Annotated in this window: 99 protein-coding genes and 2 tRNA genes (2 of these 101 running past the window's edge); 46 read left to right on the top strand and 55 right to left on the bottom strand. The window is 66.1% G+C overall.

Going from position 1 to position 114,454, the window contains the following annotated elements:
• A protein-coding gene (locus tag FBY21_RS11785; protein ID WP_074968910.1) for a deoxyguanosinetriphosphate triphosphohydrolase crosses the window boundary here: on the top strand, positions 1–797 show its 3' portion. Its footprint begins 535 nt before the window's first position; 797 of the gene's 1,332 nt are visible here — the last part of the coding sequence; its start codon lies off the left edge, out of view; it ends in the stop codon at positions 795–797.
• Positions 798–806: 9 nt separating this feature from the next.
• Positions 807–1,931: an FUSC family protein gene (locus FBY21_RS11790; RefSeq protein WP_142011180.1), complete on the top strand. Its 1,125-nt coding sequence runs from the start codon at positions 807–809 to the stop codon at positions 1,929–1,931.
• A 46-nt stretch (positions 1,932–1,977) separates the two neighbouring features.
• On the opposite strand, the gene FBY21_RS11795 is transcribed toward FBY21_RS11790, so the two are convergent.
• Entirely contained in the window at positions 1,978–2,619 is a 642-nt protein-coding gene (locus FBY21_RS11795; protein ID WP_044406209.1) for a response regulator transcription factor, read from the bottom strand.
• 396 nt (positions 2,620–3,015) lie between these two features.
• On the opposite strand from FBY21_RS11795, the gene FBY21_RS11800 reads away from it, so the two are divergent.
• Entirely contained in the window at positions 3,016–5,979 is a 2,964-nt protein-coding gene (locus FBY21_RS11800) for an HD domain-containing phosphohydrolase (protein ID WP_142011182.1), read from the top strand.
• 71 nt (positions 5,980–6,050) lie between these two features.
• On the opposite strand, the gene FBY21_RS11805 is transcribed toward FBY21_RS11800, so the two are convergent.
• On the bottom strand, positions 6,051–6,392 hold the full coding sequence (locus FBY21_RS11805; RefSeq protein ID WP_044406107.1) for a YggL family protein: 342 nt from the start codon (positions 6,390–6,392) through the stop codon (positions 6,051–6,053).
• 193 nt (positions 6,393–6,585) lie between these two features.
• Between FBY21_RS11805 and dacB the strand changes: the two genes are divergently transcribed.
• A complete protein-coding gene (gene dacB / locus FBY21_RS11810) occupies positions 6,586–8,034 on the top strand; it encodes a D-alanyl-D-alanine carboxypeptidase/D-alanyl-D-alanine-endopeptidase (protein WP_142016414.1) in 1,449 nt (482 codons plus the stop codon).
• A gap of 31 nt (positions 8,035–8,065) precedes the next feature.
• Here dacB and FBY21_RS11815 read toward each other — a convergent pair whose 3' ends face one another.
• Together FBY21_RS11815 and rlmKL are read right to left on the bottom strand one after the other, a co-directional pair.
• Positions 8,066–10,825, bottom strand: a complete 2,760-nt coding sequence (locus tag FBY21_RS11815) for a diguanylate cyclase (protein ID WP_142011184.1) — start codon at positions 10,823–10,825, stop codon at positions 8,066–8,068.
• Positions 10,826–10,951: 126 nt separating this feature from the next.
• Positions 10,952–13,138 carry a bifunctional 23S rRNA (guanine(2069)-N(7))-methyltransferase RlmK/23S rRNA (guanine(2445)-N(2))-methyltransferase RlmL gene (gene rlmKL / locus FBY21_RS11820; protein ID WP_074968918.1) on the bottom strand — a complete coding sequence of 729 codons (2,187 nt, stop codon included), beginning with the start codon at positions 13,136–13,138 and terminating at the stop codon, positions 10,952–10,954.
• 430 nt (positions 13,139–13,568) lie between these two features.
• On the opposite strand from rlmKL, the gene rmf reads away from it, so the two are divergent.
• Positions 13,569–13,784 carry a ribosome modulation factor gene (rmf, locus tag FBY21_RS11825; RefSeq protein ID WP_074968920.1) on the top strand — a complete coding sequence of 72 codons (216 nt, stop codon included), beginning with the start codon at positions 13,569–13,571 and terminating at the stop codon, positions 13,782–13,784.
• Between the two features lie 89 nt (positions 13,785–13,873).
• Here the strand turns inward: rmf and FBY21_RS11830 are convergent, their stop codons facing one another.
• Positions 13,874–14,911, bottom strand: coding sequence for a quinone-dependent dihydroorotate dehydrogenase (locus FBY21_RS11830; RefSeq protein WP_142011186.1), 1,038 nt, complete (start codon positions 14,909–14,911; stop codon positions 13,874–13,876).
• A 54-nt stretch (positions 14,912–14,965) separates the two neighbouring features.
• The gene (locus tag FBY21_RS11835) at positions 14,966–15,190 is read right to left on the bottom strand and encodes a DUF2835 domain-containing protein (RefSeq protein ID WP_044406117.1); all 225 of its coding nucleotides are present in this window, start codon (positions 15,188–15,190) and stop codon (positions 14,966–14,968) included.
• 153 nt (positions 15,191–15,343) lie between these two features.
• On the opposite strand from FBY21_RS11835, the gene FBY21_RS11840 reads away from it, so the two are divergent.
• Complete coding sequence (locus FBY21_RS11840) at positions 15,344–16,258, top strand: DUF6685 family protein (RefSeq protein WP_142011188.1); 915 nt, start codon at positions 15,344–15,346, stop codon at positions 16,256–16,258.
• Positions 16,259–16,279: 21 nt separating this feature from the next.
• On the opposite strand, the gene FBY21_RS11845 is transcribed toward FBY21_RS11840, so the two are convergent.
• From FBY21_RS11845 to FBY21_RS11865, 5 genes are all read right to left on the bottom strand, one after another.
• Positions 16,280–17,473 carry a CaiB/BaiF CoA transferase family protein gene (locus FBY21_RS11845; protein WP_044406123.1) on the bottom strand — a complete coding sequence of 398 codons (1,194 nt, stop codon included), beginning with the start codon at positions 17,471–17,473 and terminating at the stop codon, positions 16,280–16,282.
• A gap of 19 nt (positions 17,474–17,492) precedes the next feature.
• Positions 17,493–19,130, bottom strand: a complete 1,638-nt coding sequence (locus FBY21_RS11850; protein WP_142011191.1) for an AMP-binding protein — start codon at positions 19,128–19,130, stop codon at positions 17,493–17,495.
• 66 nt (positions 19,131–19,196) lie between these two features.
• Entirely contained in the window at positions 19,197–20,033 is an 837-nt protein-coding gene (locus FBY21_RS11855; protein ID WP_142011193.1) for an amidohydrolase family protein, read from the bottom strand.
• A gap of 50 nt (positions 20,034–20,083) precedes the next feature.
• Positions 20,084–21,223: an acyl-CoA dehydrogenase family protein gene (locus FBY21_RS11860; RefSeq protein WP_044406126.1), complete on the bottom strand. Its 1,140-nt coding sequence runs from the start codon at positions 21,221–21,223 to the stop codon at positions 20,084–20,086.
• Positions 21,224–21,421: 198 nt separating this feature from the next.
• A complete protein-coding gene (locus FBY21_RS11865; protein ID WP_142011196.1) occupies positions 21,422–22,726 on the bottom strand; it encodes a dicarboxylate/amino acid:cation symporter in 1,305 nt (434 codons plus the stop codon).
• A 322-nt stretch (positions 22,727–23,048) separates the two neighbouring features.
• Between FBY21_RS11865 and FBY21_RS11870 the strand changes: the two genes are divergently transcribed.
• Positions 23,049–24,047 (top strand): AraC family transcriptional regulator, encoded by a 999-nt coding sequence (locus FBY21_RS11870; protein WP_044406132.1) that lies wholly within the window; start codon positions 23,049–23,051, stop codon positions 24,045–24,047.
• Positions 24,048–24,163: 116 nt separating this feature from the next.
• Here the strand turns inward: FBY21_RS11870 and FBY21_RS11875 are convergent, their stop codons facing one another.
• Positions 24,164–24,481, bottom strand: a complete 318-nt coding sequence (locus tag FBY21_RS11875; RefSeq protein ID WP_142011198.1) for a putative quinol monooxygenase — start codon at positions 24,479–24,481, stop codon at positions 24,164–24,166.
• Between the two features lie 160 nt (positions 24,482–24,641).
• Here FBY21_RS11875 and FBY21_RS11880 point away from each other — a divergent pair, with 160 nt between their 5' ends.
• Positions 24,642–25,238 (top strand): NAD(P)H-dependent oxidoreductase, encoded by a 597-nt coding sequence (locus FBY21_RS11880; protein WP_142011201.1) that lies wholly within the window; start codon positions 24,642–24,644, stop codon positions 25,236–25,238.
• 17 nt (positions 25,239–25,255) lie between these two features.
• On the opposite strand, the gene FBY21_RS11885 is transcribed toward FBY21_RS11880, so the two are convergent.
• From FBY21_RS11885 to FBY21_RS11900, 4 genes are all read right to left on the bottom strand, one after another.
• Positions 25,256–25,744: a GNAT family N-acetyltransferase gene (locus FBY21_RS11885; RefSeq protein WP_142011203.1), complete on the bottom strand. Its 489-nt coding sequence runs from the start codon at positions 25,742–25,744 to the stop codon at positions 25,256–25,258.
• Between the two features lie 179 nt (positions 25,745–25,923).
• Positions 25,924–27,477, bottom strand: a complete 1,554-nt coding sequence (gene ahpF / locus FBY21_RS11890) for an alkyl hydroperoxide reductase subunit F (RefSeq protein WP_044406145.1) — start codon at positions 27,475–27,477, stop codon at positions 25,924–25,926.
• A gap of 138 nt (positions 27,478–27,615) precedes the next feature.
• Positions 27,616–28,179, bottom strand: a complete 564-nt coding sequence (gene ahpC / locus FBY21_RS11895) for an alkyl hydroperoxide reductase subunit C (protein ID WP_044406148.1) — start codon at positions 28,177–28,179, stop codon at positions 27,616–27,618.
• Between the two features lie 224 nt (positions 28,180–28,403).
• Positions 28,404–29,366, bottom strand: a complete 963-nt coding sequence (locus FBY21_RS11900) for an NAD(P)H-quinone oxidoreductase (RefSeq protein ID WP_142011205.1) — start codon at positions 29,364–29,366, stop codon at positions 28,404–28,406.
• A 127-nt stretch (positions 29,367–29,493) separates the two neighbouring features.
• On the opposite strand from FBY21_RS11900, the gene FBY21_RS11905 reads away from it, so the two are divergent.
• Entirely contained in the window at positions 29,494–31,575 is a 2,082-nt protein-coding gene (locus tag FBY21_RS11905) for a carboxy terminal-processing peptidase (protein ID WP_107330399.1), read from the top strand.
• A gap of 90 nt (positions 31,576–31,665) precedes the next feature.
• On the top strand, positions 31,666–33,414 hold the full coding sequence (locus tag FBY21_RS11910; protein WP_044406157.1) for a bifunctional diguanylate cyclase/phosphodiesterase: 1,749 nt from the start codon (positions 31,666–31,668) through the stop codon (positions 33,412–33,414).
• A gap of 150 nt (positions 33,415–33,564) precedes the next feature.
• On the opposite strand, the gene FBY21_RS11920 is transcribed toward FBY21_RS11910, so the two are convergent.
• The 7 genes from FBY21_RS11920 to FBY21_RS11950 form a co-directional block, all read right to left on the bottom strand.
• The gene (locus FBY21_RS11920; protein WP_074968941.1) at positions 33,565–34,035 is read right to left on the bottom strand and encodes a sel1 repeat family protein; all 471 of its coding nucleotides are present in this window, start codon (positions 34,033–34,035) and stop codon (positions 33,565–33,567) included.
• The gene (locus FBY21_RS11925; RefSeq protein ID WP_044406163.1) at positions 34,035–34,400 is read right to left on the bottom strand and encodes a hypothetical protein; all 366 of its coding nucleotides are present in this window, start codon (positions 34,398–34,400) and stop codon (positions 34,035–34,037) included. The genes FBY21_RS11920 and FBY21_RS11925 overlap by 1 nt, the downstream gene beginning before the upstream one ends.
• Complete coding sequence (locus FBY21_RS11930) at positions 34,397–34,705, bottom strand: helix-turn-helix domain-containing protein (RefSeq protein WP_069560867.1); 309 nt, start codon at positions 34,703–34,705, stop codon at positions 34,397–34,399. Before FBY21_RS11930 ends, FBY21_RS11925 begins: the two co-directional genes overlap by 4 nt.
• Before the next feature lie 127 nt (positions 34,706–34,832).
• The gene (locus FBY21_RS11935) at positions 34,833–35,276 is read right to left on the bottom strand and encodes a YkvA family protein (protein ID WP_044406167.1); all 444 of its coding nucleotides are present in this window, start codon (positions 35,274–35,276) and stop codon (positions 34,833–34,835) included.
• A gap of 402 nt (positions 35,277–35,678) precedes the next feature.
• A complete protein-coding gene (locus FBY21_RS11940; protein WP_044406170.1) occupies positions 35,679–36,404 on the bottom strand; it encodes an FKBP-type peptidyl-prolyl cis-trans isomerase in 726 nt (241 codons plus the stop codon).
• A 232-nt stretch (positions 36,405–36,636) separates the two neighbouring features.
• Positions 36,637–36,713: transfer RNA gene (locus FBY21_RS11945), tRNA-Asp, on the bottom strand.
• Between the two features lie 15 nt (positions 36,714–36,728).
• Positions 36,729–36,804 (bottom strand) — tRNA-Val (locus FBY21_RS11950).
• Positions 36,805–36,961: 157 nt separating this feature from the next.
• Here FBY21_RS11950 and rdgC point away from each other — a divergent pair.
• The 3 genes from rdgC to sugE all read left to right on the top strand — a co-directional run bounded on the left by rdgC (position 36,962) and on the right by sugE (position 39,372).
• Positions 36,962–37,882 carry a recombination-associated protein RdgC gene (gene rdgC / locus FBY21_RS11955; protein WP_044406173.1) on the top strand — a complete coding sequence of 307 codons (921 nt, stop codon included), beginning with the start codon at positions 36,962–36,964 and terminating at the stop codon, positions 37,880–37,882.
• Positions 37,883–37,940: 58 nt separating this feature from the next.
• A complete protein-coding gene (locus FBY21_RS11960; protein WP_142011207.1) occupies positions 37,941–38,894 on the top strand; it encodes a bile acid:sodium symporter family protein in 954 nt (317 codons plus the stop codon).
• A gap of 163 nt (positions 38,895–39,057) precedes the next feature.
• The gene (gene sugE / locus FBY21_RS11965; RefSeq protein ID WP_044406178.1) at positions 39,058–39,372 is read left to right on the top strand and encodes a quaternary ammonium compound efflux SMR transporter SugE; all 315 of its coding nucleotides are present in this window, start codon (positions 39,058–39,060) and stop codon (positions 39,370–39,372) included.
• A 53-nt stretch (positions 39,373–39,425) separates the two neighbouring features.
• On the opposite strand, the gene FBY21_RS11970 is transcribed toward sugE, so the two are convergent.
• The 5 genes from FBY21_RS11970 to FBY21_RS11990 all read right to left on the bottom strand — a co-directional run bounded on the left by FBY21_RS11970 (position 39,426) and on the right by FBY21_RS11990 (position 43,918).
• Positions 39,426–41,300, bottom strand: coding sequence for an MFS transporter (locus FBY21_RS11970; protein ID WP_142011210.1), 1,875 nt, complete (start codon positions 41,298–41,300; stop codon positions 39,426–39,428).
• Between the two features lie 129 nt (positions 41,301–41,429).
• Positions 41,430–41,759 (bottom strand): AzlD domain-containing protein, encoded by a 330-nt coding sequence (locus tag FBY21_RS11975; RefSeq protein WP_074968949.1) that lies wholly within the window; start codon positions 41,757–41,759, stop codon positions 41,430–41,432.
• Positions 41,759–42,472: an AzlC family ABC transporter permease gene (locus FBY21_RS11980; RefSeq protein WP_142011212.1), complete on the bottom strand. Its 714-nt coding sequence runs from the start codon at positions 42,470–42,472 to the stop codon at positions 41,759–41,761. The genes FBY21_RS11975 and FBY21_RS11980 overlap by 1 nt, the downstream gene beginning before the upstream one ends.
• A 37-nt stretch (positions 42,473–42,509) precedes the next feature.
• Entirely contained in the window at positions 42,510–43,352 is an 843-nt protein-coding gene (locus FBY21_RS11985; RefSeq protein WP_074968953.1) for a helix-turn-helix transcriptional regulator, read from the bottom strand.
• Positions 43,349–43,918: a GNAT family N-acetyltransferase gene (locus FBY21_RS11990; protein WP_142011214.1), complete on the bottom strand. Its 570-nt coding sequence runs from the start codon at positions 43,916–43,918 to the stop codon at positions 43,349–43,351. The genes FBY21_RS11985 and FBY21_RS11990 overlap by 4 nt, the downstream gene beginning before the upstream one ends.
• Before the next feature lie 235 nt (positions 43,919–44,153).
• On the opposite strand from FBY21_RS11990, the gene FBY21_RS11995 reads away from it, so the two are divergent.
• Both FBY21_RS11995 and FBY21_RS12000 read left to right on the top strand, forming a co-directional pair.
• The gene (locus FBY21_RS11995; RefSeq protein ID WP_044406195.1) at positions 44,154–47,630 is read left to right on the top strand and encodes a PAS domain-containing hybrid sensor histidine kinase/response regulator; all 3,477 of its coding nucleotides are present in this window, start codon (positions 44,154–44,156) and stop codon (positions 47,628–47,630) included.
• Between the two features lie 86 nt (positions 47,631–47,716).
• Entirely contained in the window at positions 47,717–48,916 is a 1,200-nt protein-coding gene (locus FBY21_RS12000; protein ID WP_142011216.1) for a GGDEF domain-containing protein, read from the top strand.
• Here FBY21_RS12000 and FBY21_RS12005 read toward each other — a convergent pair.
• Positions 48,913–49,728: a MerR family transcriptional regulator gene (locus FBY21_RS12005; protein WP_142011218.1), complete on the bottom strand. Its 816-nt coding sequence runs from the start codon at positions 49,726–49,728 to the stop codon at positions 48,913–48,915. The genes FBY21_RS12000 and FBY21_RS12005 overlap by 4 nt on opposite strands.
• A gap of 267 nt (positions 49,729–49,995) precedes the next feature.
• Between FBY21_RS12005 and FBY21_RS12010 the strand changes: the two genes are divergently transcribed.
• Entirely contained in the window at positions 49,996–50,907 is a 912-nt protein-coding gene (locus FBY21_RS12010; protein WP_142011220.1) for an alpha/beta fold hydrolase, read from the top strand.
• 11 nt (positions 50,908–50,918) lie between these two features.
• Here the strand turns inward: FBY21_RS12010 and FBY21_RS12015 are convergent, their stop codons facing one another.
• Both FBY21_RS12015 and FBY21_RS12020 read right to left on the bottom strand, forming a co-directional pair.
• Positions 50,919–51,236, bottom strand: a complete 318-nt coding sequence (locus FBY21_RS12015; protein WP_142011222.1) for a DMT family transporter — start codon at positions 51,234–51,236, stop codon at positions 50,919–50,921.
• A 10-nt stretch (positions 51,237–51,246) separates the two neighbouring features.
• On the bottom strand, positions 51,247–51,885 hold the full coding sequence (locus FBY21_RS12020; protein ID WP_142011224.1) for an FMN-dependent NADH-azoreductase: 639 nt from the start codon (positions 51,883–51,885) through the stop codon (positions 51,247–51,249).
• Positions 51,886–52,022: 137 nt separating this feature from the next.
• On the opposite strand from FBY21_RS12020, the gene FBY21_RS12025 reads away from it, so the two are divergent.
• On the top strand, positions 52,023–52,922 hold the full coding sequence (locus FBY21_RS12025) for a LysR substrate-binding domain-containing protein (protein ID WP_142011226.1): 900 nt from the start codon (positions 52,023–52,025) through the stop codon (positions 52,920–52,922).
• Positions 52,923–53,036: 114 nt separating this feature from the next.
• Here the strand turns inward: FBY21_RS12025 and putP are convergent, their stop codons facing one another.
• The 3 genes from putP to FBY21_RS12040 all read right to left on the bottom strand — a co-directional run bounded on the left by putP (position 53,037) and on the right by FBY21_RS12040 (position 58,080).
• Positions 53,037–54,530, bottom strand: a complete 1,494-nt coding sequence (gene putP / locus FBY21_RS12030) for a sodium/proline symporter PutP (protein WP_044407203.1) — start codon at positions 54,528–54,530, stop codon at positions 53,037–53,039.
• A 576-nt stretch (positions 54,531–55,106) separates the two neighbouring features.
• The gene (locus tag FBY21_RS12035; RefSeq protein WP_142011229.1) at positions 55,107–57,146 is read right to left on the bottom strand and encodes a TonB-dependent receptor; all 2,040 of its coding nucleotides are present in this window, start codon (positions 57,144–57,146) and stop codon (positions 55,107–55,109) included.
• A 181-nt stretch (positions 57,147–57,327) separates the two neighbouring features.
• Positions 57,328–58,080 carry an AraC family transcriptional regulator gene (locus FBY21_RS12040; protein WP_142011231.1) on the bottom strand — a complete coding sequence of 251 codons (753 nt, stop codon included), beginning with the start codon at positions 58,078–58,080 and terminating at the stop codon, positions 57,328–57,330.
• Positions 58,081–58,243: 163 nt separating this feature from the next.
• Between FBY21_RS12040 and lon the strand changes: the two genes are divergently transcribed.
• The 5 genes from lon to cmoB all read left to right on the top strand — a co-directional run bounded on the left by lon (position 58,244) and on the right by cmoB (position 63,631).
• The gene (lon, locus tag FBY21_RS12045) at positions 58,244–60,640 is read left to right on the top strand and encodes an endopeptidase La (RefSeq protein WP_142011234.1); all 2,397 of its coding nucleotides are present in this window, start codon (positions 58,244–58,246) and stop codon (positions 60,638–60,640) included.
• 76 nt (positions 60,641–60,716) lie between these two features.
• Positions 60,717–61,109: a protease inhibitor I42 family protein gene (locus tag FBY21_RS12050; RefSeq protein WP_409563816.1), complete on the top strand. Its 393-nt coding sequence runs from the start codon at positions 60,717–60,719 to the stop codon at positions 61,107–61,109.
• 94 nt (positions 61,110–61,203) lie between these two features.
• Complete coding sequence (locus FBY21_RS12055) at positions 61,204–61,857, top strand: lysoplasmalogenase (RefSeq protein ID WP_142011239.1); 654 nt, start codon at positions 61,204–61,206, stop codon at positions 61,855–61,857.
• A 65-nt stretch (positions 61,858–61,922) separates the two neighbouring features.
• Positions 61,923–62,666 (top strand): carboxy-S-adenosyl-L-methionine synthase CmoA, encoded by a 744-nt coding sequence (gene cmoA / locus FBY21_RS12060; protein WP_142011241.1) that lies wholly within the window; start codon positions 61,923–61,925, stop codon positions 62,664–62,666.
• Positions 62,663–63,631 (top strand): tRNA 5-methoxyuridine(34)/uridine 5-oxyacetic acid(34) synthase CmoB, encoded by a 969-nt coding sequence (gene cmoB, locus FBY21_RS12065; protein ID WP_107329102.1) that lies wholly within the window; start codon positions 62,663–62,665, stop codon positions 63,629–63,631. The genes cmoA and cmoB overlap by 4 nt, the downstream gene beginning before the upstream one ends.
• 114 nt (positions 63,632–63,745) lie before the next feature.
• Here cmoB and pdxJ read toward each other — a convergent pair whose 3' ends face one another.
• The 11 genes from pdxJ to rpoE form a co-directional block, all read right to left on the bottom strand.
• Complete coding sequence (pdxJ, locus tag FBY21_RS12070; RefSeq protein WP_074968981.1) at positions 63,746–64,495, bottom strand: pyridoxine 5'-phosphate synthase; 750 nt, start codon at positions 64,493–64,495, stop codon at positions 63,746–63,748.
• On the bottom strand, positions 64,488–65,192 hold the full coding sequence (gene recO / locus FBY21_RS12075; protein WP_142011243.1) for a DNA repair protein RecO: 705 nt from the start codon (positions 65,190–65,192) through the stop codon (positions 64,488–64,490). The genes pdxJ and recO overlap by 8 nt, the downstream gene beginning before the upstream one ends.
• A 6-nt stretch (positions 65,193–65,198) precedes the next feature.
• Positions 65,199–66,101, bottom strand: a complete 903-nt coding sequence (era, locus tag FBY21_RS12080; RefSeq protein ID WP_044407217.1) for a GTPase Era — start codon at positions 66,099–66,101, stop codon at positions 65,199–65,201.
• On the bottom strand, positions 66,094–66,783 hold the full coding sequence (gene rnc / locus FBY21_RS12085) for a ribonuclease III (protein ID WP_044407219.1): 690 nt from the start codon (positions 66,781–66,783) through the stop codon (positions 66,094–66,096). The genes era and rnc overlap by 8 nt, the downstream gene beginning before the upstream one ends.
• Positions 66,780–67,157, bottom strand: coding sequence for a DUF4845 domain-containing protein (locus FBY21_RS12090; protein WP_142011245.1), 378 nt, complete (start codon positions 67,155–67,157; stop codon positions 66,780–66,782). The genes rnc and FBY21_RS12090 overlap by 4 nt, the downstream gene beginning before the upstream one ends.
• Positions 67,158–67,265: 108 nt before the next feature.
• On the bottom strand, positions 67,266–68,120 hold the full coding sequence (gene lepB, locus FBY21_RS12095; RefSeq protein WP_044407223.1) for a signal peptidase I: 855 nt from the start codon (positions 68,118–68,120) through the stop codon (positions 67,266–67,268).
• Positions 68,121–68,125: 5 nt separating this feature from the next.
• Positions 68,126–69,925: a translation elongation factor 4 gene (gene lepA / locus FBY21_RS12100; RefSeq protein ID WP_044407226.1), complete on the bottom strand. Its 1,800-nt coding sequence runs from the start codon at positions 69,923–69,925 to the stop codon at positions 68,126–68,128.
• 151 nt (positions 69,926–70,076) lie between these two features.
• Positions 70,077–71,495 (bottom strand): DegQ family serine endoprotease, encoded by a 1,419-nt coding sequence (locus FBY21_RS12105; protein WP_083422352.1) that lies wholly within the window; start codon positions 71,493–71,495, stop codon positions 70,077–70,079.
• Between the two features lie 208 nt (positions 71,496–71,703).
• Complete coding sequence (locus FBY21_RS12110; RefSeq protein WP_142011247.1) at positions 71,704–72,660, bottom strand: MucB/RseB C-terminal domain-containing protein; 957 nt, start codon at positions 72,658–72,660, stop codon at positions 71,704–71,706.
• 10 nt (positions 72,661–72,670) lie between these two features.
• A complete protein-coding gene (locus tag FBY21_RS12115) occupies positions 72,671–73,252 on the bottom strand; it encodes an RseA family anti-sigma factor (RefSeq protein WP_142011250.1) in 582 nt (193 codons plus the stop codon).
• Between the two features lie 32 nt (positions 73,253–73,284).
• Entirely contained in the window at positions 73,285–73,866 is a 582-nt protein-coding gene (gene rpoE / locus FBY21_RS12120; RefSeq protein ID WP_044407234.1) for an RNA polymerase sigma factor RpoE, read from the bottom strand.
• 374 nt (positions 73,867–74,240) lie between these two features.
• On the opposite strand from rpoE, the gene nadB reads away from it, so the two are divergent.
• Positions 74,241–75,857, top strand: coding sequence for an L-aspartate oxidase (nadB, locus tag FBY21_RS12125; protein ID WP_044407236.1), 1,617 nt, complete (start codon positions 74,241–74,243; stop codon positions 75,855–75,857).
• Here the strand turns inward: nadB and FBY21_RS12130 are convergent.
• Complete coding sequence (locus FBY21_RS12130; RefSeq protein WP_142011252.1) at positions 75,826–76,278, bottom strand: protein YgfX; 453 nt, start codon at positions 76,276–76,278, stop codon at positions 75,826–75,828. The two genes, nadB and FBY21_RS12130, sit on opposite strands and share 32 nt — an antisense overlap.
• On the bottom strand, positions 76,262–76,516 hold the full coding sequence (locus FBY21_RS12135) for a succinate dehydrogenase assembly factor 2 (RefSeq protein ID WP_044407239.1): 255 nt from the start codon (positions 76,514–76,516) through the stop codon (positions 76,262–76,264). Before FBY21_RS12135 ends, FBY21_RS12130 begins: the two co-directional genes overlap by 17 nt.
• A gap of 120 nt (positions 76,517–76,636) precedes the next feature.
• Between FBY21_RS12135 and FBY21_RS12140 the strand changes: the two genes are divergently transcribed.
• The 3 genes from FBY21_RS12140 (at position 76,637) to FBY21_RS12150 (ending at position 79,270) form a co-directional block, all read left to right on the top strand.
• Positions 76,637–77,578: a YgfZ/GcvT domain-containing protein gene (locus FBY21_RS12140; RefSeq protein ID WP_142011255.1), complete on the top strand. Its 942-nt coding sequence runs from the start codon at positions 76,637–76,639 to the stop codon at positions 77,576–77,578.
• Positions 77,579–77,616: 38 nt separating this feature from the next.
• A complete protein-coding gene (locus FBY21_RS12145) occupies positions 77,617–78,453 on the top strand; it encodes an HDOD domain-containing protein (RefSeq protein WP_044407245.1) in 837 nt (278 codons plus the stop codon).
• 61 nt (positions 78,454–78,514) lie between these two features.
• The gene (locus tag FBY21_RS12150; RefSeq protein WP_142011257.1) at positions 78,515–79,270 is read left to right on the top strand and encodes a substrate-binding periplasmic protein; all 756 of its coding nucleotides are present in this window, start codon (positions 78,515–78,517) and stop codon (positions 79,268–79,270) included.
• Between the two features lie 11 nt (positions 79,271–79,281).
• Here the strand turns inward: FBY21_RS12150 and FBY21_RS12155 are convergent, their stop codons facing one another.
• The gene (locus tag FBY21_RS12155; RefSeq protein WP_044407252.1) at positions 79,282–80,667 is read right to left on the bottom strand and encodes a sensor histidine kinase; all 1,386 of its coding nucleotides are present in this window, start codon (positions 80,665–80,667) and stop codon (positions 79,282–79,284) included.
• Positions 80,660–81,331 (bottom strand): response regulator, encoded by a 672-nt coding sequence (locus FBY21_RS12160; protein WP_044407382.1) that lies wholly within the window; start codon positions 81,329–81,331, stop codon positions 80,660–80,662. The genes FBY21_RS12155 and FBY21_RS12160 overlap by 8 nt, the downstream gene beginning before the upstream one ends.
• A gap of 200 nt (positions 81,332–81,531) precedes the next feature.
• On the opposite strand from FBY21_RS12160, the gene FBY21_RS12165 reads away from it, so the two are divergent.
• The 6 genes from FBY21_RS12165 (at position 81,532) to FBY21_RS12190 (ending at position 87,945) form a co-directional block, all read left to right on the top strand.
• The gene (locus FBY21_RS12165) at positions 81,532–82,797 is read left to right on the top strand and encodes an OprD family porin (RefSeq protein ID WP_142011259.1); all 1,266 of its coding nucleotides are present in this window, start codon (positions 81,532–81,534) and stop codon (positions 82,795–82,797) included.
• A gap of 30 nt (positions 82,798–82,827) precedes the next feature.
• The gene (locus tag FBY21_RS12170) at positions 82,828–83,805 is read left to right on the top strand and encodes a Bug family tripartite tricarboxylate transporter substrate binding protein (RefSeq protein WP_142011261.1); all 978 of its coding nucleotides are present in this window, start codon (positions 82,828–82,830) and stop codon (positions 83,803–83,805) included.
• A 99-nt stretch (positions 83,806–83,904) separates the two neighbouring features.
• Positions 83,905–84,360 (top strand): tripartite tricarboxylate transporter TctB family protein, encoded by a 456-nt coding sequence (locus FBY21_RS12175; RefSeq protein ID WP_142011264.1) that lies wholly within the window; start codon positions 83,905–83,907, stop codon positions 84,358–84,360.
• A gap of 4 nt (positions 84,361–84,364) precedes the next feature.
• The gene (locus tag FBY21_RS12180) at positions 84,365–85,876 is read left to right on the top strand and encodes a tripartite tricarboxylate transporter permease (protein WP_142011266.1); all 1,512 of its coding nucleotides are present in this window, start codon (positions 84,365–84,367) and stop codon (positions 85,874–85,876) included.
• Positions 85,869–86,897: an AbrB family transcriptional regulator gene (locus tag FBY21_RS12185; RefSeq protein WP_142011268.1), complete on the top strand. Its 1,029-nt coding sequence runs from the start codon at positions 85,869–85,871 to the stop codon at positions 86,895–86,897. The genes FBY21_RS12180 and FBY21_RS12185 overlap by 8 nt, the downstream gene beginning before the upstream one ends.
• Positions 86,898–87,222: 325 nt before the next feature.
• Entirely contained in the window at positions 87,223–87,945 is a 723-nt protein-coding gene (locus tag FBY21_RS12190; RefSeq protein ID WP_142011271.1) for a 4'-phosphopantetheinyl transferase, read from the top strand.
• Position 87,946: 1 nt separating this feature from the next.
• Here the strand turns inward: FBY21_RS12190 and FBY21_RS12195 are convergent, their stop codons facing one another.
• Together FBY21_RS12195 and FBY21_RS12200 are read right to left on the bottom strand one after the other, a co-directional pair.
• Positions 87,947–89,563 (bottom strand): ATP-binding protein, encoded by a 1,617-nt coding sequence (locus FBY21_RS12195; RefSeq protein ID WP_044407277.1) that lies wholly within the window; start codon positions 89,561–89,563, stop codon positions 87,947–87,949.
• 37 nt (positions 89,564–89,600) lie between these two features.
• On the bottom strand, positions 89,601–90,323 hold the full coding sequence (locus tag FBY21_RS12200; RefSeq protein ID WP_044407386.1) for a response regulator: 723 nt from the start codon (positions 90,321–90,323) through the stop codon (positions 89,601–89,603).
• Positions 90,324–91,032: 709 nt separating this feature from the next.
• Between FBY21_RS12200 and FBY21_RS12205 the strand changes: the two genes are divergently transcribed.
• The 11 genes from FBY21_RS12205 to FBY21_RS12255 all read left to right on the top strand — a co-directional run bounded on the left by FBY21_RS12205 (position 91,033) and on the right by FBY21_RS12255 (position 108,584).
• On the top strand, positions 91,033–93,927 hold the full coding sequence (locus tag FBY21_RS12205; RefSeq protein ID WP_142011274.1) for a ribonucleoside-diphosphate reductase subunit alpha: 2,895 nt from the start codon (positions 91,033–91,035) through the stop codon (positions 93,925–93,927).
• Positions 93,928–94,242: 315 nt separating this feature from the next.
• Positions 94,243–95,487: a ribonucleotide-diphosphate reductase subunit beta gene (locus tag FBY21_RS12210; protein WP_044407281.1), complete on the top strand. Its 1,245-nt coding sequence runs from the start codon at positions 94,243–94,245 to the stop codon at positions 95,485–95,487.
• A 125-nt stretch (positions 95,488–95,612) separates the two neighbouring features.
• Entirely contained in the window at positions 95,613–97,283 is a 1,671-nt protein-coding gene (locus FBY21_RS12215) for an AIPR family protein (RefSeq protein WP_142011277.1), read from the top strand.
• Between the two features lie 127 nt (positions 97,284–97,410).
• Complete coding sequence (locus tag FBY21_RS12220) at positions 97,411–98,250, top strand: hypothetical protein (protein WP_142011279.1); 840 nt, start codon at positions 97,411–97,413, stop codon at positions 98,248–98,250.
• A gap of 367 nt (positions 98,251–98,617) precedes the next feature.
• A complete protein-coding gene (locus FBY21_RS12225; RefSeq protein ID WP_236214390.1) occupies positions 98,618–99,109 on the top strand; it encodes a Bro-N domain-containing protein in 492 nt (163 codons plus the stop codon).
• 325 nt (positions 99,110–99,434) lie between these two features.
• Positions 99,435–101,135, top strand: coding sequence for a sulfate adenylyltransferase (locus FBY21_RS12230; protein WP_142011281.1), 1,701 nt, complete (start codon positions 99,435–99,437; stop codon positions 101,133–101,135).
• A gap of 1,402 nt (positions 101,136–102,537) precedes the next feature.
• Positions 102,538–103,443, top strand: a complete 906-nt coding sequence (locus tag FBY21_RS12235; RefSeq protein WP_142011283.1) for a LysR family transcriptional regulator — start codon at positions 102,538–102,540, stop codon at positions 103,441–103,443.
• A gap of 25 nt (positions 103,444–103,468) precedes the next feature.
• Positions 103,469–104,824 carry a methyl-accepting chemotaxis protein gene (locus FBY21_RS12240; protein ID WP_142011285.1) on the top strand — a complete coding sequence of 452 codons (1,356 nt, stop codon included), beginning with the start codon at positions 103,469–103,471 and terminating at the stop codon, positions 104,822–104,824.
• Positions 104,825–105,030: 206 nt separating this feature from the next.
• Positions 105,031–107,082, top strand: a complete 2,052-nt coding sequence (locus FBY21_RS12245; RefSeq protein WP_142011288.1) for a TonB-dependent receptor — start codon at positions 105,031–105,033, stop codon at positions 107,080–107,082.
• A 129-nt stretch (positions 107,083–107,211) separates the two neighbouring features.
• Entirely contained in the window at positions 107,212–107,796 is a 585-nt protein-coding gene (locus FBY21_RS12250) for a prolyl hydroxylase family protein (RefSeq protein WP_142011290.1), read from the top strand.
• Positions 107,793–108,584, top strand: coding sequence for an ATP-grasp domain-containing protein (locus tag FBY21_RS12255; RefSeq protein WP_253543717.1), 792 nt, complete (start codon positions 107,793–107,795; stop codon positions 108,582–108,584). The genes FBY21_RS12250 and FBY21_RS12255 overlap by 4 nt, the downstream gene beginning before the upstream one ends.
• A 13-nt stretch (positions 108,585–108,597) precedes the next feature.
• On the opposite strand, the gene FBY21_RS12260 is transcribed toward FBY21_RS12255, so the two are convergent.
• The 3 genes from FBY21_RS12260 to FBY21_RS12270 form a co-directional block, all read right to left on the bottom strand.
• Positions 108,598–109,053: a hypothetical protein gene (locus FBY21_RS12260; protein ID WP_142011292.1), complete on the bottom strand. Its 456-nt coding sequence runs from the start codon at positions 109,051–109,053 to the stop codon at positions 108,598–108,600.
• Between the two features lie 156 nt (positions 109,054–109,209).
• Positions 109,210–109,944 carry a hypothetical protein gene (locus FBY21_RS12265; protein ID WP_142011294.1) on the bottom strand — a complete coding sequence of 245 codons (735 nt, stop codon included), beginning with the start codon at positions 109,942–109,944 and terminating at the stop codon, positions 109,210–109,212.
• Between the two features lie 143 nt (positions 109,945–110,087).
• Entirely contained in the window at positions 110,088–110,681 is a 594-nt protein-coding gene (locus FBY21_RS12270; RefSeq protein WP_142011296.1) for an RDD family protein, read from the bottom strand.
• 212 nt (positions 110,682–110,893) lie between these two features.
• Between FBY21_RS12270 and FBY21_RS12275 the strand changes: the two genes are divergently transcribed.
• The 3 genes from FBY21_RS12275 to FBY21_RS12285 all read left to right on the top strand — a co-directional run bounded on the left by FBY21_RS12275 (position 110,894) and on the right by FBY21_RS12285 (position 113,378).
• The gene (locus FBY21_RS12275; RefSeq protein ID WP_142011298.1) at positions 110,894–111,334 is read left to right on the top strand and encodes a DUF2846 domain-containing protein; all 441 of its coding nucleotides are present in this window, start codon (positions 110,894–110,896) and stop codon (positions 111,332–111,334) included.
• Between the two features lie 129 nt (positions 111,335–111,463).
• Positions 111,464–112,348: a LysR substrate-binding domain-containing protein gene (locus FBY21_RS12280; RefSeq protein WP_142011301.1), complete on the top strand. Its 885-nt coding sequence runs from the start codon at positions 111,464–111,466 to the stop codon at positions 112,346–112,348.
• A 190-nt stretch (positions 112,349–112,538) separates the two neighbouring features.
• Positions 112,539–113,378: a bifunctional allantoicase/(S)-ureidoglycine aminohydrolase gene (locus tag FBY21_RS12285; RefSeq protein ID WP_074969031.1), complete on the top strand. Its 840-nt coding sequence runs from the start codon at positions 112,539–112,541 to the stop codon at positions 113,376–113,378.
• A 656-nt stretch (positions 113,379–114,034) separates the two neighbouring features.
• Here FBY21_RS12285 and FBY21_RS12290 read toward each other — a convergent pair.
• Positions 114,035–114,454, bottom strand: the 3' portion of a protein-coding gene (locus FBY21_RS12290) for an NAD(P)H-dependent oxidoreductase (RefSeq protein WP_142011304.1). 360 nt of this gene lie beyond the right edge of the window; the window shows 420 of its 780 coding nt (coding positions 361–780); its start codon lies beyond the right edge, outside the window; it ends in the stop codon at positions 114,035–114,037.

The raw sequence follows: 114,454 nt of genomic DNA on the forward strand, positions 1-114,454 counted from the left end.
GCGCGTACCTCAAGTACCCCTGGACCTCGCAGCACGCCGAGGCGCTGGGCTACAAGAAGCACAAGTTCGGCTGCTACCAGAGCGAACTGCCCCTGATGGAGCAGATCACCCAGAAGCTCGGCATGCCGCAGCTGGAACCGCAGCGCTGGGCGCGCCACCCGCTGGTCTACCTGATGGAGGCGGCCGACGACATCTGCTACGCCCTCATCGACCTGGAAGACGGCCTGGAGATGGAGCTGCTGGACTACGCCGAGGTGGAGGCCGTGCTACTGGGCCTGGTGGGCGACGACCTGCCGGAAACCTACCGCCAGCTCGGCCCCCACGACTCGCGCCGGCGCAAGCTGGCGATCCTGCGTGGCAAGGCCATCGAGCACCTGACCAACGCCGCCGCGCGGGCCTTCGTCGAACAGCAGGACGCCCTGCTCGCCGGCACCCTGCACGGCGATCTGGTGGAGCACATGGACGGCCCGGCCAAGCGTTGCGTGCTGCGCGCCAAGGCCATCGCCCGCGAACGCATCTTCCAGGACAAGCGCAAGACGCTGCACGAGATCGGCGCCTACACCACCCTGGAAATCCTCCTCAACGCCTTCTGCGGCGCAGCGCTGGAGCAGCACGGCGGGCGTACGCCGTCGTTCAAGAACCGGCGCATCCTCGACCTGCTGGGCAACAACGCGCCCAACCCGGGCTGGCCGCTGTACCGCTCCTTCCTGCGGGTGCTGGATTTCATCGCCGGCATGACCGACAGCTACGCCACCGAGATGGCCCGGGAGATGACCGGCCGTTCGAGCCCGGTCTAGGGAACCCCCGTGCGTCAGGCGATCAGGCAGAGCTTCCACTGGCACGCCGGCCCTCCGGCCTGGGGCCCGGCGGCCATCGCCGGCCTGGGCTGCGGCCTGCCGCTGCTGCTCGGCCTGTTCACCGCGCACACAGGCTTTCTCTGGGCCGCCACCGGGGCCTTCCAGGCGGCGCTGGCCAACCCGATGCACCGCTTCGGCATGCTGCGCATGCTGCTGCTCACGCTGCTCGGCGCCCTCAGCGCAGGCATCGGCTTCTGGGCCGCCAGCCATCCCCTGGCCAGCCTCGGCACCTTCGCCCTGTGGGGCTTCCTGCTGGCGGTGCTGCAGCGCTACGGCACGGAGCTGGGCAAGCTGGGGGTCGGGCTGGCGGTGTGCCTATGCCTCGGCCAGGGCCAGGCCGGCAGCGGCAACCTGCACAACGGCCTGGCGGTGGGGGCGCTGTTCGCCATCGGCGGGCTGTGGGTGATGCTGCTGGCGTTCTTCCTGCGGGGCGCCCACGGCCTGCGCCTGTGGCCGGTGCTGCCGCGCCTGGGCGGGTTCATCAAGGTGTTCGGCCGGCACGCCGGGCGCTTGCCACAACGGCTGTGGTGGATCCACGCCCTGGCCTGCACCCTGGCGGTGGCCCTGGCGGGCCTGGCGGCCAACCTCAGCGGCCTGCCGCGAGGCTACTGGCTGACGCTGACGGTGGTGACGACGTTGCAGATGGAGCTGGACGGCAGCCTGGTGCGGGCCATCCAGCGCAGCCTCGGCAGCCTGGCGGCGGCGCTGGCGCTGATCCTGTTCGGTCACTGGCTGGAAAGCCCGGGTTGGCTGGTGGCGGCGATGCTGCCGCTGATCGTGCTCAGCCGTGCCTTCATCGCCCAGCATTACGGCCTGTTCGTGGCGCAGACCACGCTGTGCTTCGTGCTGCTGGCCGAGAGCCTGGCCCACGACTGGCACCTGCCGGAGGTGCGCCTCTACAACAGCCTGCTGGGCGCCGCCCTGGCACTGCTGGTGGCCTACGGCGCGCACCGCGCACGCCTGCACTGGACGCCACAGGCGCCGGCGGAGGCAGACGTGGAAGTAGAGGAAGCGCTTGGGGCGGCTGGACCGGCCCCGCAGGCGGAGCCCGTCACCGAGCCCCTGCGCGACTGACCCCCGCAGCGTCGCCGATCCCGACGCCTACGGGGTTGTGATGCGCTCAGACCAGCGCGTTGCGATTGGCGAACTCCACCAACTCGATCAGCGAGCGGGCGTTGAGCTTGAGCAGCAGGCGGGACTTGTAGGTACTGACGGTCTTGTTGCTGATGAACATCTCGTCGGCGATGCGTTTGTTGCTGTAGCCATTAGCCAGGTACTTGAGCACCACCAGCTCGCGGTCGGAGAGGCGGCTGATCAGCTCCTGCTCGTCGGGGACACCGACCTGGCGCTTGCCGGAACGGATCACATCGCTGGGGAAGTAGCTGTAACCCGAAAGCACCGCACGCACGGACGAAGCCAGTTCGCCCAGGTCGCCTTCCTTGCAGACGAAACCGGCAGCGCCGGCCTGCATGCAGCGGGCGGCGTAGTGGCTGGGGTTCTGCCCGGTCAGCACGAGGATGCGCAGCGGCAACTCCAGCGAACTGAGGCGGGCGATGACGTCGAGGCCGCCGAGCTTGGGGATGCCGATGTCGAGGATGATGAGGTCCGGCACGTGTTCGCGGGCCAGGGCGATGGCATCGACGCCGTTGTCGGTCTCGGCGATCACTTCATACCCCTCGCGGTTGAGCAGCAGGCGCACGGCCAGTCGGATCACGGGGTGGTCGTCGACGATCAGCACCTTGCTCGGTGCTTCGCTGCCCATGCGCAGGAACTCATCCAGGTCTACCAATTTGCTCACCTTTTTATCTCCCTTGAGGGTGTACGGGTTTCGCCAAGATAGAGATGAGGGGAGGCCTGTCGAGCGTCGATGGGGTGGATCGCATGGATTAAGGACGTAGCTGTCAGAACCTTAGGATTAGTCCTACCTTCTAACCGCAGCATCAGGGCCCAAACCCGTCTTTTCCCCTCTCATTCCCAGCTCTCGCTACCACTGGAAGCAGATGCGCGATCACTCCGCCTGTGCTTCCCCGTTCGGCCATATCCCCCGGCAGCCGTCACTGCCCAGGCAGAGCGGTCTATTCCGCGACGGCCCCGGCGCCTTGCCCAGGCCTCATCTATGCTGCAAGCGCGCCCCAAACAGGGATCAGGAGCTTCGGCAATGCCAAGGTCGCTCGAACGTCGATTTCCGTTGCATGTCCACATCAGCCTGCTGTTCACGCTGCTCCTGCTGATCTCCGGGGTGATCCTCGGGGTCTTCAACTACCGGCAGGCCACGCAGATCATCCTGTCCAGCAGCGACGCGCTGTTCGGGAAAATCAGCCAGCAGGTGGAGGCGGACCTGGAGGGCACCTACCGCCCCATCGACACCCTGCTCAACCTGATGGCCCTGACGCCAGGCAGCGCTCAGGACCCCGCCTGGCAGCGCCAGGAACGCCTGCTCAGGCCCTTCGTCCAGGCCCTGCGCGACCACCCCAAGCTGGCCGCCCTCTACCAGGGGTACGACGACGGTGACTTCCTCATGGTCCGCCCGCTGCGCACCGAAGCCCTGAAGAAGCGCTTCGATGCCCCGCCCGGCGCGGCCTTCCAGGTCTGGAGCATCGAGCGCAACAACCTGTCACGCGCGCAGTCCGAGTCGATCTTCCTCGACGACGACCTGACGGTGATCAGCCGTCGGCAGGACCTCAACGAGCGCTACGATCCACGCAGCCGCCCCTGGTTCAACACCGCCCTGGAGCAGGGTGGCCACATCGCCACCGCGCCCTATGTGTTCTTCTCCAGCGGCGCGGTGGGCACCACCCTGGCCATGCCGGCGGGCGAGGACTCGGTGATCGGCGCCGACCTGACCCTGGACGACCTCTCCGCCACCCTGGCGGCGCACCGGGTCACACCCGGCACCCAGGTGGTGCTGTTCGCGCCTAATGGCGAGGCGGTGGCCTACCCCGACAGCACGCGCCTGATCACCCGCATCGACGACAAGCCGCGCCTGACCATGGCCCGCGACCTGGACCCGGCCATCGCCGCGCTGCTCGACCGCAGCGAGCAAGACGACCTGCGCACCACCCTGAAACTGGCGGGACGGCAATGGGTGGTTTCCCGCCAGCACCTGCAGGCCGGCGGCCCCAAGGGGCTCTACCTGGCCCTGCTGGCCCCCGAGGACGAGCTGCTGGCCGATGCCTACCGCATCCGCTGGCAGGGCGGTGTGCTCACCCTGGTCATCCTCATCCTGTGCATCCCGGTTGGCTGGCTGCTCTCACGCATCCTGGTGAAGCCCCTGCGGGCGCTGGTGGTGGAAGCCGAGGCCATCCGTCGCTTCGACTTCGATGTGCCCGCGCTCGGCCGCTCCCCGGTGCTGGAGGTGGACCAGTTGGCCGTGGCGATGGAGAAGATGAAGGTCACCCTGGGCAGCTTCCTCGACATCACCGCCAGCCTCTCGGCGGAGAAGCGCTTCGATGCGTTGCTGAGCCGGGTCCTCGACGAGACCGTGGAGATCAGCGAATCCGCCGGCGGCATCCTCTACCTGCTGGACGCCGAACAGGGGCGGCTCGAACCCCAGGCCCTGTTCCTCGACGGCCAGCAGCGGCAGCCCTCGGAGCTCGGCCTGGCCGCGCGGGACATGAACGACCCCGCCCTCCCCGCCTGGATCCGCCAGCCCGCCAACGGCGGCGCGACCCTGGCCCAGTCGCTCGGCTACGACCAGGCTGGCGAACTGGGGCCGCTGCTGAACGCCCTGGGCACGCCGCGCGCCCACCTGATGGGCACCGGCCTGCACAACCGCCAGGGCGACACCATCGGCTTGCTGGTGCTGCTGCAACGCGACACCGGCGGCGAGGCCAACCCCGCCATGCTGCGGCCGGAACGCATCGCCTTCGTCGAGGCCCTGTCCGGCGTGGCGGCGCTGTGCATCGAAAGCCAGCGCCTGCTGGAACGGCAGAAGCAGCTGCTGGATGCGTTCATCCAGCTGATCGCCGGCGCCATCGACGCCAAGAGCCCCTACACCGGCGGCCACTGCCAGCGGGTCCCGGAGATCACCCTGGCCCTGGCCCGTGCCGCTGCCGAGAGCGAGGACGGCCCCTTCCGCGACTACAACCCCAGTGACGAGGACTGGGAGGCCCTGCATATCGCCGCCTGGCTGCACGACTGCGGCAAGGTGACCACCCCCGAGTACGTGGTGGACAAGGCCACCAAGCTGGAAACCCTCTACGACCGTATCCATGAAGTGCGGATGCGCTTCGAGGTGCTCAAGCGCGATGCCTGGATCACCTACTGGCGGGCCCGTGCAGAAGGAGCCGATGAGGCCGTGCTGGCGGCGCAGCGGGACGCGCTGCTGGCCACCCTGGATGACGAATTCGCCTTCATCGCCCGCTGCAACCTGGGCGGGGAGTTCATGGCCGAGGCAGACCAGCAGCGGCTGCACGCCATTGCTGGGCGCACCTGGCTGCGCACCCTGGACGACCGCCTGGGGGTGTCCTGGGAAGAGGCCCAGCGCCAGGCCCGCACGTCGCCACGCCCCCTGCCGGTGGAGGAGCCGCTGCTGGCGGACCGTCCCGAGCACCTGCTGGAGCGCCCCGAGGGCGAGCGCATGGCGGCGGACAATCCGTGGGGATTCCGTCTCGACGTGCCGGAGTACAAGTTCAACCGGGGCGAACTGCACAACCTCGCCATCGCACGCGGGACGCTGACGGCGGAGGAGCGCTACATCATCAACCACCACATCGTGCAGACCATCCTGATGCTCAGCCGCCTGCCCTTCCCGCCGCACCTGAAGAACGTGGCGGAGATCGCTGGCGGGCACCACGAGAAGATGGACGGCACCGGCTATCCCAAGCGCCTGGCCCGCGAGCAGATGAGCCTGCCGGCGCGGATGATGGCCATCGCCGACATCTTCGAGGCGCTGACCGCCGTGGACCGCCCCTACAAGAAGGGCAAGACCCTCTCCGAGGCGCTGGGGATCATGGCCGGCATGTGCAAGGGCGCGCACATCGACACCGAGCTGTTCGGGCTGTTCATCCGCAGCGGCGTGTACCGGGACTACGCCGAACGCTTCCTACGGCCCGAACAGGTGGATGCAGTGGACGAGGCGCAGCTGCTGCAGCGGGCGGGGGTGACGGAGAACCCGTCATAGCCGCTGCGGCCTTCCTGCGAGCATGAAAAAAGGCGCCCTGGGGCGCCTTTTTTCCGAGTCACGTCAACTGCTTACTGGGCGTTGATCGCGTTCTCGGGGTACCACACGTCGACCAGCGGGCTGAGGTTGAACTCGGCCAGTTCGCTGCGGCCCTTGAGCCAGGCTTCCAGGGCGGTGCGCTGCTCTTCGTTGACCGAGCCACGCTTGGCCAGGCAGACGAAGCCGTAGTCTTCGCCACCGACGTAGCCCAGGCCGTTGCCATCGATGGCTTCGACGATGAAGGCATCCAGGAAGTCCTGCAGCGCGTTGAGGTCCAGGCCTTCCTTGTAGGTCAGGCTGAGTTCGCAGCCCAGCTCCTGGAATTCATCCACACAGAGCTTCTTACGCAGGCGACGGGAGCGGTTCTTGGCCATCAGGCAGTCCTCAGAGGTTTTCAAGGCGCGCACTCTAGCAGGTTCGGCGCCGCTTGGCCCGTGCCGCATGGGGCCCTGCGCCCGGCGGTCGCTTGCGGCATAATGCGCGCATTTTCCCCAAACCACCGCGGGAACACCCAGCCATGCATGACCCCGTTGTCCGCCTCCGCCTGGAGGATCGTCGTTGATGTCCCTGTTCAAGACCCTTCGCCCACTCGCCTTCGCCGGCCTGCTCCTGCCCCTCGCCCTGCCGGCCCAGGCCGTCCAGGTCAATGCGACCCTCACGCCGAAGGTCCAGCAGGCCCTTAAGAAGAACAAGATCGCCCCCTCCTCCCTGTCGCTGGTGACCCTGCCGCTGACCGGCCCGGGCGCCCAGACCATCTTCAATGCGGACGTGTCGGTGAACCCGGCCTCCACCATGAAGCTGATCACCACCTACGCCGCCCTGGAGCTGCTGGGCCCCACCTACCAGTGGAAGACCGAGTTCTACACCGACGGCACGCTCAAGGACGGGGTGCTCAACGGCAACCTCTACCTCAAGGGCGGTGGCGACCCGAAGCTGAACATGGAGAAGCTGTGGCTGATGATGCGCGACCTGCGCGCCAACGGCGTGCTGAAGGTCACCGGTGACCTGGTGCTGGACCGCAGCCGCTTCGTCCACCCGCAGTTGCCGGCGTTCAACGACGACGGCGGCGACGACAACAAGCCCTTCCTGGTGGGCCCGGATTCGCTGCTGGTCAACCTCAAGGCCCTGCGCTTCGTCGCCCGTGCCGATGGGGGCCGCGTGAGCCTGGCAGCCGAGCCGCCCATCGAGAGCATCCGCCTGGACAACCAGATCAAGGTGACCAAGGCCGCGCCCTGCCCCGCCTTCCCCGACGTGCGCTACAACCCGGTGACCCAGTTCGACGGCACCACGGTGATCGCCACCGGCCAGCTGCCGGAAGGCTGCAGCGCGCAGACCTACCTGTCGATCCTCGACCACCCGGCCTACGCCGCCGGTGCCGTGCGCGCCATCTGGAAGGAGCTGGGCGGCTCGATCCTCGGCAAGGACCGCCAGGCCGACGTGCCCAAGGACGCCAAGCTGCTGGCCCGCGCCTTCTCCCCGGACCTGGTGGAGATCATTCGGGACATCAACAAGTACAGCAACAACACCATGGCCCAGCAGCTGTTCCTCAGCATCGGCGCGCAGTTCCGCACCGACGCCGATGGCGACGATGCCAAGGCGGCGCAGCGGGTCATCCGCAAGTGGCTGGCGCAGAAGGGCATCACCGCCCCGCACCTGGTGATGGAGAACGGCTCGGGCCTGTCGCGCAACGAGCGGGTCAGCGCGCGGGAGATGGCCACCATCCTCCACGCGGCCTGGCAGAGCCCCTACGCCGCCGAGTACATCGCCTCGCTGCCGCTGGTGGCGATGGACGGCACCATGCGCAAGCGCCTGCGCCGCACCCCCATGGCCGGCGAGGCCCACATCAAGACCGGGACGCTGAACACGGTACGGGCCATTGCCGGCTTCAGCCGCGACGGCTCGGGCAACACCTGGGCCGTGGTGGCGATTCTCAACGACCCGCGCCCCTGGGGTGCCTCGTCGATCCTCGATCAGGTGCTGCTGGACCTGCACCAGTCCAAGGGCGGCGCCCGCTGAAGTTGAATGGCGGCCCCGCCCGGGGCCGCATTCAGGCCGCGACGCAGACGCGGTTGCGTCCGGCCTGCTTGGCGGCATAGACCGCCTCGTCGACCCGCCGCAGCAGGTCGTCGGCCAGCTCCCCCTCCCGCCAGCAGGCCAGCCCGAAGCTGGCAGTGACCACACCCACCTCCGGCAACGCCTCCTTCGACAGCGTGTTCCACAGCGCGTCGGCCAGAACCTGGACCTGGGACTCGCCGGTGTTGGGGCAGATGACGATGAATTCCTCGCCCCCCAGGCGGCAGAACACATCGATGCGCCGCAGCCGCTCGCCGACCCGCTGGCAGATGGCCTTGAGCACCCGGTCGCCGGCTTCGTGGCCGAAGCGGTCGTTGACCTGCTTGAAGTGGTCGATGTCGAACATCAGCACCGACAGCGGCCCTTCGCTGCGCTGGGCGCGGGCGATCTCCACCTCCAGGCGCTCCTGGAAGTGCCGGCGGTTGTAGACGCCGGTGAGTGCGTCGGTGATGGACAGGGTGCGCAGTTCCTGCTCCACCAGCTTGTGGCCGGTGATGTCGGAGATGTAGCCATGCCAGAGCACGCTGCCGTCGGGCATGCGCTCGGGCACCGATTCGCCGCGCAGCCAGCGCACGCCCTTCTGCGGCAGGAGCACGCGGAAGTCCTCGCGCCAGGTCTCCAGGGTCTGGGCGGAGGCGAGGATGCTGCCCTGCACCCGTTCGAGGTCTTCCGGGTGCACACGCTGGAACACCCGTTCGCCATCCTGCCGGACCTCGGGTGCGTTCATCTCCACCAGGTCGTGGATGCCGGCGCTGACATAGGGGAAACGACTGGAGCCATCGGGCATCAACTGGTACTGGTAGATCGCCCCCGGTACCCGCGCGCTGAGCTTCTCCAGCAGGCGGTCGCGCTCCTCCAGGGCCTGCTGCACGCGCTTGCGCTCGGTGATGTCGGTGGAAATGCCGAGGAAGCCGATCAACTCGCCCGCCTCGTTGCGTACCTCGGTGAGGATCAGGTTGCCGATCAACTGGCTGCCGTCCTTGCGCACGTAGGTCCACTCGTGTTCGTCGTAGCAGCGCCCGGCGGTCACCTCCACCACATAGCGGTGGAAGTCGGGCACCGGGCGGCCGAGGCGCTGGGCCAGGGCCGCGCAGCGCTCGCGCACCTCGCTTTCCAGGTGCAGGGTGCGGGGACGGGTGCCGAGCATCTCCTCGGCGCTGTAGCCGAACATGCGCTCGGCACCGGCGTTGTACTGGAGGATGTAGCCCTCCAGGTCGGTGGCGATGATCGACACCTCGGTCGCCGCGTCCAGCAGGCTGCGCAGGTTGCCGTTGGCCAGGGCCAGTTGCAGCTCCACCGCCTTGCTCTCGCTGATGTCGGTCTGGGTGCCGATCAGCCGCAACGGCGAGCCATCGTCATTGATCTCCACCACCTGGCCGCGCTCCAGCACCCAGGCCCAGCTGCCGTCCTTGCGGCGCATGCGGTGCTCGCTGCGGTAGACGTCGACCTCGCCGTTCAGGTAGCGCCGCAGCGCCTCCCGCGAGCCCTGCAGGTCATCGGGGTGGCGCAGCCCGAGCGCGGTGTCGAGGCTGTCCTCCAGCTCGCCGGGCAGGTAGCCGAGCATGGTCTTCCAGGCCGGAGAGAAGAACATCCGCCCGCTGTCCGGCTCCCAGTCCCAGACGCCGTGGCCGGCGCCGTCCAGGGCGAAGCTCCAGCGCTCCTCGCTGAGCTTGAGCTGCAGCTCGCGCTGACGCAGCTCGGCGGTGCGCTCGGCCACCAGGCGCAGGGCCCGCTGGCGCTGGCTGATGAGCAGCAGGACGTAGCCACCCAGCATCAGGCTGAGGGCGATGCCGGTGCCCAGCACCAGGTGCCAGGAGGTGGTGCGGTTGTCGGCGAGAAACTTCGGGCTGGGCCGTACCTCAAGGCGGTAGGTCCGGTCACCGAAGGCCAGGGTACGCTCCAGCACCAGCTCGCTGTCGTCGGCGACGGAATGGCTCTGGTAGAGGCGTTGCGGACGAACCGGGTCGGTGATGTCGTCGAGCCGCGTGGGCATATTGGCGAGCATTTCGCTCGGCAGGCCGTCTTCCAGCTCCTGGCGCAGGCTCACGATGGCGACGACGAAACCGGGCAGTGGCTCCTCCGCCCGCCCAAGCACCGGGGCGACGATCAGGACGCCTTCGTGGATGTTGTCCGGCATGCCATAGACCCGGACCAGGCCGGACACCGTCACCTGCCGCTCCACCTCGGCCTTGTTCAGCAGGGCCTGGCGCTCGGGCAAGGCGCGCATGTCCAGGCCGATGGGCAGCTCGCTGTTGCGGCGGGCCGCTCCATAGAAGAGCGGCAGGTAGTAGTCGCGGGCGGGGCTGGCCCCTTCCAGGTCATGGATGCGGAAGTCCGCCAATCCCTCGTGGCGCGCCGTGCTCTCGTAGCGGTCGCGCTGGCCGGCGTCCACCCGCGGTACCCAGTAGTACGCCAGCGTGTCCAGCAGCATCGGCTCGACGAAGCGCCGGTAGCGCTGCAGGTCGAGGCGGGGCGAGTTGGCGACGAAACGCTGCAGCGCATCCAGCTCCTTCAGTTGCCCGTTGAGGCGCTCCTCGACCCGGCTGATGCGCTCGTTGGCGACCTGGGCGAAGCGCTCCCGCAGCTGGTGCTCCTCGGAGTCGTGCACGGCTCGGCCAAGCAGGACGGTGAACCCCAGGCCGATACCGATCACCAGTACGCAGATGAGCAGGAGCAGACCGCGGTTGCCTGCCGGAAAGGAAAGGGACGTGATTGACTGGGCAGGCGTAGCCATGCTCGAGCCTCGGTTCGTGATGGAAAAGACGTCCCTGTGATCACAAACCTAGCGGGATGCTGGCATTTTGCCTAGCGCCGTCGGGAAAAGTTCCGCCCCGCCCTTACGGGCGGGGACGGACGGTGCTCAACGGGCGGTCAGGCGCCAGGCTCGGTGGATCTTGCCGTTGCGGGCGAAGTCCGGGTCGATGGTTTCGGCGCTGATCTCGCTGACCTGGTAACGGGCGCCCAGGGCTTCATCCAGCTGGAACTTGCGGAAGTTGTTGGAGAAGTAGAGCACCCCGCCAGGCGCCAGGCGGGCCATGGCCAGGTCGAGCAGGTGCACGTGGTCGCGCTGGACGTCGAACACCCCTTCCATGCGCTTGGAGTTGGAGAAGGTCGGCGGGTCGATGAAGATCAGGTCGTACTCGCCGCGATCCTCCTCCAGCCAGGCCATCACGTCGCCCTGCTGCAGCCGTTGCTTGTCGGAGAAGCCGTTCAGCGAGAGGTTGCGCCGCGCCCAGTCCAGGTAGGTCTTGGAGAGGTCGACGCTGGTGGTGCTGCGGGCACCGCCCTTGGCGGCATGCACGGTGGCGGTGGCGGTGTAGCAGAACAGGTTGAGGAAGCGCTTGCCCGCGGCCTCGCGCTGGATGCGCAGGCGCATGGGACGGTGGTCGAGGAACAGGCCGGTGTCCAGGTAGTCGGTGAGGTTGACCAGCAGCTTCACGCCACCTTCGTTCACCTCCATGAAGCGCCCTTCGGCGCCCTGGCGCTCGTACTGGCGGGTGCCGGTCTGCCGCTCGCGGCGCTTGACCACCACGCGGGACGGGTCGATCTGCAGGGCCTGGGGAATCGCCGCAAGGGCGTCCAGCAGGCGGGCCTGGGCCTTCTCCGGGTCGATGGAGCGCGGTGGGGCGTATTCCTGCACGTGCACCCAGTCGCCATAGAGGTCGACGGCCAGGGCGTACTCGGGCATGTCGGCGTCATACAGGCGGTAGCACTGGATGCCTTCCTTGCGCGCCCACTTGCCCAGCTGCTTGAGGTTCTTCTGCAGGCGGTTGGCGAACATCTGCCCGCCCTCGGACAGGCGTGCCGGCTCTGCGGCCGGGGCCACGCCCGGCTCTGCCTCGGCGGTGGAATCCTGGCGGCGCGAGCCGGTGACGAACTGCTCGGGCAGCACCTTGATCAGCAGCAGCTTGCAGGGCAGCGCGCCGTTCCAGAAGGCGTACTGCTTGTGGCTGCGGATGCCCATGCGCTTGCCCAGCTCGGGCGCGCCGGTGAACACCGCGGCTTCCCAGCCCATGCAGGCCTGGCGCAGGCGCTCGCCGAGGTTCTGGTAGAGGTAGAGCAGGCTGGCTTCATCACCGAGGCGTTCGCCGTAGGGCGGGTTGCTGATGACCAGGCCCTTCTGGTTCTGGTCCGGGCGTGGTTCGAAGGTGGCCAGCTCGCCCTGGTAGATCTTCACCCAGGCGCCCAGCCCGGCACGCTCGATGTTGTTGCGGGCCGGCTGGATCAGCCGGGGGTCAGCCTCGTAGCCACGGATCCACAGCGGCGGGCGGGCCAGGCCGGCGTCGGCACGGGCCTGGGCCTCGTCGTGCAGCTTGCGCCAGATCGCCGGTACGTGACCGAGCCAGTTGGAGAAGCCCCAGCGCTCGCGCTTGAGGTTGGGGGCGACGTCGGCGGCCATCATCGCCGCCTCCACCAGGAAGGTGCCGACACCGCACATGGGGTCGGCCAGGGCGCCGCCCTCGGCAGCGATGCGCGGCCAGCCGGCGCGGATCAGGATCGCCGAGGCGAGGTTCTCCTTCAGCGGCGCCGCGCCCTGCTGCAGGCGGTAGCCGCGCTGGTGCAGGCTGTGGCCGGCGAGGTCGAGGGAGAGGATCGCCTCGCCCTTCTCCAGGCGCAGGTGCAGGCGCACGTCGGGGTTCTGCTTGTCCACCGAGGGGCGCTGGCCGGTGCTGGTGCGCAGGCGGTCGACCACGGCGTCCTTCACCTTGAGGGCGCCGAAGTGGGTGTTGTCGATGCCGGCGCCGTGGCCGCTGAACTCCACCGCCAGGCTGCCGTCGGCGGCCAGGTGGTCATGCCAGTCCACAGCCTTGACGCCCTCGTAGAGGTCGTCGGCATTGCTCACCGGGAAGCGCGCGAGCACCAGCAGCACGCGGTTGGCCAGGCGTGACCAGAGGCACAGCCGATAGGCCGTTTCCAGGCTGCCGTGGCCGCGAATGGCAGCGACCTGCTCGCGGGGCTCCTCCAGGCCGAGCTGGCTGGCTTCCTCCAGCAACAGCCCTTCCAGGCTTTTCGGGCAGGTGAGGAAGAGTTCGTAACGGTCCGACATGCTAGTTCCAATGCCTTTCGGCTGATCAACGGCGCGGAAATGTCTCCACACCTCAAAGAATTATGTGACTGAAGGTCGCAGAACGTCCCTTCGTCGGATTGGAGAATTCTCATTCTCAAGCGCGAGGCCTTCATGGCACCTCGACATCAACTTCGCGCAAGGCCGCGCCACAGGGGGCACAGGGCGCCGAGGGGCGAAAAACAGCCCCTCCGGCTTATGGTCCGGAGCCCATGTTCGTTACGTCCTTATGACAAAACGATCATTCCAATGCCCCGGAGCAAGGGTTAGAACACAGCTTAATCCGCTACCGCAACGGCAGCGGACGAGGGGAGCGCCACGCCGGCAGCGCCTCCCCGAAGGCAGGCCAGACCTGCCAGGCCCGGCACCCGGGCCATGGGACATAACAGTCAACAAATGAGGGCTACACCCTATGAGAAGACTTAAGCGTGATCCGATGGAACGAGCATTCCTGCGCGGTTATCAGCACGGCATTCATGGCAAATCCCGCGACCTTTGTCCTTTCACCCATCCCACCACTCGCCAAGCCTGGATCAACGGCTGGCGGGAGGGCCGCGGCGACCACTGGGATGGCTTTACCGGCACGGCCGGCATTCACCGACTCAATCAACTCCACGCCGTAGGCTGATACCTCGGACCTGACCGATTTCACCAAGCACGCCCCATCCGGGCGGCGGGCGCAAGCCCAGGGGCTCCCAAGCGGGAGCCCTTTTCATTTCAGCGCCCCTTGCCGAATCCCGGCAGCGCGGCGATGGCGTCCACCGATTCACGGATGAGCGCCGGCCCCTTGTAGATGAAGCCCGAGTAGATCTGCACCAGGCTTGCGCCGGCGGCGATCTTCTCGGCGGCGTGACGGCCCTCGGTGATCCCGCCCACGGCGATGATCGGCAGGCGCCCGCCCAGTTCCGCCGCCAGCACCTTCACGGTGTGAGTGCTCTTCTCCCGCACCGGCGCGCCCGACAGGCCGCCGGCTTCGTCGCCATGCTCCAGGCCCTCGACACCTTCGCGGCCCAGGGTGGTGTTGGTGGCGATCACCGCATCCATGCCCGACTCCACCAGCGCGCTGGCCACCAGGGCGGTTTCCTCGTCGCTCATGTCCGGGGCGATCTTGATCGCCAGCGGCACGCGGCGACCGTGCTGCACAGCGAGGTCTTCCTGGCGCTGGCGCAGGGCTTCGAGCAGCTGCTTGAGCGAGTCACCGAACTGCAGGCTGCGCAGGCCGGGGGTGTTGGGCGAGCTGACGTTGACCGTCACGTAGCTGGCGTGGGCGTAGACCTTGTCCAGGCAGATCAGGTAGTCGTCGACGGCGCGCTCGACCGGGGTGTCGAAGTTCTTGCCGATGTTGATGCCCAGCACGCCGTCGAACCTGGCCGCACGCACGCGTGCCAGCAGGTGGTCGACGCCGTGGTTGTTGAAGCCCATGCGGTTGATCACCGCCTCGGCCTGGGGCAGGCGGAACAGGCGCGGCTTGGGGTTTCCCGGCTGCGGTCGTGGGGTGACGGTGCCGATCTCGACGAAACCGAAGCCCAGCTGGGCGAAGCCGTCGATGGCGTCGCCGTTCTTGTCCAGACCGGCAGCCAGGCCCACGGGGTTGGGGAACTCCAGCCCCATCACCTTCACCGGCAGGCTGGCCGGTGCCTTGGTCAGCAGGCGGTTCAGGCCCAGGCGTCCGCCGGCCCCGATCAGGTCGATGGACAGCTCGTGGGAGGTTTCCGGGGACAGTTTGAACAGCAGCTCGCGGGCCAGGGTGTACATGGGCGGGTTTTCGATCGGCGGGATGGGCCGGCGATTATAGCCGTCGGACCCGACTCAGGCGAGGCGACGCAACGACTCCAGGGTGCCGCTGGCCGGGTCGAACACCAGCTCGAAGGAACCGCGGATGCCTTCGTGGGTCAGAAAAGGCCGCAGATGATGCGCAGGTAAGCTAACCTTGCGCCCGTCCCGGCTACGCACCATCACCCGATTGGCGTGGCCCTGATAGACCGCGAGGAACTGGTCCGCGGTCAGTGAGATATCCAGCACCAGGCTGGGCATGGAGGCCTCCTCGTTGTTCGTCGAAATGATCCAACCTGCCGGCACTGTGCGGCGTACCGCGCCAGCGTATCACTGCCGTTACCGTCAAAGCCGTGCAGCTATCCGCGACCTCTGCCAAACTCCCCTTCGTGATCCGGGAGTCCTTGTCTGGCCATGAGTTCGCCGCAGTCCCCAACGAACACCCTGTCGTCCCGCCTGGCAGCCCTGGCTCAACGCCTGGGCCTGGTGGGCCGTGCCTCCCGCCAGGTACTGGAACAGGCCAGCCGCCTGCAACTGCCCTTCGCCCCGCTCTCCCCCCTGCAGCCGGACATCTGGTGGCAGAACGGTCCGCCGCTGCAACGCCTGGTGGACCTGCCGCGCAACGCACTCTCCGGCCCGGTGCAGGAAGACAAGGCCCAGGCGCACGCCGTGCTGGTGCACTTGGTGGAGGAAGAACGGCGCGACCTGTCCGACTTCGACCTGCGCCTGGTGGAAGGGATCCACGGGCACGACGAACCAGAACCGCCCTGCCCCAGCTTCGAGCTGTACGCCGCTACGCCCGCCTGCAAGAACGTGCGGATCATCAGCTACAAGGATTTCGTCAAGGCCATCAGCCAGCCGCTGCCGCGCTTCCTGGCCGGTGAACGGCTAGCCCTGTACCAAGCCAGCTGGTACGGCGACCGGGTCTTCTGGCACGGCAGCCATCACCCCGAGGCCTTCGCTGCGGCTGTCGTATACGCTCGGCGCCGGCAGATGGAGGTGACGCTGCCGGCCGACCTGGTGACCTACCGCCTGCTCCCCGCCGGGCTGGACCTGCTGGACAGCCGCTACCACGTGCTGTCGATGCCGGTGGAGGCCTGGAGCCACGCCGAGTTCATGGCCCTGCTGATGAGCGAGGGCATCCCCTACGCCCGCCTCAGCCTGCTGAAGAATCGCAAGGGCAAGGCCCCCGAGTTCCTGCTGCTGCCCAAGGACAACCCCGAGGCCACTGCCCTAGGTGAAGGGCTGCGCCTGGCCGGTGCAGCCGACGTGGTGCAGTACCTGCGCACCCTCCTGGACAAGCCCCCCGCCCTCCCCGGCGCGAAGTGACGCCCCTCACCGGCCAGCGCCTCAGCGCTTCGCCGGCCCGGTGACGCCGGCCGCCTTCAGCGCCTCGATCTGCTCCTCGGTGTACCCCAGTCCCGCCAGCACCTCCCGGGTGTGCGCGCCCAGCGCCACGCCCGTGTGGCGCGGTGCCGGCAGCCCCGCCGAGAAACGGATGGGGCAGGCCATCTGGCGCTGGGCGGGCTGCCCCTCGCGCGGAACCTCCACCACCAGCTCACGGGCGCGGATCTGCGGATGCTCCACCGCTTCGGAGAGGGGCAGCATGGGTTCCACGCAGGCATCCAGGCCGGCGAACACCTGTTGCCACTCGCTGAAGTCGCGCTTCTCGAACTCGATTTCAATCGCACGCTTGAGCGCCTGCTGGTCCTCGGGGCGGGGTGACAGGCCACGGGCCGCCAGCTCGGGCCGGCCGATGGCCGCGCAGAACACCTCCATGAACTGCGGCTCCAGGCTGCCAACGGAGAACCAGCGGCCGTCACGGGTGCGGTAGTAGTCATAGAAGCTGCCGCCGTTGAGCGCCTGGTTCTCCATGTCCGGCTCGACCCCGGCCCCCAGGTAGCCCGCGCCGGCCATGCCGTTCAGGCTGAAGGCGCAGTCGGTCATGCTCACGTCCACGTGCTGCCCCTCCCCCGTCGCCTGCCGGTGGATCACCGCCGCCAGCAACCCCAGGGCACCATGCAGCGAGCCACCACCGATGTCCGCCAGTTGCACCCCCAGCGGCAACGGGCCGCTGTCGCGGCGGCCGGTGTAGCTGGCCACCCCGGCCAGGGCCAGGTAGTTGATGTCGTGCCCGGCGCGGTCACGGTAGGGGCCGGTCTGCCCGTAGCCGGTGATGGAGACGTAGATCAGCCGCGGGTTGATCGCCTTCAGCGCCTCGTAACCCAAACCCAGCCGCTCCATCACACCGGGGCGGAACTGCTCCAGCAGGATGTCGTACTCGGCCACCAGGCGATGGATCACCGCCAGCGCCTCGGGCCGCTTCAGGTCCAGCGCGATGCTGCGCTTGTTGCGGTTCAGGTAGGCGTGGCTGGTGGACTGCCCGCCGTCATGGGGTGGCAGCACCCGCACCAGGTCCATGCGGGTGGGGGACTCGACGCGCAGCACCTCGGCGCCCATGTCGGCCAGCAGCAGCGAGGCGAAGGGCCCCGGCAGCAGGGTGGAGAAATCGAGGATCTTCAGTGACGCGAGCGGGCCTTTCATGGCGACTCCCAGGTTCGGTTCATTCCCAATGCAACGGCCGCTGCGGGTCGAGCCCGGCGGCCAGCGCGGCGAAGCGGTCTTCCAGTACGTTGCGGCGGATCTTCATGGTGGGTGTCATGCAGCCGTTGTCCACCGTCCAGGGTTCGCGCACCAGCACCAGGTGGCGGATGCGCTCATGGGGCAACAGCGTAGCGTTCACCCGCTCCAGCACCGAGAGCAGGTCGCGCTCCAGCTGCTCCCGGGCCTCGGCACGGGCTGCCGGGCTCAGCTCCAGCAGCGCCAGGGGCTGGTCCAGGCCGCTGCCCATCAGACACACCTGCTCCACCCAGTGGCTCTTGGCGAGTTCACCCTCGATGGGCGCCGGGGCCACGTACTTGCCCTTGCTGGTCTTGAAGATGTCCTTCACCCGCCCGGTGATGCGCAGGTAGCCTTCCTCGTCCACCTGGCCCTTGTCGCCGGTGTGCAGCCAGCCATCACGCAGGGTCTCGGCAGTTTTCTCCGGTTCCCGGTAATAGCCGGTCATCAGGCTGGGGCTGCGATAGAGCACCTCGCCGTCCTCGGCGATGCGCAGCTCGTTGTCGGGCATGACCCGGCCGACCGTGCCGAAGCGCACCTGCCCGGGCCGGTTGAAGTTGCCGTAGGCGAAGTTCTCCGTCATGCCGTAGCCCTCGCAAATGGTCATGCCCAGGCGCTGGTACCAGCTCAGCAGCGCCACCGGGATCGGTGCGGCGCCACTCACCAGCACCCGCGCACGGTCCAGCCCGAGGGCTTGGCGGATGCGCCGGGCCACCAGGCCGCCCAGCAGGGGGAGGCGCAGCAGGCGCTCCAGCTTCGCCTGGGGCAGTTTCTCCAGCACGCCCTGCTGGAAGCGCGTCCACAGGCGCGGCACCGAGAAGAACACCGTGGGGCGGCTGATCCGCAGGTCCTCGGCGAAGGTCTCCAGGGATTCGACGAAAGCGATGCTGCCCCCGCTGTACAGGCTGTTGCTCTCCACCAGGAAGCGTTCGGCCGCGTGGGACAGGGGCAGGTAGGAAACGAACTGCTCCTCCGGCCCCAGGCCCATTTCCCGCACCGAGCGGCTGGAAGCGAAGGCGAAGGCCCGGGCCCTGTGCATCACCCCCTTGGGCTGGCCGGTGGTGCCGGAGGTGTAGAGGATGCTCAGCAGGTCGTCGGGCTGTTGCCAGTGGGCGTCCTCCAGGGGCGGATGGCGGCGCAGCAGGTCGTCCCAGTCGTGCTCGGCCGGCAGGGTCGGATAGGGCATGGCAATGCGCGCCAGCGTCTCGGGCAGGCCCTGCGCCAGGCGCTCGGGGTCGTCCAGCTTGCCGAGGATGATCACCTTGCAGCCGGCATGGCGCAGCACGTAGTCGATGCTTTCGGCCGATTGCAGCGGGTAGAGCGGCACGCTGACCAGCCCGGCTAGCATGATCGCCAGGTCGCTCAGCACCCACTCGGCGCAATTCTTCGCCAGGATCGCGACGCGGTCCCCCGGTTCGCAGCCCAGGGCGCGCAAGGCGCTGGCCAGGCGCCGGGCCTGGTCGTCGGCCTGGCGCCAGGTGAGCGTGCGCCAGTGGCGCGCCACCGGCTGGCGCAGCCAGACCCGGTCCGGCGTGGTGGTGACCCAGTGGGCCAGTTGTTGCAGTGGCAGTGCGTCAGTCATCCCGTCCCCCTTGTGCTTGTCGTTGTGGTGGAGGCTAGTACCAGGCGGCCCTCCCGGCCGCGCGATTCAGAGGCGGAACACCCGTCGGGCATTGCCCTGCAGGAAGGCGGCTTCCACCTCCGGCCTGAGCCCCAGGGCACGGACCTGCTCCATGCACTGCTGCAACGACAGCTGCGGGAAGTTGCTGCCGAACAGCACCTTGTCCCGCCCGTAGCTGGCCATGTAGTGCAGCAGCGCCTGGGGGTAGTAGCGCGGCAGATAGGCGGAGGTGTCGATGAAGATGTTGTCATGCTTCCAGGCCAGCCCGATCATCTCCTCCGTCCAGGGATGGCCGATGTGCCCGGCGACGATGCGCAGCTCGGGGAAGTCCAGCGCCACCTCGTCCAGGTAGGGCACCGGCCGTCCGGTCTCCGAAGGCATCAGCGGCCCGGTGTGGCCGACCTGGGTGCAGAAGGGAATGTCCAGCTCGATGCACTTGGCGTACAGCGGGTAGTAGAGCCGGTGGTTGGGCGGCAGCTTCCACAGCCAGGGCACGATGCGCAGCGCCTTGCAGCCCAGCTCCTGCACCGCCCGCTCCAGTTCGCGCAGGGCCGCCATGGGGCGCGCCAGGTCCACGGTGGCGACCCCGACGAAGCGGTCGGGGAAGGCACGGGTGTACTCGGCCACCAGGTCGTTGTCGAACACCCACCCTTCCGGCCGGCACCAGGCTGCCAGCATCAGTTTGTCTACCCCGGCCTCGTCCATGGCCGCCACGGTCTGCGCCGGGGTCAGGGGCTGGTCCAGCAGGTGCGCGGAGCCGGACTTCTCGAACAACCGCACCACCTCCGGCAGCAGTTGCCGGGCGCGGCCGTTGGCGGGTTGGGCCCAGGCGTCGATGGCGCCCAGCGAAGCAGTGGCATTCATGGCAGTGGCCTCCTGGCCGTCAGGCATGGCGGTGGCAGCCGGGACAGGGCTCAGAGCTTCATCCCGCGGCTGATGATCTCCTTCATGATTTCCGAGGTGCCGGCGAAGATGCGCTGGATGCGCGCATTCGCGTACATCTTGCAGATCGGGTACTCCCACATGTAGCCCCAGCCGCCGTGCAGCTGCACGCCTTCATCCACCACCTTGCACAGCAGTTCGGTGGTGAACAGCTTGGCCTCGGCAGCCACCTCGGGGGTGAGTTTCTTCTGGTTGTGGTCCATCACGCAGCGGTCGGTGAACACCTGGGCGACGTCGATCTGGGTGCGCATCTCGGCCAGTTTGAAACGGGTGTTCTGGAAGTGGGACACGGGCCGATCGAAGGCCTTGCGCTCCTTCACGTAGTCGAGGGTGGTCTGCAGCGCCGCTTCGGCACCGGCCACCGCGCCACAGGCGTTGGTCAGGCGCTCCTGGGCGAGCATGTTCATCAGGTAGAAGAAGCCGCCCTTGGCATCGCCCAGCAGGTTGGCCTTGGGCACCTTGACGTTGTTGAAGAACAGCTCGGCGGTGTCCTGACTCTTCATGCCCAGCTTCTTCAGGTTGCGCCCGCGCTCGAAGCCCTCCATGCCCCGCTCCACCAGGAACAGGCCCATGGCGTGCTTGTTCGCCGGATCGGTCTTGGCGGCGACTATCACCACGTCGGCCAGCAGGCCGTTGGAGATGAACACCTTGGAGCCGTTCAGCTCGTAGTGGTCGCCCTTGTCCACGGCGGTGGTGCGCATGCCGGCCAGGTCGGAGCCGGCGGACGGCTCGGTCATCGCCACGGCGAGGATGATCTCGCCGCGAATGATCCCCGGCAGCAGGCGGGCCTTCTGCTCCTCGCTGCCGTACTCGGCGATGTACGGGCCACACAGGGCGGAGTGCAGCGGGATCATGAAACCAGGCTCGTTGATGGCCGCCAGTTCCTCACACATGATCTGTTCGTAGCGGAAGTCCTTGAGCCCCGCCCCGCCGTACGTCTCATCCGCCCAAGGCAGCAGGAACCCCATTTCCCCTGCCTTCTTCCACACGCTGCGGTCCACCACCCCGGCGGCTTCCCATTCGTCCTGGTGCGGCACCACTTCCTTCTGCAGGAAGGCACTGAAGGCGTCGCGGAACAGGTTGTGCTCGGTCTCGAAGTGCTGGCGTTGCATGCGGGGTCCCCCCTGTTGGAATCGTCCCGCAGGGTAGGCGTCGGCCGAATGGCCGCTCAATGACGCAAGCGCTCAGGGTGGATTGACCGATGCGCTCTTGGGGGCGGTGTGGGCTTCCGGGCATAAAAAAGCCCGTCCTGAGACGGGCCTGGAAAGGCTCCTCCCCGTGGGAAGGGAGGAGAAACCGTTGAAACGCTATCAGGCGCGCTGGGCGTCACCCGCACTGGCAACGTCCACAGCCGTCGCACCGTTGCCGGCCAGCTCGCGGTTCAGGGTGTCGGTGTCCAGCTGCTTACACCACTTGGCCACCACCAGGGTGGCGACGCCGTTGCCGACCAGGTTGGTCAGGGCGCGGGCTTCGGACATGAAGCGGTCGATGCCGAGGATCAGCGCCAGGCCGGCGACCGGCAGGTGGCCGACGGCGGAGAGGGTGGCGGCGAGGACGATGAAGCCACTGCCGGTGACGCCGGCAGCGCCCTTGGAAGCGATCAGCAGCACCAGCAGCAGGGTGATCTGGTGGGTGATGTCCATCGGGGTGTCGGTGGCCTGGGCGATGAACACCGCGGCCATGGTCAGGTAGATGGAGGTGCCGTCGAGGTTGAAGGAGTAGCCGGTGGGGATCACCAGGCCAACGACGGACTTGTCGGCGCCCAGTTTCTGCAGCTTGTCGATCATGCGCGGCAGGGCGGACTCGGAGGAGGAGGTGCCCAGCACGATCAGCAGTTCTTCGCGGATGTACTTGATGAACTTGAGGATGCTGAAGCCGTGGGCACGGGCGATGCCGCCCAGGACGATGAGCACGAACAGCAGGCAGGTGATGTAGAAGCAGGCCATCAGTTGGCCAAGCTGCACCAGCGAGCCCACACCGTAGGCGCCGATGGTGAAGGCCATGGCACCGAAGGCACCGATGGGCGCGACCTTCATGATCACGTTGATGATGTTGAACATCACCTGGGAGATGCGCTCGATGAACTCGAACACCGGGCGACCGTAGTCACCCAGGCGGTGCAGCGCGTAGCCGAACAGCACGGAGAAGAACAGCACCTGGAGGATGTCGCCATTGGCGAAGGCGCCGACCACGGTTCCCGGAATCACGTTCATCAGGAAGTCGATGGTGGACTGCTTCTCGCCCGCCGCCGCGTAGGCCGCGATGCCCTTGGTGTCCAGGGTGGTCGGGTCGACATGCATGCCGGCGCCGGGCTGGGCGACGTTGACCACCACCAGGCCGATGATCAGGGCCAGGGTGGACACGACTTCGAAGTACAGCAGCGCGTAGCCACCGGTCTTGCCCACGGCCTTCATGCTCTGCATGCCGGCGATGCCGGTCACCACGGTGCAGAAGATGATCGGGGCGATGGCCATCTTGATCAGCTTGACGAAGCTGTCGCCCAGGGGTTTCAGGGCTACGCCGGTCTGCGGGTAGAAGTGCCCGATGAGGATACCGATGGCGATGGCCACCAGCACCTGGACATAGAGGCTTTTGTAGAGGGGTTGACGGGTCATGGCAGTTCCTCTCGGGCGCTGGGGACCAGGTCCGTAACGGACCCGCAGCACCGGGTATCTGGCTCCTCCCTTGCCGGGAGGCTTTCTTGTTCTGCGGCCCAAACCATTGGACGGCAGCTGCCTTTTGCAGCCCTTGTGCCAACTTCAAGAAAGTCCCACAAGCCTTGTGGCACTAAGCCCACGACCAACCGCGCAACTCAAGATCCGGTTGTTTCAGGCGGGTTTCCGCCGTCCTGCCGGGGGGATTTCCGCCACCGCGCCCCTTGTGGCGCGTTCCGGCAGCGCCCTACCATCGGCCACCTCCAGACCGGGAATCCGCCCCATGCGCGAGCGCACCATTGCCAGCCATTTCGTCCGTGCCGCCCTGCGTGGTCCGGCACGTCATGGCCTGGACTGCAGTGCCCTCCTCAGGCAGGCCGGGATCCACCCGGCCCTCCTGGAGGAGCCCCGCGCACGGGTCGCGCCCGAGCAGTTCAGCCGGCTGATGCAGTTGTTGTGGGAGGCGCTGGACGACGAGTACATGGGCTTCGGCCGGCAGCGCAGCAAGCGCGGCACCTTCGCCATGATGTGCCACGCCATCATCCATTGCCGGTCCCTGGAAAAAGCCCTGGTGCGCGGTGCGCTGTTCTACGGGCTGTTCCCGGAAGCCCCGATGATCCGCCTGGAGCGCGAGGGCGAGTGCGTGCGCCTGAGCGTGGACGACAGCATGCTCTGGGACCCGGACCACTTCCTGGTGGAGAGCCTGCTGGTGATCTGGCACCGCCTGGGCAGTTGGCTGATCGGCCAGCGCATCCGCCTGGAGGAAGCCACCTTCGCCTATGCCGAGCCGGAGCACGTGGCCGAGTACGAGCTGCTCTTCCCCACCGCTCGCCGCTTCGGCGCGATGGGCACCAGCCTGCTGTTCAACGCTCGCTACCTGGCCATGCCGCTGTTGCAGGACGAGCGCACGCTGAAGCACTTCCTCGAACACTCCCCCGCCGACCTGCTGGCCCGCCCGGATGGCGGCGACAGCCTGACCAGCCAGATCCGCCGCCTGCTGGGGCGCGACTGCCGCACCTGGCCGGACCTGGAGCGGGTCGCCCAGCAGTTGCACATGAGCCCGCAGACCCTGCGCCGCCACCTGCGGGAAGAAGGCTCCAGCTTCCAGGAACTGAAGGACCACCTGCGCCGGGACCTGGCGATCTACCACCTGGGGCGGGACGAGCTGTCCATCCAGGACCTGGCCGAGCAGCTCGGCTTCTCCGAGCCCTCGGCCTTCCACCGCGCCTTCAAGAAATGGACCGGGCTCACCCCCGGTGCCTACCGCGCCCAGGAAGCCTGACCGCCCCGCCTTGTTCCTGGCCGTAGCCCGGACGTAGCCCGGACTTCAGTCCGGGAAGTTCAGCGGCGTCCATATCCCGGAGGGCTTTCAGGACACCGGAAGCCCCCGCACGCCCCTCAACGCGCCCTCCTCTCCCCCTCGCCGAGCACCGCCACCTCGCGGATCTCGAAATCCCGCACCAGGTACTCCATGCGCCGGGCGTGGAACGCCTGCATGTGGGGCAAGGCGGTGTGGAACTCCAGATCCCCCCGCGAGCGCCAGACCTCGAAGAAGATGAACAGCGTCGGGTCCTGGGCATCCCGGAGCATGTGGTACTCCAGGCAGCCGGCCTCGGCGCGGCTGGGTTCGACGTAGGCGCGGAACAGCGCCTCGAAGTCATCGGCCTTCTCCGGGCGCAACTGGGCATGAAGGATGAAGGCATAGGGCGCGGCCATGGGCACTCCGTCGGGATCGAAAGGGAGCACCAGCCTAGCGCACGGGTCAGCGACCGATTCATGACTTTCACGCAAAGGCGATTTGAACGGGAGACGGTGTTTCCCGCACCTGTCGCCCGCTACGCTGCCGGCCATTCTTCGCTCCCATGAGGCCCTGGCCATGAAAAAGATCCTCCTGCTCAACGGCGGCAAGCAGTTCGCCCACTCCGACGGCCGCTACAACCAGACCCTGCACGAGGCGGCCCTCGCCTTCCTCGACCGCGCCGGACTCGAGGTGCAGGCCACCTTCATCGACGGCGGCTACGACATCGCCGAGGAAGTGCAGAAATTCCTCTGGGCCGACGTGATCGTCTGGCAGATGCCGGGGTGGTGGATGGGCGCGCCCTGGACGGTGAAGCGCTATATCGACGAGGTGTTCACCGCCGGCCATGGCAGCCTCTACGCCAACGATGGCCGCACCCGCTCGGACGCCTCGCAGAAGTACGGCAGCGGCGGCCTGCTGCAGGGCAAGCGCTACATGATCTCCGCCACCTGGAATGCGCCCCGGCAGGCCTTCGACGACCCCACCGACTTCTTCGAAGCCAAGGGTGTGGACGCGGTGTACTTCCCCTTCCACAAGGCCAACCAGTTCCTCGGCATGCAGCCGCTGCCGACCTTCCTCGCGGTGGATGTGATGAAGCGCCCGGACATCGACGGCGACGTGGCCCGCTACCAGGCACACCTGGCCCGGGTCTTCGGCGTCGGCACCCCGGCCTGAGGCGCCGAACGGCCGCTTCAGGCCGGGCGGGTTTCAGCCAGGGCCTGGAGTGCGTCGTCGGCGAGGCGATAGCGCACCAGGTCCTCCAGAGGGCCCGCGCCCAGGCGGCGATAGAACGCCAGCGCGGGCTCGTTCCACTCCATCACCATCCATTCCATGCGGCGGCAGCCGCTCTCGCAGGCCACCCGAGCCAGGTACGCGAGCAACGCCTTGCCGGCGCCCAGGCCACGGCGCTCGGGGGAGACGTAGAGGTCTTCCAGGTACAGGCTCTTGCGGCCCAGCCAGGTGGAATAGGCGAAGTAGTAGACGGCGAAGCCGATGGGCTGCCCCTCCACCTCGCAGATCAACGCCTGGGCCGGCGAGTCGCTGGCGAACAGGCTCTGCTCGATATCCGGGACGGTGGCGACCACCTGGTGCTCGGCCTTTTCATAGCGGGCCAGTTCGAGGATGAAGGTGAGGATCTGGCTGGCGTCGCTGCTCACGGCCGGGCGGATGTGAAGGCTCACGGGGACTCCTTGTCGATTGGCCTGGATAAGGTGGGTGCGGTGGTGTCGGTGAGAGAGCGCCGAGCATAATCGCAGCCCATGGATCACCCCAAGGAGCACGTCCGGCATCGGTATGGACGACTCGCACTAACCAAAAAAGGCAGCCCGAGGGCTGCCTTTTTTGGTGGAGCGTCGGCCGATCAGTTGCGGATCAGGTGATCGAAGGCGCTGAGGGAGGCCTTGGCACCCTCGCCGACCGCGATGACGATCTGCTTGTACGGCACGGTGGTGACGTCGCCGGCGGCGAAGATGCCGGGCAGCGAGGTCTCGCCACGGGCGTCGACGATGATCTCGCCACGGGGGCTGAGTTCGACGGTGCCTTTCAGCCAGTCGCTGTTGGGCAGCAGGCCGATCTGCACGAAGATGCCTTCCAGCTCCAGGGTCTTGAACTCGTCGTTGGTGCGGTCCTTGTAGGTCAGGCCGGTGACCTTCTGGCCGTCGCCCTTCACTTCGCTGGTCAGCGCACTGGTGATCACCTCGACGTTGGGCAGGCTGTGCAGCTTCTTCTGCAGCACGGCGTCGGCGCGCAGCTTGCTGTCGAACTCGATCAGAGTGACGTGGGCGACGATGCCGGCCAGGTCGATGGCCGCCTCGACACCGGAGTTGCCCCCGCCGATCACCGCAACGCGCTTGCCCTTGAACAGCGGGCCGTCGCAGTGCGGGCAGTAGGCGACGCCACGGCCGCGGTATTCCTGCTCACCGGGGACGTTCATTTCACGCCAGCGGGCGCCGGTGGCGAGAATCACGGTCTTGGCCTTGAGGCTGGCACCGCTCTCGAACTTCACCTCGTGCAGGCCACCTTCGGCCTTGGCCGGGATCAGGGCGCTGGCACGCTGCAGGTTCATGATGTCGACGTCGTAGTGCTTGACGTGCTCTTCCAGCGCGCGGGCCAGTTTCGGGCCTTCGGTCTCCGGGACGGAGATGAAGTTCTCGATGGCCATGGTGTCCAGCACCTGGCCGCCGAAGCGCTCGGCGGCAACGCCGGTGCGGATGCCCTTGCGGGCGGCATAGATGGCGGCCGAGGCACCGGCCGGGCCACCGCCCACCACCAGCACGTCGAAGGCCTCCTTGGCGCTGAGCTTCTCGGCGTCGCGGGCGGCGGCGCCGGTGTCGATCTTGGCGAGGATCTCTTCCGCGCCCATGCGGCCCTGGGCGAACAGCTCACCGTTCAGGTAGATGCTGGGCACGGACATGACCTGGCGCTGCTCGACCTCGTCCTGGAACAGCGCGCCGTCGATGGACACGTTGCGGATGTTGGGGTTGAGCACGGCCATCAGGTTCAGCGCCTGCACCACGTCGGGGCAGTTCTGGCAGGACAGCGAGAAGTAGGTTTCGAAGTTGAATTCGCCTTCGAGGTTCTTGATCTGCTCGATCACGGCGGCGTCCAGCTTGGACGGGTGGCCGCCGACCTGGAGCAGGGCCAGGACCAGGGAGGTGAACTCGTGGCCCATGGGGATGCCGGCGAAGCGCAGGCTGATGTCGGCACCCGGGCGCTCCAGGGCGAAGGAGGGCTTGCGGGCGTCGTTGCCGTCTTCGCGCAGGGTGATCTTGTCGGTCAGGCCGACGATTTCCTGCAGGAGTTCGCGCAGCTCGCGGGATTTGTCGCTGTCATCGAGGGACGCGACGATCTCGAACGGCTGGGTGACCTTTTCCAGGTAGGCCTTCAACTGGGTTTTAAGATTGGCGTCCAACATGACTGACTCCTTGGGTATTTCGGGCGTAAGGGGTCCCCGCGGCGGACGCTGACGCGTCCGCCCTGCTCGCTCGGATTCGGGCTTTGTGCAGGGTGGCCAGCCGGTCGGCCGGCCACCGGGGGAAGGGTACTGCGTGACTTAGATCTTGCCGACCAGGTCCAGGGACGGGGCCAGGGTAGCGGCGCCTTCCTTCCACTTGGCCGGGCACACTTCGCCCGGGTGGGCAGCGGTGTACTGGGCAGCTTTCAGCTTGCGCAGGGTCTCGGACACGTCACGGGCGATCTCGTTGGAGTGGATCTCGACGGTCTTGATGACGCCTTCCGGGTTGATCACGAAGGTGCCGCGCAGGGCCAGGCCTTCTTCCGGAATGTGCACGCCGAAGGCGTTGGTCAGCTGGTGGGTCGGGTCGCCGATCAGCGGGAACTGAGCCTTGCCGACCGCCGGGGAGGTTTCGTGCCACACCTTGTGGGAGAAGTGGGTGTCGGTGGTCACGATGTAGACCTCGGCACCGGCCTTCTGGAACTCGGCGTAGTTGTTGGCGGCGTCTTCGATCTCGGTCGGGCAGTTGAAGGTGAAGGCTGCCGGCATGAAGATCAGGACCGACCACTTGCCCTTGAGGGACTCTTCGGTGACCTCAATGAACTTGCCATTGTGGAAAGCGTTGACCTTGAAGGGTTGTACGGAGGTATTGATCAGAGACATCCAGTTAGACCTCTTTTCCATGGGTGAAGGGTGGGTTGAAAAATCTACCCGACGAATACTAGGCGGTTACTCGGTAAAGAGCTTATTGATTGAGAGCATCGCCATCATTGGTTTACTAAATCAATGCTGCAGCCCAGTGACTACGGGGTCTGCAGCGATTCAGCGGGCCTTGGCGAGGCCGTCTGCGCCGAGAATTCGCCGATGAACGACCGACGATCAGACCATCACGACAGGCTCTCGTCCAGTATGACCACCAGCTTGCCGGCCACCTGGTTGCCGGCGAGCGTGTCGAATGCGAGCTGGACGTCGGCAGCCGCGAAGGCCTTTTCCAGCTGCGGCTTCACACGCCCCTCGGTGAACAGCGGCCAGACCTGCTGGTGCAGATCGCGCAGCAGGTCGGCCTTGAAGGCGTCGTCGCGGTTGCGCAGGGTGGAGCCGATGAGCTGGATGCGCTTACCCAGCACCTGGGCCATGTCCAGCTCGGCCTTGCGGCCGCCCATGAGGCCGATGTTGACCCAGCGGCCGTCGCGGGCCAGCAAGTCGAGGTTCAGCGCGGCATAGTTGCCGCCGACCGGATCGAGGATCACGTCGAACGGACCGAAATCCTTGAGGCCCTGCAGGTCATCGCCGCGCAGCGCGCCGCCCTGGGCACCCAGGCTCACACAATAAGCCAGTCGTTCAGCCGAACCCACGCTGACCCAGACCGGGTTGCCGAACGCCTTGCACAACTGGATGGCCGCCGAGCCGACGCCGCTGGCGCCCGCGTGCAGCAGCACCTTCTCACCCGGGCCGAGCGCGGCGAGCTGGAACAGGTTGAGCCAGGCGGTGGCGTAGACCTCGGGCACAGCGGCTGCCTCGGCCAGGGACAGCCCCTCGGGCACCGGCAGCGCGTGGCGGGCATCCACCACCACCTCCTCGGCCATGCCACCGCCCGCGAGCAGTGCACAGACCCGGTCGCCAACCTCCCAGGCGCACCCGGGACCGACCTCGGTGATCACCCCGGAACACTCCAGCCCGATCACGTCACTGGCCCCCGGCGGTGGGGGGTAATGACCCGCCGCCTGGAGCAGGTCGGCACGGTTCAAACCCGCCGCGGCGACACGGATTCGGACCTGGCCCACATCACAGCTCGGAACCGTGCGCTCTGCCCACTCCACGCGGCCTTCAATGCCTTGCAATGCTTTCACGCTGCCTCCATAGTGACCCCGGACCCGCCGGGCGCTGACCGCCGGGCTTTTGCTTTGCGCCGAAGGAACCCGGCGCCCTCAAATACGGCCTAATATGCGTTATCACCTGCCCCGACGTCGAATCAGCATGAAGCGTTCTCTGATCTGCTCCGCCCTTGCGTTCGTTTTCAGCATCAGCGCGCTCCCGCTGCATGCCTCCACCACCTCGGCAAGCGACAGCTGGGACTCCCTCCAGCCGGACCGCGAGCAGGTGATCGCCAGCCTCAACGTGGTCGAGCTGCTCAAGCGCCACCACTACAACAAGCCCCCGCTCAACGACGAACGCTCGGTGAAGATCTACGAGGGCTACCTCAAGATGCTCGACCCCGCGAAGATGTACTTCACTGCGGGCGACATCGCCGAATTCAACGCCTGGAAGACGCAGTTCGACGACTTCCTGAAGAAGGGTGACCTGCAGCCCGGCTTCACCATCTACAAGCGCCACCTCGACCGCCTGAAGGAGCGCCTGGACTTCGCCCTGGCGATGCTCGGCAAAGGTGTCGACAAGATCGACTTCACCGTCGACGAAACCCTCGAGACCGACCGCGAGAAAGCCACCTGGGCCAAGGACAGCGCCGCGCTGGACGACCTGTGGCGCAAGCGCGTGAAGGACGAGGTCCTGCGCCTGAAGCTCGCCAACAAGGAGCCCAAGGCCATCCAGGAACTGCTGATCAAGCGCTACAAGAACCAGCTATCGCGCCTTGAGCAGACCCGTGGCGAAGACATCTTCCAGGCCTACATCAACGCCTTCGCCCAGACCTACGACCCCCACACCCAGTACCTCTCCCCGGACAACGCCGAGAACTTCGACATCAACATGAGCCTGTCGCTGGAAGGCATCGGTGCCGTCCTGCAGAGCGACAGCGAGCATGTGAAGGTGGTGCGCCTGGTTCCGGCCGGCCCCGCCGAGAAGAGCAAGCAGATCGCCCCGGCCGACAAGATCGTCGGCGTTGCCCAGGGCAACGGCGAGATGGTCGACGTGATCGGCTGGCGCCTGGACGAAGTGGTCAAGCTGATCCGCGGACCGAAGGGTTCTGTGGTCCGCCTGGAAGTGGTGCCTGCCAGCAACGCCCCGAACGACCAGACCAGCAAGATCGTCTCCATCACCCGTGAGGCAGTGAAGCTGGAGGAGCAGGCCGCGAAGAAATCGGTGCTCAAGCTCGAGCACGACGGCCATCCGTTCAAGCTCGGCGTGATCGAGGTTCCCGCCTTCTATCTGGACTTCAAGGCCTTCCGCGCCGGCGACCCCGAGTACAAGAGCACCACCCGCGACGTGAAGAAGCTGCTGGGTGAGCTGCAGAAGGAAAACGTCGACGGCGTGGTCATCGACCTGCGCAACAACGGCGGCGGTTCCCTGCAGGAAGCCACCGAACTGACCGGCCTGTTCATCGACCAGGGCCCCACCGTGCTGGTACGCAACAGCGACGGCCGCGTTGACGTGCTGGCCGACGAGAACAGCGGCGTGTTCTACAAGGGCCCGATGGCCGTGCTGGTGAACCGACTGTCCGCCTCGGCCTCGGAGATCTTCGCCGGCGCCATGCAGGACTACCACCGTGCGCTCATCATCGGCGGCCAGACCTTCGGCAAGGGCACCGTGCAGACCATCCAGCCGCTGAACCACGGCGAACTGAAGCTGACCCTGGCCAAGTTCTACCGCGTCTCCGGCCAGAGCACCCAGCACCAGGGCGTGATTCCCGACATCGAATACCCCTCGGTGGTGGACACCAAGGAAATCGGCGAGAGCGCCCTGCCCGAGGCCATGCCCTGGGACAGCATCCGCCCGGCGATCAAGCCGGAGGTCGACCCCTTCCGCCCCTTCCTGGCTGAGCTGAAGGCCCGCCACGACGCGCGTACCGCCCACAACCCAGACTTCGTCTACAGTCGCGAACGCCTGGCACTGGCCCAGAAGCTGATGAAGGAAACCGTCGTCAGCCTCAACGAAGCCAAGCGCCGCGCCCAGCAGACCGATATCGAGAACAAGCAGTTGGCCATGGAAAACGCCCGCCGCAAGGCCAAGGGCGAAGACCTACTCAAGGAGCTGAAAAGGGAAGACGAGGACGCCCTGCCGGAGGACGACAAGACCAAGCCGGAAGACGACGCCTACCTGACCGAGACCGGACAGATCCTACTGGATTACCTGGGCCTGAACACCACGGTAGCCAAGCACTGAGCGTCATCAGATCGTCACGAAACTGTCGTGAAATGCAGGGGCCGCTTATGCGGCCCCTTGCTTTTAGCGCCTCCTGTACGAGAGCCCCTCATGACAGTCACCGAGCAGTTGAGCGCCTTGGGCCAGATCCTCGCTCACGGCGACCTGAACAGCCTGTTCCAACCGATCTTCTCCCTTTCCGAGCGGCGCATCCTCGGCTACGAGGCCCTGACCCGCGGCCCCTCCAACAGCCCGCTACACTCCCCCGTCACCCTGTTCGCCATGGCCCGTCACGCCGGACGGTTGAGCGAACTGGAGATGGCCTGCCGCAAGCGCGCTTGCACCCGCTTCCATGAGCTGAAGCTCGACGGCAAGCTGTTCCTCAACGTCTCCCCCGAATCCCTGCTGGACCCGGCCCACCAACCGGGCCGCACCCTGCAGATGCTGCAGGCTTTCGGCATCCCGCCGAGCGAGGTGGTCATCGAACTCACCGAGCATGCCCCCACCGATGACTTCGCCCTGCTCGACACAGCCCTGCACCACTACCGCGCCATGGGCTTCTCCATCGCCCTGGACGACCTGGGTGCGGGCTATTCCAGCCTGCGCCTGTGGTCGGAGCTGCGCCCCGATTACGTGAAGATCGACCGCCACTTCATCGACGGCATCCACCAGGACGCGGTGAAGCGCGAGTTCGTCGGCTCCATCCTGAAGATGGCCAAGGCCTCCCGCGCCCAGGTCATCGCCGAGGGCATTGAACTCAGCGAGGAACTGGCCGTGCTGGCCGAGATGGGCCTGGACCTGGTGCAGGGTTACCTGCTCTGCCGGCCCCAGGAGAACCCGCCGCGAGAGGCCCGCGCCTACCTGCCGCTGCTGGACCGCGCCCAGAGCCAACTGGGCGAGGACAGCGCCGACCTCAAGCCCCTGCTCAACGAGCAACCGGCGATGCACCGCAACACGCCCATCAGCGAAGTGCTGGAGGCCTTCCGCGTGCAAGCCAACCTGAACTCGGTGGCCGTGCTGGACGATCAGCAGCAGCCCATCGGCATCGTCCACCGCCACCTGCTCTCCGATGCGCTGCTCAAGCCCTTCGCCACCGACCTGTTCGCCCGCAAGCCCATCAGCCGGCTGATGAGCGATGACTTCCTCGCCGTGGAGATCGGCCAGTCCCTGCAGCAGGTCAGCCGCCTGCTCACCAGCCGGGCGCGGCAGCGGATCGAGGAAGACTTCGTGATCATTTCCGAGGGGCGCTACCTTGGCCTGGGGCGGGTGATCGACGTGCTCAAGCTGATCACCGAGATGAAGATCCAGCAGGCCCGCCACGCCAACCCGCTGACCCTGCTACCGGGCAACGTGCCCATCCAGCAGTGCCTGAGTCGCCTGCTTCAGCAGGGGCGTGCCGCACGGGTCTGCTACGTGGACATCGACAGCTTCAAGCCCTTCAACGACCTCTACGGCTACGCCAAGGGCGACGAAGTGCTGCTGTGCCTGGCGCAATGCCTGAACGAGCGCGTCGACCCGGCGCGGGATTTCGTCGGGCACATCGGCGGGGATGACTTCATGCTGGTGCTGGGCTCGGATGACTGGCGCAGCAAGCTCAACTTCCTGCTGGAGGACTTCCAGGGGCAGTGCCGGCGCTTCTACCGGGCCGACCACCTACAGGCGGGCTGCTTCATCGCTCACAACCGCAGCGGCCAGCGCGAGGAGTTCCCCCTGCTGTCACTCTCCATCGGCGTGGTGAACCTGACGCCCGAGGCCTGCAGCCAGCTGGATGCCGGGCAACTGGCCGGCCTCGCCTCGGAGGCCAAGCGCCACGCCAAGGCTGTGCCCGGATACAGCCTGCACATCCTCGACGCAGTCTAGGCGTTGAACGAAAAGTGCCTGCGCTCGGTGATGCTGCGTTGAAAACGCCCTCAGAATGCTCATTTACAACACGTAAACTGCGCTTCTTCGGGCGTTTTCGCCTTGCCTGACCTTCGCTCGACGACTTTTCGTACAGCGCCTAGGTTCGACTCAGAGCCCGAGCTGGGCGGCACGACGATCCATGCGTTCGGCGGCCTCGACATCCGCCACCAGCCCCGGCCCGCCCTCGCGGTACAGGTCCGCCAGCTTGCGCGCCGCGAGCGGGTGGCCGGCCTGCTCCGCCAGGCTCCACCAGTGGGCGGCCTGGGCCGCATCCGGTGCCTGCCGGGCATCACCGGCCAATGCCAGCACGCCCAGTTGGTAAGCCGACTTGCCGTCCCCGGCCTGGCCCGCCAGGCGCAACAAGCGAATGCCCTCCTCCCGCGCACCGAAGCCCTGGCCGCGGTGCAACAGCAGGTGGCCATAGAAGCGCTGGGCCGCGACATTCCCGAGGTTGGCCTGCCGGGCGTACTGCCCCTGCATCCAGTTCCAGGCACGCGGGTTGCGCACCAGCGACGGGAAACGCAGCAGCCAGCGGGCCACCGCATAACCCAGCCAGGCCCGCAGCTTCCAGATGGCCATCAGGGTTCCTCGGGGTAGTCGAATTCGAAGACGCGAACCACCTCGGCGGCATGCCAGGAGGCAGCAGCCACACCGTCCGGAGGACCGGAGAAACGCCCCAGTCGCACCACGAATTCGAAGAAGCCGGTACGCGGCAGGCGACTGGCGCCCTGGCTGATCACCAGGGAGCTGCGCAATGGCCGCTCGGCCCGGGCATCCAGCGCCGCCAGGTGTTCCAGGGCAGCGGTGAGGGTCTGCATCGCCGGGCTCGGCAGTTGCAGGCGCTCCACCAAGGCCCGGTAGGTCAGGAGATGCCGCTGGCGCCGCGCATCATCCAGCTCATTCAACAGCGACTGCCAGTGCTGGCGACTGATGCGTACGCTCATTGCACCTCCCAGCCGGCGATCCCCAGGGTCACGGCCAGGGACCGCTGGATGGCGGCATCGGGCTCGCGCTCACCCTCCTCGATCAACCCCAGGTAGACCGGGCTGATGCCCACCGCACGCGCCAATTGCTCGATGCTCTGACCACGCGCCTCGCGCAGTGCCCGCAGCTCGCGCAGGGGATGGGTATCGGCGGGGGCCGAAGCGGGTGCGGCCTGTCCGGCGGCCTGCAGCAGCGCCTGGTAATCGGCCCAAGGCAATACGGCGTATTCTGCTTCGCCGTCACGCATGATCACTTGCACGTTCATTGCAACTCCCGTGGACAGCAGTGCCGACGTCTCAGCACCTTCCTTGCAGGCGGCCATCTTAACAGGGCGAATCGGCCTACGGGGTCCTACATGAACGGAGCATGACCGGGTAGGCAGACCCACGGGATCAGCTGAATTCCTCCGACAGTTCCTGCGGTGCGGGGAGTTGCTCCAGACGCGCCACCACCTCCGGTGCCTGGGCATCGCGCCAGCGGCGGAATGCCTCCAGCTCCTGGCCCCAGGTGCGCATGACCCAGGCCAGCACCGCAAGGTCGTCGATCAGGCCCGCCCCCAGCACCCAATCGGGGATCGCATCCACCGGCGTCAGGAAGTAGACCAGCCCGGCCACCACCGACAGCAGCGCCTTGGGGCTCAGATCCCGATACTGCCCGCGAACCCGTGCCACGCAGAGCGCCATCAGCAGCTTCAGGTCCTCCCGTGCCCCACCCAGACGACCACCTTGGCGGGCACTCTTTCGGGTGACGGCCAACAGCAAGGCCGGTAGACGTCCGCGGGCCAGGAATCGGCCGGCCAGGGGCAGGTAACGTTCGAAATTCCAGGGTGCCTTCATCGTCTCGACTCTCCGAACCGCATGGGACGGGCTCTTCCGCGGTTACTCACAGATCCTGTGGATAACCTTGTTGACAGTGTATTGATTACGCCATGAAAGCCCCGCGCCACGAGGCCTCCGCTCAGATCGGCGATTTTTTCGCCACGCCGAAAAAGCCAGCTAAATCAACCAGTTGATTTTTTGTCCAGTCGCTGCGGCAGCCCGTCGCAGTGACAAATCCGTGACTGCACGACCATGTGCATAACCGTAACAGGGTGGCGTGCCTCCACCCCCTTTCAGACCTGCCGGTCGAGCCGGGGTTCGTTTGGTAACCCGCAGGTCCCGTTACGGTCAGGAGCGCCTATCGAAAGAAAGGCACAAACGAAAACGCCCCGCTAGGCGGGGCGTCTGGTCGACCGGGCATTACTGCTGCGGAGCAGCACCCTGGTCAGCGGCCTGATCCTTGATGCCGATCAGTTCCAGGTCGAAGACCAGGACCGAGTTGGCCGGGATCGCCGGGCTCGGGCTCTGCGCGCCGTAAGCCAGCTCGGACGGGATGTACAGCTTGTACTTCTCGCCGACGTGCATCAGTTGCAGGCCTTCCACCCAACCGGGGATCACGCCGCTCACCGGCAGGTCGATCGGGCTGCCACGCTGGATGGAGCTGTCGAACACGGTGCCGTCGGTCAGCTTGCCTTCGTAGTGGACAGTGACCACGTCGGTGGGCTTGGGCTGGGCGCCGTCGGCCTTCTTGATCACTTCGTACTGCAGGCCGGAAGCGGTGGTGGTGACTTCCTTGCGCTTGCCGTTCTCTTCCAGGAACTTCTTGCCCGCCTTGGCGGACTCTTCGTTCAGCTTGGTCATGCGCTCTTCGGCACGCTTCTGCAGGAAGGCGAAGGCTTCGACCAGCTCTTCATCCTTCAGGCGCTGGTCCTTCTTGCCGATGGCGTCTTCGATACCCAGGGCGACGGCTTTGGAATCCAGGTCGTCCATGCCTTCCTGGGCGAGGCTCTTGCCCATGTTCAGGCCGATGCCATAGGACGCCTTCTGGGCCGGGGTCTTCAGCTCGACGCTGCTGGTCTGGGAGTCGCAGCCTGCGAGCACCAGGCCCACCAGGGCCACCGCTGCCGCCAACCGAGTTTGTTTCATGCTGATTCCTTATCTGTACGCCGTGAGGGCATGTTCGAAGAAGCGGCGAGCTTAGCAGGCCGCTGCGATCAGTGGCTATGGGCACTTAGGATCGAAAACAGGGGAATAAGTTCAGCGCCAGGGCGAGGATTTTGCGGCTTTTCACCACCAATCACCTGGGCCGGAACCGCACCGAAAAAAACCGGGACGAACGAAAAAGCCCTCAGGTATCGCTACCTGAGGGCTTTGTATATGGCGCAGCGGACGGGACTCGAACCCGCGACCCCCGGCGTGACAGGCCGGTATTCTAACCGACTGAACTACCGCTGCGCGTTACCCCGAGATTGGTGGGTGATGACGGGATCGAACCGCCGACCCTCTGCTTGTAAGGCAGATGCTCTCCCGGCTGAGCTAATCACCCTTCACTCTCGAAGTGGTGCGCATTCTAGGGATGCATTCGAACTCTGGCAAGCCCTTTTTCAAAAAAATTTTTCAGCCGTTCCAAAGGCTTAGCGCAGGGTTGGCCTGCAGGCCCGGGACGAGAATAATGCGGCCTTTGTTTCCGGAGAGTTCCTCTTATGTGGTTCCGCAACCTGCTCGTCTACCGCCTCACCCAGGATGTGCCCTTCGACGCCGACGCCCTGGAGGCCGCCCTGGCCACCAAGCCCGCGCGCCCCTGCGCCAGCCAGGAACTGACCACCTACGGCTTCGTGGCGCCCTTCGGCAAAGGTGCGGACGCGCCGCTGGTCCACGTGAGCGAAGGCTTCATGCTGGTGGCCGCCCGCAAGGAGGAACGCATCCTGCCCGGCAGCGTGGTGCGTGACGCACTGAAGGAGAAGGTCGACGAGATCGAGACCCAGCAGATGCGCAAGGTCTACAAGAAGGAGCGCGACCAGCTCAAGGACGAGATCGTCCAGACCCTGCTGCCGCGCGCCTTCATCCGCAAGTCGGCCACCTTCGCCGCCATCGCCCCGGCCCAGGGCCTGATCCTGGTGGACGCTTCCAGCCCGAAGCGTGCCGAGGACCTGCTCTCCACCCTGCGCGAAGCCATCGGCTCGCTGCCGGTGCGCCCGGCCTCGGTGAAGATCGCCCCCACCGCCACCCTCACCGAGTGGGTCAAGACCCAGGAAGCCGCCAAGGACTTCTACGTCCTCGACGAATGCGAGCTGCGTGACACCGACGAAGACGGCGGCGTGGTGCGCTGCAAGCGCCAGGACCTGACCAGCGACGAGATCCAGCTGCACCTCTCCTCCGGCAAGCTGGTCACCCAGCTGTCCCTGGCCTGGCAGGACAAGCTCTCCTTCATCCTCGACGACAAGCTGGTGATCAAGCGCCTGCGCTTCGAAGACCTGCTGCAGGAGAAGGCCGAGCAGGACGGCGGCGAAGACGCCCTCGCCCAGCTGGACGCCAGCTTCACCCTGATGATGCTGACGCTGGTGGAGTTCCTGCCCCAGCTGCTCGACGCACTCGGCGGCGAAGAGATTCCCCAGGGCATCTGACCCTCCCCGAAGCGCCGGCCCAGAGCCGGCGCTTTCACGATAACGACAAGGAATGACCATGCGCGCCCTCGCTGCCTTGAGCCGCTTCGTCGGCAACACCTTCGCCCTCTGGATCCTGCTGTTCGCCGTGCTGGCGTTCTGCGTCCCGGCCCCCTTCCTGCCGATCACCCAATGGATCGTGCCGTTGCTGGGGCTGGTGATGTTCGGCATGGGCCTGACACTGAAGGCAGCGGACTTCCGCGAAGTCGCGCGGCGACCGCTGTGGGTACTGATCGGCGTGCTCGCCCAGTTCATCATCATGCCGGGCCTGGCCTGGCTGCTCTGCCGATTGCTGCAGCTGCCGCCGGAAATCGCCGTCGGCGTCATCCTGGTCGGCTGCTGCCCCGGCGGCACCGCCTCGAACGTGATGGCCTGGTTCTCCCGCGGGGACGTGGCCCTGTCCGTCGCCATCACCGCCGTCACCACCCTGCTGGCGCCGCTGGTCACGCCCGCGCTGATCTGGCTGCTGGCCTCGGCCTGGCTGCCGGTGCAGTTCAGCGCCCTGTTCATGTCCATCCTGCAGGTGGTGCTGGTGCCCATTGCCCTCGGCTTCATCGTGCAACGCCTGCTGGGTGCGCGGGTGCAGGTGGCCGAGCAGGTGCTGCCACTGGTGTCGGTGCTGTGCATCGTCGCCATCGTGGCCGGCGTCGTGGCCGCCAGCCAGGCCAAGATCGCCGAGTCCGGCCTGCTGATCATGGCGGTGGTGGTGCTGCACAACGGCTTCGGCCTGGCGTTGGGCTACCTCGCCGGCCGCGTCTTCGGCCTGCCGCTGGCCCAGCGCAAGACCCTCTCCATCGAGGTCGGCATGCAGAACTCCGGGCTCGGCGCCGCCCTGGCCAACGCCCATTTCTCCCCCCTGGCCGCCGTGCCGAGCGCGCTGTTCAGCGTTTGGCACAACCTGTCCGGCTCATTGCTCGCCGCGATCTTCCGACGTATGAGCGAACCCGATTCCGACCGTTCCGCACACCATTGACTGACAACCGCCTGCCCGTTCGGACTTGTCCCCACGGGCAGGATGTGCAAAATACTGCGCAAACGCAGGGACGGCCCTGCCACTTCCAGCCACGCCTTCAGTGCGGTGCTGCAGTGACCACCCGGGGACGGCCCCCACATTCCGTCCCCCTCTGGAGGTCACCATGTCCTGGATCATCCTGTTCTTCGCCGGCCTGTTCGAAGTGGGTTGGGCCGTCGGCCTGAAATACACCGAAGGCTTCACCCGCCCGCTGCCCACCGCCCTCACCGTGCTGGCCATGGCCATCAGCCTCGGCCTCCTGGGCCTGGCCATGAAGCAGTTGCCCCTGGGTACCGCCTACGCGATCTGGACCGGCATCGGCGCCGTCGGCACCGTCATCGCCGGCGTCATCCTGTTCGGCGAGTCGGTCGCGCTGATGCGCCTGGGCAGCGTCGCGCTGATCATCTGCGGGCTGATCGGGCTCAAGATGAGTACCTGAATCGCGCCCATGAAAAAGCCCGCCTTCCGGCGGGCTTTTTCGTTCCGGATCGCTCAGCGCGCCTCACCACGCAGCGCCGCCACCGACGCCTGCAGACTGAGGCGGTCCACCGTCTCCGGCGCCAGCGCCGGGCCAGCCACCAGGTTGATGTGGGACCAGAAGCGCTTGAACAGGCCTTTGTTCGGATCGCGGCTGAAGAAGCTGCCCCACAGGCCCTGCAGCGCCATCGGGATCACCGGCACCGGGTTCTGTTCGAGGATGCGCTCCACGCCGCTCTTGAACTCGTTCATCTCGCCATCGCCGGTCAGCTTGCCCTCGGGGAAGATGCACACCACCTCGCCCGCCTTCAGGTACTCGTCGATCTTCTTGAACGCACGGTCGTAGACCAGCAGGTCCTCGCTGCGGCCGGCGATCGGCACGGTGCCGGCCGTGCGGAAGATGAAGTTGAGCACCGGCAGGTTGTAGATCTTGTAGTACATGACGAAGCGCACCGGCCGGCGCACCGCGCCGCCGATCAGCAGCGCATCGACGAAGGACACGTGGTTGCACACCAGCAGCGCCGCGCCCTCCTCCGGGATCGACTCCAGGCCGCGATGGTGCACGCGGTACATGGAGTGGCCGAGCAGCCACACCAGAAAGCGCATGCTGAACTCGGGGACGATCTTGAAGATGTAGCTGTTCACCGCGATGTTCATCAGCGACACCACCAGGAACAGCTGCGGGATCGACAGCTTGGCCACGCTCAGGAACAGGATCGAGGCGATGGCCGAAACCACCATGAACAAGGCGTTGAGGATGTTGTTGGCCGCGATCACCCGCGCCCGCTCGTTCTCTGCGGTGCGCGACTGGATCAGCGCATACAGCGGCACGATGTAGAAGCCGCCGAACAGGCCGATACCGAAGATGTCCGCCAGGATCATCCACGCCTGCGGCTCGCTCAGCACGGCCAGCCAGTCATGGGGCTGGGCGCCCTGGGGGAAGCCGCCGGAGTGCCACCACAGCAGGATGCCGAACACCGTCAGGCCGATGGAGCCGAAGGGCACCAGGCCGATCTCCACCTTGCCGCCGGAAAGGCGCTCGCAAAGCATCGACCCCATGGCGATGCCCACCGAGAACACCGTGAGGATCAGCGTCACCACGCTCTCGTCGCCGTACAGCAGGTCCTTCGAGTAGGCCGGGATCTGCGTCAGGTAGATGGCGCCGAGGAACCAGAACCAGGAGTTGCCCACCAGCGAGCGCGACACCGACGGCCGCTGCTCCAGGCCCAGCCGCAGGATGCGCCAGGACTGCACGAAGATGTTCCACTCCAGCTTCAGCTCCGGCATGGCCGCTGCCGCACGGGGAATGCCCCGGCTGGCCAGATAGCCCAGGCAGGCGGTGAGCAGGATGGCACCGGCCACGATCGGCTCGTAGTGCGACGCGGACATCATGACGCCCGCGCCGATGGTGCCGGCGAGGATCGCCAGGAAGGTGCCCATCTCCACCAGCGCGTTACCCCCCACCAGCTCCTGCTCGCGCAGGGCCTGGGGCAGGATCGAGTACTTCACCGGACCGAACAGTGCCGAGTGGGTGCCCATGGCGAACAGCGCCGCCAGCAGCAGCCAGAGGTTGTCGAAGAAGAAGCCCAGCGCACCGACCGCCATGATGGCGATCTCCGCCAGCTTGATGGCACGGATCAGGGCGTCCTTGGCGTACTTCTCGCCGAACTGGCCACCCAGGGCGGAAAACAGGAAGAACGGCAGGATGAACAACAGCGCGCAGAGGTTGACGTAGATCCCCTTGTCGCCGGAGATCGCCAGCTTGTAGAGGATCGCCAGGATCAGCGATTGCTTGAAGATGTTGTCGTTGAAGGCCCCGAGCAGCTGGGTCACGAAGAACGGCAGGAAGCGCCGCGTGCCCAGCAGAGCGAATTGCGAATGTTGGCTCATCGTCCTTGGTACCTGATGGTTGGCGAGAATGCGCCCCGCAGGGAATCGCACGTCGCTGATTGGACATCAGGACCCGGTCGGAAAGCCACATCTGCCGCGAGGATGTTTGAAACGGCGCGGATTTATAGCCTAGATCGGCAACTGCCCCAGGTACGCCCGCAGCGCGAAGAACAGCAGCAACCCGCCGAGGATGGTCGCCAGCAGGTGCCGGGTCAGCGCGGCGATGAGGATGCAGCCCAACCCGCCCAGCAGGTAGGCGTTGTCCAGCGCCAGGGCCAGGTGCTCGCCGTCAGGCATCAGCATGCCCGGCACCACGATGGCGGTGAGTACCGCCGTGGGCACGTAGTGCAGCCCCTGGCGCACCACCGGCGGGAAGCGCAGGTCCGGCCAGGCGAACAGGCTGTAGCGAATGGCGAAGGTGATCGCGGCCATGCCGAGGATCAGCAACCAGGTTTCCATCACAGGGTCTCCCCCAGCAGGTCCAGGCGATCACGGCGCTCCAGCACCACGCCCACCACGATGCCGGCCAGCGCCGCCGCCATCAGCCCGAGCTTGTAGGGCAGGCCCTGGCACGCCACCGCCACCGCACCGGCCACCAGCGCCGCCGCCACCTGCGGACGGTTGCGCAGCATGGGCACGACGATGCCGATGAAGGTCGCCAGCATGGCGAAGTCCAGCCCCCAGGCCGCGAGATTGGGCACCGCCTGGCCGAACACCACCCCCACCAGGGTGTAGGACACCCAGCTCAGGTACATCGCCAGCGCAGCCCCGAGGAAGTACCAGTGCTTGAGCGGCGAGTCGTCCTCCTCCGCATAACGGTGCTGCACCACGGCGAACGCCTCGTCGGTGAGCCAGAAGGCCAGCAGCAGGCGCCAGCGCCGCGGCAGGTGCCGCACGAAGGGTTGCAGGGTGGCGCTGTAGAGGGCGTGGCGCAGGTTCACCACCAGGGTGGTGAGCAGCACCACCGCCACCCCGGCACCACCGCCCAGCAGGGTGATGGCGATGAACTGGGCCGAGCCGGCGAACACCAGCAGGGACATGCCGAGGGTCTGCCAGGCATCGAGGCCGGCCCCGGCGGCCAGGGTGCCGTAGATGATGCCGAAGGGCATGGCGCCGATGAGCATCGGCACGATGTCGCGAACGCCACGGAGGAATTCTGTAGAGCGGGACATGGGATTCTCCTTGTCCCCGTACTCTGCCAGCCGGCGCTCAGTCGGTCTTGAACGATCTTGCGCTGGCGGTCCGGTATTCGCCGGGACCTACACCATAGGTCTGCTTGAACTGACGGGTCAGGTGGCTCTGGTCGGCAAAGCCCAGCTGCATCGCCACCGACAACGGCGCGCAACCGCTGCGCAGCATGGCCCGCGCCTGCTCCAGGCGACGCTGCTTGAGCCACGCGTGGGGCGGCATCCCGGTGGCGCGCTGGAAAACCCGGGCGAAGTGGAACGGCGAAAGCCCCACCAGGGCCGCCAGTTCCTCCAGGGATGGCGGCGAGGCCAGGCGCGCCGCCAGCACCTCGCGGGCCAGCGCCACGGCCTGGGGCTCCTGCCCCGCCGGCCGTGGCGCACCGATGCGCGCGTGGCGGCTGAACAGCAGCAGGATCGCCTCGCGCCAGGCCACCTGCTGCTCCAGGGCGGAGGCATTGCGTTCCAGCAGGCAGTGCAGGTCGAGGAAGCGGCGGGTCACCTCGGGGTCATGCAGCACGCTGTCGGCGAAGGTGGGCAGGCCGCCGGTGGCGATCTCCAGTTCGTCCAGCACATCGGTCACCCGGTGCAGGTCGGGGTAGAACCCCCGGTAGCGCCAGCCTTCCTCGTGAGCCTTGGAGCCGGTGTGCAGCTCGTCCGGGTTGATCAGCACCATGCTGCCGACGGCGGCCAGGTGGTCGCTGCCGCGATGGCGGAAGCGCTGGGCGCCGGACTCGAGGATGGTGAAGACGTAGCCTTCGTGCACGTGGGGCGAGAAGCGATGCTGGATGTAGCGCGCATGCAGGAGCTCGACCCCGCTCAGCGCACTGGCCTGCCAGAAGCGCGTGCGCTCACCGCCCGTGCTCATTGGACGAATGCAGCTTCCAGGGCCTGCTTCACCGCCGGCCACTCGTGGTCGGTGATGCTGAACATGACGCTGTCGTCCAGGCGCCCGTCGGCCAGGCGGCGGTGGTTGCGCAGCACACCCTCACGCACCGCGCCGAGCTTCTCGATGGCCCGTTGCGAGCGCAGGTTGCTGCCGGCGGTCTTCAGCTGCACCCGCACCACCTGCCACTCCTCGAAGGCGTGGCGCAGCATCAGGTACTTGATCGAGGCGTTGAGGCCGGTGCCGTGCTCGCTGCCGGCCAGCCAGGTCCAGCCGATCTCCACGGCAGGCAGGGCCGGCATGAATTCGGCGAATCGGCTGGTGCCCACCAGGCGGTCACCCAGACGGATGGCGAACACCACGGCCTGGCCTTCGCGCTGCTGGGCGATGCCCTGGCGGTACCAGTCCGGCCGCAGCGGGCCGCTCATGTAGACCAGTTCGTTGCGATTGGCTTCGGCCAGGGCCGCCAGCTCGCTGACATCGGCCTCCCCCAGTGGCTCCAGGCGCAATGCGCCACGCTGCAGGGTGACCGGTTGCGGATTGAACATCTGCGCCCTCCTCAGGCGAATAACCCCTGCCCGTTCTACGCGACAACCGGACGCGGTTGCCTGGCAGGGCTGCGGCGGACTCCAGGCCCGGCGCGGCAAGCCAAGCTAACAGCCCGGCAAGAGGCGCTCAAGTCCGCCTGCGACCTTGGTAGCAGCCGCCTGACGGAAATGACCTTTGGTGCGAAACTGCAGCCTGTGCCCGGGCCCTGCCCGCCCTTTTTCCTCCGGAGTCTGCATGTCGTTGTCCAGCGGGCTGATCGCCGCGGTCGCCCTCCTCTACATGGCGGTGCTGTTCAGCATCGCCTTCTACGGCGATCGCCGCAGCGCCCCGATGCCGCCCCGGGCGCGTGCCCTGATGTTCAGCCTGTCGCTGGCGGTGTACTGCACCAGCTGGACCTTCTTCGGCGCCGTCGGCCAGGCCGCCGGGCAGATCTGGGCCTTCCTGCCCATCTACCTGGGGCCCATCCTGCTGATGGTGTTCGCCCCCTGGGTGCTGCAGAAGATGGTGCTGATCAGCAAGCAGGAGAACATCACCTCCATCGCCGACTTCATCGCCGCCCGCTACGGCAAGTCCCAGGCGCTGGCGGTGGTGGTGGCGCTGATCTGCCTGGTCAGCGTGCTGCCCTACATCGCCCTGCAGCTCAAGGGCATCGTCCTCGGCGTCAACCTGCTGGTGGGCTCCGGCGCGGACTCCACCGGCACCCGCGCCCAGGACACGGCATTGATCGTGTCCCTGGTGCTGGCCCTGTTCACCATCCTCTTCGGCACCCGCAACCTCGACGCCACCGAGCACCACCGGGGCATGGTGATGGCGATTTCCTTCGAATCGCTGATCAAGCTGCTGGCGTTCCTCGCGGTGGGCACCTACGTCAGCTTCGTGCTCTTCGACGGCTTCGACGACCTGACCCGCCGCGCCCTGCTCGCCCCGCAGCTGGAGAACTTCTGGAACCACCCGGTGGAATGGCCGACGCTCATCGTGCAGACCGCCGTGGCCATGACCGCCTTCGTCTGCCTGCCCCGGCAGTTCCACGTGGCCGTGGTGGAGAACATCGACGCCCGCGACCTGCGCACCGCCCGCTGGGTGTTCCCGGTGTACCTGGCCCTGGCCGCGCTGTTCGTCGTGCCCATCGCCCTGGCCGGCATGATGCTGCTGCCCGCCGGCGTGATGCCGGACTCCTTCGTCATCAGCCTGCCCCTGGCCGAGGCCCACCCGGCCCTGGCCCTGATGGCCTTCATCGGCGGTGCCTCGGCGGCCACCGGCATGGTGATCGTCGAAGCCGTGGCCCTCTCGACCATGGTCTCCAACGACATGCTGCTGCCCTGGCTGCTGCGCCGGCAGAACGCCGAGCGGCCGTTCGAGGTGTTCCGCCACTGGATGCTCTCGGTGCGCCGCATCAGCATCGTGGTGATCATCCTGCTGGGCTACGTCAGCTACCGCCTGCTGGGCTCCACCGCGAGCCTGGCCACCATCGGCCAGATCGCCTTCGCCGCCATCGCCCAGCTCGGCCCGGCCATGGCCGGCGCCCTGTACTGGAAGCAGGCCAACCGCCGGGGCGTGTTCGCCGGGCTGGCCACCGGCTCCGCGCTCTGGGCCTACACCCTGGTGCTGCCGCTGGTGGCGCGCGGCCTCGGCTGGCCGCTGGAGGCCTTCCCCGGACTGGCCTGGCTGATGGCCAACCCGCTGCACCTGCCCATCGACCCGCAGACCCAGGGCGTGGTCATTTCCCTGGCCGGCAACTGGCTGCTGTTCGCCTGGGTCTCGGTGCTCTCCCGCACCCGCGTCTCCGAACACTGGCAGGCCAGCCGCTTCATCGGCCAGGTGGTCTCGGCACGCCCCAGCGGCCGCTCGCTGCTGGCGGTGCAGGTGGAGGACCTGCTGATGCTCGCCGCCCGCTTCGTCGGTGAGGAACGCGCACGGCAGAGCTTCGCCCGCTTCGCCTACCGCCAGGGCACCAGCTTCACCCCCACGCAGAACGCCAACCAGGACTGGATCACCCACACCGAACGCCTGCTGGCCGGCGTGCTCGGCGCCTCCTCCGCCCGCGCGGTGGTGAAGGCCGCCATCGAAGGCCGCGAGATGCAGGTGGAGGACGTCGTGCGCATCGTCGACGAAGCCTCCGAGGTGCTGCAGTTCAACCGCGCCCTGCTGCAGGGCGCCATCGAGAACATCACCCAGGGCATCAGCGTGGTGGACCAGTCCCTGCGCCTGGTGGCCTGGAACCGCCGCTACCTGGAGCTGTTCGACTACCCGGAAGGGCTGATCAGCGTCGGCCGGCCCATCGCCGACATCATCCGCTACAACGCCGAGCGCGGCCTGTGCGGCCCCGGTGATGCCGAAGCCCATGTCTCCCGCCGGCTGTACTGGATGCGCCAGGGCAACGCCCACACCTCGGAACGGATGTTCCCCAATGGCCGGGTCATCGAGCTGATCGGCAACCCCATGCCCGGCGGCGGCTTCGTCATGAGCTTCACCGACATCACCGCCTTCCGCGAGGCCGAGCACGCCCTCAAGGAATCCAACGAAAGCCTGGAGCAGCGCGTTGTCGAGCGCACCCAGGAACTGTCCCAGCTGAACCAGGCGCTGATCGAGGCCAAGGGCACGGCCGAGGCCGCCAACCAGTCGAAGACCCGCTTCCTCGCCGCCGTCAGCCACGACCTGATGCAGCCGCTGAACGCCGCGCGGCTGTTCTCCGCCGCCCTCGCCCACCAGCTGGAAGCGCTACCCCCCGAGGCCCGCGAACTGGTGGGGCACCTCGACAGCTCGCTGCGCTCGGCCGAGGACCTGATCACCGACCTGCTGGACATCTCGCGCCTGGAAAGCGGCCGCATCACCCCCGACCGCACCACCTTCCCCCTGGCCAGCCTGTTCGACACCCTGGGAGCCGAGTTCAAGGCCCTGGCCCAGGAACAGGGCGTGCAGTTCCGCCTGTGCGGCAGCCGGCTGAACATCGAGAGCGACGCCAAGCTGCTGCGCCGGGTGCTGCAGAACTTCCTCACCAACGCCTTCCGCTACGCCAAGGGCCACGTGCTGCTGGGCGTGCGCCGCGAAGGCGACGCCCTGCGCCTGGAAGTCTGGGACCGCGGCCCCGGCATCCCCGAGGACAAGCGCAAGGTCATCTTCGAGGAGTTCAAGCGCCTCGACAGCCACCAGACCCGCGCCGAGAAGGGCCTGGGCCTGGGCCTGGCGATTGCCGACGGCCTCTGCCGCGTGCTCGGCCACCGGCTGGAGGTGCGCTCCTGGCCCGGCAAGGGCAGCGTCTTCAGCGTCACCGTGCCCGTGGCGCGCCAGGCCCGCCCAGCCCCGGCCCGCCAGCCGCAGGAAGGCGCCGGCCAGGCCCTCAACGGCACCCAGGTGCTGTGCATCGACAACGAGGACAGCATCCTCACCGGCATGGACAGCCTGCTGTCACGCTGGGGCTGCCGCGTCTGGACCGCGCGCAACCGCCTGGAGTGCGAGCAGTTGCTGGAGGAAGCCGTGCGCCCGGAACTGGTGCTGGTGGACTACCACCTCGACGAAGGCGAGACCGGCACCGAGCTGATGGGCTGGCTGCGCACCCGCATGGGCGGCCCGGTGCCCGGCGTGGTGATCAGCGCCGACGCCCGCGCCGAGCTGGTGGCGGAAGTCCACGCGGCGGGGCTCGACTACCTCGCCAAGCCGGTGAAGCCCGCCGCGCTGCGGGCGCTGATCAGCCGCCACGTGACGCTGCGCTGACGGGCAATCGCCAACCGATGTGACGCAGTTCCCGCTTTCCAGGCATCGCGGTATAAGAAGCGCCACGAAATCCAGGAATGCCGTCGATGCCACTCCAGACCGGGCAGGCCGCAGTCATGCCGCCCCTGCCCGAACGCCCCGCCGAGGACTACCTCGCCGAACGGGTCGCCACCCTCTTCTCCACCAGCCCGGCCACGGCGGTGGGCAACGTCTTCTCCGGCACCATGGTGTTCGGCGTCTACCACGCCAGCGCCCCGTTGTTCGGGCGTTGCGTCTGGCTGCTGGTGCTGGTGCTGCTGATGGGCGTGCGGCTCTGGCTGGTGGCGGCCTGGCGCCGCAACCCACAACGCTTCACCCCGCTCGCCTGGGCCCGCCTGACCATGTGCCAGTGCGGCGCGGTCGGCCTCGCCTGGGGCTTCGGCGCCATCTGGCTGATGGGCCACGGCACCGCCTACGAGGACGTGACCTACGGCTGCATCGCCCTGGCCTCGGTGATGGTGGCGATGAGCAACGTCTCCTACTGGCCGGCCCACCTGGCCTTCCACGTGCCGATGTTCACCCTGCTGGGCATCGCCTACGCCCTCGACCCGGAGCCCCAGGCGCGCTTCCTCGCCATCTCCGCCTGGGTGGTGTGCCCCTTCATCGCCGAGATGGGCCGGCGCCTGCAGATCCGCTTCAACGAGGCCCTCAAGCTGGCCTGGGAGCACCAGGTGCTGGCGCACAAGTACGCCCTGGCCAACCAGGAGCTGGCGGTGCTGAGCCGCACCGACGACCTGACCCGTATCGCCAACAAGCGCCACCTGGACGAAACCCTCAAGCGCGAGTGGCACCGCTGCGCCCGCACCCACGCGCCGCTGAGCGTGCTGATGCTGGATATCGACCACTTCAAGCTCTACAACGACCGCTATGGCCACCTGGCCGGCGACACCTGCATCCGCCAGGTGGCCGAGGCCATGCGCGGCAGCATCCGCGAGCACTGCGATTTCGTCGCACGCTTTGGCGGGGAGGAGTTCACCGTGGTCATGCCCGGCACCGACCTGGCAACGGCCCAGGCCATCGCCGAACGCATCCGCGCATCCATCGAGTCCCTGCAGGTCCCCCATGCCGGCGCGCAGCGCGGCTACCTCACGGTGAGCATCGGCGTGGCCTCCACCGAACAGCCGGTGGCCCGTGAAGAGGCCCTGGTAGGGAATGCGGATGTGGCGCTCTACAAGGCCAAGCACCAGGGCCGTAACCGGGTCGAAGCCTTCACCGCCGAGGATGCCCCGGCAACCGGCGCTCCCTAGCTCTTCAGGAAGCCCTTCAGCAGTTCACCGACACGGCCACCCAGCTCCTGGTTGGCCGACGCCTGCAGCCCCCGCGCCAACTCGCTGTCCACCACCTCCTCCACCAGCGGACGCAGGGCCAGCAGTTGCCGGTTCAGCGCCTCCAGCTCGGAAACGTGGGGCAGGCTGCTGCTGAGCAGCGGGTTGACCAGGTGGGCGACGATCATGCCGACGATGCCATCGGCCACCGGCGCCACCTGCTGGCGGATCAGCGCGAACTGCTCCAGCAGCACCGCCAGCGGGATGCCGGAGCGGTGCAGCTGCACCCCGGCGTTGAAGATGCGCGGGTTCAGCACCCGCAGGTGATCCCCGGCGAACTCCACCAGCCCCAGCTCGCGGGCGCGGTCCAGGGTGTCGTCGGTCAGCGCCTCGCCGAACAGCGCAATCAGCTCGTCGAAGCCCAGGCGGGTCGGCTCCGGCTGGCCCCAGGCCCCGGCAATGGCAGCGTCCAGGCCCAGCACATGGGCCAGATCGCGCCCCTGCTCCCAGGCCTCCAGCAGCTCGCGGATGCTGGCGATGCTGTAGCCGCGCTCCAGCAACTGGCCGATCAGCAGCAGCCGCGACAGGTGCCCGCCGTTGTAGATGCCCACCCGCCCGCGACGCTCCGGCGGCGGCAGCAGGCCGCGGTCCTGGTAGGCCCGCAGGTTGCGCACGGTGGTGCCGGCCTCGCGGGCCAGCTCGTCGACGGTGTATTCCGCCGCCTCGGGCGGGGCATCCCCCTCGGCTGGCGTACGGGCCAGCAGGCGGGACAGGAAGGGCTGGGGTGTCTTCATGGGGGCGGATCATAGCCCCGCCCCCGGACCGCCAACAACACGCCCACCCCGCCCCATCCTATGGCTGGACTTGCTGCCGCCCCTTCCCGCCCGGCACCTCGCAGAAGCGCGCAAAGCCAGGTACGGCAAGGCCTTCAGGCGGGCGGTAACGGGGTAACGCTGCGGGCGCGGCAACTGGCCAGGCGCCGGCGTCTCACTGACAATCCGTGACATCGCCTGATGTCACGATTCGTGCCCCAGGCCCACCTCACGCCCGGGAGCACGCCCATGAACGCACCGCTCAACCTTGAACCCCAGCGCACCCTCGTCCAGGGCGATGGCGTGCGCCTGGCCACCTACCAATGGGGCAACGCCAAGGGCCCGGTGCTGCTGCTGGTGCACGGCTACCCCGACAACCACCGGGTCTGGCTGCCGCTGGTGCGCGAACTGGCCGCCGACTACCGGATCATCGCCTACGACGTGCGCGGCGCCGGTGACTCCGAAGCCCCCCGGCGGGTGCGGGACTACCGCCTGGTGCACCTGGCCAACGACCTCGAAGCGGTGATCCGCGCCCACAGCCCGGACCGCCCGGTGCACCTGGTGGCCCATGACTGGGGCTCGATCCAGAGCTGGGAGGCGGTGACCGATCCGCGCTTCGAGCCGCTGCTGGCCTCCTACACCAGCCTCTCCGGGCCCTGCCTGGACCACGTCGGCCACTGGATGCGCGCCCGCTTCGGGCGCCTCGCCCCACGCGGCTGGCTGCAGGCGCTCGGGCAACTGGTCAGCTCCTGGTACATCGCCTTCTTCCAGACGCCCTGGCTGCCGGAACTGTGCTGGCGGCTAGGTCTGGCGCGCGCCTGGCCGGCCGTGATGCGGCAGATGGAGCGCATCCGCGAGCCGGAGCGCAACCCGCACCAGTTGGCCGACGGCCGGCACGGGGTGAAGCTCTACCGCGCCAACTTCATGCCGCGCCTGTTCGCCGCTCGCCAACGCCCCACCCGGGTACCGGTGCAACTGGTGGTGCAGACCCGTGACCGCTACGTGCGACCCCAGCTGTTCGACGGCCTGGAACGCTGGGCCCCCGACCTGCTGCGGCGCGAGGTGGACGCCAGCCACTGGCAGCTGCTGGCCCGCCCGGGTCGCCTGGCGGCCTGGTTGCGGGCCTTCGTCGAGGCGAAGGAGCACGACGCCGGGCGCTGAGCGCCCGGCTCTCAACCCGCGCCGCCCTTCAGGCCGGCCACGCCCGCCACGATCAGCACCACCGACAGCCCTTTCATCGGCGTGAAGGACTCCCCCAGCAGCACCACGCCGAGGATGACGGTGCCGAGGCTGCCGATGGCCGTCCACACCGGGTAGGCGACGCTCACCGGCAGCACGCGCATCGACAGGGTCAGGAAGTAGATGCCGGCGACAGCGGCCACGATCACCAAGGCGCTGGGCAGCGGCCGGGTGAAGCCCTCCGCGTACTTCATGCCCATGGCGAAGAGCACCTCGAAGACGGCGGCGACCAGCAGGTATGTCCAGGCCATGGCGGGCACCTCAGAACACCTCGGCCAGTTCGACCAGGGCACGCTCGGCGCGCTGGTAGGACTGCTCGAAGGCCGCGCCGCCGAACTCGTCGTTCTCCACCGCCACCACCGTCACGTCGCTGATGCCGATGTAGCCCAGCACCGTGCGCAGGTAGGTGTCGGCATGGTTCATGTGGGCGTTGGCACCGCCCGGCCCGTAGCCATGGTCACCCCGGGTGGTGATGACCAGCGCCTTGCACCCCAGCACCAGCGGCGTATAGGGGTTGCCCGGCCGCCCCGGATCGAAGTCGAAGGTGCGGCGGATGCGCACGATCTGGTCGATCCAGGCCTTGACCCCACTGGGCACGCCGAAGTTGTACATCGGGGCGGAGATCACCAGCCGATCAGCGGCCAGCAACTCATCCACCAACTGGTCGCTCAAGGCCAGGTCGGCTTTCATCACCTCGCTGCGACCCTCCGGCTCGGGGTGGAAGGCGGCGGCGATCCAGCCTTCGGTCAGCGGGGCGATGGGGGCTCGTCCCACCTCCCGTCGCACCACCTGGCGCTCGCTGTGCTGTGCTTGCCAGGCGGCAAGGAAGGTCTCCTGCAGGCGGCGCGAGTGGGAGCGCTCGCCACGGGTGCTGCCTTGGATGGAAAGAATTCGGCTCATCTCTGACTCCTGGGTGCAGTGGGCTCATCAAGGCCGGTGACCGGCCCTGGAACAGGCACTAAGCTAGGTTTCGCCGCATTCGCGGACAAATGAGCGTTAGTTCATCGAGATGAATCCATTTCACCCATGGAGATTGCATGTTCGCCAACCTGCCCCTCACCGCGCTGCGCACCTTCGAATCCGCCGCGCGCCAGCTGAGCTTCAAGGCAGCCGCCGACGAGCTGGCGGTGACGCCGACGGCGGTCTCCCACCAGATCCGCAGCCTGGAGGGCTGGCTCGGCGTGCCGCTGTTCGAGCGCCTGCCACGCAGCGTGCGGCTGACCGCCTGCGGCCAGCAGCTGTTCGGCAGCCTGCACGGCGCCCTGCTGGACGTGAGCCAGACCCTCGATCACCTGCGGCCCCAGCCCAGCAGCGGCCAGCTGACGATCTCCACCACCCCGGCCTTTGCCGCGCTGTGGCTGATCCCGCGCCTGGGGCGTTTCTACGCCGAGTACCCGGCGATCCGCCTGCGCCTGGACACCAGCAACACCCTGGTGGACCTGCACCAGGACGCGAGCATCGACCTGGTGATCCGCTACGGCACCACGCATTACCCCAGCCTGCACAGCCAGTGCCTTCTGGATGAACGCTTCGGCGTCTACGGCGCGCCCGCGCTGGTGGACAACCTCGGCAGCCAGGTGCCCACGCTGATCACCATCCGCTGGCGCAGCCCGCAGCTCTACGAGCTGGGCTGGAAGGCCTGGTGCCAGGCCGCCGGCGCGCAGCACCTGCTGGAAAGCGCGCCACAGCGCGAGTACGACGAGGAGCACTACGCCCTGCAAGCCGCCATCGCCGGCCAGGGGTTGGTGCTGGCGAGTTCGATCCTGGTGTCCGAGAGCATCGCCAGCGGGCTGCTGGTGCCCTACCGCCCCGAGGTCAGCGTCGAGGGCGCCGGTTATTCCACCCTGTGCGTGCCGGGCCGCGAGCGTCACCCTCCGGTCAAGGCGTTTTCCGACTGGTTGGGCCGGGAAGCGGGGGCCGTGCCGCCTCCGGCCTGAAGCCGATGCCCGTGGCGCAGGCATAAAAAAACGGCCCAGGTCGGGGAGGACGTGGGCCGTTGAGGCGCTATCGCAATCGTCAGGCGGGGTCTGTGCCCCGCTGGAGGACGCCGGTCAGGCGCTGGCGTCCTGGTATTCCTTCTCGGCGGCGTCGAAGCGCTTGATCATCGAATCCGACGGCGCGGCGCCGATGCGGCTGAAGATCAGGATGCCGAGGGTGGCGAGGATGAAGCCCGGGATGATTTCGTACAGGCCGGTCCAGCCGAAGAAGTTCTTCCACAGGATCACGGTGACGGCGCCCAGCACCATGCCCGCCAGGGCACCGTTGCGGGTCATGCCCTTCCATACCAGGGAGAGGATCACCACCGGGCCGAAGGCGGCGCCGAAGCCGGCCCAGGCGTAGGACACCAGCCCCAGCACCTTGCTCTCGGGGTTGGAGGCGATGGCGATGGCGATCACGGCCACCAGCAGCACCATGGCGCGGCCGACCCAGACCAGTTCGTTCTGGCTGGCGTTCTTGCGGAAGAAGGCCTTGTAGAAGTCTTCGGTCAGGGCGCTGGAGCACACCAGCAGCTGGCAGCTCAGGGTGGACATCACGGCCGCCAGGATGGCGGACAGCAGCACGCCGGCCACCCAGGGGTTGAACAGCAGCTTGGCCAGTTCGATGAACACGCGCTCGGGGTTGGCGGTGACCGGGCCGGCCACGTCCGGGTGAGCGGAGAAGTAGGCGATGCCGAAGAAACCGACGGCAACCGCGCCGCCCAGGCAGGCGATCATCCAGGTCATGGAGATGCGGCGGGCGTTGGGGATGGACTTGACCGAGTCAGCGGCCATGAAGCGCGCCAGGATGTGCGGCTGGCCGAAGTAGCCCAGGCCCCAGGCCATCAGCGAGATCACACCGATGAAGGTGGCGCCCTTGAGCATGTCGAAGTGGGCGGCGTCCTGCAGTTCGATGGCGGCGAAGGTCGGATCGATGCCGCCGTTGATCATCATCACCACGACCGGAGTGAGGATCAGGGCGAAGATCATCAGGGTCGCCTGCACGGTGTCGGTCCAGCTCACCGCCAGGAAGCCACCGATGAAGGTGTAGGCGATGGTGGCAGCGGCGCCGGCCCACAGCGCGGTCCCGTAGGACAGGCCGAAGGTGCTTTCGAACAGGCGGGCACCGGCGACGATGCCGGAAGCGCAGTAGATGGTGAAGAACACCAGGATCACCACGGCGGAGAAGATGCGCAGGATGCGGCTGTGGTCTTCGAAGCGGTTGGTGAAGAAGTCCGGCAGGGTCAGGGCGTTGCCGTTGTGCTCGGTCTGCACCCGCAGGCGGCCGGCCACCAGCAGCCAGTTGAGGTAGGCGCCGACGATCAGGCCGATGGCGATCCAGGCCTCGGACAGGCCCGAGAGGTAGATGGCGCCGGGCAGGCCCATCAGCAGCCAGCCGCTCATGTCGGAAGCGCCAGCGGACAGCGCGGTGACGAAGCTGCCGAGGCTGCGGCCCCCGAGGATGTAGTCGGACAGGTTGTTGGTGGAACGGTAGGCGGCCAGGCCGATCAGTACCATGGCGGCGATATAGATCACGAACGTGATCAGCATCGGGTTGCTGAGTGTCATGGGGTCTCCCCTGCTCGTTTGTTGTTATTCGGGAGCTGAGGGTGGTCTGCTCCCGTGGTGATTGTTTGGCGACCGCGCGTGGCGATGACCGCTTGGCTTCTCGACCCTGTCGGCCAATAGCCGATTAACGTCCGATCGAACTTCAAGCGAGGCGATCCGGCCCCACCCGTCATCGAAGGCCCTGCTCATGGGGAGCGGCCCTCGCGAACATGTACAGAAATACCTGGCCTCTTGGCTGACGCACCGTCCGCCCAGGACGGTGCGTGGATTAACCGCTGCGGGGTGACGGGCGGCCACCTCATCGGACATGGGGCCCGTTCGGGTACCGCGCCTGCACGTGGAAAGGCGTGATTCCCGGGTGCGCTACCCGTTGGTCTTCATGACCATCGCGTTGGATTCAGTACAGCCCAAACCGTCGATGAAGGCGGGCTGAAAATCAGGAAGCGTGGAATGTAGAGAGGTGGCACCTCGACTTTCTTACACAATCCTCTGATTTCATTTCCGGATAGTCCGATAAAGGGAACTTTCTGCCAAAAGGTGCAACCGGCTACTCGTCAGAGCAGCCGGCACTTTGACTCAGAAAGCCAGGCGCACGCCCATGGTCAGGTTGCGCCCCGGGAGTAGCACCTCGTCCTTGATGAAGGAACTGTGGTTGCGCCCTTCGGCATCCAGCAGGTTGCTCCCCTTGAGGTAGAGCTCGTAGTCGGCCATCTCCAGCTTGCCGGTGTAGGTCAGCGCGGCACCGAGCATGTTGTAGCCGCCGGTACGGGTCTCGTAGTCGGCGAGCTGGTCCTGGCGCTGCACGCGGTAGAACTCCAGCTGCCCGGCGAGGGCCGGTGCCAGGCGCTGATCGAGGCGGATGCCCAGGCGATCGGCCGGGATGCGCGGCAGGTCCCCGCCGCCGCTGCGCAGGCGGCCACGCACGCGGTCGCCGAAGAGCGTGACGTCGGTGTCATCGCTGAAGCGATAGCCCACCTCGCCCTCGGCGCCGGTCAGCACGGCATCCTGCTGGCGGTACTGGATCTCGCGCATTTCGCCGCCGATGTCGCGCCCGGTGTCCGCCGCGTAGATGAAGTCATCGATCTGGTTGCGGTAGACGCTGAGGCTGAAGTGGGTGCGGCCGGCGAACTTGCGCAGGGTCAGCTCGACGTTCCGCGAGGTTTCCTCGCTCAGGTTCGGGTCCCCCAGTTCGACGGTACGGGTCGCGGCGTGGGGGCCGTTGGCGTACAGCTCTTCGGCGGTGGGCAGGCGCTGGGAGCGGGACAGGGAGAAGCCAAGGGAGTATTCCGGCGCGAAGGTCCAGACCGCCCCGGCGGACACGGAGGTGCCGCGGTGCTGGCGGCTGCGCTCCCCGCGCGCGGAGATGTCCTGCCACTCGTGGCGCAGGCCCAGTTCGTAGCGCCAGTCATCCCAGGTGTACTCCTCCAGCAGGAACAGGCCGTGGTTGCGGGTCAGGCTCGGCGGCACATAGGCCTCTTCGCCCAGGGCCTGGAAGTCCCGGCGCGAGCTCTGCCCGCCCAGCACGCCACGCCAGCCGAACAGCGGTGCGTGGGTCAGCTCCAGGCGGGAGTCGTAGGCCTTGTTCTTGAAGGTGGTCGCGGCCACCCCGCCTTCCATCTCCTCGTGCTGGTAGTCGCTGTAGCCCCCTCGTACACGGGCCAGCTCGAAGCCCGGCAGCGGGTCGCTGTACTCACCGCGCACGTCCCAGCGCTTCTGCTTCATGTCGATGTAGGGCAGCCCGCCCTCCTCGTGGTCATCGTGGGCATGGCCGTGCCCGTGGGCGCCGCAATGCCAGTCGCGCGGGCCATGGGTGTGGCAGTGGGCATGTTCGTGGGCGAGCAGGCCGTAGCGATTGTTCTGCTCGGTGTAGGCCAGGCCCAGGTAGCCGCGATCACCGATCCAGCTGCCCCCCAGGGTGGCGCTGTCGGTGTCGTTGTAGGCCCCGGTCTGTTTCGAGGAGCGCGGGTCGCCGGCCGCACCGGGAATGTCGTAGGCGTTGGCCTGGCGCTTGAGCCCCTCGATGCGCCAGGCGAACGGGCCGGTGCCGATCGTCAGGCCACCGGCCCCGAGGCCCTCGTCGGCCACGGTGTTGCCGCGCAACTCCAGCTCGCCTTCGTAGCCCTTCTCGGGGAGCGCAACGGGAATTTTCTTGTCGATCACGTTCACCACCCCGCCGATGGCGCCGCCGCCATACAACAGGGTGGCGGGCCCCTTCAGCACTTCGACGCGTTCCACCAGCAACGGCTCGATCGCCACGGCGTGGTCCGGGCTGACGGTGGACGCATCCAGCGTGTCCACGCCGTCGCTCAGGACCCGCACCCGCGCACCGTCCAGCCCACGGATCACCGGGCGGCTGGCGCCGGGGCCGAAGCTGCTGGCATGCACCCCGGGCAGGCCGTCGAGCGTCTCGCCGAGGGTCGCCTCGCGGCGCAGGCGCAGGGCGTCGCCTTCCAGCACCTCGGCGGGGGTCGTCATGTCGCGGGTTGCGGTGGACAGGGCGCTGGCGCGCACCACGCTGGGCTCCAGCTCCACGGGCGATTCGGCTTCGGCTGCCAGGGCCGCCGGCCCGGAGAACAGGGCGATGGCCAGGGCGAGTGGAGAGCGGATCGGTTTCATCATGGGGTCCTCGAATAGTCGTCGGCGCGCCACCTTGCGCGCCTGTCAGGCGGATGGACGTGCGACGCAGGCAGGCTGCGTCGGGCCGCCACTATAAAGCGTTATAACGTAACAAATAAGAGCGAATCGCATTGGCCGGCAATTCACTGACAAAGGCTTTGGAACGGGCCTTACGGCCCCGTCAGGCGTGGTCGCGCAGCCGCTTCGGCGTCAGACCCAGGTGGCGGCGCATGGCGGTGGTCAGGGCGCTCTGGCTGGAGAAGCCGCATTCCTCGGCGATGCGTACCAGAGCGAGGTCGCTTTCGCGCAGCAGGCGGGAGGCGCGGTCGAGGCGAGCGCGCAGCAGGTACTGGTGGGGCGTCAGGCCGACGCTGTCCTTGAACAGGGCGTGGAAATGGCTGGGGCTGAGGCAGGCCACCTGGGCCAGCTCGGCCACGCTGATGCGCCGGGCCAGGTTGTCGGCGATGTAGGCATCCAGCGGTTCCAGGTCGAGGCCCTGGCTGCTGCGCCGCCCACGCTCGCCGAATAGCCGCAGGTACAGCGCGCGCAGCAGGACACCGCCCAGGGCACGGGCCAGCAGCGGGTCGTCGCCGTAGCGCTGCAGCTCGGCGCCGGCGTAGCTCAGCAGGTGCTGGAAGTCGGCGTCGAGGTCGGGGAAGCGGGGGATGTCGAACAGGCGCTGGAGCAGTTCGCGGTCCTCGCTGGCGGCCTCCGGCGCGTTGAGGTCGAGGATCAGCATGCGGTTGTCGCCGCAGCCGGCGAAGACGTGCTCGGTGGTGCCCGGCACCACGCAGGCACGCATGCGGCACACCTCGCCACCGCGGCCACCGACCTCAAAAGCGGCGCGGCCAGCCAGGGACATCACCAGTTGATGGTGGTCATGGGCGTGGGCGTGGGCCTGTTCATCCAGGCGTTGCAGGCGGGCGACGAGCATGGCAGGGGTTGCTCAAAATTTGCGCATTTTAAACAAGCGGCGCTCGCCTGCCCAGCACCACCGGGCAGGCCCCGCTTCGACGTGCCGGTTGAAAAGCCCCCGGAGCCGCCCCATCTAGCCTGCATGCCCCACCCCAAGCCCATTCGTTTCCATCAGGTGCCCAATGAGCGATCAGGAGATCCACGCCACTCTCGTCGATGACACCAGTGCCACCAGTACGGGCCTGGCGCTGCCCGGCCAGACGCTGCCGGACACCGTGTACGTCATCCCCATCCACAACCGCCCGTTCTTCCCGGCGCAGGTGCTGCCGGTGATCGTCGAGGAGGAGCCCTGGGCAGAAACCCTGGAGCTGGTGGCCAAGACCAACCACCACAGCCTGGCGCTGTTCTTCGTCGACAGCCCGCCGGGTGACCCGCGCCATTTCGACCCCAGCACCCTGCCCGAGCACGGCACCCTGGTGCGGGTGCACCACGCCACCCGCGAGGGCGGCAAGCTGCAGTTCGTGGCCCAGGGCCTGTCGCGGGTGCGCATCCGTGGCTGGCTCAAGCGCCACCGCCCGCCCTATTTGGTGGAGGTGGACTACCCGCGCCCGCAATCCGACCCGCGCGACGAGGTGAAGGCCTACGGCATGGCGCTGATCAACGCCATCAAGGAGCTACTGCCACTCAACCCGCTGTACAGCGAGGAGCTGAAGAACTACCTGAACCGCTTCAGCCCCAACGACCCGTCGCCGCTCACCGACTTCGCCGCCGCCCTCACCACCGCACCGGCCACCGACCTGCAGGAGGTGCTGGACACCATCCCCGTGCTCAAGCGCATGGAGAAGGTGCTGCCGATGCTGCGCAAGGAAGTCGAGGTGGCCCGCCTGCAGAGCGAGCTGTCGGCGGAGGTGAACCGCAAGATCGGCAAGCACCAGCGGGAGTTCTTCCTCAAGGAGCAGCTGAAGCTGATCCAGCAGGAGCTGGGCATCACCAAGGATGACCGCAGCGCCGACGCCGAGCAGTTCCGCCAGCGCCTGGAGGGCAAGACCCTGCAGGAGCAGGCGAAGAAGCGCATCGACGAGGAGCTGAACAAGCTGTCGATCCTGGAGACCGGCTCCCCCGAGTACGCGGTGACCCGCAACTACCTGGACTGGGCCACGGCCCTGCCCTGGGGCGTTTACGGCAAGGACCGACTGGACCTCAAGCACGCGCGCCAGGTGCTGGACCGCCACCACGCGGGCCTCGACGACATCAAGAACCGCATCCTCGAATTCCTCGCCGTCGGCGCCTTCAAGGGCGAGATCGCTGGCTCCATCGTGCTGCTGGTGGGCCCGCCCGGCGTCGGCAAGACCAGCATCGGCAAGTCCATCGCCGAGTCCCTGGGCCGGCCCTTCTACCGCTTCAGCGTCGGCGGCATGCGTGACGAAGCCGAGATCAAGGGCCACCGCCGCACCTACATCGGCGCCCTGCCCGGCAAGCTGGTGCAGGCGCTGAAGGAAGTGGAGGTGATGAACCCGGTGATCATGCTCGACGAGATCGACAAGCTCGGTGCCAGCTACCAGGGCGACCCCGCCTCGGCCCTGCTGGAGACCCTCGACCCGGAGCAGAACGTCGAGTTCCTCGACCACTACCTGGACCTGCGCCTGGACCTGTCCAAGGTGCTGTTCGTGTGCACCGCCAACACCCTGGATTCGATCCCCGGCCCGCTGCTGGACCGCATGGAGGTGATCCGCCTGTCCGGCTACATCACCGAGGAAAAGCACGCCATCGCCAAGCGCCACCTGTGGCCGCGCCTGCTGGAACGCACCGGGGTGCCGAAGCAGCGCCTGGCCATCACCGACGCTGCGCTCACCGCGGTGATCGAGGGGTACGCGCGGGAATCCGGCGTCCGCCAGCTGGAGAAGCAGCTGGGCAAGATCATCCGCAAGTCGGTGGTGCGCCTGCTGGAGGAGCCCGAGGCGAAGATCCGCGTCGGCAACAAGGACCTGGAGCCGCTGCTGGGCACGCCGCCCTTCCGCAAGGAACAGGTGCTGGCGGGCAAGGGCGTGATCACCGGGCTGGCCTGGACCAGCATGGGTGGCGCCACCCTGCCCATCGAAGCCACCCGCATCCACACCCTCAACCGGGGCTTCAAGCTCACCGGCCAGCTGGGTGACGTGATGAAGGAGTCGGCCGAGATCGCCTACAGCTATGTGAGTTCGCACCTCAAGCAGTTCGGCGGCGACCCGACCTTCTTCGACCAGGCCTTCGTGCACCTTCACGTACCGGAAGGCGCCACGCCCAAGGACGGCCCCAGCGCCGGCATCACCATGGCCAGCGCCCTGCTGTCCCTGGCCCGCGACCAGGCGCCGAAGAAGGGCGTGGCCATGACCGGCGAGCTGACGCTCACCGGCCAGGTGCTGCCGATCGGCGGGGTGCGCGAGAAGGTCATCGCCGCGCGGCGGCAGAAGCTCCACGAGCTGATCCTCCCCGAGGCCAACCGGGGTGCCTACGAGGAACTGCCGGACTACCTGCGCGAGGGCATGACGGTGCACTTCGCCAAGCGCTTCTCGGATGTCGCCAAGGTGCTCTTCGGCTGAACCCGCGGTGCCTACCCAGGGGCCGGAGCAGCGGATATGCTGCACCGGCCCTTGAACGATGGAGCCGTCCATGCGCCTGAATCCCCTCCCCCGCCTGCTGCTGCCCGGTGCCCTCGCCCTGCTGGCCGGCTGCGCCCACGAGTCGACCACCCTGCTGGTGCAGGAACAGGACCGCTGCCCCCTGGAGCTGGACAAGGGCCAGACCCTGGTGCTGACCCTGCCGAGCAACCCCACCACCGGCTTCCGCTGGGTGGTGAAGGACGCCGCGCCCGGCGTGCTGCGCAGCCTCGGCCCGGAGGTCTACAACGCCCCCGAGGACGCCGGGCTGGTCGGCGGCGCCGGGGAATCCACCTGGCGCTTCAGCGCCGCCCAGCCGGGCGATGGCCGCCTGCTGCTGGTCTACCAGCGCCCTTGGGAAACCGACGTCGCCCCGGAGCAGACCTTCGACTGCCCCATCCACGTGGAGTGACGGCGCAATCGGCGAGCCGCCCTGGCGCACGACGCCTGGCGGCCCGACCGGATGCTGAAGCAAAGTGCGCCCTCCCCCTCGATGGAGCGGCCCCATGCCTGCCCTGCTGATCGGCCTGACCGGCGCCAGCGCCTTCCTCATCGGCCGTGCACTCGACCTGCCCTGGCTGTGCTTCGCCAGCAAGCCGTTGCCGGTCATCGCCCTGATGCTCTGGCTGCGGGGTGCCCCGGCCGGCGCCTACCGCAACCGCGTCGCCCTCGGCCTGGCGTTGTGCCTGCTGGGGGATGTGCTGCTGCAATGGCCCGGCGACCTATTCGTCCCCGGCCTGGCGGCGTTCCTGCTGGGCCACCTGTGCTACATCGCCGCCTACCTGAGCGACAGCCGCCGCTTGGCGCCCCTCGCCCTCACGGCCTGCCTGGTCTATGGCGGCGCCATGTTCGCCCTGCTCGGCAGCGGTGGCCTGGGGCCCCTGGCGCTGCCCGTGGCGCTCTACGCCCTGACCATCAGCACCATGCTCTGGCGCGCCCTGGCCCGCACCGGCGAGACCGGGATAGCACGCGGGTCGGTGCTGGCCGCCGTGGCCGGGGCGTTGTGCTTCGTGGTCTCGGACAGCCTGCTGGGCATCGCGCGCTTCGTCGGCAGCTTCCCCGGTGACGGCTACGCCATCATCCTCAGCTACTGGCTCGGCCAGTGGGGCATCACCGCCTCGGCGCGGTTGAAGACGGGCACGGCCGCCAACCCGACGTAGCGGCATTTGGGGCGGCGGGCAGTCTTGGCTAGAATGCCGCCCTTTCCAACTGCTGGTACCGGCCCGTGAAGCAACAACCCGACCGCATCTACGCCACGCCCCAGGCCCAGGTGGCCGACTTCGCCTTCAACGAGGACGTGGTCCGGGTCTTCCCGGACATGATCAAGCGCTCGGTGCCGGGCTACCCCACCATCGTCGAGAACATCGGCGTGCTGGCCGCGCAGTTCGCCCAGCCCAACACCCCGCTCTACGACCTGGGCAGCTCCCTCGGCGCCGTGACCCAGGCCCTGCGCCGCCACGTGAAGACCGAAGGCTGCCGGGTGATCGCGGTGGACAACTCCAGTGCCATGGTGGCGCGCTGCCGGGAGTACCTGCACGCCCAGGACGCGATGTTCCAGGAGCTGCTGCCGGTGGAGGTGCTGGAGGCGGACATCCTCGCCCTGGAGTTCCAGCCCACCAGCCTGGTGGCGCTGAACTTCACCCTGCAATTCGTCCCCCGCGAGCGCCGCGAGGAACTGCTGGGGCGCATCCGCCTGGCCCTGTTGCCGGGTGGGGCGCTGATTCTCTCGGAGAAGCTGCGCTTCGAGGACGCCGAGGCCCACACGCTGCTCACCGACCTGCACGTCGCCTTCAAGCGCGCCAATGGCTACAGCGAGCTGGAAATCGCCCAGAAGCGCAGCGCCCTGGAGAACGTCATGCACCCGGACAGCCTGGAGGAGCACCGCGAGCGTCTGCTCGCCGCCGGCTTCTCCAAGGTGGTGCCCTGGTTCCAGTGCCTCAACTTCGCCTCGTTGATCGCCCTGCCATGATCCGCACCCTCGACCTCGACAGCCTGCAACAGCAACTGGCCGGCACTCGCCTGCAGGACTGGGCCGCCGACCTGCCGGCGCAACTGGACGCCAAGCTGGCCGTCGGCCACGGCGACCTGGAGCGCTGGGGGGCGGCCGTCAACGCCCTCCCCGCGCTGCAACCGCAGCAGGTGGAACTGGCCCAGCGCTTCCTGCTGGACGGCCCCTGCGACGAGGCCACCCGGGCCCAACTGAAAGCGGCCTTGCAAGGGCTGATTCCCTGGCGCAAGGGGCCGTTCGAGCTGTTCGGCGTGCACGTCGACACCGAGTGGCGCTCGGACTGGAAATGGGCGCGCGTCTCGCCCCATCTGGACCTCGTCGGCAAGCGGGTGCTGGATGTGGGCTGCGGCAACGGCTACTACCAGTGGCGCATGCTCGGCGCCGGCGCCGACTGCGTGGTGGGCGTGGACCCGAACTGGCTGTTCTTCTGCCAGTTCCTTGCCATGAAGCGTTTCCTGCCCGACCTCCCCGCCTGGCACCTGCCCCTGGCCCTGGAGGAGCTGCCGGCGAAGCTGGAAGGCTTCGACACGGTGTTCTCCATGGGCGTGCTGTACCACCGGCGCTCGCCCATCGATCACCTGTACGACCTGAAGGACTGCCTGGTGCGCGGCGGCGAACTGGTGCTGGAAACCCTGGTGGTGGAAGGCGATGCCCAGCAGGTGCTGGTGCCCGAGGACCGCTACGCGCAGATGCGCAACGTGTGGTTCCTGCCGTCGGTGCCGGCGCTGGAGCTGTGGCTGCGCCGCGCCGGCTACGTGGACGTGCGTTGCGTGGACGTGAGCGTCACCAGCGTGGAGGAACAGCGCAGCACGGAGTGGATGCGCTTCCAGTCGCTGCCCGAGTTCCTCGACCCGGCCGACCACAGCCGCACCGTCGAAGGGCTCCCCGCCCCCGCTCGCGCGGTGATCGTCGCCCGCAAGCCCTGAACCGCAACCCGGCTTCAGCCCGGGAACACCCGCCACAAACGAACCGGCCTACCCGTGCGCCACGGGTAGGCCGGCGTTTCATCAGGGGTCAGCGGGTGGTGACCCTGGGCTGCGTCAGACGCGCGACGCCTGCGCCCCCTGGATCAGCTGCTTCATCTCCACCACCGCCTGCTTGAAGCCGACGAACAGCGCGTGGGCCACCAGGGCGTGGCCGATGTTCAGCTCGTTGATGCCGGGGATCGCCGCCACCGGCTCGACGTTGTGGTAGTGCAGACCATGACCGGCATTGACCACCAGGCCGAGCTTGAGGCCCAGGGCGACACCCTCGCGGATGCGCTGCAGCTCCTGCTCGGCTTCCTCCGGGGTGTGGGCATCGGCGTAACGGCCGGTGTGCAGCTCGATGGCCGGCGCACCGACGCGGTGGGCGGCCTGGATCTGCTGCGGGTCAGCGTCGATGAACAGCGAAACCTCACTGCCGAGCTTGGCCAGGCGCTCTACGGCGGCCTGGATGCGCGCCTCCTGGCCGGCCACGTCGAGGCCGCCTTCGGTGGTCAGCTCCTGGCGCGTTTCCGGCACGAGGCAGATGTGTTCGGGGCGGATTTCCTCGGCGAAGGCCATCATCGGCTCGGTGACGCCCATCTCGAAGTTCATGCGGGTCTGCAGGACCTCCTTGAGCACGCGCACGTCGCGCTCCTGGATGTGCCGGCGGTCTTCGCGCAGGTGCACGGTGATGCCGTCGGCGCCAGCTTCCTCGGCGTCCAGGGCGGCCTTGACCGGGTCGGGGTAACGGGTCCCCCGGGCCTGGCGCAGGGTGGCGACGTGGTCGATATTCACGCCGAGCAGTACACGGTTGGCTTCAGTCACGGGCAGGTTCCTTGATCGTCATGAAGAGTTCGCGGCTGGCCAGCGGCCGGCCACCAAGGTGAGGGGCCAGGGCCTGGCGCATCAGGCGCTTGGCCGCGGCCAGGGCCCCCGGCGCCGACCAGTCGGCCTCGGCCAGGGCCAGCAGCTCGGCGCCCTGGAAGAGGCCGGGCTGCAGGTGGCCGACCGGCTCCAGGCCGGCGTCGGGCAGCAGGCGGTAGATGCCGTCGACGGCGATGGGCGCGCCGTGCAGGTCGATGTCCAGGGCGAAACCGTAGCCCAGCTCGTCCAGCAGCCGCCACTCGAAAGCGCGCAGCAGCGGCTCCAGCGGGCGGTTGGCGGCAAGGGCCTGGAGGGTCACGGCGTAATGCTGGAACAGGTCGGGGTGAGGCGCTTCCGCCGGCAGCAGGCGCACCAGCAGTTCATTGAGGTAGAGCCCGCTGAACAGGGCTTCGCCGGTGAGGAAATGCGCGATGCCCGCGCCTTCGAGGCGGCCGATGTTCTTCAGCTCGCTGCGGCCGCGCAGTTCCACTTCGAGGGGGACGAAAGGCCGGGCCAGGGTGCCGGCCTTGCCACGGGCGCCGCGCAACACTGCGCGCAGGCGCCCATCGGGGGTGAACAGGTCCACCAGCGCACTGCTTTCGCGGTAGGCCCGGCTGTGCAGGACAAAGGCCGGTACCGCCTGCGCGGGTGTCTGCATGGCGGGTCAGAGGTCGTTGTAGCCCAGGGAGCGCAGGGCCCGCTCGTCGTCGGACCAGCCGCCCTTCACCTTGACCCAGAGGTTGAGCATGACCTTGGAGTCGAACATGACCTCCATATCCTTGCGCGCGTCCTGGCCGATGCGTTTGATGCGCTCGCCACCGTCGCCAATGATGATTTTCTTCTGCCCGTCGCGCTCGACGAGGATCAGCGCATGGATGTGCAGCGTGCGCCCATCGTGCTTGAACTCCTCGATCTCGACGGTGATCTGGTAGGGCAGCTCGGCGCCCAGCTGGCGCATGATCTTCTCCCGCACCAGTTCGGCGGCGAGGAAGCGACTGCTGCGGTCGGTGATCTGGTCTTCCGGGAAGAAGTGCTCGTTTTCCGGGAGGTTGTCCGCCACCAGGCGCTCCAGCGCATCGAGGTTGTGGCCGTGCTGGGCGGAGATCGGCACGATCTCGGCCTTGGGCAGTTGCTCCTGCAGCCAGGTCAGGTGCGGCAGCAGCTCGGACTTCTCTTCCAGGCGGTCGGTCTTGTTCACGGCGATGATCACCGGGCCCTGCACGTACTGGACGCGCTCGAGCACCATCTGGTCCTCGTCGGTCCAACGGGTGCGGTCCACCACGAACACCACCACGTCGACGTCCTTGAGGGCAGCGGCGGCGGACTTGTTCATGTAGCGGTTGAGCGCTTTCTCGTTGTTCTTGTGCAGGCCGGGGGTGTCGACGTAGACCGCCTGCACCGCGCCTTCGGTCTTGATGCCGAGCATGGTGTGGCGGGTGGTCTGGGGCTTGCGGGAGGTGATCGCCAGCTTCTGCCCGAGGATGTGGTTGAGCAGGGTGGACTTGCCCACGTTGGGGCGTCCGACGATGGCCACGTAGCCGCAGCGGGAGGTTTCGAGATCAGTCATGGCCATTCTCCACGCCCAGGGCGACCAGGGCGGCGGCCGCAGCCACCTGCTCGGCGATGCGCCGGCTGGCCCCTTGGCCACGGGTCTTGTCGTTCAGCAGGGTGATGTCGCACTCGACGAAAAAGGTGCGGCAGTGCGGTTCACCCTGGATATCCACCACTTCGTAGCGGGGCAGTTCGCAGGCCCGGGACTGCAGGAACTCCTGCAGGCGGGTCTTGGGGTCCTTGTTGGTGTCCACCAGGGTCAGGCTTTCCAGCTCGTTCTCCAGCCAGGCCAGGACCCGTTCACGGGCCCTGTCCATGCCTGCATCGAGGTAGATGGCACCGATCAGCGCCTCCAGGGCATCCGCCAGGATCGATTCGCGGCGGAAGCCACCACTCTTCAGCTCCCCGGAACCCAGGCGCAGGTATTCGCCCAGTTCGAAACCCCGTGCCAGCAGGGCCAGGGTCTCGCCCTTCACCAGCCGCGCACGCAGCCGTGAGAGCTGCCCCTCGCGCGCCTGGGGAAAGCGCTCGTAGAGGGCCTCGCCCGCGACGAAGTTGAGCACAGCGTCACCAAGAAACTCCAGGCGCTCATTGTTGCGCCCGGCGTAGCTGCGGTGGGTGAGGGCCAGGGTCATCAGACCCTGGTCGTTGAAGGTATGGCCGAGCTGGCGCTCGAGACGGCTGAGGGATGCGCTCACGGGACTCTTACACGGAATTCTTTGTCGAAATGGACCACCAGGTCGAGGTTCTCGATCAGCGGCTCGCGCTTCTCGTACTTCAGGGTGGCGTAGAAGTCGTTGTTCTCAACCTTCACGCTCAGGGCCTTTTCCAGGTCGATGTCGCGGATGCTGTTGATCTGCATCCCCTTGCGTACATAGGCCTCAAAGTCGCCCGGAGTGGAGATCCCCTGCCCCTTTTCGTTCTCCACGGACGTGATCAGCTTTTCCAGCGCGTAGTAGTCCATGTAGTGGGGAACGATCTTGAAGGCGGTGCTGGCAATGAAGGCGACGATGGCCAAGACCACCATCCAACCCAGGAGCGAAAGGCCGCGCTGCGAGCGTGCGAACGTCATGTTGACCTCAATGTCGGTTGTTGTTCGGGCCGGCCGGCCCGTCGCAAGACTATATATAGCGGGCGGCGCCGTCGTGAACAGCGCCGCAAAAGCGAAATCCCGGGACGGTCAGTGGATCAGGCCGACGCGGGAGAAGTTCGGCAGGCTGCGCAGCTTCGGGTCCGGCCAGCTCATCCACACGGCAAAGGCCTTGCCGACGATGTTGCGGTCCGGAACCATGCCCAGCAGGTCGCGGGGGATGTTCGGGTCGTTCCAGTAGCGGCTGTCGTTCGAGTTGTCGCGGTTGTCGCCCATCATGAAGTAGTGCCCCTCCGGGACCACCCACTCCTTGCCGGGCTCCATGAGGTTGCGGCGCATTTCCTTGCGGATCATGTGCTCGACCTCGCCCAGCTTCTCCTGGTACAGACGCGCGCTACCCAGGGTGCCGGGCTCGTCACCCACCAGCGTCTCGGCCACCAGCTGACCGTTGACGGTGAGGCGCTTGTCATTGCTGTAGGCGATGCGATCACCCGGCAGGCCGATGACGCGCTTGATGTAGTTGACGTTCGGGTCGCTGGGGTAGCGGAACACCATCACATCGCCGCGTTGCGGGTCACCCACTTCGATCACCTTGGTGTCCAGCACCGGCAGGCGGATGCCGTAGGCGAACTTGTTCACCAGGATGAAATCGCCCACTTCCAGCGTCGGCTTCATCGAGCCGGACGGGATCTGGAACGGCTCCACCAGGAACGAACGCAGCACCAGCACGATGGCCAGCACCGGGAAGAAGGACTTGCCGTACTCGACCAGCAGGGGCTCCTTGCCGAGCTTTTCCAGCACTGCCGGATCGGGCTCGCCGACCTGCCCCTGGTAGGTGGCGATCGCAGTGCGCCGGCGAGGCGCCAGCAGGACCAGATCGAGGAGCGCGAGCACGCCGCAGACCGCCACGGCGATAACCAACAAGAGCGGGAAATTGATCGACATAGACCCTAGCTATCCACTTTGAGAACAGCGAGGAAGGCTTCCTGCGGGATTTCCACGCTGCCTACCTGCTTCATCCGTTTCTTACCGGCCTTCTGCTTCTCCAGCAGCTTCTTCTTACGGCTGACGTCGCCGCCGTAGCACTTGGCCAGAACGTTCTTCCTGAGTGCCTTGACGGTGGTCCGCGCCACGATCTGGCCGCCGATGGCGGCCTGGATGGCGACGTCGAACATCTGCCGAGGAATCAGGTCCTTCATCTTCTCGGTCAACGCACGGCCCTTGTAGTGGGCCTGCTCGCGGTGAACGATCAGTGCCAGCGCATCGACCTTCTCGCCGTTGATCAGCACGTCCAGGCGGACGAGGTTGGCGGGCTCGAAGCGGTCGAAGCTGTAGTCCAGCGAGGCGTAGCCACGGCTCACTGACTTCAGGCGGTCGAAGAAGTCCAGCACCACCTCGTTCATCGGCAGGTCGTAGCAGACCTGAACCTGGGAACTGAGGAACTGCATGTCGCGCTGCACGCCACGCTTCTCGATGCACAAGGTGATGACGTTGCCCAGGTGCTCCTGGGGCACCAGGATGTTGGCGCGCACGATGGGCTCGCGCATCTCCTGGATGGACGCCAGGTCCGGCAGCTTGGACGGGTTGTCGACGTAGACGGTCTCGCCGCTCTTCAGGACGATCTCGAAGACCACGGTCGGGGCGGTGGTGATCAGGTCCAGGTCGTATTCGCGCTCCAGGCGCTCCTGGATGATCTCCATGTGCAGCATGCCGAGGAAGCCGATGCGGAAGCCGAAGCCCAGGGCCTCGGAGCTTTCCGGCTCGTACTGCAGCGCGGCGTCGTTCAGGGTCAGCTTCTGCAGAGCCTCGCGGAAGTCCTCGAAGTCATCGGAGCTGACCGGGAACAGGCCGGCATAGACCTGCGGCTTGATGCGCTGGAAGCCGGGCAGCACGTCCACGTCCGGGGTATTGGACAGGGTCAGGGTGTCACCCACCGGCGCGCCGTGGATGTCCTTGATGCCGGCGATGATGAAGCCCACTTCGCCGGCCTTGAGGTCTGCGGTCTCGGTGTGCTTGGGGGTGAAGACGCCGACGCTGTCCACCTGGTGGACCTTGCCGGTGGACTTCACCAGAATCTTGTCGCCCTTCTTCACCCGGCCGTGCTTGACCCGCACCAGCGAGACCACGCCCAGGTAGTTGTCGAACCAGGAGTCAATGATCAGCGCCTGCAGCGGCGCCTCGATCTCGCCTTCGGGCGGCGGGATCACCTTGACCAGCTGCTCCAGCACCTCGATCACGCCCATGCCGCTCTTGGCGCTGCAAGGTACGGCGTCCGTGGCGTCGATGCCGATGATGTGCTCGATCTCATCCTTGACCCGCTCCGGCTCGGCCTGGGGCAGGTCCATCTTGTTCAGCACGGGCATCACTTCCAGGCCCTGCTCGATGGCGGTGTAGCAGTTGGCCACGGACTGGGCCTCGACGCCCTGCCCCGCATCCACCACCAGCAGCGCGCCTTCGCAGGCAGCCAGGGAGCGGCTCACCTCGTAGGTGAAGTCCACGTGGCCGGGGGTGTCGATGAAGTTCAGCTGGTAGGTCCGGCCGTCCTGCGCCTTGTAGTGCAGGGTGACGCTGTGGGCCTTGATGGTGATGCCGCGCTCACGCTCCAGGTCCATGGAGTCGAGCACCTGGGCCTCCATTTCGCGATCGGAAAGGCCACCACAGAGCTGGATGAAGCGATCCGCCAGGGTCGACTTGCCATGGTCGATGTGGGCGATGATGGAAAAGTTGCGGATATGACTCAGGTCACTCACGGGATCGACACTCGAAAAAAGCCGCAAGCCGGTTGCTTGCCGAAAAATAGCCGGGGAGTTTACCTGATCGCCATCATGGGCGTCACGCACGACCGACGGGCCCCGCCCATGAAAAAGGGCGACCTGGGCCGCCCTTTTTCAGTGCATCGGATCACTCCGACAATTTGAAGGTGATGAAGCTCGCGCGACCCTGACGCAGCACACGCATGGACACCGAACGGTTCTTCGGCAGTTCCTTGGCGATCTTGGCGAAGGTCTGCACCGAATCGATGGCCTGGTTGTTCAGGTGGGTGATCACGTCGCCCGGGCGCAAGCCCATCAGTGCAGCCGGTCCATCCTGGATCTCGCGGATGACCACGCCACCCTTGATGTCCAGCGCCTTCTGCTGTTCCTCGGAGAGGCCGGCCACCAGCACGCCCAGACGGTTGCTGCTGCGCTCTGCGCCCGAGGACTCGCCGGCACCGGCCAGCTCCTCACCGTCCTCTGGCAGCGCACCGATGCTCAGGGACAGGTTCTTGCGATTGCCATCGCGGACGATGCCCAGGTCGATCTTGGTACCCGGCTTCAGCCCGCCCACGAGGTGCGGCAGGTCGGCGGACATGACGATGGGCTGGCCGTTCATGCTGAGGATGACGTCACCCACTTGCAGGCCGCCCTTGGCAGCGGGGCCGTTCTCTAGCACCTGGGCCACCAGCGCACCGGCCGGCTTGTCGAGACCGAAGGATTCGGCGAGGTCCTTGTTGACCTCCTGGATCACCACGCCCAGCCAGCCGCGGTTGACCTTGCCGTTGGCCTTGAGCTGGTCGGCCACGCTCATCGCCACGTCGATCGGGATGGCGAAGGAAAGGCCCATGAAGCCGCCGGAGCGGGTGAAGATCTGCGAGTTGATGCCGACCACTTCACCGTCCAGGTTGAACAGCGGGCCACCGGAGTTACCCGGGTTGATCGCCACGTCGGTCTGGATAAACGGCACGTAGCTCTCGTTGGGCAGGCTGCGGCCCTTGGCGCTGACGATGCCGGCGGTCACCGAGTGATCGAAGCCGAACGGCGAACCGATGGCCAGCACCCAGCTACCCACCTTCAGCGCGTCGGACTTGCCAAGCTTGACGATGGGCAGGTCCTTGCCCTCCACCTTCAGCAGGGCCACGTCGGTGCGGGCGTCGGCACCAATGAGCTTGGCTTCCAGTTCGCTGCGGTCGGACAGGCGCACGATGATCTCGTCGGCGTCCGCCACCACATGGTTGTTGGTCAGGATGTAGCCGTCCTTGGAGATGATGAAGCCGGAACCCAGGGACTGCGCTTCGCGCTGGCGACCGCCCTGGCCGCGGGGCGCCTGGGGCATGCTGCGCTCGAAGAACTCCCGCAGCATCGGCGGCAGCCCCTCCAGGTCCGGCATCTGGTTGGCGACAGCGCGCTCGGGCAGCTTCTGTCGCGTACTGATGTTGACCACGGCGGGGGACGCCTGCTCCACCAGCGGGGTGAAGTCAGGCAGTTCGGCACGCGCCACGAGGGTTTGTCCGAGCAGCAGCAGCGCCGCCACGGCGGACATGCAGGATTTCATGCTTAGCATCGACATACAGCTCCCGTCATTACACGAGGAATTTGAACCCACCGAGCGCCCTGGGGCGGGGCAGGCAAACGCAAATCGGGCCGGAAGCGAGGCTTCCAGCCCGATAGAACATTGCACAACTTGGGACACGAATCGATAGCAGATTGCCACCGATTGCCGACCTCCGTTCGAGCAGGAGGCCCAGCGCTGCCGCCCGTGCGCCCCTCAATTACTGGGGCGCCGGACTACCAGCGGAACCCGCCGAACGCATAGACAACGCGACGCGCTCCGCAGTTCCCACAGGAATCTCCCCCACGACGGTGACCATCACATCCCCGTCTGCCGTGCTCAGTCGACGGGATACCGCTACCGTAGGCCCGAGCTCGTAGGGCACGATGTCCTCCACCCGCGCGCCGTGCAGCGGCTCGAGGAAGACCGAGAAGCGCGCCAGACCATCGCCATAGAGCAGGCAAGCCACGGTATCGGATGACGCCGGGCTGCGGCGCTGGGTCGAACTGGAAAGACTGAAGCCTGGCGGCAACCAATCGGAGCGCCAGCCACTGGCCTGCTCCGCCGGTGCCTCGGAGAAGCTCACCGACTGGCAATCGGCCCCCGGCTGAAGTTCGGCATCGTCCGGGCGGACCGTTTCGAGCTGGGTGAACTGGAAGCGCTCCAGCAAGCCCCCCTTGTCATTGAGCATCAACGACTTGAGCGGCAGGCCGGTCTCGCGATCCAGGTGAAGCTCGAAGCCATAGCGGTGCTGGTCACGCGGCACCAGACTCAAGACCACGGCAGGCCGCCCGGCAACACGGGATTCACCCACCACGCTGATCTCGTAGGACTTGGCGATCTGCGCCGCATCCAGATCGCGCGCGGGCCACAGCTGGCCACCCATCTGGTCGGCAAGGGCGCCACTGACACACTGCGTCCTGCCGTCCACCCGCACGACCTCCTGGGCCGGGCCATCGAGCTGCTGCAGGCGCTCACGTACCTGGCCGGCATCGACCCGATGCCAGACCTGGTGGGTGGAAAAACTGCCGCTGCGTTCGTAGACGAATGTTCCCTGGAAATTCTGCTGCTGCTCGGCCTGGGCAATACGCTTCAGCCAATCCTGGGGTTCGGCGGCGTGGGCGGCCTGAGCCAGCCATCCGCCGCCGAGCAGCAAGAAGAGTGGTAGTGCGCGCATGGATTACTGCTCAGCGGCTCTCCAGACTGGCAGCGCGTGCGTAGGGCAGCGCGCTCTCGGAACCGCTCATGGCGGCCTGTTGGGCGTGCTGACGCAGGTAGGCCGGCAGGCGCTGGTCATGCCAGCCCGACGGCGCAGCCGAACCTTGCGGCAGTACACGCGGGGACTCGACGCTGTAACCCGCCAGCACCGCATCCTTGTTGGCCTGGGGCGCAGTGATCAGGGGCTGCACGCCACCTTGCTGGGCCAGTTGGCGGGCGCCCACCTCGTCCTGGTTGTACAGGCGCACACCGGCCAGCACGGCGACAGTCACCGATGCGGCGACCGCCAGGCGACCCAGGGTCCGCCAGGGACCCTTGGTAGCGGCAGCCGGCGCAGCCTCTTCCGCCAGCGCTGCGGATACCGCCGCCGCGATGTCGAGACGGGGCTCGAGCAGCTCCTTGTGCATCACGGCACGGGCTATCTGGTAGCGCGACCACGTGGCACGGATCTCCTCATCACCGCTGGAGGTGAGCACTCGGCGCAACTCCAGTTCATCCGCTTCGTTATCCATCACCGCGGACAGCGATTCATGCAGGGCTTCACGACTCATGGCGATTCCTCTCTATTGCTGTCGCCGCTGTCTCAGGATTCCTGCAGCAGGGGCTGCAGGGCTTTATCGATCGCTTCTCGCGCCCTGAAAATACGCGAGCGAACCGTACCAACCGGACACTGCATGACGCTGGCGATGTCCTCGTAACTCAGACCATCGAATTCACGCAACGTCAGCGCCGTACGCAAATCCTCGGGCAACTGCTGGATGGTTCGATGGACCGTACCCTCGATCTCGTCCCGCAGCAGCGAGCGCTCGGGCGATTCGTTGTCCTTGAGGGCATGATCGCCATCGTAGAACTCCGCATCCTCCGCACTCACATCACTATCCGGAGGACGTCGACCACGCGCCACCAGATGGTTCTTCGCCGTGTTGATGGCGATGCGGTACAGCCAGGTATAGAAAGCACTGTCACCGCGGAAATTACCGAGCGCACGATACGCCTTGATGAAGGCTTCCTGAGCGACATCCTGGGCTTCCTGGGTGTCGTGCACGAACCGCACGATCAACCCGAGGATCTTGTGCTGATACTTCAGCACCAAGAGATCGAAAGCCCTCTTATCGCCTCGCTGCACCCGCTCGACCAGTTGCTGATCCTGTTCCTGGGTTAGCATGGATACTCCTCGTTGGAGCTCGAGGGGCACCGCGCCGCCCAGTGGATCGGCTTGCCAAGATAGACTCGGGCGTTACGCAAAAGTTCTCCCCTCCAAGCAAGCTTCCTGCAAGACCGTTTCCTTCTTGCACGGAATCACGCAGCAGGGTTCAACCGCTGCTGCGCGGATAATTTATTCGCCTGATTTGCCGCAGCCAGAGGAGCAGGAAGCCCCTCGCGGCACAACTCGCCAAGCACGTCACTTCATGTGCGACACACCTAAGAAAGCGGGGGGCAATGGAAAGTTCCCACGATTTATTCGGCGACCATGAACGCGCTATTGTGCCGACCACCCCCTCTATATACTAGGGGCCGCCTTCCCGCGGGATCCCCGACATGAGCCAACACTTCCAGCACGATGTACTGGTGATCGGCAGCGGCGCCGCCGGCCTCACCCTTGCGCTGACACTGCCCTCCCACCTGCGCATCGCCGTCCTCAGCAAGGGCGACCTTTCCCAGGGCTCGACCTTCTGGGCCCAGGGGGGCGTCGCTGCCGTCCTGGACGACACCGACACCGTCGATTCCCATGTCGAAGACACCCTCATCGCCGGTGCCGGGCTCTGTCGCGAGGATGCCGTCCGTTTCACCGTCGAGCACAGCCGCCAGGCCATCCAGTGGCTGATCGACCAGGGCGTGCCCTTCACCCGCGAGGATGAGAGCGCCCGTGAAGACGGTGGCTTCCAGTTCCACCTCACCCGCGAGGGCGGGCACAGCCACCGGCGCATCATCCATGCCGCCGACGCCACCGGCGCCGCCATCTTCAACACCCTGCTGGCCCGCGCCCGGCAGTGCCCCAACATCGAACTGCTGGAGCAGCACGTCGCCGTCGACCTGATCACCGAGCGCAAGCTCGGCCTGCCCGGCCAGCGCTGCCTCGGTGCCTACGTGCTGAACCGCAGCAGCGGCGAGGTCGACACCTACGGTGCGCGCTTCACCGTGCTCGCCTCCGGCGGCGCAGCCAAGGTCTACCTCTACACCAGCAACCCCGACGGCGCCTGCGGTGATGGCATCGCCATGGCCTGGCGGGCCGGCTGCCGGGTGGGAAACCTGGAGTTCAACCAGTTCCACCCCACCTGCCTCTATCACCCGCAGGCCAAGAGCTTCCTGATCACCGAAGCGGTGCGCGGCGAAGGCGGCCTGTTGCGCCTGCCCAGCGGCGAGCGCTTCATGCAGCGCTTCGACCAGCGTGCCGAACTGGCACCGCGCGACATCGTCGCCCGCGCCATCGACCACGAGATGAAGCGCCTGGGCATCGACTGCGTCTACCTGGACATCAGCCACAAGCCCGCCGAGTTCGTGAAGAGCCACTTCCCCACGGTCTACGAGCGCTGCCTGGGCTTCGGCATCGACATCACCCGCCAGCCCATCCCCGTGGTGCCCGCCGCCCACTACACCTGCGGCGGCGTGGTGGTGGACCGCCACGGCCACACCGACGTCCCCGGCCTCTACGCCATCGGCGAGACCAGCTTCACCGGCCTGCACGGCGCCAACCGCATGGCCAGCAACTCCCTGCTGGAGTGCTTCGTCTACGCCCGCTCCGCCGCCGAGGACATGCTCGGCCAGATGGAGCAGATCCCCGTTCCCGACAGCCTGCCCACCTGGGACGCCAGCCAGGTCACCGACTCGGACGAGGACGTGATCATCGCGCACAACTGGGACGAACTGCGGCGATTCATGTGGGACTACGTCGGCATCGTGCGCACCAACAAGCGCCTGCAGCGCGCCCAGCACCGGGTGCGCCTGCTGCTCAGCGAGATCGACGAGTTCTACTCCAACTACAAGGTCAGCCGTGACCTCATCGAGCTGCGCAACCTCGCCCAGGTAGCGGACCTGATCATCCGCTCGGCCATGCAGCGCAAGGAATCCCGGGGCCTGCACTACACCCTGGACTACCCCGACACCCTGCCCGAAGCCCACGACACTATTCTGGTGCCGCCCACCTTTGGCGACTGAAACGCAGCTGCACCCGCAGGCGCCGATGCCAATCGGCGTCCATCGCATCGGCCGGCACGCAGAGCCCCTGGGCCCAGGGGCGACCCGCCTGGCGATAGACCAGCAGCACCGCCAGGGGTAGCGCCAGGCTGTCCGGCGACAGTTGCACAGGCAGCCATTCGCCATCCCGGCGCAGCAACGCCAGCCCATCCGATGACAGGCGCAACCCGAGGATCGCCGACGGCGCCGTCAGCAGAATGCGCCGGGGCAGCACCCAGGCCGCGTGGCCAGCGCACAACAGCACACCGAGCAGGCGCACCCAGGCCGGGCACTCGGCCGTCGCCAGCGCCACCAGGCACAGCATGAGAAGGAAGAGGTAGATCGCCAGCAGGCGCCGCGACGGGCGCCAGTGGCATTCGAAGGGACTACTTGGGCTGGACACGGTCCAGGATCATTTTCACGATGCGCCGCAGGTCCGCATCTTCCGGCTCGCCGCGCTGCATGAACCAGCCGAACATGTCCTGGTCCTCACATTCCAGCAGCTTGCGGTAACGGGCCTGGTCGGCCTCGTCGAGGTGCGGGTACGCCTCCTGCACGAAGGGGACCAGCAGCACATCCAGCTCCAGCATGCCGCGGCGGCTGTGCCAGAAGAGTCGGTTCAGTTCAGTTGCGTCGGCCATCGGGGTGCCTCCAGTAAACAGGCGCGCAGTATAACGGCACGGACGCCGGCCGGCACCCGCTGACAAGCCGCCGACCGGGCTCTATGATGACGCCCCGGACACCCTTTCCAGCGATATCCCATGGCTGAAACCGCATTCTTCTGCCCGCTCACCCACGAAGGCATCATCGCCGTCCGTGGCGTGGACGCCGCCAAGTTCCTCCAGGGCCAGGTCACCTGCAACCTCGCCTACCTCAACGACACCACCACCAGCCTCGGCGCCCGCTGCACCCCCAAGGGACGCATGGTCTCCAGCTTCCGCATCCTGCCCGAAGGCGACGGCTACCTGCTCGCCCTCGATGCCCAGCTGCTGGACGTGCAACTCGCCGACCTGAAGAAATACGCCGTGTTCTCCAAGGCCACCCTGGCCGACGAGAGCGCCACCTGGGTGCGCTTCGGCCTGGCCCAGGGCGACGCCGTGCTGGCCGCACTGGGCCTCGACCTGCCCACCGAAGCCGGCGCTGTCGTACGCGCCGAGGGCCGCATCGCCCTGCGCCTCTCCGACGGCCGCGCCGAACTCTGGGCAGCGGCTGGCGAAGTCGGCAGCCTGCGCGCCCACCTCGCCGCCCACCTGCCCGAGGCTCCGCTCGATGCCTGGCTGCTGGCCCAGGTGCGCGCCGGGGTCGGCCAGGTCTTCGCCGCCACCCGCGAGCTGTTCATCCCGCAGATGATCAACCTCCAGGCGGTCGGCGGCGTCAGCTTCAAGAAAGGGTGCTATACCGGGCAGGAGATCGTCGCCCGCATGCAGTACCTGGGCAAACTCAAGCGCCGCCTGCAGCGCCTGGCCCTGCCCGAAGGCGAACGCCCGGCCCCCGGCCTCGAACTCTTTTCCCCCGTTCACCAGAGCAGCGTCGGCGAAGTGGTGCTGGCCGCCCCGGCGGAACAGGGTTACGAACTCCTCGCCGTGCTCCAGGAAGACGCGGTCAACGACGGACGGATCCACCTGGGCGCCATCGACGGCCCCGCGCTGAACCTGCTCGACCTCCCCTACACGCTGGACGCCGACCGCGAGATCCAGCGCTGAGGGCCGGTCCAACCGCCTACAACGCCTAGAGAGCCCCCATGAGCAAGCTTGCCGAGAAAGTCCAGGAAGACCTGATCCGCGCCATCGACAACGATGAGCTGGTGCTGCCCACCCTGCCCGAAGTGGCGCTGAAGGTACGCGAAGCCGCGGAAGACCCCGACGTGAGCATCCCCGCCCTGTCCAAGGTGATCGGCAACGACGCCGCCCTCACCGCCCGCATCATCAAGGTGGTGAACAGCCCGCTGCTGCGCACCAACAAGGAAATCACCGACCTGCAGATGGCCATCAGCCGCCTCGGCATCAACTACACCTGCAACCTCGCCACGGGCCTGGCCATGGAGCAGATGTTCCAGGCCACCTCCGACGTGGTCGACCGCAAGATGCGCGAAGTCTGGAACAAGAGCACCGAGATCGCCGGCATCTGCCACGTGCTCTGCCGCCACTACACCCGCCTCGCGCCGGACCAGGCCACCCTCGCCGGCCTGGTGCACCAGATCGGCGTACTGCCGATCCTCACCTACGCCGAAGAACACTACGAACTGCTGGCCGACTCCATCAGCCTCAACCACGTGATCGAGCGCATCCACCCGATCATCGGCGACCGCATCCTCAAGGCCTGGGAATTCCCCGCCCCGATCGCGCAGATCCCCAGCCAGTACCTGGATTTCACCCGCAACTCCCCCAAGGTCGACTATGTGGACATCGTCCAGGTCGCCACCCTGCAGAGCTACCTGGGCAGCGAGCACCCCTACACCCAGCTCGACTGGAGCCAGGTCCCCGCCTTCGCCAAGCTCGGCCTCGACCCGCAGGTCGACATGCAGGCCGACGAAGACCTCTCCGCCGCCATGGAAGCGGCCATGAGCATGCTGCAGTGATCTAACGGGCGCGCCATCCCTGTCTAGACTCCCTGCATACATGGAGTACCGGACCCAACGGATGCGCGCCCTCTTCCTTCTCTTCGCCCTCGCCTTCGGCAGCCTCGCCGCCGCTGAAGACGTGCGCCTCACCAACGGTGAATGGGCGCCCTACCTCGGCGCCACGCTGCCGCACCAGGGCGTCGCCTCGCGCATCGTCGCCGAAGCCTTCGCCCTGGAGGGCGTCACCGTCCACTGGGAGTTCTACCCCTGGGCCCGCGCCCTGCGCCTGGCCGAGAAAGGCGAGCGCCACGGCACCGCCATCTGGCTGCGCAATGCCGACCGCGAGCGGGATTTCTACGTCAGTGATCCGGTGATCGAGAGCGGCTACGTGCTGTTCCACCGCAAGGACACCGCCCTCGACTGGCAGAGCGTGGAGGACCTCCGACAGCACCGCCTGGGCGCCACCATCGGCTACGACTACGGCGAGGCCTTCCAGCGTGCCGAGCAGGACGGCCGCCTGCGCGTGCAGCGCCTGGCCGCCGAGGAACAGGGGCTGCGCATGCTCCTGGCCGGCCGCATCGACGTGTTCCCCATGGACAAGGTGGTCGGCATCGCCAACCTGCAGCAAGGCTTCAGCCGCGAGGAACGCAGCCGCCTCACCTTCCACCCCCGGCCCCTGCGCAGCGACACCATGCACCTGCTGCTGTCCCGCTCGGTGCCCGGCAACGAACAGCTCATGGCGCGCTTCAACCAGGGCCTGGCGCAACTGCGCGAAAGCGGCAAGGTCGCCCGCTACCTGCTCGAAGCCGAACAGCCGCTGAGCGCCCTGCACTGACGGCAGGCCGTTCAGGCCGGCGGAAAGCTCACCCGCACCCGCAACCCACCCGCGCCGCCGTCGTGCAGGCTGATCTCGGCCATGTGCGCCCGGCAGATCTCACCGACGATGGCCAGGCCCAGCCCGGCCCCGCTGGCCTGGGCCGTGCGCCGGTAGAAGCGCTCGAACACTCGCTCGCGCTCTTCCGGCGGAATGCCGCTGCCCTCGTCCTCCACCTCCAGCACCGCCGGCGCCATCACCCGCAGGGTCACGCTGGCGCCCTTGGGCGTATGGGCCAGGGCGTTGTCCACCAGGTTGCTGAGCAGCTCGTTGAGCAGCGTCGGCTCGCCCATCACCCAGGCGCTGTCCTCGGCCTCCAGCGCCAGGGCGATGCCCCGCGCGTGGGCCAGGGGCGCCAGGGCCATCCCCAGCTCACGGGCCAGGGCGCCCAGCTCGATGCGCTCGGCACCGCCCTCGGCAATCGCCCGCGCCCCGCTCTCGATGCGGGCCAGGGAAAGCAACTGGTTGGCCAGGTGGGTCAGCCGATCGGTGTTCGCCGCGCTTTCCTCCAGGGTCCGGCGCCAGGCGGCCGGGTCCTGCTCGCGCAGGCCCAGCTCGATCCGCGCCTTCAGGGCCGCCAGGGGCGTGCGCAACTCGTGGGAGGCGTCGGCGATGAAGTCCGCCTGACGCTGGAACAGCCCGCGCAGGCGCTCGGTGAACCGGTTGAGCGCATCCACCAGCGGCTTGAGCTCGCTCTGCACCACCACCACCGGCAACGGGCGCATGTCGTCCGGCTGGCGCTCCTCCACCGCCGAACGCAGCTGGTTGAGCGGGCGCATCGCCGCACTCACCGCCAGCCACACCAGCCCCAACGCCGCCAGGGACATCAGCGCCAGGCGCCACAGCGTATCCACCAGCAGCCCCCGGGCCAGGCGCTCGCGGGCCTCCTCGGTCTCCGCCACGCGGATTTCCGCCATGCCGTTGATGCTTGCCTCGCTCACCGGGCGCAGCAGGCTCACCACCCGCACGTCCACCCCGCCGTAGTTGGCGTCGTAGAAGCGCGCCAGGGCCGGGTAGTCATCGGTGCGCGGCGTGCCAGGCGGCGGGCCAGGCAGGTTCTCGTAGCCGGAGACCAGCTTCCCCTCGATGTCGGTCACCTGGTAGAAGATCCGCCCCGCGCTGTCGTAGGCGAAGGTGTCCAGCGCCACATAGGGCACATCGGCCTTGAGCCGACCGTCGGCCTCGTAGAGCCCGGCGGAAATGGCCCGGGCCGACGCCAGCAGGGTGCGGTCGTAGGCGGTGTCCGCCGCCTGGCGGGCATTGAAGTAGGCACTCAGGCTGCCGAGCACCAGCAGCACCGCCAGCAGCAGCGCCAGCCGCCGCAGCAGCCGCCCGCGCAGGCTTCCCGACTCACGCATCCTGGTGCTCCAGCAGGTAGCCCAGGCCGCGGAAGGTAACGATACGCGCCGTGCTGCCCTCCAGCTTCTTGCGCAGGCGATGGATGTAGATCTCGATGGCGTCCGGGCTGGCCTCCTCGTCCAGGCCGAACACCTGGGCGGCCAACTGGTCCTTGCTCATCACCCGGCCGGGGCGCGCGATCAGCACCTCCAGCACCGCCTGCTCCCGCGAGGTCAGGGTCAGCGGCTGGCCGTCCAGGCTGAAGCGCCGGGTGCCCAGGTCATAGAGCAGCGGCCCGCAGCGCTGCTGCTGCTCACCACCCAGCACCGTGCGCCGCAGCAGCGCCTTCACCCGCGCCTCCAGCTCCGACAGCTCGAAGGGCTTGGCCAGGTAATCGTCGGCGCCCAGGTTCAGGCCCAGCACCCGGTCCTTCACCTCGCCCCGCGCGGTGAGCATCAGCACCGGCAGCGTCTTGCCCCGCCCACGCAGGCGCGACAGCACCTCGAAGCCATCCAGGCGCGGCAGCCCCACATCCAGCACCGCCAGGGCGTACTCCTCGCTGGACAGCGCCAGGTCCGCCGCCACGCCATCGTGCAGCACGTCCACCGTCCAGCCCGCCGCGCGCAGCGCCTGGGCCACGCTATCGGCCAATTGCAGATGGTCTTCGACGAGCAGGATTCGCACGGTGGAGTCCTCCAGGCTGTAGGAAACGGCCCGCAGTGTAACGGCCAACCACCGGCAAAAAACCGGCCTGCCGAATTCTTTCACGCTGAAAGCCTGGCGAAAGCTTCGCCCCCTAGGATCGCCACAGGGTGGACAAAACCACCCATCAATAGCCGGCCCTGGTTGAGCCGGCTTTACAAGAACAACAACGGAGACCACCGATGCACACTGCCTCCCGGCAGGCGTTGCCGCCTGCTCGCATCGTCAGCCTGGCCATCGCCGGCTGCACCCTCGCCCCGTTCGCCCAGGCTGACTTCATCAAGGACAGCTCGGCCACCCTCGAAGCCCGCAACATCTACCTGAACCGCGACTTCCGCGAAGGCACCGGCCAGTCCAAGCGCGACGAGTGGGCCCAGGGCTTCATCCTCAACATCGAATCCGGCTTCACCGAAGGCACCGTCGGCTTCGGCGTGGACGCCCTCGGCATGGTCGGCGTCAAGCTCGACTCCGGCAAAGGCCGCAGCGGCACCGACCTGCTGCCGGTGCAGGACGACGGCGGCACCCCGGACACCTACGGCAAGCTGGGCCTGACCGGCAAGGTGCGCTTCTCCAAGAGTGAACTGCGCATCGGCAGCCACATTCCCGAGCTGCCGGTGGTCAAGGCCAGCGACAGCCGCATCCTGCCCCAGGTGTTCGAAGGCGGCCTGCTCACCTCCAAGGAGATCGAAGGCCTCACCTTCACCGGCGGCCGCCTGCGCGAAGTGAAGGACCGCGCCTCCACCAACTCCGAAGACCTGGCCCTGAACAACAAGAACCGGCGCTTCGCCAGTGGCGCCAGCGGCGACCACTACGACCTGGCCGGCGCCGACTACGTGTTCAGCAAGCAGCTCACCGGGCGCTACTACTTCGCCGAGCTGGACGACGTCTACCGCCAGCACTTCTTCGGCCTGCTCGCCACCCAGCCCCTGGGCAGCGGCACCCTCAGCGCCGACCTGCGCTACGCCATCAGCGCCGACACCGGCCGCGCCGCCGCCGGCAAGGTGGACAACCGCGCGCTGAACGGCATGGTCAGCTACGGCCAGGGCGCCCACAAGGTCGGCCTCGGCTACCAGCGCATGAGCGGCGACACCGGCTACGCCTACATCGACGGCAGCGACCCGTTCCTGGTCAACTTCGTCCAGATCAACGACTTCGCCAACGCCGACCAGCGCTCCTGGCAGGCCCGCTACGACCTCGACTTCGCCAGCCTCGGCGTCCCCGGCCTGAGCTTCATGACCCGCTACATCACCAGCGACAACGCCCAGGTCACCGGCAGCGACCAGGAAGGCCGCGAATGGGAACGCGACGTGGAGTTCAAGTACGTCGTCCAGAGCGGCGCCCTCAAGGACCTCACATTCCGCGCCCGCCACGCCGGTTTCCGCTCCAACTTCGCCCGGGATGCCGACGAACTGCGCCTGATCGTCAGCTACGCCCTCGCCATCTGGTGATCCACAATAAGACTCCACAGGAGACAACCGATGAAGACCGCCCTCTCCCACCTTGCCCTGCTCGCCACCGGCCTGCTGCTCTCCACCCAGCTGATGGCCGAGCCCAAGCGCCCCGAGTGCATCGCCCCAGCCGCCCCCGGCGGCGGCTTCGACCTCACCTGCAAGCTGGCCCAGAGCGCCCTGATGGACGCCAAGCTGCTCAGCAAGCCCATGCGCGTCACCTACATGCCCGGTGGCGTCGGTGCCGTGGCCTACAACGCCGTGGTCGCCCAGCGCCCCGGTGACGCCGGCACCATCACCGCCTGGTCCAGCGGCTCCCTGCTCAACCTGGCCCAGGGCAAGTTCGGCCGCTTCGACGAGAACGCCGTGCGCTGGCTGGCCGGCATCGGCACCAGCTACGGCGCCATCGCCGTGCGCAACGACTCCCCCTACAAGACCCTCGACGACCTGGTCAAAGCACTCAAGGCCGACCCGGGCAAGGTGGTGATCGGCTCCTCCGGCACCGTCGGCAGCCAGGACTGGATGCAGACCGCCCTGCTGGCCAAGGCCGCCGGCATCGACCCGCGCAACCTGCGCTACGTGGCCCTGGAAGGCGGCGGCGAGATCGCCACCGCCCTGCTCGGCGGGCACATCCAGGTGGGCAGTACCGACATTTCCGACTCCATGCCGCACATCCTCGCCGGCAACATGCGCATCCTCGCCGTGCTCTCCGAAGAGCGCCTGCCGGGTGAGGACAAGGCCAACATCCCCACCGCCAAGGAACAGGGCTACGACATCACCTGGCCGGTGGTGCGTGGCTTCTACCTGGGCCCGAAGGTGAGCGACGAGGACTACGCCTGGTGGAAGGCCGCCTTCGACCAGCTGCTGGCCTCCGAGGACTTCGCCAAGCTGCGCGACCAGCGCGAGCTCTTCCCCTTTGCCATGACCGGCCCGGAACTGGACGCCTACGTGAAGCAGCGCGTCGCCCAGTACAAGGACATGGCCAAGGAGTTCGGCCTCACTCAGTAAGCGCTCGCAAGAGCGTGAACAGACGCTAAGGCCCCGAACAGCCGGCTGAGCGCCCCCGCCAGCCGGCCCTCCGCGCCCCCATTCCGCGAGGAATCCCCCATGCTTTTTCAACGCCTGTTCAGTCTGGGCTGGCTGGTCGCATGCCTGTTTTTTGCCGCGCTCGCCTGGGACTACCACGCCGCCTTCTCCTATGAGCCGGTCGGCCCCCGCGCCTTCCCCCTGCTCACCCTCGGGCTGATGGCCGCTGCACTGCTGTGGCAGGTGCTGCGCCCCGGTGCCCTGCTGCACAAGCACGACGACACCCCGCTGGACGCCCCCACCCTGCGCAAGGTGATCGCCTGCATCGCCCTGCTGCTGGTCTACGCCGGGCTCTTCGAGCCGCTGGGCTTCATCCTCTCCAGCACCCTCGCCGGCCTGCTGATGGCCCGCCTGTACGGCGGCAGCTGGCTGCCCAGCGCCATCGCCGCGCTGGCCATCAGCGTTGGCCTCTACCTGCTGTTCGACAAGACCCTGGACGTGCCCCTGCCGCTGGGCCTCCTCGACTTCCTGGAGTGACGACATGGATACCTTGAGCTACCTCGGCCAGGGCTTCGGCGTGGCCCTCTCCCCCTACAACCTGGTCACCGCCCTGGTGGGCACCCTGATCGGCACCGTGGTGGGCCTGCTGCCGGGCCTCGGCCCGATCAACGGCGTGGCCCTGCTGATCCCGGTGGCCTTCGCCCTCGGCCTGCCGCCGGAGTCGGCGCTGATCCTGCTGGCCGCCGTGTACCTGGGCTGCGAATACGGCGGGCGCATCAGCTCCATCCTGCTGAACATCCCCGGCGAAGCCTCCACCGTGATGACCACCCTCGACGGCTACCCCATGGCCCGCCAGGGCCTGGCCGGCGTCGCCCTGTCGCTGTCGGCCTGGAGCTCCTTCATCGGCGCCTTCATCGCCACCTGCGGCATGGTGCTGTTCGCCCCGCTGCTGGCCAAATGGGCCATCGCCTTCGGCCCGGCGGAGTACTTCGTGCTGATGGTGTTCGCCATCGTCGCCCTCGGCGGCATGGCCGGCGACCGGCCGCTGAAGACCTTCATCGCCGCCCTGCTCGGCCTGTTCCTCTCCACCATCGGCATCGACGCCAACAGCGGCGTGTACCGCTTCACCTTCGACAGCATCCATGTCGCCGACGGCATCCAGTTCGTGGTGCTGGTGCTGGGCCTGTTCTCGGTGAGCGAGATCCTCCTGCTGCTGGAGAAGACCCACCACGGCCACGTTGCGGTGAAAGCCACCGGGCGCATGCTGTTCAACCTCAAGGAGGCCGCGTCGGTCGCCGTGGTCAACCTGCGTTGCGGGGTGATGGGCTTCATCCTCGGCGTGCTGCCGGGTGCCGGCGCCACCCTGGCCAGCGCCGTGGCCTACATGACCGAGAAGAAGCTCGCCGGCGACTCCGGCAAGTTCGGCAAAGGCGACATGCGCGGCCTGGCCGCCCCGGAAACCGCCATCGGCGCCTCCGCCTGCGGCGCCATGGTGCCGATGCTGACCCTGGGCGTTCCCGGCTCCGGCACCACGGCGGTGATGATCGGCGCACTCACGCTGTACAACATCACCCCCGGCCCGATGCTGTTCCAGCAGCAGCCGGACATCGTCTGGGGCCTGATCGCCTCGCTGTTCATCGCCAACGTCATGCTGGTGATCCTCAACATCCCGATGATCCGGATATTCACCCGCATCCTCGCCGTGCCCAACTGGGCCCTGGTGCCGGTGATCGCCATCATCACCTCCATCGGCGTCTACGCCGTGCACGCCACCACCTTCGACCTGTTCCTGATGGTCGCCATCGGCATCTTCGGCTACATCCTGCGCAAGCTGGACTTCCCCCTCTCGCCGCTGCTGCTGGGCTTCATCCTCGGTGGGCTGATGGAGCAGAACCTGCGCCGCGCGCTGTCCATCTCCAACGGCGAGCTGGGCATCCTCTGGTCCAGCCCCATCGCCATCGGCACCTGGGTGCTGGTCGCGGTGATGCTGGCCCTGCCGCTGGTGCGCATCTGGCGCCGCCGCGCCCGCCGGGAGGCCCTGGCGGATGCGTGATGGCTGGCGCAGCTGGTGGGCGACGCCCCTGGTGGGCGCGGCGGGCGGCCTGCTCGCCAGCCTCGCCCACTGGCCGCTGCCGTGGATGATCGGCGCCCTGGTGGCGGTCATCCTGCTCCGCTGCGCCACGCCCTGGCAGATCCGCGACCTGCCGGGCGGGCGCAAGACCGGCCAATGGATCATCGGCATCGGCATCGGCCTGCACTTCACCCCCCAGGTACTGGAGCAGGTCACCACCCACTGGGCGCTGGTGCTCTTCGGTGCCCTGTTCACCAGCCTTTCCAGCGTCCTCGCCATCGGGCTGTTGCGCCGCAGCGGCGAGGACCGCGCCACCGCCTTCTTCGCCTGCATGCCCGGCGGCTCGGGGGAGATGGTCAACCTCGGCCAGCGCAACGGCGCCAGCACCAGCCGCGTGGCCGCGGCCCAGAGCCTGCGGGTGGTGGCCGTGGTGCTGTGCATACCGGCACTGTTCAAACTGCTGCTGGGCGACGGCCCCGCCCTGCACACCAGCGCCCCGGTGGACTGGGCCTGGCTGGCCGTGCTGGTGCCGGCCGGCGGCCTGGTGGCGCTGCTCTGGCAACGCCTGCGCCAACCCAACCCCTGGCTGTTCGGCCCGCTGCTGGTCAGTGCCTGCGCCAGCGTCGCCTGGGACCTGCACATCGGCCTGCCCCCAGGGGCCAGCCAGGTGGGCCAGCTGCTGATCGGCAGCGGCCTGGGCTGCCACTTCGACCGCCCCTTCTTCCGCCGCGCCCCGGCCTTCCTCGCCCGCACCCTGCTGGGCACCGCACTGATGATCGGCTTCGCCAGCCTCTGCGCCCTCGGCATCGCCTGGGCCAGCGCCCTGGACCTGCGCTCCCTGACCCTGGGGATGATGCCCGGCGGCATCGCCGAGATGAGCCTCACCGCCGAGACCCTGCAACTCTCCGTCCCGCTGGTCACCGCCCTGCAGGTGGCCCGGCTGCTGCTGGTGCTGTTCCTGGCCGAGCCGGTGTTCCGGCGCTGGCAGCGCCTGGCGCACTGACACTCCCCAATGTGCGACCGCTTCGCAGGAGGGGGTGAGGCCACGGACCCCATCGCCCCCGCCATCAGGCTGCTTCTACGTGTGCAAGCCGGCAAGGGCAGAATCCAAAGCAAAAAAAACGGGAGCCACAGGGCTCCCGTTCTCGATTCAGAGAAAACGCCGGGGCCGATAACGGCCCCAGGCTACAACCTCACCTGCGTTCCAGAAGAAACGCACAGCTAGTCTGGCAAAAGCCGACTGGACGATCCGTTTAGCTTTGGTAACCCGATTGCAAACATATGTAACCGAGCCAGCGTCTGGTCGGCCGCCCCACCGGCGCGGCAGAATGCGCGCCATGAACCTGACCCTGCCCCCTTTCTGCACCCAGCCCGATGCCGCCTGGCCCTTCGCCGAGGCGCTGGAGGGCGTGGGTTTCCACAGCTGCCGCTTCGACCCGGCGACCCTCGACGATGGCGACTTCGCCCGCTGCAACATCCCCACCACGCCGAGCATCCAGCGCTCGGTGGCCAAGCGCCGTGCGGAGTACCTGGCCGGGCGGCTCTGCGCGCGGGCGACCTTGCAGGCGCTCACCGGGCAGGCCGAGGTGCCCGCCACCGGCGAGGACCGGGCACCGGTGTGGCCGGCCGGCATCGTCGGCTCCATCACCCACGGCACCGGCCAGGCGGCCAGCGTGGTGGCCCGTGCCGAGGCATGGCGCGGCCTGGGGCTGGACCTGGAGCAGCGCCTGGAGCCCGAGCGCGCCCTGCGCCTGGCCGGGGAGATCCTCACCGAGGCCGAGCTGCAACGGCTCGACGCCCTGCCGCTGGAGGCCAGGGCCGAGCGGGTGACCCTGACCTTCTCCATCAAGGAGAGCCTGTTCAAGGCGCTCTACCCGCTGGTGGGGGTGCGCTTCTATTTCCATGATGCGGAAGTGCTGGCGGTGGACGGCCACCGCGTGCAGCTGCGCCTGTTGATCGACCTGTCCGCCGAATGGCACCAGGGCCGCGAGCTGCAGGGGCAGGTGCGCCACTACCCGGACCGCCTGCTGACCCTGGTGGCGGTGCGCTGACTCAGGAAGGCAGGCGTTCGCCCTGCCGGCACGGCCAGACCAGGCTGAACTGCGCGCCGCCCAGGGCTTCGCTGCGGCCGATCTGCGCCCGCCCGCTGTGCCAATAGATGATGCGCCGGACGATGGAAAGGCCCAGGCCATGCCCGCCGGAGGCGCGGGTGCGGCTGTCGTCCAGCCGCAGGAAGGGGGTGAAGATGCGTTCCCAGGCGCTTTCCGGCACGCCGGGGCCGTCGTCCTCCACGTCGATGCGGCACAGCGCTTCGCCGATCTGGAAACTCAGGCGCACCCGCGACTCAGCATGGCGCATGGCGTTGCTCACCAGGTTCTGCAGGGCCCGGTGCAGGTAGCGCGGCTCGGCCTCCACCCAGGCGCCCTCCTCGACACGGCCGAAGGCGTGGCCGCGCTCGACGCGGATGGCCGGGCGCAGCGGCGCCAGCTCGGCGATCACCTGCTCCATCAGCGCATCCAGGTCGACCCGCTGGAAGTTCAGCGCCGGCGTGCCCTGCTCCAGGCGGGCGTAGGTCAGCATCTCGTCCACCAGCTTGTCGAGTTCCTGGATGTCGCCGTCCATGCCCTCCATGTACTTGCGCCGCGCGGTGTCGGTCTCGGCGTCGGCGATCATCTCCAGGCCGAAGCGCAGCCGCGCCACTGGCGTGCGCAGTTCGTGGGACACCGCCCGCACCAGCTCGCGCTGCACCGAGAGCAACTGCTGCAACTGCTCGGCCATGCCGTTGAAGGCGGCCGCCAGGCGCCCCACCGAGTCCGCGCCACGAGCCGGTACGCGGGCGTCCAGCTTGCCGTGGGCGATGCGCGTGGCCGCCGCCTCCAGCCCCAGCAGGCGCCGCTCCAGCTGGCGCACCAGCAGGTAGATGGTGAGGCCGATCAGGCTCAGCCCGAGCACGCCGATGAGGATCAGCAGCTCCGGCGGGTAGGGGTTCATCAGCACCAGCGGGCCGATCTCCAGCACCCAGGGCGTGTCGACGATGCCGGCGAAGATGCGGATGGAGTCGCCGCCCTTGCCCAGGGCCATCACCGTGTCGCCCTCGTCCACCCGGCGCCGCTGGTCTTCGTCGAGGTCGGCGTTCTCCAGGGTCACCAGATGCAGGTCGAAGCCGAACTGCTTGCTCTCCTTCAGGGCGGCCAGGCGCTGCGGCTGTTCGTTGACCGGGTAGCGCACCAGCTCGTCGATCAACAGGTAGACGGTGGCCCGGGCCAGCTGCTCGCTGATCTGCTGCACCTCGCCGGTGAGCACCAGGTGGTCCTTTTCGCTCACCAGGCTGTAGACCTTGGCGGCGTGGGGGCCGGTCTGCTCCACCATCACCTGGCGGCGCAACACGCGGGAACGCACGCCGCTGTCGAGGCGGTCCTCGTCCAGGTCCTGCAGCGCCAGGGGGATGCCCAGCAGGCGGCTCCACAGCACCAGGGCGCGGCGGCGTTCCACCTGGGTCATGGGTTCGAGGTTGTCGGACATCAGGCGGAAGGTGCCGCGCGCCAGGCTTTCCCGGTAGCGGTCGGCGCGCACCTCGTTGACCTGGTGCAGGGTGAACACCCCCAGCAGGGCCACCAGCACCAGCGTGGCCAGCAGGCCGCCGTAGATGCGCAGGAAGATGGAGTTCATGGCCGCCCCCAGGCCACGGCCGAGCGGGCGGCGCGGGTCATGGCTGGCCGTCGGCCGCCTCGCCGACGAACAGGTAGCCCTTGCTGCGCACCGTCTTGATCAGGCGCGGGTGCATCGGGTCGTCGCCGATCTTGGGGCGGATGCGCGAGATGCGCACGTCGATGGAGCGGTCCTGGCCGTCGTACTCGATGCCGCGCAGGGCATTGAAGATCTCCTCGCGGGAGAGGATGCGCCCGGCGTTCACCGCCAGCAGCCAGAGCAGGTCGAACTCGGCGCTGGTCAGCTCGATGCTGCGCTCGCTGAGCCAGGCCTCGCGCATGGCGTTGTCGATCACCAGGCTGCCGAATTCCAGGCGCCGCGGGGTGTCTTCCACGCTGTCGGTCACGCCCTCGCTGCGCCTCAGCAGGGCACGGATGCGCGCCAGCAGCACGCGCGGGCGCACCGGCTTGCACACGTAGTCGTCGGCGCCCATCTCCAGGCCCAGCACCTGGTCCATGTCGTCGGTGCGCGCGGTGAGCATCAGGATCGGGCCGTCGTAGCGCCCCCGTACCTTGCGGCAGATGGACAGGCCATCCTCACCCGGCAGCATCAGGTCCAGGATCACCAGGTCCGGGCGTTCCGCCAGGATGCGCGCCACCGCCTGGCCGCCGTCCGACTCGATGGACACCCGCAGGCCGTTGCCTTCCAGGTATTCACGGGTCAGCTCGGCCAGTCGCTGGTCGTCTTCGACAATGAGGATGCGCCAGGCTTCTTGTTCCACCACCTACTCCCACTCCAGCGCCGCGAGGGCCAGGAAAAACGCGCGGATTGTAGCAATGCCGGCCGTTCTGCACAGCGCATGCCAGAACAGCGGAAAAACACTACATATTGTGTTAGCTTGCGCACCCGTCGGCATCCTCGGATCGCCCCTGAAAAGGCCTGCGAAGTGACGACGAACGGCGTACCCCACGCCGCCCAAGGCCTACCCGGCGCCCGCCGGCCGCCGCGCACAGCGCACCCACAACTTATCCACAGCTTGTTCAGTACCCCTCGCCTTGCAATAGCCCAGACAGCGCATTATCTTGTACCCCCATCGCGCAGCACCCCTACATATTGGGGTTTTGCTAGATCACCAGGCACAACCAGAATCAAGTCCCGAAGAGCCTTTTCCGTGCATTCGAACCCGGTGATCCATCGAGAGTCCAACCCACCGCGCTGCCCCGGCAGACGGTGCCGGGGCGAGACGCGCAAGACGTGACCGCCACCGGAAGCGGTGCGCAGCCGGAGCAGGCCGCACCACTAGGTATTGTGTTTCAGTCGTCGTGCCTTAACACGGCGACCCTAGACTTTGTAGGGCCAGGGAGGCACCTGAGTCCGACCTCTCTGCCTTGTAGTACCCACCGCCCGGCCCTGGCCGGCGCGGCGAGCTTTGTAACGGAATAACGGGTGCCCCGGCGCCCAACCAGACCTATACGAACATGGAGACCCCCATGCAGACCGACACCACTCGCGAGAACCCGCAGGCCAACGCGCCGCTGGCAGCCGACTCCGCCCAGGACCTGGCCGCCACCGCTCCCGGCCAGCTGCGCGTGATCAAACGCAACGGCACCGTCGTCCCCTACACCGATGACAAGATCACCGTTGCCATCACCAAGGCGTTCCTCGCCGTGGAAGGCGGTACTGCCGCTGCTTCTTCCCGCATCCATGAAACCGTTGCCCGCCTGACCGAGCAGGTCACCGCGACCTTCAAGCGTCGCATGCCCTCCGGCGGCACCATCCACATCGAAGAAATCCAGGACCAGGTCGAACTGAGCCTGATGCGCGCCGGCGAACAGAAGGTCGCCCGTGACTACGTGCTCTACCGCGAAGCCCGCGCCCAGGAGCGCGCCAAGCGTGGCGCCGCCGCCAGCGACGTTGCCGTGCCGCACCCGAGCATCCGCATCACCAAGGCCGACGGCAGCGTCCAGCCGCTGGACATGGGCCGCCTGCAGACCATCATCCGCGAAGCCTGCGAAGGCCTGGCCGAGGTGGACGGCGCCCTGATCGAGCGCGAAACCCTGAAGAACCTGTACGACGGCGTGGCCGAGAAGGACGTCAACACCGCCCTGGTGATGACCGCCCGTACCCTGGTGGAACGTGAGCCGAACTACTCCTACGTCACCGCCCGCCTGCTGATGGACACCCTGCGCGCCGAAGCCCTGGGCTTCCTCGGCGTTGCCGAAAGCGCCACTCACCACGAGATGGCCGACCTGTACGCCAAGGCCCTGGCCGCCTACGTCGAGAAAGGCTCCGAGTTCGAGCTGATCGACAGCAAGCTCAAGGAATTCGACCTGGCCAAGCTGGGCGCCGCGATCAACCACGAGCGCGACCAGCAGTTCACCTACCTCGGCCTGCAGACCCTGTACGACCGCTACTTCATCCACAAGGACGGCATCCGCTTCGAACTGCCGCAGGTCTTCTTCATGCGCGTGGCCATGGGCCTGGCCATCGAAGAGAAGGACCGTGAAGCCCGCGCCATCGAGTTCTACAACCTGCTCTCCTCGTTCGACTACATGTCGTCGACCCCGACCCTGTTCAACGCCGGCACCCTGCGTCCGCAGCTGTCGTCCTGCTACCTGACCACCGTGCCGGACGACCTGTCGGGCATCTACAACGCGATCCACGACAACGCCATGCTGTCGAAATTCGCCGGTGGCCTGGGCAACGACTGGACCCCGGTGCGCGCGCTGGGCTCCTACATCAAGGGCACCAACGGCAAGTCCCAGGGCGTCGTCCCCTTCCTGAAAGTGGTCAACGACACCGCCGTGGCCGTGAACCAGGGCGGCAAGCGCAAGGGCGCCGTCTGCGCCTACCTGGAAACCTGGCACCTGGACATCGAGGAATTCCTCGAACTGCGCAAGAACACCGGTGACGACCGTCGCCGCACCCACGACATGAACACCGCGAACTGGATTCCGGACCTGTTCATGAAGCGCGTCTTCGACGACGGCAAGTGGACCCTGTTCTCCCCGTCCGAAGTGCCGGACCTGCACGACCTGACCGGCAAGGCCTTCGAAGAGCGCTACGAGTATTACGAAGCCCTGACCGAGTACAACAAGATCAAGGTGTTCAAGGTCGTCCAGGCCAAGGACCTGTGGCGCAAGATGCTCTCCATGCTGTTCGAGACCGGCCACCCGTGGCTGACCTTCAAGGACCCGTGCAACCTGCGCAGCCCGCAGCAGCACGTGGGCGTCGTCCACAGCTCGAACCTGTGCACCGAGATCACCCTGAACACCAATGCCGACGAAATCGCCGTCTGCAACCTGGGCTCGATCAACCTGGTCAACCACATCGTCGACGGCAAGCTGGACACAGCCAAGCTGCAGAAGACCGTGAAGACCGCCGTGCGCATGCTCGATAACGTCATCGACATCAACTACTACTCGGTCCCGCAGGCTCGCAACTCGAACCTCAAGCACCGCCCGGTAGGCCTCGGCATCATGGGCTTCCAGGACGCCCTGTACCTGCAGCACATCGCCTACGGCTCCGACGCGGCCATCGAGTTCGCCGACAAGTCCATGGAAGCGGTGAGCTACTTCGCCATCCAGGCCTCCTGTGACCTGGCCGACGAGCGCGGCGCCTACGAGACCTTCGACGGCTCCCTGTGGTCCAAGGGCATCCTGCCGCTGGACTCCCAGCAGATCCTCATCGAAGCCCGTGGCCAGAAGTACATCGACGTCGACCTGACCGAGTCCCTCGACTGGGCCCCGGTGCGCGAGCGCGTCAAGAAAGGCATCCGCAACTCGAACATCATGGCCATCGCCCCGACCGCGACCATCGCCAACATCACCGGCGTATCGCAGTCCATCGAGCCGACCTACCAGAACCTGTACGTGAAATCGAACCTCTCCGGCGAGTTCACCGTGATCAACCCCTACCTGGTACGCGACCTCAAGGCCCGCGGCCTGTGGGACCCGGTCATGGTCAACGACCTGAAGTACTACGACGGCTCCGTGCAGCAGATCGAGCGCATCCCGCAAGACCTGAAAGACCTGTACGCCACCGCCTTCGAAGTCGAGACCAAGTGGATCGTCGACGCCGCCAGCCGCCGCCAGAAGTGGATCGATCAGGCCCAGTCCCTGAACCTCTACATCGCCGGCGCCTCCGGCAAGAAGCTGGACGTGACCTACCGCATGGCTTGGTACCGTGGCCTGAAGACCACCTACTACCTCCGTGCCCTGGCCGCCACCAGCACCGAGAAGTCCACCATCAACACCGGCAAGCTCAACGCCGTCAGCTCGGTGATCGACGAAGGCCTGCAGGCTGCCCCGGCCGCCGCGCCGCAGCCGGCGCCGGTGCCGAAGGCTTGCAGCATCGACAACCCCGACTGCGAAGCCTGCCAGTAACGCAGTCCCCGGCGCGGCCATCGCGTTGTTGGCCACTCGGCCGGACCCCATCACGTACGGACGTACGCTCAGGGGCTCCGGCCAAGTGTCCGCCTAGCGCTGACTCACGCCGGAAACTGCGGCGCGCCCGCAGCCAGCCCTCCCCTCTCCCGCCAGCGGGAGAAGGGGACGGGTAAAGAGGGAAACCTCAAGCAGTACCGAATCCGAACAGCACGTCCACAAACCGGGCGTGCAGGCCAGGCAAAGCACCGCCGGCCAGATGATCGCTTTAGCGTGCAACCCACTTTCACGCATCCAGACACCAGGAGAGGAAACATGCTCAGCTGGGACGAATTCGACAAAGAAGACCCCACCGAAGCCAAGGCCGCGCCCGCCGTTGCCCAGGCCGCGCAGAACGCCGACAAGCTCGACGACGAAGCCGCCGGCTCCGTGCAGGACGCCCGCGCCGTATCGGCTGACGACTCCGACGCCGTCGCCCGCGCCAAGAAGGCCCTCGACGCCCTCGACATCCAGGAAGGCCTGGACGACCTCGAAGGCGCCTCCGCGCGCGTACAGGTCGGCGACAAGCAGATGATCAACGCCCGTGCCGACCTCAACCAGCTCGTACCCTTCAAGTACGACTGGGCCTGGCAGAAGTACCTGGATGGCTGCGCCAACCACTGGATGCCCCAGGAAGTGAACATGAACGCCGACATTGCCCTGTGGAAGAGCAAGGACGGCCTCAGCGAAGACGAGCGCCGCATCGTCATGCGCAACCTCGGCTTCTTCTCCACCGCCGACTCCCTGGTTGCCAACAACCTGGTACTGGCCGTGTACCGCCTGATCACCAACCCCGAATGCCGCCAGTACATCCTGCGCCAGGCCTTCGAAGAGGCGATCCACACCCACGCCTACCAGTACTGCATCGAGTCCCTGGGCATGGATGAAGGCGAGATCTTCAACATGTACCACGAGATTCCGAGCGTCGCGAAAAAGGCCTCCTGGGGCCTCAAGTACACCCGCTCCATCTCCGATCCGCAGTTCAACACCGGTACCCCGGAAACCGACCGCCAGTTCCTGCGCAACCTGATCGCCTACTACTGCGTACTGGAAGGCATCTTCTTCTACTGCGGCTTCACCCAGATCCTCTCCATGGGCCGCCGCAACAAGATGACCGGCACCGCCGAGCAGTTCCAGTACATCCTGCGCGACGAATCCATGCACCTGAACTTCGGCATCGACGTGATCAACCAGATCAAGATCGAGAACCCGCACCTGTGGGATGCCCAGATGAAGGACGAAGCCACCCAGATGATCCTCCAGGGCACCCAGCTCGAGATCGAATACGCACGCGACACCATGCCGCGCGGCGTACTGGGCATGAACGCCGCGATGATGGAGGACTACCTCAAGTTCATCGCCAACCGCCGCCTGACCCAGATCGGCCTGAAAGAGGAATACCCGGGCACCACCAACCCGTTCCCCTGGATGAGCGAAATCATGGACCTGAAGAAAGAGAAGAACTTCTTCGAGACCCGTGTGATCGAGTATCAGACCGGTGGTGCGCTGAGCTGGGATTGATTCCGGGTCGAACCATTAGGACTACTTGAAACGCTTCAACCTGATACGGATTTTCGGGGTAGCGAAGAAAGACGAAACCCCGCCTTTGTGCGGGGTTTTTTATTTTATTTATGGGGCTTTGATAGATGTCCAAAATATTAGATGACGCAAAAATCTCAATTCATGAGCTTGCCTCTCGCGCAAAAATATCTAACCACAAAGCTTTTACCGCATGGTACGCCATAAACTTCCATGATCTAGATGAAGATGAAGCACTTGAATCTGCATCGATGGATGGCGGCAACGACAATGGTCTAGACCTTATATTTGCCGACGAGTCAAATCGTACAATTTATATCCTCCAAGGCCACTGTGGTGACAACCACAAAAAAATCACAACAAAAGACAAATGGGATGGACTGGTCGCCGCCGTTCCGTTCTTCGAGGACACCAGCTCGCTAAGAAAGATTGGAAAGTCAGACCTTGCAGACCACATTGACAAGGTAAAAAATGATTACGATGGATATACAGTGGCTTTTGGCCTTATAAGTCTTGGGCTAAGCAATGAGAAAATCGACAAAGCTATCCCCCCAACAAAAAAATCATTCAGCTCTAAGGGATATCACTTCTTTTATCAAAGCCAGCAAAAAATCATATCTGATTACGAAACACTAGTAGACTCCGAAGCAGGCATTGCTAGCGATACAATCACATTCACAGGAAACTATATTCAAGATCAAGGCAAGTATGGTAGAGCCTGGATCGGCAGCGTATCAGCAGATGAACTTACAAGACTTTACGTAGAGCATAAAAACAAGCTTTTCGCAGGAAACGTCCGTTTATTCCTCGGCAGCCGAAAGGGAGGGATTAACGAACAGATAATAAAGACAGCAAAAGATACACCCGGGCTATTCTGGGCACTAAACAATGGCGTCTCAATCATTACAGACAGTGCCGAGCCCACCATTGGAAAAGACAACACACTAACACTTAAAAGATTCAGCATTGTCAATGGATGCCAAACTACAAATAGCCTTGTACAAGCCAAAGCTGGATCAGACGCCAAAGTTCTGGTAAGAGTCATAGCAGCGAAAGACTCAGTAAAGAACGATGTAGTACGTTTCAATAACTCTCAGAACGCCATAAAAATCTGGACAGTCCGCGCAGTGGACTCAACCCAGGAAAAGCTGCGCACCGCCTTTAGCAAAATAGGTATGGATTACGCCCCCAAGCAGTCTGGCAGCAGGAAAAGAAAATCAGAGAACATAATCGAACTTGATCGTGTTGCTCAGTTCTTAGCTGCACAAAACCCCTCACTACTCATACAAGCAATTAACAATAAAGGGGAGCTCTTCGACCAACCTTACTCCGAAATCTTTTACCCTAATATTGAAGCAAAATCTGTCCTACTGGCATGGCGACTTGGGCTTGTATGCGACCAAGCGAGGATCAAGCAGCTTAACGATAGTGATGATGAAGAAAGCACTGGACTATTTGCCGTAGCTGCGACTTTTTGGATAATTTTCATAGCCTACAGCATTCTTTCAAAGCACTCAGACCTGAGTTCTACCCATATAACACTAGAAAAACTAAACACCGAAGCTGTAACCAATCATCTTAGTAAGATTGCGGAGCTTGCAGTGGAGATCTTCTACACCCAAGCAGTCGACACATATGGTGACGGAGAGGAGTTTGGCTCGTATAAATCCACATTACGCTCTATGAAATTCCTGCAAAAAATCGAAAGGAAATCAGACTTCAAGGTTAGAAATCTTAAAAAAGTTCCTAAACTTGAAAATGTTTGCAAGGGAATATAAACAACACAATCAGAACTGGTGGAAATTTTCTCACCCACCAGTTCCTTAACCCACAAAAACAAAAATTCTGCATCCAACAATCCACCCCTTTGTTACCTGACGAACCAGACAACCAAGCTCGCACACAATGAACCATACAAATAAAATCATCAATTGGTACCACCAATATTTTGAATCCTATGCCGGCATAATAACCATAAAATCCTTCTGGACATGGCTATCCTTTGCATCAACTTCGTTATTTTTTCTATCTATATATTGGTATATAAGAAAAAAATCAGCCCCCTTCATAGAAATAGAACAAAGCGAAAGGCTTTTAGTAATCTTAGTCTTTGAAGTAATAACTATGCTCTGCTGGTTTAGACTGCAATTTCTTAGAGATCAAGCAGTAATAAAGCGATGCCAAGCCGCGCTAAGCACAAAAGAAGAAAACATCGAAAAACTCAAGGAAATATGGTTAGAATCCACCCTTGCAGCGCCCAAAACTTCCTATTTAAAGATAGCGGAGGAAATTGACAAGATAATCACATTACAAGAAAAACACAGATCTAGTCTCGCAATAAGCAAAAAGCACCTAGCAGGGCTAATATTTTCAAACGACTCCAAGAATCGAACTCTAGCAATGCTAATGGGAATTTGTGCGGGCACAATAGCCTTTTCAATAGCAGGAGGAGCAAGAATTGATGATATTTTCATTTTCTTTGAGGGAGTCACGCCCTTAGAATTACTAGCAACTACAGTCACAATTTCAGCACTTATAATATTTTCCTTTACACTGCTACGCTACCTACTTCTAGTATTTCTTTTATTTATTGAAGTCTTCTTTGAAAACACAGACAATACAGACAACACAAACCCTAGAAGAGCAAGCATATTCATCAAGCAATTATTAAAATTTCATCAATTCGAAAAAGCACATATAAGAATTCCGAAAACAGAAACTAGAAACAGAGATCAAAAACCCTAAAAATCGTTAAGAACAATTAGTGCAGGGAGCAAATAGCACCACTCACTCAACTCTACCACTCAGTTTTCGGTTAGCCGATCAGCCCTTTCCTACACTGTAATTGCATTGCCACTTTCCGGGTTCGCCCATAGCCTCCGTCCCCGGCGCCTAAGAAACGCTTACTCACCTAGCGGCCTGACCGCTCCCGAAAGTTCAGCGGCTTTTTTGTGCATGCGGCACACTCGCGCACGCTCAAAACCTCTGTATGTCGGGAGTGGGCTAATACAAGACCCGAAAGGGAAATACGTCCGGCCCTCTAGGTGGGGTTTCTTAACTCCCGACGCCAACAGCCCTGAGAAAGCTGTAAGACCTAGCAGAGGTAATGGACATGCCCGATTCACCCCAGCTCCACGACGAGATCCTCATCCCCACCCTGTTCACCCGCCACCGCCGCCAGCTCCGTGCGCTGCTGCTGGACGACGAGCCCTGGTTCGTCCTCAACGACCTGGCGCGGCTGATCAACCGCGTACCGCTCGACGAACGCGCGCCCCGCAACCTCGACCCGGACCAACTGCAACCGGCCTGGGTGCGCGACAGCAGGGGCGAGTACCAGCGCGAGCTGCTGGTCAGCGACTGCGGCGTCTATGCGCTGCTGATCTTCTACTACCACCCGGAGAACGGCGGCATCCGCCGCTGGATCAGCCGCGAGGTGATCCCCCGCCTGCGCGAAGAGCGCCACCCGAACGCCCTGCGCCCCTACCGCGACGTGCTGCACTGGCAGGAACGCCCGCTGGAGGTGCTGCACTGGCAGGGCCGCACCTGGCTGGATGCCAGTGAATGCCACCGCCTGCTGCAGCGACCGGCACGGGTGATCGGCTAAGCCCCCGCGCCCCACGCAAAGCCCCTGCAGCCGAGCCGTCGCAGGGTGCGCCCGGCAAACGGCCAACGCCCGCTTGCACACCCCCGCTCCACACCCAGCCCGCCCGGCAGACACTCCGCCGGTAACTTCCAGACTTTCCCCACAGGGCAACGTCCTTGTCCGCCCTGGCCCCCGGCCCCTACCGTTCAGCCAGTCCGGTGCGCCCACAGGCAGGCCGGACGGCCGCAGTGACCGGCCATGTCCTACCCATAACAAAACGGCACAGTGCGACCCGTTCGACGCTCAGGCGACCAGCGAGCGGGGCCAGAGCCGAGCAGGAGGAAACATGGAACTCGCCTTCGATCGCTACCCCCAGCAGCCCCACGGTGGAACCCTGGTCAACCAGGTGGTGCCCGCCGACCGGGTCCAGGCAGAAATCGCGCGGGCACGCGCCATGCCGTCGATCCGCATCGACCTGGAGGCGGTGATCACCATCGAGATGATCACCACCGGCGTGCTCTCGCCCAACAAGGGCTTCATGAACCAGGCCGACTACCTGTCGGTGCTGGGCAGCGGCCGGCTGGCCAACGGCGTGGTGTGGCCGGTGCCGCTGAGCTTCGCCCCGGTGGGCGAGCGCAACCGCGAGGTGATCGCCGCCCTGGCGGTGGGCGATGAAGTGGCCCTGATCGACAACCGCAACGAGCCGGTGGCCATCCTCGCCATCGAGGACATCTTCGATTACGACAAGGAAGAGCGCGCCCGCCAGCTGTTCGGCACCACCGACCGCAACCACCCCGGGGTGGACGCCATCCACCGGCGCATGGGCGACGTCGCCCTGGGCGGCACGCTGCAGTTGCTGCAACGGGTCGACTGGGGCCCCTTCGAATCGTTGCGCCTGGAACCCCGGGACACCTGGAAGCGCTTCTACGAGGAGCGCGGCTTCCGCTCCGTGGCCGGCTTCATCACCGGCGCCAACCCGCTGCACCGTGGCCACGAATACATCCACCGCAACGCCCTGGAAGGCATCGACGGCCTGCTGCTGCAGCCGCTGGTGGAAATGGCCAAGCGTGAATACGTGCGCCACGAGTACCGCATGCAGGCCTACCGCAACGTGCTGGAGACCTACTACCCGAAGGACCGCGCCATGCTCTCGCCGCTGCGCGTCACCTACATCTTCGCCGGCCCACGGGAGACGGTGCTGCACGCCCTGATCATGAAGAACTACGGCTGCACCCACGCGCTGATCGGCCGCGACCACGCGGGGATCGGCAGCTACTACGACAAGTACGCCAGCCACAGCATCTTCGACCAGTTCACCCCGGACGAGCTGGGCATCGAAGTGCGCCTGTTCCACGAGGTGTTCTACTGCGTGCGCTGCGCCAGCCACGCCACGACCGAAACCTGCCCCCACGACGAGCGCTACCGGCTGAACATCTCCGGCACCGGCATCCGCGAGATGCTGCGCCACGGCCTGGTGCCGCCCAAGGAGGTGGTACGCCCGGAGTCGGCCCTGGCGGCCATGCAGGGCATCCAGCCCAAGGGGCTGGGAGACGACGGCGAAGGCACCCTGCCGGTGGCCAAGGTGATCCAGAGCCTGTTCCCCTTCTACACCCGCTTCACCCGCCTGGGCGGCGCACCGCGACAGCAGCCCCTGGACGCGGAGGCCCTCACCGTGCGCGACCTGGAACTGGCCTGCCACGAGGCGCGCACCCACACCGGCGATGTCTACGACGGTGTCTACCGCGAATACACCGCCCTGCTGGACCACAACCGCAGCCTGCAACCGGCCTGGGTGGACGATGCGCGCGGCGCCCTGCACCGACAGCAGCGGCGCCTGCTGGATGACCTGGACGAGAAGTTCAAGCAGGCGCCGGAGCAGGCCTCCGACGAGTTCATGTACCAGGACCAGGCGGAAGTGCAGCGGGAACTGAGCGCCGCCCGCACGCTGCTCGACGACATCCCCACGGCAATGGACGCCACCCGCCTCGCCAACCGCGCCTGGAACAGCCTGCCCTACCCCCGCTACCGAGGCGCCGACGACGCCTGACCCCACACCCCACGGCAGCGCTTGCACGGGCTGCCGTGGGTGTTTCCCCCTCCACCAACCGGCATCGAACGCGGCAACGCGGTGGATCGATGAAGCCCGCTCCAACCTCGAATCAAGGCATGGCGGCAAACGTAGGATGGGCTGAGCTGTGCGAAGCCCATCATTGCCCGAGTGCCGGGGTCGATGCGGTTCGCACAGCTCACCGCATCCTACGGACTTGCCCGTGGTGTCACCGGCGAAGCGCGATCCTCCCTACGAATCGGGGCATGGCAGCAAACGTAGGATGGGCTGAGCTGTGCGAAGCCCATCATTGCCCGGGCGCCGGAGTCGATGCGGTTCGCACAGCTCACCGCATCCTACGGACCCGCCCGTGGTGTCACCGGCGAAGCCCGCTCCCCCTACGAATCGGGGCATGGCCGCAAACGCAGGATGGGCTGAGCTGTGCGAAGCCCATCATCGCCCGAGCGCCGAAGTCGATGCGGTTCGCACAGCTCACCGCATCCTACGGACCCGCCCGTGGTGTTGGGTGGGTGACGCTCTTTCCATCCACCGGCCGGCGTCGAATATGGCAACGGTGGATCGGTGAAGCGCCCGGTCAATCACTTCGGCTCTCAGGCAAAGAAGGCCGTCGCCTTTCAGCCGCTCGTTGCCTCGTTGCAGTTGCCAATGTGCTGCCTATTTACTGCTCCGGCGTCAGTGGTATTGCTTATACCCGGTTGTGCTTTGTACTGCCGAAGCAAACGATAAACAGCCACTGCTCACTGTTCGAGATCTCGGCAGGGCTTGGCAACTCCAAGGGTTATTACCTGATCACTTGGACAACTTGCAATTTGAGAGCGGCATCGAAGATACGGCGTTTACGGTTTAGGAATAAGGCCTCATTCAATAGGTTTCCACGCTGTGGAGAACCACAAGAAAACCGCAACACCACACCGTTTCGCCTCAACTTGGCAGAGCAGCAAAACGACAATCCACTTCATCCGAAAGCGGCCGTCCAGCCCTCCCTGCGGAGTGGACTCTTGCCTATGACATGGGCCTGCGCTGGAGGACCTCGCACGCATTCTTTGGATGCCCCTCCATGGGCCGCCCTTTACAAAACTTACGCCAGAAGATTGGCGTCGTTTTATCAGCCCCCCGCACATAACAGCTATTGCAAAAATGAAAGAGAGCCCACCGTTTTTTACGGTTCCGCACATATTTCTCTTTTGCTAGATTGCAGCCGTAGCCTGAGAAGGCCTACCTGAGAAGACAGTCAAAAACCAAAAAAAAATTAAAAGTCAAAAAGGGAGAACGCCCCACGATAATTCGAAACCCCTGGAGAATCATAATAACAAAGAGGAGCAAAAACATATTTTCCGCCATCGCGGAAATAAGGAATGCAAACAGCCTTGTGTAGATAGTCATGCTAAGTGAAGTTGGTCTTTTTGTAACACTGGCTCGTGCAGGAAGTCTCGCGAAAGCGGGAAAGGCTCTAAACATGCCGGCAAGTACACTGAGCAGGCGTATTCAGGCTTTTGAAAGGCGGCTGGGTACCACGTTGTTCTTCCGATCAACAAAAGCACTGCGGTGCACATGCGATGGAGAGTCCCTGTACGCCGCCTGCAAAGACAGTGTCGATCAGTTGAATATCGCGCTTTCTTCCGTGCAGAGGGAAAAGTTCGAACTCAAGGGAAAAGTTCGCGTTCAACTACCCAGCAGTTTTGTCGAGTGCGAAGAAAGTCACCCGCTACTCAACATGCACAAGACCAACCCAGGTATCAGAATCGAGTACTTGGTCAATGACCAGGAGCCGGATCTTTTTGGTGAAGGCATTGATCTTTTGATCCATGCAGGTGAACTCAAATCCATCGACTGTGTCACCAGGAAACTCTTCGACACACAGCTCAAGCTGTTTGCGACACCGGATTACATAGAACTGAAAGGTCGCCCCGCTAATGCGGATAGCCTGCTTGACCATGAAGTTCTGCACGATAGCAGCCTGAAGGAGTGCGTACTGCAAGATCAGGATGGCACTCCCGTGTATGTGCCCCGTCAGGAACGATTGTTGACACGTTCTGGCGGGATGCTGATGCGAGCAACACGCAATGGTATGGGCGTTGGTTTGCTCCCCGTGAAACTTGCCAGACCCTATGTGAACAGCGGGGCCTTAGTGCAAGTACTGCCTGAGCTGTCGATGGCGGGTCGGTCGGTCTACATCTCCTACCTAAGCTCCCGCTCATTGTCAGTCTGCGCGCGGGCCGTACTCGACCAGATGCTCGCTCTCACGCTGCCCCTCCACCGGGATATATCGTCCTCCTGCAATAACTGAGGCTAGGAGCCCAGGGAGTCTTGCCATGTTCAGATTCAATACATCAGCAAAGAAAATCTACGCAGAACTGCTCAAGACGCTTGAGCAGTCGGAGGACAGTCTCTCTGCGATTGATCGCGCAACCGGGATGATCGAGTTCCGACCTGATGGCACCGTGATAACGGCAAACTCCAACATCCTCGAGCTTTTCCACTATTCACTCGATGAAGTCGTAGGCAAACACCACCGCATGTTCTGTTCGCCCACGCTGGTCCGCTCTCCAGAGTACGAACAACTGTGGACGACTCTGCGCAGCGGACAGTTGGTCAAAGGTGTCTTCCAACGCCAGGACAGCCAAGGCCGAAGTGTCTGGCTGGAGGCTTGCTACAGCCCGGTTTTCAGTAACGGCAAATTGACCCGCATCCTCAAGCTCGCCTACGACATCACGACGCGAATCGAACACGATGCTGATGTGCACTCACGGCTGAAGGCGCTCAACCGCTCCACCGCCATTGTGGAGTTCACGCCCCAGGGCCAGGTGATCGATGCCAATCAGAAGTTCCTGCTCACCATGGGTTATTCGCTGCAGGAAGTGCGCGGCAAAAGCCACAGCATGTTCTGCGAGTCGAACTACGTGCACAGTCCCGAGTACAGCGACCTGTGGTCGCAACTCAACCAGGGGCAGTTTCTGTCAGGGCAGTACAAACGCCTGCGCAAGAACGGTTCGAGCGTGTGGCTGGAGGCCACCTACAACCCTGTGTTCAACGCTCAGGGAGAGTTGGTGAAGGTGGTGAAGTTCGCCGCCGACATCACCGAGCGGGTGGAGAAGTACGAGCAGGACTCGCGCAGCGCCAGCTCCGCTTATCACATCTCGGTGGAGACCGAGCGGGTGGCCGAGAACGGCTCGGAGATCATCCACAGTGCGGCGCGGGAGATGCGAGGCATCGCCGAGGATGTGAACGCCTCCACCACCATCGTCGAGCAACTGGGCTCCCGCTCGGAGCGCATCACTGCCATCGTCAACACCATCCGCAGCATTGCCGACCAGACCAACCTGCTGGCGCTGAACGCTGCCATCGAAGCCGCCAGGGCTGGCGACCAGGGCCGGGGCTTTGCCGTGGTAGCCGATGAGGTGCGGCAGTTGGCCGGGCGCACCAGCAGCGCCACGACGGAGATCGCCGAGATGATCGGGATGATCCTCTCCGAGACACGCCAGGCGGTGGAAAGCATGAAGAACACGCACCTGCGGGCAGAAGCCGGCATGGCACTGGCCGACCAGGCGGGAACCGTGATCGAACAGATCCGCCAAGGCACCAACGATGCGGTACGGGCCGTCAGCATGTTCGCCAGCTTGATGGATGAATCGGAGGTGAAGACCGGCACCTGGCACACCGGTCGCTGAACCTCTGCAAGCTTGGATCCGCGCCGGGGATGACGCGACAAAACGTTACGGTATAACATTTGCGACCCCTGACCCCGGCACGGAGACATGAGCGGTTCCGTGCAGCCCCTCCCCGCCCTGTCGACCGGCCTTGCGGCCGCGTCGGGCTGGCTGCCGTCCCGCTCACCTGCCGGGGCGCCCTCCCGACCCGGTTGCAAGGACACACGATGAAGAACGAGCTTGCCCCCCTGGCCATGCTGGCCGCCCTGGCAGGTGGCGCCGAAGCGGCGCCCGCTGGCGAATCCACCCTGACCCTCGGCGAAGTCCGGGTGGACTCCTCCTCCGGGCGCCCCCTGCAGACCGGTAGCAGCGTGCTGACCTCGGTGGACGTGCTGGGCGCCGACAAGGTGGAGGAAAAGAACGTGATGAACAGCTGGGAGCTGCTGGGGCAGATGCCCGGCATCCAGCTGACCGAGACCCGCCAGGGCGCCGAGTCGGGCAAGGCCACCTTCCGCGCCTTCAACGGCGAGGGCTACATCAACGGCATCAAGACCCTGATCGACGGCGTGCCGAGCAACGTCAACAGCGGCAACCAGCGCTTCATCGACATGGTCTTCCCCCTCGACATCGACTACATCGAGGTGGTGCGCGGCACCAACGACCCGCGCTACGGCCTGCACAACATCGGCGGCAACATCAACTTCGTCACCCGCCAGGGCGGCAACTACAGCGACGGCCGGCTGACCTACGGCAGCTTCAACACCCGCGAACTGCAGGTGGCCGTGGGCCGCGAGTCGGGCAACTTCGCGCAGAACTACTTCTTCGCCAAGCAGGACTCCGACGGCTTCCGCGACCACGACAGATCGGACAAGTACTCCCTCGGCGCCAAGTGGTTCTTCACCGACGACGAGGGCCTGCTCAAGGTCGGCCTGGTGACCCGCCTCTACCACCACGAGGCCGACGAGCCGGGCTTCCTCACCCGCCAGGAACTCAAGGCCAGCCGCACCGACTCCGCCGCGAAGAACGCCAACGACGGCGACGACCGCGACATGAAGCAGCTGGCGCTGCACCTGGACTGGCAACTGCGCGACGACCTGAGCCTGAGCAACACGCTCTACCACAACCGCTACGAAGACGACCGCAAGGTCACCTTCACCTCCTACGCCGTGGGCAACGCACCGCGCCAGCGCCGCCAGTGGGACGAACGCCAGACCGGCCTGCTGAGCAACCTCACCTGGGCGAGCACCGACTGGCTGACCCTGGACGGCGGCATCAACCTCGAACACCAGGACAACGAGTACCGTCGTTACCGCTACAGCTACAGCGTGCCGACGAACTTCGACGCCCCGCCGGCGCGCATCCAGAACGACGACGCCTACACCCTGGATAACTTCGGCACCTACGTGCAGGCGGTGATCCAGCCCACCGAGCAGTTGAAGATCATCCCGGCGTACCGCCTGGACCGCTTCTCCGGCGAGACCGAGCTGCCCGGCGGCATCAAGGCCGACCTGCAGGACTACGGCTGGATCCGCCAGCCCAAGCTGAGCGTGGTCTATAGCCTCACGCCGGACCTGAACGTCTACGCCAACTGGGGCCGCACCTTCCAGATCCTCACCGGCTCCCGCGAGCCGGCCTACCTCACCGCCGGGCAGAAGGCCTTCAAGCCCTCCATCAACACCGGCAAGGAAGTCGGCGTGCGGTTCAACCCGGCCAACGGCACCGAAACGCGCATCGCCCTGTGGCAGCAGGACGCCACCGACGAAGTGGCCAACATGCCCAGCACCGGCACCACCGTCGGCCTCGGCAAGACCCGCCGGCGCGGCGTCGACCTGCAGCTGACCGCCGAACTCGACGAGCACTGGAGCCTCTGGGCCTCCCACTCGATCCAGGAGGCCAAGGTGGTCAGCGCCTTCACCGCCGGCGGCCAGTCCCTGGCGGGCAAGGAGGTGCTCTCCACCCCGCGCCACATCTCCAACCTGGGGGCGGACTACCGGCTCAACGACGACTGGCGCTTCGGCCTGCAGGCCCGCGCCCAGGGCGACTACTACATCGACGAGCTGAACCGGCAGGGCAAGTACGGCGGCTACGCGCTGCTGGACGCCAGCGTGAACTACCGGCTGAGTCCCACCACCAGCCTGGACCTGCAGGTGAAGAACCTCACCGACCGCCAGTACGAATACGTCTGGTACGACAACTTCTTCTGGGGCGGTGCTGACCAGCCGATGTTCTCCCCCGCACCGGGGCGCACCGCCTACCTGTCGCTGAACCTGAAGCTGTAGCCCCAGGCGGGCGTGGCAGCCGCCCTGCCTCGCCCGCGAACCCCGTCCCACCGGGCGCAAGCCGTCCTCGACAGCCCGCCCGGCGCGGCCGTAGCATCCGGCCTTTCCCACGAAACCACGGACCGGATCATGGAAAAGACCGACCTGGGCGGCATGCGCTTTCTCATCCACGGCTTCCTCAGCCCCGACGAATGCCAGGGCCACATCCACGCCAGCGAAGCCCTGGGCTACGAAGAAGCCGCCATCCAGACCCGCGACGGCGGCCAGGCGATGAACAAGGCCATTCGCAACAACGACCGCATCCTCTTCGACGACCCGGCCCTGGCCCAGCGCCTGCTGGAACGGGCCCGCCCCTGGCTGCCCGACTGCCTGGACAACGAGTGGCAACTGGTGGGCCTGAACGAACGCTTCCGCTTCTACCGCTACACCCCGGAGCAGTACTTCAAATGGCACCGGGACGGCGCCTTCCAGCGCAGCCCCAGCGAGATCAGCCAGCTGACCCTGCTCATCTACCTCAACGACAACTACCAGGGCGGCGCCACCCAACTGCGCGACGAAGCCGACATCCGCCCCGAGACCGGCATGGCCCTGGTCTTCCCCCACCGCGTGATGCACCAGGGCTCGCCGATAACGGCCGGGGTGAAGTACGTGCTGCGCACGGATGTGATGTACCGGCGGATAGAAGCTGGGGCTACCCCGACAGGAGGGGCATGACCATGCACCTGCTTTACCCATGCGCACCTGATAACCCGCGCGTCCCGGACGAGACGTTCGCCGAGGAGTTCGCAGCGGCCACAGCGGCCGGCCTCGCCTGTTCGCTGTTCTCCTGCGAAGAGCTGGAGCTGCAACGCTTCAAGCCGACGCCCGCCCTGGGTGAAGGCGCTCGCGTTCTGTACCGGGGCTGGATGCTGACGCCGGACACCTACCGCTATCTGACCGACGCCATCGCCAGCCAGGGCGCCATTGCAGTGACCGACCCCGCGCAGTATCGGCATTGCCACCACCTGCCCGAGTGGTACCCGCACTGCCGGGACCTGACCCCCGCCACCCTGGTGCTGCCCCGCGAGGCCGACTTCGCCGCCGCACTGGCCGACACCGGCTGGACCGCCTGCTTCGTCAAGGACTACGTGAAATCGCTGACCACCCAACGCGGCTCGGTGGCCCGCAACGCCGATGAAGTGATCGAGATCCTCACGCTCATCGAACGCTACCGGGGCGCCCTGGAAGGCGGCGTGTGCCTGAGGGAGTTCGAACCGCTGAAGCCGGACACGGAGGAGCGTTACTTCGTCCTCGACGGCCGCGCGTTCGGGCGCAACGGCGAGGTCCCGGCACTGGTTCATGAAGTCGCCCGGCGAGTGCCCTGCCCCTTCTTCTCGGTCGACCTGGTGGCCTCCGAAATCGGCGCCCTGCGCCTGGTCGAGCTGGGCGACGGGCAGGTTTCCGACCGCAAGCAATGGCCGGCTGATCGCTTCGTGGCGATGTTGCAGTCAGCGCGGGGTTGAGCGGAAACCGGCCCTACCGATTCGCCAGGAAAATCGCCAGCGCGGCAAAACGCTTTCGGGCTTCCCAGGCGAATACCCGATTGGCCAGCGGATCAAGCAGCCACCCTAGCCAGCGCGGGCGCAGCTTCAGGCTGAAGCTGTAGATCAGCTCGGAGCGCCCACCGTCGAGATCGCGATGACGCATCGACGCCGCCCACGACTCGAACAACCCGGTTGGCTCCACCAGCATGGCGGCTGCAACCTTGCCCGGCTGGTAGTTCACGAAGCGGGTACGCATTGCCAGCAGGCGCTTCCAGCCCTTGCCCCGGTTGAAGGACACCGCGCCGATGGAGGGGTGGCTGTCGCCTGTCTCCATATGCGCGACGGCCAGCAAGGTGTCCCACTGCAACCGCACGCGGTGGTTATGGAAGGCCTCGAAGGTAGCGTCGGCGGAGGCCGGCATGACCAGGATGAAACGGTGGGTGCTCATGGAGCGCGACCTTGAGTATTCACAGAAGACGCCACGTAGATCGGCAAGCATCGAGCAATCGATTGGCTAAGCATCCCAACGCTAACCCCACCTGGCTTTGCAATTGCCCGCCACGGCGGTCGATTCCGACACAGCCCGCGCAGAGCCCCGGTCTTTTCAAGCGCCCCAGCGCTTGGTCATGTTCTTCTTCCACGGCATGTAGCGGACCTCGACGGTGTAGTTGGGTCCCGCCTCCGGCGAAGGATAGAAGGGCAAGTCGTGAGGCTTGAGCGCCGCGCAGCGTTGTTCGAGGCGCTGGCGGAGCGCTTCATCGGGATGAAACGCGTAGGGTTGGTTTGGGTGGGGCCCCAGCGTGACTCGGCACGTCTGCCGCTGGCCTTCCGCGTCCGGAGTGATGAGGAAGAATGCACGCCCGACGGAGTCGATCGCCTCATCCTTGAACACCGTGTGCCACAGGTAGTTGTCCTGCGCGAAGCGCTCGGTGTAGCGCATTTGTGCTTTGAGCTGATCGAGCGAAACGCTCGGGAAGATCATGGGGGCATGGATGGGGGTCGGCCCATCGTCCTTGCGAAGCAGCGAGAGAGGAATCGGAGGCAGGATCATATCCCAGCACATCGCAGAGAGCTGCTTTTCCAGCCTGGGGTTGAATGGAGGCGATTCCGCTCTCGCCTTCGAAAGCGGCCTGGCTTGGCAACTGACAAGTGCACCTCGCGGCTCAACATGCAGCACCAACTCGATACTTCCCACCAGCATCCCATCTGCAGCAGCCAACCCGAGCTTGCGCAGGCTGTCCTTCATTTGCCTGACGTAGGCCTGTTCCTCGGTCTCAACGGGTGGGACAGGTGCCAAGTACGTGCACGCCGAAAGGCCGCACATGGCAACGGTGCTCATTAACATTTTCCGCATGGGAGTCTTCCTGATTACAAAGAGCGTCCAGAACGGCGCCATCCGAGGCCATTGCCTCGCCCGTGACGTATCGGACAGTGGGAGTTACCGTCCTCCAGCGCAGCGGCCAGAGGATGCAGGACGAGGGATCACGCCCTGACCACAAGGGTCTTCGCTGCATGGTCGCCAAGGCGCTGGCGTCGCTGCCCGAAGATGAAGATCACGTCGAAAATGCCCAGCAGGCCAACCACCCCCCGCAGGCAGGATTTGTGCAATTCGCAGGGCGCGCCGGTCTCGCTGTCGACGACGCGGATCTTCAGCAGGCGCTTACCGATGCCCTGCCCGTTGAACCCGTCCTTGGCCAGCAGATAGCCGAACAGCAGCAGCATGCCGGCCTTGCCGACGGTGTCCTGGATGCCGCTGTGGTGAGCGGTCAGGAACTCGATGGCGGTACTGATCACGGCCAGCACCAGCAAGGCCAGCCAGAAGTCGAGCTGCGATGCCACCAGCCTCGCCCAGAGCGGGGCGAGTTGCAGGTCGAGCGGTTCATGTCGAACCGCACTGGATGCTGGGGCTTGTCGCGGCACGGCACGCTCGCCCGGGGTCGATTCCCGCTCAGCAAGCACACCGCGAATGACCCGCTCGGCCACCTCGGTCAAACCGCCCTGCTCGAGCAGATCGACCAGGACCTCCGTCCGTCTTCCGCTGTAGGTTTCTCGCAAGCGCGCTTCGGTTGCATCCATTTCCGACTTCCTTGTGATCGATAGGGTGGCGAATTCTGTGTTGCCGCCACTTCAGCCGTCAATCACCGCAAAAAGAGCGGATATCGCCACAATCGACCTTGCCATACGCGACCAATTACCACTCACCCTTGCACTCTCCATCGGCCTCGATAAAGTAGCGCGGCGGCGAAATGACATCACCGCAAGAACCTTCACTCAGGAACGAGTAATCCATGACCAAGATCATGATGTGCACGGCGGCGCTGGCAGTTGCGCTGCTCTCCGGTTGCGCTTCGGTACCGATGGAATCCCCCGAAAAAGACGCAGCCCTCAAGGCCTTCCCGAACCCGCCGCAGGACCAGTCCGCGGTCTACATCTTCCGCGACACGTCCCTGGGCGCTGCGCTGAAGAAGACCGTGAAGATCGACGACAAGGTGATCGGGGAAACCGCACCCAATACCTATTTCTACCGCCTCATCACCCCGGGCGCGCACGTGCTGTCGACCGAGTCCGAGTTCGGTGACAACACCCTCAACCTGAACGCCCAGCCCGGCAAGAACCACTACGTACGCCAGTCCATCCGGATCGGTGTGTTCGCCGGTGGCGCCACCCTGAGCGAAATCTCCGAGTCCGAAGGCAAGAAGGCCGTGGCCGACACCAAGCTGGCCCGCTGAAAACCCCGTGGATGGGGTCGGCAATCGACTCCATCCACAGCCTGCTCGCACACCCCGCCCCCTCGTCGTTGCCCCCCTTTCTCCAAGCTGCTACAAGCCTTCATCCCCATTTGAAAGACGAATACCCCCATGGACCACAGTGACAGATCGAATAACCGCCTGTTCGAGCTGGACCTGCTGCGGGCGCTGGTGGCGGTGGCCGATTGCGGCAGTTTCACCAGTGCCGCCGGGCGCCTCAGCTCCACGCAGTCGACGGTGAGCCAGAAGGTCCGGCGGCTGGAGGAGCTGGCCGGGCACCGGTTGCTGGAGCGCGGTAACCGCGATGTGCTGCCCACCGATGCCGGGGAGACGCTGCTGGCCTATGCCCGGCGCATGCTGGCGTTGAACGATGAACTGCACGAGGCGCTGGCGGGTGCACGGGTGTCGCTGACGGTGCGCATCGGCGTGCCGGATGACTTCGCCGCCGGCAGCACCACCCGCCACCTGGCGGTGTTCAACCACCACTTCCCCCAGGCCAAGCTGGAGGTCACCAGCGGGCTGAGCCGCGACCTGGCCGCCAGCTATGACCGTGGCGAGCTGGACCTGGTGCTGATCAAGCAGCGCCGCAACAGCCGCGACGCCATCGCCCGCTGGCCGGAGAAGACCCGCTGGGTGGACAGCACGCGCACCCCGGCTGCCAACCTGGACCCGCTGCCCATCGTCACCTTCCCCCCGCGCGGGCTGTACCGCGACGAGATGATCAGCGCCCTGGAAGCCGCCGGCCGGCGCTGGCGCATCAGCTTCACCAGCTCCAGCCTGAGCGGCATCCAGGCTGCCATCGCCGATGGCATGGGCGTCGGCCTGCTGCCAGCACGGGCGGTGACGGCCGACCACGCGGTGCTGCCGAAGAAGATGGGGCTGCAGCCGCTGGACCTGTTCGAAGTGGCACTGCTGCACCGCCCCAGCGCCGGGCCGGTGATCAAGGCGCTGGCCGAGTCCCTGTGCCGCCTGCTGGACGAGGAGCGCCAGCGCTGAGGTCGCGTATCGCATTCAATAACCGAATGTGACCCATCCCGATATTTAATTTGTGGATGCGAAGACAGCTGGATATCGTGGATTCCGCCCCGCGCACCTGCGACCCGTCCGGTTGCGGCTGCGCCCACGCGACGCCAGCGTCGGCCTCCTGGCCACTGGCGGGGCGCCGAATACCCACAGGAGACTTTTCGTGTCCAAGAAGCCTTTCTATTTCGCCCCCCACGGCGGTCACCCGGCCCAGACCGAGCTGCTGACCGACCGTGCGATGTTCACCGAAGCCTACGCCGTGATCCCCAAAGGGGTGATGCGTGACATCGTCACCAGCCACCTGCCCTTCTGGGACGACATGCGCATGTGGGTCATCGCCCGCCCGCTGTCCGGTTTCGCCGAGACCTTCTCCCAGTACATCGTCGAGCTGGCGCCCAACGGCGGCAGCGACAAGCCCGAACTGGACCCGAACGCCGAGGCGGTGCTGTTCATCGTCGAAGGCGAGCTGACCCTGACCCTGCAGGGCCAGGTACACAACATGCAGCCGGGCGGCTATGCGTTCATTCCGCCGGGCGCCGACTACAAGGTGCGCAACACCTCCGGCCAGCACACCCGCTTCCACTGGATCCGCAAGCACTACCAGCGCGTTGACGGCGTGCCGCTGCCGGAAGCCTTCGTCACCAACGAGCAGGACATCGAGCCGAAGGTGATGCCGGACACCGAAGGCCGCTGGAGCACCACCCGCTTCGTGGACATCAGCGACATGCGCCACGACATGCACGTGAACATCGTCAACTTCGAGCCGGGCGGCGTGATCCCCTTCGCCGAGACCCATGTGATGGAACACGGCCTCTACGTGCTGGAAGGCAAGGCGGTGTACCGCCTGAACCAGGACTGGGTCGAGGTGGAAGCCGGCGACTTCATGTGGCTGCGCGCTTTCTGCCCGCAGGCCTGCTACTCCGGTGGCCCGGGTCGCTTCCGCTACCTGCTGTACAAGGACGTGAACCGCCACATGCGCCTGACCCTCAACCAGGCCCATTGATCCAAACGACGGGAGCCCAGCGCTCCCGTCGTCGTTTCTACGGTGCCGCAAAGGCTTCGTAGCCTGGGCTTCAGCCCAGGGATGCTTCGATGGACTCCGGTCCCGGGCTGAAGCCCGGGCTACGGTTGCTGCTGAACCTCGGAGCGGCGGCAGTTCGCGAGCAGAGTTCGCTCCTGCAAGGCTCGGATGGCCTGATCTCCCATCGTCGTTTCTGCGGTGCCGCAAAGGCTTCGTAGCCTGGGCTTCAGCCCAGGGAGTGCTTCGATGGACTCCGGTCCCGGGCTGAAGCCGGGCTACGGTTGCTGCCGAAACTCGGAGCGGCAGCGGTTCGCGGGCAGAGCTCGCTCCTGCAAGGCTTGGATGGCCTGATCTCCCGTCGTCGTTTCTGCGGGGCCGCAAAGGCTTCGTAGCCTGGGCTTCAGCCCAGGGATGCGGGGTCGATCCCGGCCCCGGGCTGAAGCCCGGGCTACGGTTGCTGCTGAACCTCGGAACGGCAGCGGTTCACGAGCAGAGCTCGCTCCTGCAAGGCTCGGATGGCCTGATCTCCCCTCGTCGTTTCTGCGGTGCCGCAAAGGCTTCGTAGCCTGGGCTTCAGCCCAGGGATGTCTCGGTGGACTCCGGTCCTGGGCTGAAGCCCGGGCTACGTTGCCCCTCGCCTACCGCTTCACATGCGCTGCGAACCCCTCCTCCCCTGGTGCGACGTCGGGCTTGAGGGTCAGCGCGGGGATCTCGTAGTCCCCCGCGTTCTGCTTGCGGTAGGCGATGGGTTCGGTGCGCCACAGGTCGTCCAGGCGCTGCCCCAGTTCCTGCTGGATGCGAGCGAAGCGTGCCGCGTCGATGCGGCTGGTGCGGTGTACGACGAAGGGTGGCAGCACGTCGAAGCCGGGGTAATGGAGGATGCCGTGGTGGATCGGGAACAGCAGGTCCTCCATCGGGCCGTTGATGCCGCGCGGGCTGTAGTGGGAATCCCAGCCACCGGTGGTGACCACCAGCATGGCCCGCTTGCCGGCCATGGAGCCTTCGCCGTAGCGATCCCCCCAGCGCGCATCCGAATGCTCGCCCACGCCGTAGGCGAA

Source organism: Pseudomonas sp. SLBN-26 (genome assembly GCF_006715895.1).
Classification (GTDB): Bacteria; Pseudomonadota; Gammaproteobacteria; order Pseudomonadales; family Pseudomonadaceae; genus Metapseudomonas; species Metapseudomonas otitidis.

Bases quoted from the DNA above. Each gene is read 5' to 3' on its own strand.
- FBY21_RS11795 (WP_044406209.1), bottom strand. From the start codon at position 2,619: ATGGGCAGCGAAGCACCGAGCAAGGTGCTGATCGTCGACGACCACCCC.
- FBY21_RS11800 (WP_142011182.1), top strand. From the start codon at position 3,016: ATGCCAAGGTCGCTCGAACGTCGATTTCCGTTGCATGTCCACATCAGC.
- FBY21_RS11805 (WP_044406107.1), bottom strand. From the start codon at position 6,392: ATGGCCAAGAACCGCTCCCGTCGCCTGCGTAAGAAGCTCTGTGTGGAT.
- FBY21_RS11815 (WP_142011184.1), bottom strand. From the start codon at position 10,825: ATGGCTACGCCTGCCCAGTCAATCACGTCCCTTTCCTTTCCGGCAGGC.
- rlmKL (WP_074968918.1), bottom strand. From the start codon at position 13,138: ATGTCGGACCGTTACGAACTCTTCCTCACCTGCCCGAAAAGCCTGGAA.
- rmf (WP_074968920.1), top strand. From the start codon at position 13,569: ATGAGAAGACTTAAGCGTGATCCGATGGAACGAGCATTCCTGCGCGGT.
- FBY21_RS11830 (WP_142011186.1), bottom strand. From the start codon at position 14,911: ATGTACACCCTGGCCCGCGAGCTGCTGTTCAAACTGTCCCCGGAAACC.
- FBY21_RS11835 (WP_044406117.1), bottom strand. From the start codon at position 15,190: ATGCCCAGCCTGGTGCTGGATATCTCACTGACCGCGGACCAGTTCCTC.
- FBY21_RS11840 (WP_142011188.1), top strand. From the start codon at position 15,344: ATGAGTTCGCCGCAGTCCCCAACGAACACCCTGTCGTCCCGCCTGGCA.
- FBY21_RS11845 (WP_044406123.1), bottom strand. From the start codon at position 17,473: ATGAAAGGCCCGCTCGCGTCACTGAAGATCCTCGATTTCTCCACCCTG.
- FBY21_RS11850 (WP_142011191.1), bottom strand. From the start codon at position 19,130: ATGACTGACGCACTGCCACTGCAACAACTGGCCCACTGGGTCACCACC.
- FBY21_RS11855 (WP_142011193.1), bottom strand. From the start codon at position 20,033: ATGAATGCCACTGCTTCGCTGGGCGCCATCGACGCCTGGGCCCAACCC.
- FBY21_RS11860 (WP_044406126.1), bottom strand. From the start codon at position 21,223: ATGCAACGCCAGCACTTCGAGACCGAGCACAACCTGTTCCGCGACGCC.
- FBY21_RS11865 (WP_142011196.1), bottom strand. From the start codon at position 22,726: ATGACCCGTCAACCCCTCTACAAAAGCCTCTATGTCCAGGTGCTGGTG.
- FBY21_RS11870 (WP_044406132.1), top strand. From the start codon at position 23,049: ATGCGCGAGCGCACCATTGCCAGCCATTTCGTCCGTGCCGCCCTGCGT.
- FBY21_RS11875 (WP_142011198.1), bottom strand. From the start codon at position 24,481: ATGGCCGCGCCCTATGCCTTCATCCTTCATGCCCAGTTGCGCCCGGAG.
- FBY21_RS11880 (WP_142011201.1), top strand. From the start codon at position 24,642: ATGAAAAAGATCCTCCTGCTCAACGGCGGCAAGCAGTTCGCCCACTCC.
- ahpF (WP_044406145.1), bottom strand. From the start codon at position 27,477: ATGTTGGACGCCAATCTTAAAACCCAGTTGAAGGCCTACCTGGAAAAG.
- ahpC (WP_044406148.1), bottom strand. From the start codon at position 28,179: ATGTCTCTGATCAATACCTCCGTACAACCCTTCAAGGTCAACGCTTTC.
- FBY21_RS11905 (WP_107330399.1), top strand. From the start codon at position 29,494: ATGAAGCGTTCTCTGATCTGCTCCGCCCTTGCGTTCGTTTTCAGCATC.
- FBY21_RS11910 (WP_044406157.1), top strand. From the start codon at position 31,666: ATGACAGTCACCGAGCAGTTGAGCGCCTTGGGCCAGATCCTCGCTCAC.
- FBY21_RS11920 (WP_074968941.1), bottom strand. From the start codon at position 34,035: ATGGCCATCTGGAAGCTGCGGGCCTGGCTGGGTTATGCGGTGGCCCGC.
- FBY21_RS11925 (WP_044406163.1), bottom strand. From the start codon at position 34,400: ATGAGCGTACGCATCAGTCGCCAGCACTGGCAGTCGCTGTTGAATGAG.
- FBY21_RS11930 (WP_069560867.1), bottom strand. From the start codon at position 34,705: ATGAACGTGCAAGTGATCATGCGTGACGGCGAAGCAGAATACGCCGTA.
- FBY21_RS11935 (WP_044406167.1), bottom strand. From the start codon at position 35,276: ATGAAGGCACCCTGGAATTTCGAACGTTACCTGCCCCTGGCCGGCCGA.
- FBY21_RS11940 (WP_044406170.1), bottom strand. From the start codon at position 36,404: ATGAAACAAACTCGGTTGGCGGCAGCGGTGGCCCTGGTGGGCCTGGTG.
- rdgC (WP_044406173.1), top strand. From the start codon at position 36,962: ATGTGGTTCCGCAACCTGCTCGTCTACCGCCTCACCCAGGATGTGCCC.
- FBY21_RS11960 (WP_142011207.1), top strand. From the start codon at position 37,941: ATGCGCGCCCTCGCTGCCTTGAGCCGCTTCGTCGGCAACACCTTCGCC.
- sugE (WP_044406178.1), top strand. From the start codon at position 39,058: ATGTCCTGGATCATCCTGTTCTTCGCCGGCCTGTTCGAAGTGGGTTGG.
- FBY21_RS11970 (WP_142011210.1), bottom strand. From the start codon at position 41,300: ATGAGCCAACATTCGCAATTCGCTCTGCTGGGCACGCGGCGCTTCCTG.
- FBY21_RS11975 (WP_074968949.1), bottom strand. From the start codon at position 41,759: ATGGAAACCTGGTTGCTGATCCTCGGCATGGCCGCGATCACCTTCGCC.
- FBY21_RS11980 (WP_142011212.1), bottom strand. From the start codon at position 42,472: ATGTCCCGCTCTACAGAATTCCTCCGTGGCGTTCGCGACATCGTGCCG.
- FBY21_RS11985 (WP_074968953.1), bottom strand. From the start codon at position 43,352: ATGAGCACGGGCGGTGAGCGCACGCGCTTCTGGCAGGCCAGTGCGCTG.
- FBY21_RS11990 (WP_142011214.1), bottom strand. From the start codon at position 43,918: ATGTTCAATCCGCAACCGGTCACCCTGCAGCGTGGCGCATTGCGCCTG.
- FBY21_RS11995 (WP_044406195.1), top strand. From the start codon at position 44,154: ATGTCGTTGTCCAGCGGGCTGATCGCCGCGGTCGCCCTCCTCTACATG.
- FBY21_RS12000 (WP_142011216.1), top strand. From the start codon at position 47,717: ATGCCACTCCAGACCGGGCAGGCCGCAGTCATGCCGCCCCTGCCCGAA.
- FBY21_RS12005 (WP_142011218.1), bottom strand. From the start codon at position 49,728: ATGAAGACACCCCAGCCCTTCCTGTCCCGCCTGCTGGCCCGTACGCCA.
- FBY21_RS12010 (WP_142011220.1), top strand. From the start codon at position 49,996: ATGAACGCACCGCTCAACCTTGAACCCCAGCGCACCCTCGTCCAGGGC.
- FBY21_RS12015 (WP_142011222.1), bottom strand. From the start codon at position 51,236: ATGGCCTGGACATACCTGCTGGTCGCCGCCGTCTTCGAGGTGCTCTTC.
- FBY21_RS12020 (WP_142011224.1), bottom strand. From the start codon at position 51,885: ATGAGCCGAATTCTTTCCATCCAAGGCAGCACCCGTGGCGAGCGCTCC.
- FBY21_RS12025 (WP_142011226.1), top strand. From the start codon at position 52,023: ATGTTCGCCAACCTGCCCCTCACCGCGCTGCGCACCTTCGAATCCGCC.
- putP (WP_044407203.1), bottom strand. From the start codon at position 54,530: ATGACACTCAGCAACCCGATGCTGATCACGTTCGTGATCTATATCGCC.
- FBY21_RS12035 (WP_142011229.1), bottom strand. From the start codon at position 57,146: ATGAAACCGATCCGCTCTCCACTCGCCCTGGCCATCGCCCTGTTCTCC.
- FBY21_RS12040 (WP_142011231.1), bottom strand. From the start codon at position 58,080: ATGCTCGTCGCCCGCCTGCAACGCCTGGATGAACAGGCCCACGCCCAC.
- lon (WP_142011234.1), top strand. From the start codon at position 58,244: ATGAGCGATCAGGAGATCCACGCCACTCTCGTCGATGACACCAGTGCC.
- FBY21_RS12055 (WP_142011239.1), top strand. From the start codon at position 61,204: ATGCCTGCCCTGCTGATCGGCCTGACCGGCGCCAGCGCCTTCCTCATC.
- cmoB (WP_107329102.1), top strand. From the start codon at position 62,663: ATGATCCGCACCCTCGACCTCGACAGCCTGCAACAGCAACTGGCCGGC.
- recO (WP_142011243.1), bottom strand. From the start codon at position 65,192: ATGCAGACACCCGCGCAGGCGGTACCGGCCTTTGTCCTGCACAGCCGG.
- era (WP_044407217.1), bottom strand. From the start codon at position 66,101: ATGACTGATCTCGAAACCTCCCGCTGCGGCTACGTGGCCATCGTCGGA.
- FBY21_RS12090 (WP_142011245.1), bottom strand. From the start codon at position 67,157: ATGACGTTCGCACGCTCGCAGCGCGGCCTTTCGCTCCTGGGTTGGATG.
- lepB (WP_044407223.1), bottom strand. From the start codon at position 68,120: ATGTCGATCAATTTCCCGCTCTTGTTGGTTATCGCCGTGGCGGTCTGC.
- FBY21_RS12105 (WP_083422352.1), bottom strand. From the start codon at position 71,495: ATGCTAAGCATGAAATCCTGCATGTCCGCCGTGGCGGCGCTGCTGCTG.
- FBY21_RS12110 (WP_142011247.1), bottom strand. From the start codon at position 72,660: ATGCGCGCACTACCACTCTTCTTGCTGCTCGGCGGCGGATGGCTGGCT.
- FBY21_RS12115 (WP_142011250.1), bottom strand. From the start codon at position 73,252: ATGAGTCGTGAAGCCCTGCATGAATCGCTGTCCGCGGTGATGGATAAC.
- rpoE (WP_044407234.1), bottom strand. From the start codon at position 73,866: ATGCTAACCCAGGAACAGGATCAGCAACTGGTCGAGCGGGTGCAGCGA.
- nadB (WP_044407236.1), top strand. From the start codon at position 74,241: ATGAGCCAACACTTCCAGCACGATGTACTGGTGATCGGCAGCGGCGCC.
- FBY21_RS12135 (WP_044407239.1), bottom strand. From the start codon at position 76,516: ATGGCCGACGCAACTGAACTGAACCGACTCTTCTGGCACAGCCGCCGC.
- FBY21_RS12140 (WP_142011255.1), top strand. From the start codon at position 76,637: ATGGCTGAAACCGCATTCTTCTGCCCGCTCACCCACGAAGGCATCATC.
- FBY21_RS12145 (WP_044407245.1), top strand. From the start codon at position 77,617: ATGAGCAAGCTTGCCGAGAAAGTCCAGGAAGACCTGATCCGCGCCATC.
- FBY21_RS12150 (WP_142011257.1), top strand. From the start codon at position 78,515: ATGCGCGCCCTCTTCCTTCTCTTCGCCCTCGCCTTCGGCAGCCTCGCC.
- FBY21_RS12155 (WP_044407252.1), bottom strand. From the start codon at position 80,667: ATGCGTGAGTCGGGAAGCCTGCGCGGGCGGCTGCTGCGGCGGCTGGCG.
- FBY21_RS12165 (WP_142011259.1), top strand. From the start codon at position 81,532: ATGCACACTGCCTCCCGGCAGGCGTTGCCGCCTGCTCGCATCGTCAGC.
- FBY21_RS12170 (WP_142011261.1), top strand. From the start codon at position 82,828: ATGAAGACCGCCCTCTCCCACCTTGCCCTGCTCGCCACCGGCCTGCTG.
- FBY21_RS12175 (WP_142011264.1), top strand. From the start codon at position 83,905: ATGCTTTTTCAACGCCTGTTCAGTCTGGGCTGGCTGGTCGCATGCCTG.
- FBY21_RS12180 (WP_142011266.1), top strand. From the start codon at position 84,365: ATGGATACCTTGAGCTACCTCGGCCAGGGCTTCGGCGTGGCCCTCTCC.
- FBY21_RS12185 (WP_142011268.1), top strand. From the start codon at position 85,869: ATGCGTGATGGCTGGCGCAGCTGGTGGGCGACGCCCCTGGTGGGCGCG.
- FBY21_RS12190 (WP_142011271.1), top strand. From the start codon at position 87,223: ATGCGCGCCATGAACCTGACCCTGCCCCCTTTCTGCACCCAGCCCGAT.
- FBY21_RS12195 (WP_044407277.1), bottom strand. From the start codon at position 89,563: ATGAACTCCATCTTCCTGCGCATCTACGGCGGCCTGCTGGCCACGCTG.
- FBY21_RS12205 (WP_142011274.1), top strand. From the start codon at position 91,033: ATGCAGACCGACACCACTCGCGAGAACCCGCAGGCCAACGCGCCGCTG.
- FBY21_RS12210 (WP_044407281.1), top strand. From the start codon at position 94,243: ATGCTCAGCTGGGACGAATTCGACAAAGAAGACCCCACCGAAGCCAAG.
- FBY21_RS12215 (WP_142011277.1), top strand. From the start codon at position 95,613: ATGTCCAAAATATTAGATGACGCAAAAATCTCAATTCATGAGCTTGCC.
- FBY21_RS12220 (WP_142011279.1), top strand. From the start codon at position 97,411: ATGAACCATACAAATAAAATCATCAATTGGTACCACCAATATTTTGAA.
- FBY21_RS12225 (WP_236214390.1), top strand. From the start codon at position 98,618: ATGCCCGATTCACCCCAGCTCCACGACGAGATCCTCATCCCCACCCTG.
- FBY21_RS12230 (WP_142011281.1), top strand. From the start codon at position 99,435: ATGGAACTCGCCTTCGATCGCTACCCCCAGCAGCCCCACGGTGGAACC.
- FBY21_RS12235 (WP_142011283.1), top strand. From the start codon at position 102,538: ATGCTAAGTGAAGTTGGTCTTTTTGTAACACTGGCTCGTGCAGGAAGT.
- FBY21_RS12240 (WP_142011285.1), top strand. From the start codon at position 103,469: ATGTTCAGATTCAATACATCAGCAAAGAAAATCTACGCAGAACTGCTC.
- FBY21_RS12245 (WP_142011288.1), top strand. From the start codon at position 105,031: ATGAAGAACGAGCTTGCCCCCCTGGCCATGCTGGCCGCCCTGGCAGGT.
- FBY21_RS12250 (WP_142011290.1), top strand. From the start codon at position 107,212: ATGGAAAAGACCGACCTGGGCGGCATGCGCTTTCTCATCCACGGCTTC.
- FBY21_RS12255 (WP_253543717.1), top strand. From the start codon at position 107,793: ATGACCATGCACCTGCTTTACCCATGCGCACCTGATAACCCGCGCGTC.
- FBY21_RS12260 (WP_142011292.1), bottom strand. From the start codon at position 109,053: ATGAGCACCCACCGTTTCATCCTGGTCATGCCGGCCTCCGCCGACGCT.
- FBY21_RS12265 (WP_142011294.1), bottom strand. From the start codon at position 109,944: ATGAGCACCGTTGCCATGTGCGGCCTTTCGGCGTGCACGTACTTGGCA.
- FBY21_RS12270 (WP_142011296.1), bottom strand. From the start codon at position 110,681: ATGGATGCAACCGAAGCGCGCTTGCGAGAAACCTACAGCGGAAGACGG.
- FBY21_RS12275 (WP_142011298.1), top strand. From the start codon at position 110,894: ATGACCAAGATCATGATGTGCACGGCGGCGCTGGCAGTTGCGCTGCTC.
- FBY21_RS12280 (WP_142011301.1), top strand. From the start codon at position 111,464: ATGGACCACAGTGACAGATCGAATAACCGCCTGTTCGAGCTGGACCTG.